Origin of the sequence: Kitasatospora sp. NPDC053057 (assembly GCF_044546945.1) — a bacterium.
In the GTDB taxonomy this organism is placed as follows: domain Bacteria; phylum Actinomycetota; class Actinomycetes; order Streptomycetales; family Streptomycetaceae; genus Kitasatospora.
In genome coordinates this window covers 1-112537 of the sequence record NZ_JBITZP010000010.1, presented here as the reverse complement: position 1 = coordinate 112537, position 112537 = coordinate 1, and the positions used below count along the sequence as shown (strand labels likewise).

The window sequence follows — 112537 nt, the reverse complement described above, 5'->3', positions numbered from 1 at the left end:
GCTGAGCTACGGCGCCCTGCCGCTGGAGTTCACCAAGAGCGACATCACCACCGTCTCCCCGGCGCTGGGCAGTGACCAGCTCAAGGCCGGTCTGGTCGCCGGCGCGATCGGCATGCTGCTGGTCGTCGCCTACTCGCTGGTCTACTACCGCGGCCTCGGCCTGGTCTCGATCGCCGGTCTGGTCGTCTCGGCGGCCCTGACCTACTCGATCATGAGCCTGCTCGGCGGCGGGATCGGCTTCGCGCTGACCCTGCCGGCGGTCTGCGGTGCGATCGTCGCGATCGGTATCACCGCCGACTCCTTCATCGTGTACTTCGAGCGCATCCGCGACGAGGTCCGCGAGGGCGCCCCGCTGCGCCCGGCGGTCCAGCGGGCCTGGCCGCGCGCCCGGCGCACCATCCTGGTCTCGGACTTCGTGTCCTTCCTCTGTGCCGCGGTGCTCTACGTGGTCTCGGTCGGCAAGGTCCAGGGCTTCGCGTTCACCCTGGGTCTGACCACCGCGCTCGACGTCGTGGTGATCTTCCTCTTCACCAAGCCGCTGATCACGCTGCTGGCCCGGCGCAAGTTCTTCTCCGACGGCCACCCGTGGTCCGGTCTGGACCCCAAGCGGCTGGGCGCCCGCCCGCCGCTGCGCAGCAGCCGTCGCCGTAGCCCCTCCTCTGCCGCCGTGAAGGGGGCCTGACACCGTGTCACGCTTCTCCAATCTGGGCCACCGGCTCTACCAGGGCGAGGTCAGCTTCGACTTCGTCGGGCGCCGTAAGCTCTGGTACTCCATCTCCGGTGTGATCGTGCTGGTCGCGGCGATCGGCCTGGCGATGGGCCTGCACCTGGGCATCGAGTTCAAGGGCGGCTCGGTCTACACCGTGACCAAGCCGGGCCTGACGGTCTCGCAGGCGCAGGAGAAGGCCGACCAGGTCACCTCCTCGCACCCGCTGGTGCAGTCGACCGACAACAACAAGATCCGCATCCAGGTCAGCACCGACGAGCCGAAGAGCTCCGACGAGGTCCGTTCGCAGCTCGCCGATAAGATCGGCGTGCCGCTGGACACCGTCGAGGCCCAGGTCATCGGCCCCAGCTGGGGCAAGCAGATCTCCAACAAGGCGATCACCGGCCTGATCATCTTCATGGTCCTGGTGACGATCTACCTGGCGATCGCCTTCGAGTGGCGGATGGCGGTGGCCGCCCTGGTCGCCCTGATCCACGACCTCCTGATCACCATCGGCGTCTACGCCCTGGTCGGCTTCGAGGTCACCCCCGGTACGGTGATCGGCTTCCTGACCATCCTCGGGTACTCGCTCTACGACACGGTCGTCGTCTTCGACACCGTGAAGGAGAACACCAAGGGGCTCACCAAGCAGAACAGGCTCACCTACAGCGAGGCGGCCAACGCGGGCCTCAACCAGACCCTGGTGCGCTCGCTCAACACCACCGTGGTGGCGCTGCTGCCGGTCGCCGCGCTGCTGTTCATCGGTGGCGGCCTCCTGGGCGCCGGCACCCTGAACGACATCTCGCTCGCGCTGTTCATCGGCCTCGCGGCCGGTGCCTACTCCTCGATCTGCGTCGCCACTCCGCTGCTGGCGCAGCTCAAGGAGGAGCAGCCGGAGATGAAGGCGCTGCGCAAGCGCGTCCTGCAGCACCGGGCCGCGGCCGCCAAGGCGGAGGTCCAGGACGCGGTGGCGACGGACGAGGTCGCGGACGAGGACCAGCCTGCGGGTATGGTCGGTCAGCGCGGCCGGTCGGCCGGCACCCCGCGTGCCAAGGGCCGTCCGTCCACCAAGCGCTGAACCCGAACCTAAGGAACCCACCACCGTGACCACCGTCGACACCACACTGGCCGAGCTGCTGAACAGCCGGATCCGGGACGTCCCGGACTACCCGAAGCCGGGCGTGCTGTTCAAGGACATCGCGCCGCTGCTCGCCGACGCCGAGGCCTTCGGCGCCCTCACCCGGGCGCTGGCGGACCGGGCGAAGGAGCTCGGGGCGACCAAGGTGGTGGGCCTGGAGGCGCGCGGCTTCGTGCTGGCGGCCCCGGCGGCCTTCGCGGCCGGGCTCGGCTTCGTGCCGATCCGCAAGCAGGGCAAGCTGCCCGGCGAGGTGTTCCGGCGTTCGTACGAGCTGGAGTACGGCTCGGCGACGCTGGAGGTGCAGTGCGACGCCTTCGCGCCCGGTGAGCGGGTGCTGGTGGTGGACGACGTGCTGGCCACCGGCGGCACCATCGGTGCCTCGCTGGACCTGGTGAAGGAGGCCGGCGCCGAGCTGGCGGGCGTCGTGGTGCTGATGGAGCTGGGCTTCCTGGACGGCCGCGACCGGCTGGCCGGACACCTGAACGGCGCCCCGCTGGAGACGCTGGTCACGGTCTGAGGGACGGGCTCCACAAGGGACTCCGAGGACGGCGGTCGGATCATCCGACCGCCGTCCTTCCGTTTCCGGGCCCGGCCGGATGAACACCGGGCCGCCCGGCTCGGTACCATGAAGATTCATCCCCTCCCGGTTGTGCCCGGACGTCACGGGCCCGGCAGGGGTCGGCCCCGGTGCCCCGAGGAGTGTCCTTGCCCGACGAGGTTGTGCCCACGGCCGCAGCGGCCGCCCCCGAAAACCGTCCCACGCCCTCGGGGGCCACCCCGGCACGCCCGACGCCGACCTCCTCGCGCCAAACCGCCCCGCTCGGCCGCGGCTCCGGCACCGGCGGCGGCATGCGCGCCCGACTGGCCCGCCTGGGCGGCCAGCGCTCCAGCGTGCTGAACCCCGTCCTGGAGCCCCTGTTCCGCTCGATCCGGGCGAACGACCCCAAGGCCGACCCGGCGCTGCTGCGCGACATCGAGCGGGCCTACGCCGTCGCCGAAAAGTGGCACCGCGGGCAGAAGCGCAAGAGCGGCGACCCGTACATCACCCACCCGCTGGCCGTCGCCACCATCCTCGCCGAACTCGGCATGGACGCCCCGACGCTGATGGCCGGGCTGCTGCACGACACCGTCGAGGACACCGACTACGGCCTGGAGACCCTGCGCAAGGACTTCGGCGACTCGGTGGCCCTGCTGGTCGACGGCGTCACCAAGCTGGACCGGGTCAAGTTCGGCGAGGCCGCGCAGGCCGAGACCGTCCGCAAGATGGTCGTGGCGATGGCCAAGGACCCGCGGGTCCTGGTGATCAAGCTGGCCGACCGCCTGCACAACATGCGCACCATGCGCTACCTCAAGCGGGAGAAGCAGGAGAAGAAGGCCCGCGAGACGCTGGAGATCTACGCCCCGCTGGCGCACCGGCTGGGCATGAACACCATCAAGTGGGAGCTGGAGGACCTCGCCTTCGCGATCCTCTACCCCAAGATGTACGACGAGATCGTCCGGCTGGTCGCCGAGCGCGCCCCCAAGCGGGACGAGTACCTGGCGACCGTCATCGACCAGGTCCAGGCGGACCTGCGCGGCGCCCGGATCACCGCCTCCGTCACCGGCCGGCCGAAGCACTACTACTCGGTCTACCAGAAGATGATCGTCCGGGGCCGGGACTTCGCCGAGATCTACGACCTGGTGGGCATCCGGGTCCTGGTCGACACCGTCCGCGACTGCTACGCGGCGCTGGGCACCATCCACGCGCGGTGGAACCCGGTGCCGGGGCGGTTCAAGGACTACATCGCGATGCCCAAGTTCAACATGTACCAGTCGCTGCACACCACGGTGATCGGTCCAGGCGGCAAGCCCGTCGAACTCCAGATCCGCACCTTCGACATGCACCGGCGGGCCGAGTACGGCATCGCCGCGCACTGGAAGTACAAGCAGCGCGCGGTCGCCGGCGCGTCCAAGGTCCGCACCGACACCCCGACCCAGACCCGCAAGGACGACAAGGCCGGCGCCGTCAACGAGATGGCCTGGCTGCGGCAGCTGCTGGACTGGCAGAAGGAGACCGCCGATCCGGGCGAGTTCCTGGAGTCACTGCGCTTCGACCTGGCCAGCAACGAGGTCTTCGTCTTCACCCCCAAGGGCGACGTGATAGCGCTGCCGGCCGGCGCCACCCCGGTCGACTTCGCCTTCGCGGTGCACACCGAGGTCGGCTACCGGACCATAGGGGCCCGGGTCAACGGGCGGCTGGTGCCGCTGGAGTCGACCCTGGAGAACGGCGACACCGTCGAGGTGTTCACCTCCAAGGCGGAGAACGCCGGCCCCTCCCGGGACTGGCTGGGCTTCGTCAAGTCCCCGCGCGCCCGCAACAAGATCCGCGCCTGGTTCTCCAAGGAGCGCCGCGAGGAGGCGATCGAGCACGGCAAGGAGGCGATCGTCCGGGCGATGCGCAAGCAGGGCCTGCCGATCCAGCGGATCCTGACCGGCGACTCGCTGGTCACCCTGGCCCACGAGATGCGCTACCCCGACATCTCCTCGCTCTACGCCGCCATCGGCGAGGGCCACGTCGCCGCGCAGAACATCGTCCAGAAGCTGGTCCAGGCGCTCGGCGGCGAGGAGGGCGCCACCGAGGACCTCGCCGAGACGGCCACCCCGACCCACGACCGCCGGGCGGTGCGCCGCCGGGCCAAGGGCGACCCGGGCGTGATCGTCAAGGGCGTCGAGGACGTCTGGGTCAAGCTGTCCCGCTGCTGCACCCCGGTGCCGGGCGACCCGATCGTCGGCTTCGTCACCCGCGGCAACGGCGTCTCGGTGCACCGCGCCGACTGCGTCAACGTCGAGTCGCTGAGCCAGCAGCCCGAGCGCATGATCGACGTCGAGTGGGCGGCCACCCAGTCCTCGGTGTTCCTGGTGGCCATCCAGGTCGAGGCGCTGGACCGCTCCCGGCTGCTCTCGGACGTCACCCGGGTGCTCTCCGACCAGCACGTCAACATCCTGTCAGCGGCGGTCCAGACCTCCCGGGACCGGGTGGCGATGAGCCGCTTCACCTTCGAGATGGGCGACCCGAAGCACCTGGGCCACGTGCTCAAGGCGGTGCGCGGCGTCGAGGGCGTCTACGACGTCTACCGGGTCACCTCGGCCCGGAAGTGACCACGGCATGAGGAAGGCCCCCGGGGTGCTCCCCGGGGGCCTTCGCCGTTCAGTCGGTCAGCCGGATCAGCCGCTGAACTCCTCCTGGCTCTTGTGCGCCTGCTCCAGCAGGGTCTGCACGCCGGCCAGCTCGGACTCCAGCCTGGCGGTCTTGCCGGCGTTGCCGGCCGCGCGGGCCTTGTCCAGGTCGGCCTGGATCTTGTCGGCCTTCGCCTGGAACAGGCCCACCATGCCGGCCGCCCGGGCCTTGGCCTCCGGGTTGGAGCGCTTCCACTCGGCGTCCTCGGCCTCGCGAATGGCCCGCTCGACCGCGTTCAGCCGGCCGTCCAGCTTCGGACGGACGTCGCGCGGCACGTGGCCGATGGCCTCCCAGCGCTCGTTGACCTCGCGCAGCGCGGCCTTGGCGGCCTTCAGGTCGGTGATCGGCAGGATCGCCTCGGCCTCGGTGGCCAGGGCCTCCTTGAGCTTCTGGTTCTCCACCTGCTCGGCGTCCCGCTCGCTGAAGACCGCGGAACGGGCCTGGAAGAAGACGTCCTGCGCGCCGCGGAACCGCGCCCACAGCTCGTCCTCGACGTCCCGCTGCGCCCGGCCGGCGGCCTTCCAGCGCGCCATCAGGTCGCGGTAGGCGGCCGCGGTGGTGCCCCAGTCGGTGGACGAGGACAGCGCCTCGGCCTCGGAAACCAGCGACTCCTTGGTCTGCCGGGCCTGCTCGCGCTCGGCGTCCAGCGTCGCGAAGTGCGCCTTGCGGTGCTTGGAGAAGACCGAGCGGGCGTGCGAGAAGCGGTGCCACAGCTCGTCGTCGCTCTTGCGGTCCAGCCGCGGCAGGCCCTTCCAGGTGTCCACCAGGGCGCGCAGCCGGTCCCCGGCCTCCCGCCACTGGGTGGACTCGGCGAGCTGCTCGGCCTCGGAGACCAGGGCCTCCTTGGCGGTGCGGGTCTCGTCCTGGGCCTTGGCACGGGCCGCCTTGCGCTCCTCCCGCCGGCTCTCGATCTCACCGGCGAGCGTGTCCAGCCGCTTGGCCAGCGCGTCCAGGTCGCCCACCGCGTGCCCCTCGGTCACCTGCGCGCGGAGGTGCTCCAGCGCGGTCTGGGCGTCCTTGGCGGCCAGGTCGGTGGTGCGCACCCGCTTCTCCAGCAGGCCGATCTCCACCTCGATGCCCTGGTACTTGCGCTCGAAGTAGGCGAGGGCCTCCTCGGGCGAGCCGGCCTGCCAGGAACCGACCACGCGTTCGCCGTCGGCCGTCCTGACGTACACCGTGCCCTGCTCGTCCACACGGCCCCACGGGTCGCTGCTCATAGCGCGTCCTCCACATGACGTCGCGCCCGCGCCGGGGCGGCGCGCGACCGTCGTCCACAGTTGATGTGCGGCGGACCGATGAGCCCGCCGTCCCCGTCCGCCGTGTCCTGCTGCCGAGGGTGACGGCCAGGCGGGTGCGGGCACCCTATACAACGCCAACATAGGCGACCAGGCCCGGTGCTGTCCGCATCCGGGCCGGGCGATTTCGGTCCGGGGCCGGGCGGGAGCGCTTCGGGCGCCCGCCGCCGGCGGCCCCGGGATCGGTCAACCCTTGGACACCGTAACCGAGTTGAAGGTGACGTCGGCCATCGGGTGGCCGTCCGGGGCGCCCTCCAGGGTGCCCGCGGCGGCGATCTTCTGGACCACGTCCAGGCCGTTGGTGATCTTGCCGAAGGGGGTGTAGTTCGGCGGCAGCTGGGTGTCCTTGTAGACCAGGAAGAACTGGCTTCCGTTGGTGCCCGGGCCGGAGTTGGCCATCGCCACGGTGCCCGCGGGGTAGGTCGCGCCGGTCAGGTTCTCGTCCGCGAACTTGTAGCCGGGGCCGCCCGTGCCGCCCGGCACGGTCGCACTGGCGGTCGGGTCGCCGCACTGGAGTACGAAGATGCCGTCGGTGGTCAGCCGGTGGCACTTGGTGTGGTCGAAGTACTGCTCCCCGGCCAGGAAGTTGAACGAGTTCACGGTGTGCGGGGCCTTGGCCGCGTCCAGCGCGACGGTGACCTTGCCGCAGTTGGTGTCCAGCGCCATGGTGTACGAGGCGTTCTGGTCGATCGACATGGCCGGCTCGGCCTTGAACTGCTTGCCGTTGGGCGAGCCCGGCGCCGGGGCGGCGCAGCCCTCGACCGGCTTGCGGGTCGGGGTGGCCGGGGCCGTCTGGGTCGGCGCGGCCTGGGCGGAGGAGGCGGCCGAGGTGCTCTTGTCCTTGCCGTCCGAGCTGAACGCGCCGGTGGCGAACAGCGTGCCGCCGCCGGCCAGCACCACGACCGCGAGCGAGGCGCCCAGGATCGTGTTGCGGCGCCTGCGGGCGGACGCCATCTCGGCGCGGCGCTGCATCTGGCGCTCGTACTTCTCGCGGGCGAGCTGCCGCCGCCGCTGTTCGCTGCTGACCACCGGCCGTGTCTCCTGAGCATGTGCGGGAAAAGTGGATGGTTCCGGAGCGGATCATCGCATCCATCGGCGGCCAAGTGTAGGGACCGGGCCCTAAGAACACGGTGAACGCGTCGGCGGGCCGAACCGGTCGCGGCGTATCTGGTTCGCAACCGGACCCGCACCGCCGGTAGGCTTCCCTTACGTCATCACTACTGGTAGCCACCGCAGCCCCCCGCCGCACAGACCCGAAGGACGCGCGTGTTCATCGCCGGATTCCCCGCTGGAGCCTGGGGCACCAACTGCTACCTGGTCGCGCCGGCGGCGGGCGAGGAGTGCGTCATCGTCGATCCCGGCCACCAGGCCGCCCGCGGCGTCGAGGAGCTCGTCCGTGAGCACCGGCTCAAGCCCGTCGCCGTCCTGCTCACCCACGGCCACATCGACCACGTCGCCTCGGTGGTCCCGGTCTGCGGCGCCCGCGGCGTCCCGGCCTGGATCCACCCCGAGGACCGGTACATGATGTCCGACCCGGAGAAGTCGCTCGGCCGCTCCCTGGGCACCCAGCTGATGGGCGAGATCACCGTCGGCGAGCCCGACGACGTGCGCGAGCTCACCGACGGCAGCGTGCTGGAGCTGGCCGGCCTGCAGCTCACCGTGGACCACGCCCCGGGCCATACCGGGGGGTCGGTGACCTTCCGGACGCCCGGTGCCGAGGACCTCCCCCCGGTGCTGTTCTCGGGCGACCTGCTGTTCGCCGGCTCCATCGGGCGTACCGACCTCCCGGGCGGGGACGGCGAAGCGATCATGCGCTCGCTGGCCCGGGTGTGCCTGCCCCTCGACGATTCCACCGTGGTCCTCTCCGGCCACGGCGGTCAGACCACCATCGGCCGCGAGCGCGCCACCAACCCCTACCTCCGACAGGCAGCGGGGGCGGCCGGCGCCCCGGCTTTCCCGCGACGAGGAATGTGACGGAAGAGAAGTTGAGCACCTTCACCGCCCCCAAGGGCACCTACGACCTGCTGCCCCCCAGCTCCGCGACCTTCCTGGCGATCCGCGAGCGCATCGCCGCGCCCGCCCGCCGGGCCGGTTACGGCTACGTCGAGACCCCGGTCTTCGAGGACGTGAAGCTGTTCTCGCGCGGTGTCGGCGAGTCCACCGACATCGTCTCCAAGGAGATGTACACCCTCACCACCAAGGGCGGCGACGAGCTCGCGCTGCGCCCCGAGGGCACCGCCTCGGTGCTGCGCGCCGCGCTCCAGGCCAACCTGCACAAGCAGGGCAACCTGCCGGTCAAGCTCTGGTACTCCGGCTCTTACTACCGCTACGAGCGCGCCCAGAAGGGCCGCTACCGCCAGTTCTCCCAGGTCGGTGCCGAGGCGATCGGCGCCGAGGACCCGGCGCTGGACGCCGAGCTGATCATCCTGGCCGACGACGCCTTCCGCTCGCTGGGCCTGAGCAACTACTCGCTGCTGCTCAACAGCCTCGGCGACAAGCAGTGCCGCCCGGTCTACCGCGCCGCCCTGATCGAGTTCCTCGCCGGCCTGGACCTGGACGAGGACACCCGCCGCCGCGCCGAGATCAACCCGCTGCGCGTGCTGGACGACAAGCGCGAGTCGGTGCAGGAGCAGCTGGTCGGCGCCCCGATGCTGCGCGACTTCCTGTGCGAGGAGTGCAAGGCGTACGACGAGAAGGTGCGCGAGCTGCTCACCGCCAACGGCGTGGCCTTCGTCGACGACCCGAAGCTGGTCCGCGGCCTGGACTACTACACCCGCACCACCTTCGAGTTCGTGCACAACGGCCTCGGCGCCCAGTCCGCGATCGGCGGCGGCGGCCGCTACGACGGCCTGTCCGAGATGATCGGCGGCCCGGCGCTGCCGTCCGTCGGCTGGGCGCTCGGCGTGGACCGCACCTACCTGGCGCTGGAGGCCGAGGGCGTCGACCTCGACCTGCCCGCCGCCACCTCCGTCTACGCCGTCGCGCTCGGCGAGGAGGCCAAGAACCTGCTGTTCGCCAAGGTGGTCGAGCTGCGCCGGGCCGGCGTCGCCACCGACCTCGCCTTCGGCGTCAAGAGCATCAAGAACGCCATGAAGTCCGCCGACCGGTCCGGCGCCCGCTTCGCCCTGATCGCCGGTGACCGGGACCTCGCCGAGGGCGTCGTCCAGCTCAAGGACATGAGCACCGGCGAGCAGACCCCCGTCGCCCTCGACGCACTCGTCACCACCCTGAAGGAGAAGCAGCTGTGATCCGCACGCACGACGCGGGCACGCTCCGCCCGGAGCACGCAGGCACCACCGTCACCCTGGCCGGCTGGGTCGCCCGCCGCCGCGACCACGGCGGCGTCGCCTTCATCGACCTGCGCGACGCCTCCGGCACCGTCCAGATCGTGGTCCGCGACCTCGAGTCGGTGCACGGCCTGCGCGCCGAGTACTGCGTCAAGGTCGTCGGCGACGTCCGGGTCCGCCCCGAGGGCAACGAGAACCCGGACATCCCGACCGGCGCCGTCGAGGTCGTCGTCAGCGAGATCGAGGTGCTCTCCGAGGCCGCCCCGCTGCCGTTCCCGGTCGCCGAGTACGAGCCCGGCACGGTCAACGAGGAGGTCCGGCTGCGCTACCGCTACCTGGACCTGCGCCGCGAGGGCCCGGCCAAGGGCCTGCGGCTGCGCTCCAAGGTCAACAACATCATCCGCCGGGTGATGGAGGAGAACGACTTCCTCGACATCGAGACGCCGTACCTCACCCGCTCCACCCCCGAGGGCGCCCGCGACTTCCTCGTCCCGGTCCGCCTGCAGCCCGGCCACTGGTACGCGCTGCCGCAGTCGCCCCAGCTGTTCAAGCAGCTGCTGATGGTGGCTGGCATGGAGCGCTACTACCAGATCGCCCGCTGCTTCCGCGACGAGGACTTCCGCGCCGACCGCCAGCCGGAGTTCACCCAGCTGGACATCGAGGCCTCCTTCGTCGACCAGGAGGACATCCTGGCCCTCGGCGAGAAGATCGTCGGCTCCATCTGGCGCGAGGTCCACGGCTACGAGATCCCCAACCCGCTGCCGCGGATGACCTACGCGGACGCCATGGGCCGCTACGGCTCCGACAAGCCGGACGTCCGCTTCGGCCAGGAACTCACCGACCTCACCGAGTACTTCAAGGGCACCGAGTTCCGCGTCTTCCAGGCCCCGTACGTCGGCGCCGTGGTCATGCCGGGCGGTGCCTCGCAGCCGCGCAAGCAGCTGGACGCCTGGCAGGACTGGGCCAAGGCGCGCGGCGCCAAGGGCCTGGCCTACGTGCTGATCGACGCCGAGACCGGCGAGCTGCGCGGCCCGGTCGCCAAGAACCTCTCCGAGGAGCACCTGGCCGGCCTCGCCGCCGCGGCCGGCGCCAAGAACGGCGACGCCGTCTTCTTCGCGGCCGGCAAGGAGCGCGCCTCGCAGGAGCTGCTGGGCGCCGCCCGCCTGGAGATCGGCCGCCGCTGCGAGCTGATCGACGAGTCCAAGTGGGCCTTCCTCTGGGTCGTCGACTTCCCGATGTTCGAGCCGATCGAGGACGACAAGGGCCAGTTCCTGGGCTGGCACGCGGTGCACCACCCGTTCACCGCCCCGACCCCGGAGTCGCTGGACAGCTTCGACACCGACCCGGGCTCGGCCCTGTCCAACGCCTACGACCTGGTCCTCAACGGCTCGGAGCTGGGCGGCGGTTCGATCCGTATCCACCAGCGGGACGTGCAGAAGCGGGCGTTCGACGCGATCGGCCTCTCCGAGGAGGAGGCGGCCTCGCAGTTCGGCTTCCTGCTGGACGCCTTCAACTACGGCCCGCCGCCGCACGGTGGGGTCGCCTTCGGCCTCGACCGGATCGTCACGCTGCTCGGCGGGTACGACACCATCCGCGACGTCATCGCCTTCCCGAAGACGTCCACCGGCGGTGACCCGCTGACCGGCGCCCCGACCCCGATCACCCCGGCGCAGCGCCGCGAGGCCGGTGTGGACGCCCAGCCCAAGGTCCGTGAGGACGTCAAGTCCGAGGCTCAGCCCAAGAGCTGACGCCCCGTCATCCACGCTAACCTGCAACGGCCCCGGACGGTCCACCGTCCGGGGCCGGTCCACAACGTCGTGTGACACAGGGAGGGTTGACTCATGCAGGTCACAACGAGAGTCGAATGTCCGGAGGACGCACCGGCGACCAGACGCGTCCACATGGCCGCGTTCCCCGGGCCGGACGAGGCGGACCTGGTGGACGCGCTGCGGCGCGACCCCGCCTGGCTGCCCGGGCTGTCGCTGGTCGCGGTGGACGACGCGGGGCTGGTGATCGGGCACGCCCTGCTGACCCGGCTGCGGGTCGGCGGCGGCAGCGGGACCGGTGACGCGCTGGCGCTCGCGCCGGTCGCGGTCGCGCCGGAGTGGCAGCGCCGGGGCGTCGGCGAACTCGTCGTCCGGGCCGCGCTGTCGGCCGCCGAGGAGGCGGGGGAGAAGCTGGTGGTCGTGCTCGGCGACCCGGATTACTACGGGCGGTTCGGCTTCATCCCGGCCGGGCGGCACGAGGTCACCGGCCCCTTCGAGGTGCCGGACGCGTACTTCCAGGCGCTGCCGCTGGCGGCCTACGACGGCGGTCCGCGCGGGCTGTGCCGCTATCCGGAGCCCTTCGTCGCGGTGTAGGTCCGTCCGCCCCTTCCGCTCCGACCTGTCCTTCCGCTCCGACCTGCGAGGTCGCCGATCTGCGCCTACGGTGAAGGGTCATCAGCAGGAGTCGGACGGAGGACCCGAGGGTGGCCGAGGAGCAGCGGACCGCGAAGCCGGGACGACTGGCGAAGAAGCCGTACGAGCGGGAGCTGCTGCGGCTGCAGCAGGAGCTGGTGAAGCTCCAGGAGTGGGTGCGGGTCGAGGGCGCCCGCCTGGTGGTGGTCTTCGAGGGTCGGGACGCGGCCGGCAAGGGCGGAGCGATCAAGCGGGTGACGGAGTACCTGAACCCGCGCATCGCCCGGGTCGCGGCGCTTCCCACCCCGACCGAGCGGCAGAAGACCCAGTGGTACTTCCAGCGGTACGTCGAACACCTGCCGGCGGCCGGGGAGATCGTGCTGTTCGACCGCAGCTGGTACAACCGGGCCGGGGTCGAGCGGGTGATGGGCTTCTGCACCGACGAGGAGTACTGGCAGTTCCTGCACCAGTGCCCGACGTTCGAGCAGATGCTGGTCGAGGCGGGCATCCTGCTGCGCAAGTACTGGTTCTCGGTGAGCGACACCGAGCAGGAGCAGCGGTTCCGGGACCGGCTGGAGGACCCGATGAAGCGCTGGAAGCTCTCCCCGATGGACGTGGAGTCGATCACCCACTGGGAGGACTACTCGCGGGCCAAGGACGAGATGTTCGTCCACACCGACATCCCGCAGTCGCCCTGGCACGTGGTGGAGAGCGACGACAAGCGGCGGGCCCGGATCAACATGATCGCCCACCTGCTCTCCTCCGTGCCGTACCACGAGGTCGCCCCGCCCGGGATCGACCTGCCGCCCCGCCCGGCCCCGCGCGGCTACCAGCGGCCGCCGCGCGATCTGCAGAAGTACGTTCCGGACCACGCTGCCAGACTGGAGTAGACGGGGCCCGCCGGGCGCTGCTCACGAGAACGGCCCCGCGTGGCGCCCGGGCGTCCACAGGAGGCGCGCTCATGTTCGTTCGTACCGTCTACCTGACCGGCAATCCGGAACGGGTCGACCAGACCCTGGAGGGGCTCAGCACCGAGGTGGTGGACCTGCTCTCCGGGCAGCCCGGCTACCGCGGCTTCGGGCTGTACGCCGACCGGGCGGTGGGCAAGATCACCATGGGTTCGTGGTGGGAGTCCGCTGAGGCCGAGCGCGACAGCGACGCGGCCCTGCACGCCCGCCGCGAGGAGCTGCTGGCGCCGTTGGCCGGCACCGCGACCACCGACGTGTGGGAGGCCGTGGTGACCGCCCCGCCCGGGGTGGCCGGACCGGGCGCCGGGTTCCGGTTGGTGCGGATCGACATCGACCCGGCCAAGGTGGACGCGATGGCCGGGGCCTTCCGGGACCGCGCACTGCCGGCCCTGGAGAAGATGGCCGGGTTCGTGACCGCCGCGATGCTGGTCGACCGGGCCACCGGGCGCGCCATGGTGGGCGCGATCTTCGTAGACGAGGCGACCTTCGCGGCCTCGCGCGGCCCGATGGCCGAGGCCCGGGCCAGGGGCATCGCCGAGAGCGGCGCCACCCTGCGGTCGCTGGAGGAGTTCGAGGTGGTCCTGCTGGACCGCCGCACCCCGCAGGGATAGGGCCCGGGAGCCAGGTCCCGCTGTCGGCGGCCTCAACTAGGCTTCCGGTGTGGACGAACCGGACCTCTTCACCGCCGCCGCCGAGGAACGCCAGGCCAGGGAGCCCGGCCGGGCGCCGCTGGCCGTACGGATGCGCCCGCGCACCCTGGACGAGGTGGCCGGGCAGCGGCAGCTGCTGAAGCCAGGCTCGCCGCTGCGCCGCCTGGTTGCGAACTCGCGCGGCCCGGCGGCCACCAGCTCGGTGATCCTCTGGGGCCCGCCCGGCACCGGCAAGACCACCCTCGCGCACGTGATCAGCCAGGCGGTGGAGGGCCGCTTCGTCGAGCTGTCCGCGATCACCGCCGGGGTCAAGGAGGTCCGGGCGGTGATCGACGGCGCCCGGCGGGCGGTCGGCATGTCCGGCCGGGAGACGGTGCTCTTCCTGGACGAGATCCACCGCTTCTCCAAGGCCCAGCAGGACTCGCTGCTGCCGGCCGTGGAGAACCGCTGGGTCACCCTGATCGCGGCGACCACCGAGAACCCGTACTTCTCGGTGATCTCCCCGCTGCTGTCCCGCTCGCTGCTGCTCACCCTGGAGTCCCTGACCGACGACGACATCCGCGCGCTGCTGCGCCGCGCGGTGGCCGACGAGCGCGGGCTGGAGGGCGCGCTGGAGCTGACCGCCGAGGCCGAGGACCACCTGGTGCGCCTCGCCGGCGGGGACGCCCGGCGGGCGCTCACCACGCTGGAGGCGGCGGCCGGGGCGGCGCTGGAGAAGGGCGAGGCGAGCATCACGCTGGCCACCACCGAGACGGCCGTCAACCAGGCGGCGGTGCGCTACGACAAGGACGGCGACCAGCACTACGACGTGGCCAGCGCGCTGATCAAGTCGATCCGCGGCAGCGACGTGGACGCCACCCTGCACTACCTGGCCCGGATGATCGAGGCGGGGGAGGACCCGCGGTTCATCGCCCGGCGGCTGATGATCTCGGCCAGCGAGGACATCGGCCTGGCCGACCCGACGGCGCTGCAGACGGCGGTGGCGGCGGCCCAGGCGGTGGCCCTGATCGGCTTCCCGGAGGCCCGGATCATCCTCTCCCAGGCGGCGATCGCGCTGGCCCTGGCACCGAAGTCCAACTCGGCCTACCTGGCGATCGACGCGGCGCTGGCGGACGTCCGGCAGGGGCTGGCCGGTGCCGTCCCGCCGCACCTGCGGGACGCCCACTACGGCGGGGCGGGCAAGCTCGGCCACGGCAGGGGCTACCAGTACCCGCACGACCTGCCGGAGGGCATCGCGGCCCAGCAGTACGCGCCGGACTCGGTGCACGGCCGGGAGTACTACCAGCCGAACCGGCGCGGCGGCGAGGTGCGGTACGCGGACACCGTGGAGTGGACGCGCGGGCGGCTGCGCGGGGAGCGCAGGGCGGAGCAGAAGGCCGAGCAGAAGGCGGAGCAGAAGGCCGAGCAGAAGGCGGAGTAGAAGGCCGAGCAGAAGGCGGAGCAGAAGGCGGAGAAGAAGGCGGAGCAGGCCGAAGGGAAGGCCGACCGGCAGCCCGGGGAAAAGACCGAGTGATCCACCGGTATACTCAGTCGGAGTGCCAAGTCCCGGGACGGCGGCGGGGGAGACCCCACCGACCGGCCGCACCAGCGGGACATCGGCCGTAGGCCTCCCCCGGGAGGCCCGCAACAGGAGCGTCGCGCACCGTTTCGGTGTCGCGGACGGCCCGGTATCCGGGCCCTTCGTGTGACCAGCACTTCTCGTGCCCGGCTCCGGAGAGCGGCTGATCCCTTCGCGCAGGCGACGGGGTTTTCTCCGGGTCGCGACATGCGACCTCCGTCAACACCTGGTGAAAGCCGTATTCGTAAGCAAGGAAGGTTTGGTTCATGGCGAACCAGAAGCGTCCCAAGGTCAAGATCGCGCGTGCGCTCGGCGTGCCGCTGACCCCGAAGTCCGTCAAGTACTTCGAGGCCCGCCCGTACCCGCCCGGCCAGCACGGCCGTGGTCGCAAGCAGAACTCGGACTACAAGGTCCGTCTGCTCGAGAAGCAGCGTCTGCGCGCCCAGTACGACCTGAGCGAGAAGCAGATGGCGCGCGCGTTCGACCGCGCGAAGAAGGCCGAGGGCAAGACCGGTGAGGCGCTCGTCGCCGACCTGGAGACCCGTCTGGACTCCCTGGTGCTGCGTTCGGGCATCGCCCGCACCATCTACCAGGCCCGCCAGATGGTCGTCCACGGCCACATCGAGGTCAACGGTGGCAAGGTCAACAAGCCGTCGTTCCAGATGAAGCCGGGCTACGTGGTCACCGTCCGCGAGCGCAGCAAGGAGAAGGTCCCCTTCCAGGTCGCCCGTGAGGGTGGCTACGCGGGTGAGGGCCAGACCCCGAAGTACCTCGAGGTCAACCTGAAGGCCCTGGCCTTCCGCCTGGACCGTGCGCCGCAGCGCAAGGAGGTCCCGGTGATCTGTGACGAGCAGCTGGTCGTCGAGTACTACTCGCGCTGACCCGCGCTCGGTTCCGCAGATCGCGAAACCACAGCGAACCCCCGTCGCCTTTCGAGGCGGCGGGGGTTCGCTGCTCTGCGGTGCCGGCCGTCAGACGCTCTCGCCGGTCATCGCGGCGGCCAGCCGCAGGTGCGGGCGGGCCTCCTCGGCGCGGCCCTGGCGCTCCAGGGTGCGGCCGAGCATCAGCCGGGCGTAGTCCTCGGCCGGGTCGAGGTCGAGGATCCGGCGCAGCTCGGCCTCGGCGCGGCCGAGCTGGGCGGAGTGGAAGTAGCTGCGGGCCAGCAGCAGCCGGACGGAGAGGTTGGCCGGCTCCTCGGCCAGCACGCCCTCCAGCATGCGGGCGGCGTCGGTGTACGCCTTGGACTCGAAGTAGAAGTTCGCGAGGCGGTACTCGTCGTGGATGGCCATGGTGCTCCTTCCGGGTGGATCCTTGCCTCCTCAAGCAATCCGCGAGCTTCAGCTGTTCCGCACCGGTGCCGGCGCCGGTGCGGGCGGCACCGGGCAGGGGCCGGGGCCGGGCTCCGGGCCGTCCGGCGAGCCCCCGTCGCCGAGCGCCCGGCAGACGGCGGCGTCCAGGTCCAGCCGGCCGCCCGCCTGGTAGCAGGCCTCGTACTCCTGCTCGGTGAGCCCGGCCCGGGCCCGCTCGGCGCACCCCTGGTGGGTGCCGAAGAAGGAGCGCGAGCCCAGGAACGGATTGCCGACCGCGCGCCAGATCCGGTGCGCGGCGCCCTGGAGCACCCGGGCCTCGCACAGGTCGGCCGGCTCGCCCGGGCCGGCCGGCTCGGTCTCCAGCAGCGCCAGCAGGTCGATCCCCAGCACGATGCCGAGCAGGTCGCGGAAGTGGTGGTTCAGCCGGACGCACTCGCGGGCCAGGGCGCGGGCCGGCTGTACCGCGCCGTCCAGGTAGTGGGCGTACGCCAGCGCGTACAGCACGTAGGCGTACGCCCACTGCTCGCCGTGCTCCTCGCACACCTCGCGGGCCTGCCCGAACCAGAGCTCACCGCTGTCCAGATCGCCCTGGAACAGGTAGGCGAGGCCCAGTTCGATCATGGCCATCACCACGTTGCTGTTGAGCTCGCCGATGGTCCGGTAGTGCCAGAGCGCCTCCTCGAACAGCTCGGTGGCGCGCTCCGGGTCGTCGCCGATCAGGGCGGCGCAGCCCTGGCGGTGGACGGCGTAGGCGAGGGCCCGGTCGTCGCCGGTGTCCAGGGCCTGGCGGCGGCACTCCTCCAGGGCGGGCCGGGCGGTGCCGAGGTCGCCCTGCAGGGTGGCCATGTAGCCCGTCACCCACAGGGCCTTGGCCCGGGCCTCGGTGGGCTCGCGGGTCAGGGCGAGCGCGCGGTCCAGCCAGTGCCGGCCCTCGCCCAGGTGGCCGCAGCCGACCCAGTAGAACCAGAGGGTGCCGGCCAGCAGGAGGGCGATCTGCTCCTCGCCGGGCTCGGCGAGGCAGAACTCCAGCGCCGCGCGGAGGTTGGTGTGGGCGAGCCGGGTGCGCTCGGCGGTCTCGGGCTGCCGGGGGCCGAACCACTCGACCTCGCCCCAGGTGGCGACGCCCAGGTACCAGTCGCGGTGGCGGCGCAGCAGCCGCGGCTCCCCGCCGGCGGCGCGCAGCCAGTGGCCGCCGTACTCGCGCAGGGTGTCCAGCAGCCGGAAGCGGATGCCGAAGGTGGTCTCCTCGCGCAGCACCACGGACTTGGCGACGAGTTCGTCGAGCAGGTCGAGCACGTCCTCGGGCTCGATGCCCCCGCCGGCGCAGACGTACTCGGCGGCCTCCAGGTCGAAACTGCCGGCGAAGACCGACAGGCGGGCCCAGAGTAAACGTTCCTGCACTGTGCACAGCTCATGGCTCCAGCCGATCGTGGTGCGCAGCGTCTGGTGTCTCGGCAGGGCCGTCCGGGAGCCGCCGGTGAGCAGCCGGAAGCGGTCGTCCAGCCGGGCGGTGATCTGCTCCACCGACAGCGCCCGCAGCCGCCCGGCGGCCAGCTCCACGGCCAGCGGGATGCCGTCCAGCCGACGGCAGAGCAGGCCGACCGCCTCCGCGTTCGCCTCGGTCACCTCGAAGGACGGCACCACGGCCCTGGCCCGGTCGGCGAACAGCCGCACCGCGTCCGGCAGCGGGCCCGGGCCCACCCGCTGGGCCGGCAGCGGGCCGGCCGGCAGCGGAGCCAGCGTCAGCAGGTGCTCGCCCGAGGCCCGCAGGGCGGCGCGGCTGGTGGCCAGCACCCGCAGGCCGGGCAGCGCACGCAGCAGCGCGTCGGTCAGCTCGGCGCAGGCCTCGACCAGGTGCTCGCAGCCGTCCAGCACCAGCAGCAGGCGGCGCCCGGCCAGGTGCTCGCCCAGCACGTCCAGCGGCGGCCGGGCGGTGCCGTCGGTCAGCCGCAGGGCCTCCAGGACGGCGTGGCCGAGCAGCGGCGGGTCCTGCACCGGGGCCACCTCCACCAGCCAGGTGCCGTCCGGGAAGGCCCCGGCCGCCCGGGCCGCCGCCCGCAGCGCGAGCCGGCTCTTGCCCACCCCGCCGGGCCCGGTCACCGTCACCAGCCGGGCGCTGGCGAGCAGGCCCGCCAGCTCGGCCAGTTCCCGCTGCCGCCCGACGAAGCCGGTCACCTCGGCCGGCAGCCGGCCGGGCTCCGGCTCGCGCGGCCACGCCGCGGGCTGTGCTGTCCAGTCGCCGGCCAAGCCCTGCTCCCCGTTGTTCCGGGCCCGAACCGCAGCGGTCCGGACGTGCGTCGGGCCGTACGGCCGACGGCCCGCCTGGCAGAACGAGGTGACCGGCCGGTCGGTTACGCGCGCGGTTCGCACACCCGGACGAGGCCACGGCCGTGACCCGGTCCGGAAACCGGGCGTGGGCGCGATAGGGTTCGGTTGGAATCGGCAAGGCGAGGGAGCGCGCAAAGGTGTCCGTGGGAGAGCTGGCCGGATTGCTCGTCGCCGTGTTCTGGGCGGTCCTGGTCACCCTGCTCGCCGTCGTGCTCGTCCGCCTCTCCCGGGTGCTGAAGGAGGCCACCGTCCTGGTCTCCGCGGTCACCGAGCAGGCCGTGCCCCTGCTGATCGACGCGGGGGCCGCCGTGCGCAGCGCCAACGAGCAGCTGGACCGGGTGGACGAGATCACCGCCAACGTGCAGGACGCCGCCGCCAACGCCAAGGCGCTGTCCTCCACCGCCGCCGCCACGCTGGGCGGACCGCTGATGAAGGTCGCCGCCTTCAGCTACGGCGTCCGCAAGGCCGTCGCCAAGCAGCAGGGCGCCCTGCCGAACGTGCCGCTGCAGGCCGGCGAGCGCGACGAGCTGGCGCGGCTGATCCGGGCCGAGGTGCGCGCCGCGACCGCGCCCAGGAGCGGCCTGCTCTCCCGGGTCCGGCGAGCGGTGAGGGGCTGACGGCATGGCACGGATCTTCTGGATGGCGGTCGGCGCCGGCGCCGCCGTGTGGGCCATGAACAAGGCCAACGACGCGGTGCAGCGACTCACCCCGGACAGCCTCTCCGGCACCGCCGCGCGCGGTGCGCTGCACCTGGGCGACCTCGCCAAGCAGTTCGCCCAGGACGTGCGCTCCGGCATGGCCGAGCGCGAGGAGCAGCTGAAGGAGGACCTCGGACTGCACGGCACCGCCGTGGTCGAGCCCCGGAGCACCCTCCGCCCCCGCCCGTCCACCACCCTTCTTGGGAAACGCTCCGCGTTGCCCCCCTCACGCGAGCCACAGTACCGAGCTATCTCGGCGGCGCCCGGTCGCCCGGCCGCCGCCCTGCCTCCCTCCCGCGCCCTGCCCGACGGCGGGGGCCGCACCACCCCACAGACCATGGAAGAAACGCCCCGCCGAGCTCTGCCGCGGGGCGGAACGAACCGGAAGGACCACTAATGGAGTCGGCTGAGATCCGCCGCCGCTGGCTGCGCTTCTTCGAGGAGCGCGGCCACACCGTCGTTCCGTCGGCGTCCCTGGTCGCCGACGACCCCACCCTGCTGCTCGTCAACGCCGGCATGGTGCCGTTCAAGCCCTACTTCCTGGGCGAGGTCAAGCCGCAGTTCTCGCGCGCCACCAGCGTCCAGAAGTGCGTGCGCACCCTGGACATCGAGGAGGTCGGGAAGACCACCCGGCACGGCTCCTTCTTCCAGATGTGCGGCAACTTCTCCTTCGGTGACTACTTCAAGGAAGGAGCCATCAAGTTCGCCTGGGAGCTGCTCACCACTCCCGTCGCGGACGGCGGCTACGGCCTGGAGAAGGAGAAGCTCTGGATCACCGTCTACAAGGACGACGACGAGGCCGAGCAGATCTGGCGTGACGTCATCGGCGTGCCCTCCGAGCGCATCCAGCGCCTCGGCATGAAGGACAACTTCTGGTCGATGGGCGTGCCCGGCCCGTGCGGCCCGTGCTCGGAGATCAACTACGACCGCGGCCCCGCGTACGGCGAGGAGGGCGGCCCGGCCGTCAACGGCGAGCGCTACCTGGAGATCTGGAACCTGGTCTTCATGCAGTACGAGCGCGGCCACGGCGACGGCAAGGACGGCTTCGAGATCCTCGGCGACCTGCCGAGCAAGAACATCGACACCGGCCTCGGCCTGGAGCGCCTCGCCGCCATCCTGCAGGGCGTCGACAACCTCTTCGAGATCGACACCAGCCGGATGATCCTCGACCGCGCCGCCGAGCTCACCGGCCACGCGTACGGTGCCGACCACAAGTCGGACGTCTCGCTGCGCGTGGTCACCGACCACATCCGCACCGCGCTGATGCTGGTCGGCGACGGCGTCACCCCCGGCAACGAGGGCCGCGGCTACGTGCTGCGCCGCATCCTGCGCCGCGCCATCCGCAACATGCGGCTGCTGGGCGCCACCGAGCCGGTGGCCAAGGAGCTCATCGACGTCGCCATCAAGGCGATGGCCCCGCAGTACCCCGAGCTGGAGAGCGACCGCAAGCGCATCGAGACGGTCGTCATCGGCGAGGAGGGGGCCTTCCTGCAGACCCTCAAGGCCGGCACCAACCTGCTGGACGTCGCGGTCACCGAGACCAAGCAGGCCGGCGGCGTGGTGCTCTCCGGCGAGCAGGCGTTCAAGCTGCACGACACCTACGGCTTCCCGATCGACCTCACCCTGGAGATGGCCGAGGAGCAGGGCCTCCAGGTGGACGAGGCCGGCTTCCGCCGCCTGATGCAGGAGCAGCGGGACCGCGCCAAGGCGGACGCCAAGGCCAAGAAGATGGGCCACGCCGACGTCGCCGCGTACCGCGAGGTCGCCGACAAGTCCGGCGCGAGCGTCTTCACCGGCTACAGCCTGACCGAGGGCGAGGCCACCGTGGTCGGCCTGCTGGTGGACGGCGTTCCGGCGCCGGCCGCCTCCGAGGGCGACGAGGTCGAGCTCATCCTCGACCGCACCCCGTTCTACGCCGAGGGCGGCGGCCAGCTCGCCGACCACGGCCGGATCCGGCTGGAGGCCGGCGCGGTGGTGGAGATCCGCGACGTGCAGCAGCCCGTCCCGGGCGTCATCGTGCACTCCGGCGGCGTGCTGTTCGGCGAGGTCGTGCTCGGCGCCGCGGCGTACGCCACGATCGACACCGAGCGCCGCCGGGCGATCGCCCGCGCCCACTCGGCCACCCACCTGACCCACCAGGCGCTGCGCGACGCGCTCGGCCCGACGGCCGCCCAGGCCGGCTCCGAGAACGCCCCCGGCCGCTTCCGCTTCGACTTCGGCTCGCCCGCCGCCGTTCCGGGCAGCGTGCTGGTGGACGTCGAGCAGAAGATCAACGATGTGCTGGGCCGCGAGCTCGACGTCACCGCCGAGGTCATGACGATGGACCAGGCCCGCAAGGCCGGCGCCATCGCGATGTTCGGCGAGAAGTACGGCGACGAGGTGCGGGTCGTCTCCATCGGCGACTTCTCCAAGGAGCTGTGCGGTGGCACCCACGTCGGCAACACCGCCCAGCTGGGCCTGGTGAAGCTGCTCGGCGAGTCCTCGATCGGCTCCGGCGTGCGCCGGGTGGAGGCGCTGGTCGGCGTCGACGCGTACAAGTTCCTGGCCCGCGAGCACACCGTGGTGGCCCAGCTCACCGAGCTGGTCAAGGGCCGCCCGGAGGAGCTGCCGGAGAAGATCTCGGGCATGCTCACCAAGCTCAAGGACGCCGAGAAGGAGATCGAGCGCTTCCGCGCCGAGAAGGTGCTGGCCGCCGCGGCGGGCCTGGCCGACTCGGCCGAGGACGTGCACGGCATCGCCGTGGTCGCCGCGCAGGTCGCCGACGGCGTGGGCGCGGACGAGCTGCGCAAGCTGGTCCTGGACGTGCGCGGCCGCCTGGGCTCGCGCCCGGCCGTGGTCGCCGCGTTCACCGTGGCGGGCGGCCGCCCGCTGACCGTGATCGCCACCAACGAGGACGCCCGTGGCCGCGGCATCAAGGCCGGCGAGCTGGTCCGCACCGCGGCCAAGACCCTCGGCGGCGGCGGTGGCGGCAAGGACGACGTCGCCCAGGGCGGCGGCTCCAACCCGGCCGCCCTCGGCGAGGCCATCGCCGCGGTGCGCGGTCTGGTCGCGGAGCGCGCCTCCTGATGCTCGAAGCGGAGCCGAAGCCCTTCCGGCGTGGACGGCGGATCGCCGTCGACGTCGGCGACGCCCGGATCGGGGTCGCGTCCTGCGACCCCGACGGGGTGCTCGCCACGCCGGTGGAGACCGTCCCGGCCGGGGTGAAGTCGCAGGCCAGGATCGCCGCGATCGTCGAGGAGTACGACGCGATCGAGGTGATCGTCGGGCTGCCGCGCTCGCTCAGCGGCAAGGAGGGCCCGGCGGCGGAGAAGGTCCGGGCGTACGCGGCCAGGCTGGCCAACCGGCTCTACCCGGTGCCGGTGCGGCTGGTGGACGAGCGGATGTCGACCGTCACCGCGACCCACGGGCTGCGCGCCTCGGGGGTCAAGGCGAAGAAGGGCCGCTCGGTGGTCGACCAGGCCGCCGCGGTGGTGATCCTGCAGACCGCCCTTGAGTCCGAACGGGTGAGCGGACGCCCGCCCGGTGAGAGCGTCGAGGCGGTCGGCTGACCGGCCTGCTCTAACGTCCCGATGAGGGGTCCGTGCGGACGCGTCCGCACGGACCCCTTTTCGTTCGCTTCGGTGCCCGTTTCGTATCGGTCTGGATCGGTACGGGCCGGATCGGAGTGATTCGCAGCGATCCGGGACCGCCGAGGAGGCCGCGAGCCATGACCGACCAGGACTTCCACCCCGGGCTCACACCGGGCCACCTCGGTGCGCCGGTACTGGAGCCGGAGGGTCGTCCGCCGGGCGCGCCCCGGCCGCGCTCCGATGCGCCGGATCCGCACCGACGGCGTAACGGACTGGCCTGCGCGCTCACCGCCTTCGCGCTGATCGCGGTCTTCGGCGGGATCGGGCTCACCGGCTACACCTGGCTCCAGCGGCAGCGCAAACCCCCGGCGGCCGCCGACTACGCGGGGGAGGGCAGCGGCAGTGTCCAGGTCTCGGTGCCCGAGGGCGCGGGCCTGTCCCAGATCGCCTCCGCGCTGGTCCGCAACGGGGTGGTGGCCAGCTCGCTCGCCTTCACCCGGGCGGCGAAGGGCAGCGCGGCGGCCGCCGGGCGGATCCAGCCCGGGACGTACACGCTCAAGCAGAAGATGTCGGCCGCCGCCGCGCTGTCCATCCTGATCGACCCGGCCAACGCCAACGGCCTCACCATCCCCGAGGGCTGGCGCGGCTACCAGATCTACGCGGCGATCGACAAGAAGCTGAACCTCCCCGAGGGCACCACCCAGAAGGCCGCCAAGGAGCAGGGCGCCGAGCTGGGCCTGCCGGACTTCGCCAACGGCAGCCCGGAGGGCTACCTGTTCCCCGCCACCTACGCCGTCACCGACGGGACCACCCCGCTGGACCTGCTGAAGCAGATGGTCGACCGGGCCGGCAAGGAGTTCAGCCGGGACGACGCGAACGTCGTCGCGCAGAACCTCGGGCAGAGCCTGTACGGACTGGTCACCGTCGCCAGCATGGTCCAGGGCGAGGCCGACAACACCGAGGACATGGGCAAGGTGGCCCGGGTCATCTACAACCGGCTGGCCAAGGGGATGCCGCTGCAGCTGGACTCCACCATCAACTACGCGCTCGGCCGCTCGACCCTGAACACCACGGTCACCGACACCAAGCTGGACTCCCCGTACAACACCTACCTGCACCCGGGGCTGCCGCCGTCGCCGATCTCCAACCCGGGACGGCAGGCGATCATGGCGGCGCTGGACCCGACGCCCGGGGACTGGGTGTACTTCGTGACCGTGAAGCCGGGCGACACCCGCTTCACCGACAGCTTCGAGGTGCAGCAGCGCAACGTGGCGGAATTCAACGCCGCCCGGGCGGCCAAGCCGAGCGCCCCGGCCTCCGCCACGCCCTCCACGCCGGGTGCGGCCACCCCGTGACGGCCCCGTGAGCCACGGGTGAGGTCGCTCACTGACGGTGCGTCCGCCCGGGCGGGGGTCTGGCTGCGGTACGGTAACGTCTCCTCCCAGGCGCTGCGCTAGCACGCCGGTTCGAGAATCAGCCGGGACTGCGTCGTCCCGGACGGCCGGTCCGATCCTCCGGTCGTCACCGTCGGTTAAGGGGATCAATGACCGATCTGGGTCGGGGCTACGGCCCCCAGGGCGAGCAGCCGTGGCACCCCGGTGATCCCGGGTACGGCGGCCAGCAGCCGGTCCCCGGCCAGCAGGACGGCCAGTGGCAGCAGCAGTACCCGCAGCAGGGCCAGCTCGGCCAGCACGGTCAGCAGGGTCAGCAGCCGTACGGGGACGTGCAGCAGGGGTACGCGCAGCAGCAGATGCCCATGCAGCAGCAGGGCATGCCGCAGGAGGGATACCCGCAGGGGTACCAGCAGCAGGCCCACCTCCAGCAGATGGGGGGTCCGCTGCAGCAGGGTTTTGAGCAGGGCTACCAGCAGCAGGGCATGCCCCAGCAGGGTATGCCGCAGCAGGGCTACCCCCAGCAGCAGATGCCGATGCAGCAGGGGATGCCCCAGGGCTATCCGCAGCAGCAGATGCCCATGCAGCAGCAGGGCATGCTGCAGCAGGTCCAGCCGCAGCCCGTTCCGCAGCAGGCCCAGCCGCAGGCCGCCCCGCAGGCCCAGACGCCCGAGCCCGCCTCCGGTCCCGGTCCGGACGGGATCGACTGGGAGGCCGAGGCCGCCGCGCTGGAGTCCGGCGCCGACCCGGTCGGCGGGGCGCACGAGCCCGAGGCCGAGGAGTGGGACGGCCACCACGAGGACGGGCAGCACGGCGAGGACGGCTACCTGGAGGAGCACGCCGAGGCCGAGGAGGTCGGCTTCCTCGGTGAGCAGGACGACTCCCGCGAGGCGCAGAAGAAGCGCAAGGAGAAGGGCAAGAAGGCGGGCCGTCGCAACGGCGGTGCCTGCCTGGTGGTCGCGCTGGTGCTGGTCGGCCTGCTCGGCGGCGCCGGCTGGTGGGGCTACGGCTTCTACCAGGCCCACTTCGGCCCGCCGCCGGACTACACGGGTGACGGCACCGGTTCCATCCAGGTCGAGGTCAAGCCGGGTGCGGTCGGCGGCCAGATCGGTCTCGCGCTGAAGAACGCCGGCGTGGTCAAGAGCGTCGACGCGTTCACCAAGGCCTGCGACGCCGAGCCCAAGTGCGGCACCATCCAGCCGGGCTTCTACGAGATGAAGAAGGAGATGCCGGCCTCGGCCGCGCTCAAGGAGCTGCTCGACCAGGCGGGCGGCGCGGCCATCGTGATCCCGGAGGGCAAGAACTCCTCCGAGATCTACGCCAAGATCGACGACAAGCTGAAGCTCCAGAAGGGCACCACGGCGAACGTCGCCAAGGCCCAGGTCAACGACCTCGGCCTGCCGGCGTACGCGAACGGCAACATCGAGGGCTTCCTCTGGCCGACCCGCTACAACATCGCCGACGGCATGAAGCCCGAGGACCTGCTCAAGCAGATGGTGAAGAACGCCACCGACAAGTACGCGAACCTGGACGGCCAGGCCTCCAAGGCGGGCCTCAAGAACGGCTACGAGGTGGTCATCGAGGCGAGCATCCTGCAGCGCGAGGGCAACAACCCGGGCGACTTCGCCAAGATGGCCAGGACCATCCAGAACCGTCTGGCGAGCGACACCGTGCGCCACACGCTCGGCATGGACACCACGCTGCAGTACTCGCTGGGCCGCAAGGACCTCACGTCGAAGGACATCAACGACGGGTCCAACAAGTACAACACCTACATCAACCCGGGCCTGCCGCCGACGCCGATCTCCAACCCCGGCGACGAGGCGCTCAACGCGGTGCTCAACCCGGCGGACGGCAAGTGGCTGTACTTCATCGCGATGTCCCCGACCAACACCCTCTTCGCCGAGACGGACAAGGAGCACGCGGCCAACGTCGAGGCGTACTGCAAGGCGGCGGGCCAGGGCTTCGACAAGGTCGGCCTGCACTGCACCACCAAGTAGCCATCACCGCACCGTCGTTCACGGAGAGGCAGTGTTGACCAGCAAGCACCGGGCGGCCGTCCTCGGCTCGCCGATCGCCCACTCGCTCTCGCCCGACCTGCACCGGGCCGCCTTCGCGGCGCTCGGGCTGGACGGCTGGCGCTACGACCGCTTCGAGGTCGACGAGGCCGGCCTGCCGGGCTTCCTCGCCGGGCTGGACGAGGCCGAGTGGGCGGGGCTGTCGCTGACCATGCCGCTGAAGCGGGCGGTCATCCCGCTGCTGGACGAGGTCAGCGCGGCGGCCCGCTCGGTGGACGCGGTGAACACCGTGGTGTTCACCGCCGACGGGCGGCGCACCGGGGACAACACCGACGTCCCCGGGCTGGTCAACGCGCTGCGCGAGCGCGGCATCACCGAGGTGTCCGCCGCCGCCGTGCTGGGCGCCGGGGCCACTGCCTCGTCCGCCTTGGCGGCGCTGGCCCAGGTCTGCGCCGGCGAGGTGACGGTCTACGTGCGCAGCGCCGAGCGGGCCCGGGAGATGGCCGAGCTGGGCGAGCGGCTCGGCGTCGCGGTGCGCACCGCCGACTGGGAGCGCGGCGCCGAGGCGCTGGAGCGGCCGCTGACCGTCTCCACCACGCCGGTCGGGGCGACCGACGCCTTCGCCGGCTCGCTGACGGCGGCCCCGGGCGCGCTGTTCGACGTGCTGTACCACCCGTGGCCGACGGCCCTGGCCGCCGCCTGCGCGGAGCGCGGGGCGACCGTCCTGGGTGGCCTGGACCTGCTGGTGCACCAGGCGGTGCTGCAGAGCGAGGCCTTCACCGGGCACACGCCCGGGCCGCTGGCGGCGATGCGCGAGGCGGGGGAGAAGGCGCTCGCCAACCGCTAGGCAGGCTCCGGGCGGTCCGGTCGAGGCCAGATCGTTTCGTTGGGTGACCGGTTGCCGTCCGTCACGCGGACTGGGCCCCCGGGTGCCGCCGGGTCATGAAAGGATTCGGACGGAAGGCACGCTCGGGCGGGCCGCGGCGGTGCCGTGGGCCGGTCCGCTGATGAAGGAGCTCCGTTGGGTACGTTGCGCTGGCTGACGGCGGGGGAGTCGCACGGCCCCGCACTCGTCGCGACGCTGGAAGGCCTGCCCGCCGGTGTACCGGTCACCACCGACGTGGTGGCCGACGCGCTGGCGCGCCGCCGGCTCGGTTACGGCCGCGGGGCGCGGATGAAGTTCGAACAGGACGAGGTGACCTTCCTCGGTGGCGTCCGGCACGGCCTGACCATGGGAAGCCCGGTCGCGATCATGGTCGGCAACACCGAGTGGCCGAAGTGGGAGCAGGTCATGTCGGCCGACCCGGTCGACCCCGAGGTGCTGGCGGGCCTGGCCCGCAACGAGGCGCTGACCCGCCCCCGGCCCGGCCACGCCGACCTGGCCGGCATGCAGAAGTACTCGATCGACGAGGCCCGGCCGATCCTGGAGCGCGCCAGCGCCCGGGAGACGGCCGCCCGGGTCGCGCTGGGCGCCGTCGCCCGCGCGTACCTCAAGGAGGTGGCCGGGATCGAGATCGTCAGCCACGTCGTCGAGCTGGCCGCCGCCAAGGCGCCGGCCGGTGTGGTGCCGCTGCCCTCGGACGAGGCCCGCCTGGACGCCGATCCGGTGCGCTGCCTGGACGAGGACGCCTCGAAGGCGATGGTCGCCGAGATCGACCAGGCCCACAAGGACGGCGACACCCTCGGCGGCGTGGTCGAGGTGCTCGCGTACGGCGTGCCGGTGGGCCTCGGCTCGCACGTGCACTGGGACCGCCGGCTGGACGCCCGGCTGGCCGCCGCGCTGATGGGCATCCAGGCGATCAAGGGCGTCGAGGTCGGCGACGGCTTCGAGCTGGCCCGGGTGCCGGGGTCGAAGGCGCACGACGAGATCGTCCCGACCCCCGAGGGCGTCAAGCGCACCTCCGGCCGCTCCGGCGGCACCGAGGGCGGCCTGACCACCGGCGAGGTGCTGCGGGTGCGCGCCGCGATGAAGCCGATCGCCACCGTGCCGCGGGCGCTGCAGACCCTGGACGTGCGCACCGGCGAGCCGGCCAAGGCGCATCACCAGCGCTCGGACGTCTGCGCGGTGCCGGCCGCCGGCATCGTCGCCGAGGCGATGGTCGCGCTGGTGCTGGCCGACGCGGTGAGCGAGAAGTTCGGTGGCGACAACGTCTCCGAGACCCGCCGCAACGTGCAGGGCTACCTCGACAACCTGATCATCCGATGACATCGCCCGTTGTGGTGCTGGTCGGCCCGCCCGGCAGTGGCAAGTCCACCGTCGGGCAGGCCCTGGCCGAGCGCCTGGGCGTCGGCTTCCGGGACACCGACGCCGACATCGAGGCACTGGCCGGCAAGCCCATCCCGGAGATCTTCATCGACGAGGGCGAGCCGCACTTCCGCGAGCTGGAGGTCCGCGCCGTGCGCGCGGCCGCCGAGGGACACGGCGGAGTGCTGGCGCTCGGCGGCGGCGCGGTGATGGCCGAGGCCACCCGTGAGCTGCTGCGCGAGCTGCCGGTGGTCTTCCTGGAGGTCCCGCTCGGCGACGCGGTCAAGCGGGTCGGCCTGGACGCCCCGCGCCCGCTGCTGGCCGTCAACCCGCGGGCCCGCTGGCGCGAGCTGATGGAGGCCCGCCGCCCCCTCTACCTGGAGGTGGCCACCGCCGTCGTCGACACCGCCGACCGCACCCCCGAGCAGGTCGCGGACGCCGTACTGGAAGCACTGGAGCTGAAGACCCCCCATGACTGACACCACCGTCAGGATTCACGTCGGCGGCAGCGCCGGCCACGACCCGTACGACGTGCTGATCGGGCACCAGCTGCTCGGCGAGCTGGCGCCGCTGATCGGGCCGCGTGCCAAGCGGGTCGCGATCATCCACCCGGAGGCGCTGGCCGCCACCGCCGACGCCATCCGCGAGGACCTGGCCGGCGAGGGGTACGAGGCGTTCGCGCTCCAGGTGCCCAACGCCGAGGAGGCGAAGAGCGCCGAGGTCGCCGCGTACTGCTGGTCGGTGCTCGGGCAGACCGGGTTCACCCGCAGCGACGTCGTGGTCGGCCTCGGTGGCGGCGCCACCACCGACCTGGCCGGCTTTGTCGCCGCCACCTGGCTGCGCGGGGTGCGCTGGATCTCCATGCCCACCACGCTGCTCGGCATGGTCGACGCGGCCGTCGGCGGCAAGACCGGCATCAACATCGCCGAGGGCAAGAACATGGTCGGCGCCTTCCATCCGCCGGTGGGCGTGCTGGCCGACCTCGGCACCCTGGAGACCGTGCCCAAGCACGACTACGTCTCCGGCCTCGCCGAGGTCATCAAGTGCGGCTTCATCGCCGACCCGGCCATCCTCGACCTGATCGAGGCCGACCCGGAGGGCGCCAAGTCGCCGGCCGGCCCGCACACCGTCGAGCTGATCCGCCGGGCCATCCAGGTCAAGGCCGACGTCGTCTCCGGAGACCTCAAGGAGTCCGGCCGGCGCGAGATCCTCAACTACGGCCACACCCTGGGCCACGCCATCGAGCGCAACGAGCGCTACAAGTGGCGGCACGGCGCGGCGATCTCCATCGGCATGGTCTTCGCGGCCGAACTCGGCCGCCTGGCCGGGCGGTTGGACGACGAGACGGCCGACCGGCACCGCACCGTGCTGGCCTCGGTCGGCCTGCCGCTGACCTACCGGGCGGACGCCTGGCCGAAGCTGCTGGACGCGATGAAGATCGACAAGAAGTCGCGCGGCGACCTGATCCGCTTCATCGTCCTGGACGGCCTCGGCAAGACCTCCGTGCTGGAGGGCCCCGACCCGTCCCTGCTGGTCGCCGCCTACGCGGAGGTCTCCGCGTGACCCGGGTGATGGTGCTCAACGGCCCCAACCTCGGCCGGCTGGGCAGCCGCGAGCCGGACGTCTACGGCGCCACCTCGTACGCCGGGCTGGTCGAGCGCTGCACCGCGCTGGGCAAGGAGTTCGGCTTCGAGGTCGAGGTGCACGAGACCAACTCCGAGCAGCAGATGGTGGAGTGGCTGCACGAGGCGGCCGACGGGAAGGTGCCCGTGGTGATCAACCCGGGCGCGTTCACCCACTACTCGTACGCGATGCGGGACGCCGCGGCCCAGCGCACCGCGCCGCTGATCGAGGTGCACATCTCCAACCCGTACGCACGGGAGACCTTCCGGCACAACTCGGTGATCGCGGCGGTGGCCTCCGGGACCATCGCGGGCTTCGGGATCGGGTCGTACGAGCTGGCGCTTCGGGCGCTGGCGGAGCAGCTCACCTCGCGCTGACTGCTGGTCAGTGGCCCGGCGGCGGACTGTGCCCACCGCCGGGCCGCCGTGTAGTGTCCCCGGTGAGAGGTGTGGTCGGGAGGTGTCGTGACGCAGTACGCCGCAGGTGGGCAGGTCCCGCCGCGTCCCGCCGCTCCGCCGGTGCGGCCGGGGGGCGGTGCGGGGGCGTCCCCGTCGGGGGCTCCGGTTCCGCCGCCTTCTCCGCCGCCGACGACGGTTCGGCCTACGGCTGCTCCCACGGTGGCTCCGGGGCCCGCACCCGCCGTTGCCCCGACACCCCGGCCCGCACCCGCCGCTGCGCCGCCGCCCGCTCCGGCCGTGGCACCCGCGCCCGCCCAGGCTCCGGCCGCTGCGCCGCCGCCCGTGCCCACCGCGCCCGTACCGGCCGGCGGCACCGGGCACTTCGTGCTGCCCGCCGGCACGCCCGTCCAGCTCCCCGCCCACCCGCCGCAGCGGCACGCGCCCGCCGGGCCGATCGCCGTCCTGCTGATCGGTCCGGCCGGGGCGGGCAAGACCACCGTCGCCCGCTACTGGGCCGAGCGCCGGGCCACCCCGACCGCGCACATCAGCCTGGACGACGTCCGGGAGTGGGTGCAGTCCGGCTTCGCCAACCCGCAGTCCGGCTGGAACAACGCCTCCGAGGCCCAGTACCGGCTGGCCCGCCGCACCTGCGGCTTCGCCTGCCGCAACTACCTGGCCAACGGCATCTCCTGCATCATCGACGACGCCGTCTTCCCGGATCGCCCGGCGATCGGCCTCGGCGGCTGGAAGCGGCACATCGGGCCCGGCATGATCCCGGTCGTGCTGCTGCCCAGCCTGGACTCGGTGCTGCGCCGCAACGCCCGCCGCAGCGGCACCCGGCGGCTGGGCGACGAGGAGGTGGCGCGCATCCACGGGCGGATGGCCGGCTGGTACAACTCCGGGCTGCCGATCATCGACAACTCGTACCTGGACGTCGCCGGTACGGCCGCCGAGCTGGACCGCGTCATCCTCGCCCGGCTGATGGGGATGCCGGTCCGCTGACCAGCGGACATCCGCCCTGTCGGTGGCGGCTGCGATGATGGAGCGGTCCCGCCAGAACCACCCGGGGAGCTGACGCCCGTGCCGGAAGGCCACATCATCCACCGCCTCGCCGGCCAGAACCGCCAGGCCTTCGGCGGCCGCCCGGTGCAGGTCTCCAGCCCGCAGGGGCGCTTCGCCGACGAGGCCAAGTCGATCGACGGGCAGCTGCTCACGAGCGCGGAGGCCACCGGCAAGCACCTCTTCCTCGGCTTCGAGGAGGGCGCCTGGGTACACATCCACCTCGGCCTCTACGGCGGCTTCGGCTTCGGCAGCGGCCCCGCGCCCGAGCCCGTCGGCCTGGTCCGGCTGCGGCTGGCCAACGAGGACGGCTACGCCGACCTGCGCGGTCCCAACACCTGCGCGCTGGTCACCGACGCCGAGAAGGCCGCCGTCGCCGCCCGCCTCGGCCCCGACCCGCTGCGCGCCGACGCCGACCCGGAGGCCGCCTGGCGCCGGATATCCGGCAGCCGGACGACCGTAGCCGCGCTGCTGATGGACCAGAAGGTGCTGGCCGGGGTCGGCAACGTCTACCGCGCCGAGGTGCTGTTCCGCCACCACATCAACCCGCACCGGGCCGGCCGCGACCTCACCCGCCGCGAGTGGGACGCGATCTGGGCCGACCTGGTCGCCCTGATGCACGAGGGCGTCGCCGCCGGCCGGATCGACACCGTCCGACCCGAGCACACCCCCGAGGCGATGGGCCGCCCGCCCCGGGTGGACGACCACGGCGGCGAGGTGTACGTCTACCGCCGCGCCGCGATGCCCTGCCTGGTCTGCGGCACCGACGTGCGGACGGAGGAGCACGCGGCGCGCAACCTGTTCTGGTGCCCGACCTGCCAGGCGGCCTGAGACGGATTCAGCCCCGGGGGTGGCCCCACGCCGTAGGCTGGGGCCCGGGCCGGTCGGAGGGAGCGGACGGGTGGACGGCTACGAGGTGTCCAACAGCATGTCGGGCACGGTGCACGGGCACGTGATCCAGGGGCAGAACGTCACGGTCCACCTGCCGCCGAAGCACCGGAGCCCGCACCAGGTGCGTCCGCCGCGGGCGAGCTTCGTCAACCGTGAGCGCGAACTCGCGGCGCTCACGGCCGCGTTGGCCGAGTCCGACCGGGGCGGACCGGCGATCGTCGTGTTCACCGGCCTGGGCGGCGTCGGCAAGACCGAGCTGGTGGCGAAGTTCGCCACCGAGCAGGCGGCGCACTTCCCGGGCGGCGTGCTGTACGCCGACCTCAAGGCCTACCGGCACCGGTCCGCGGTGGACCTCGCCGGGGTGCTGGAGGGCTTCCTGCGCGCCCTCGGGGTCCGGCCTCCGGACGTGGAGGCGGAGCGGTTCGGGGAGTTCCGCACCATCACCGCGGATCAGCGCTGCCTGGTCTTCCTGGACAACGTCGAGCACGCCGCCGAGGTCCGCGCCCTGCTGCCGTCCAGCGGGCTGGTGGTGGCGGCCGGCCGGCGGCGGCTGGACGCGCTGCGGATGGACGGTGCCCAGGTGCTGCAGCTGGACCGGCTGAGCGCGGCGGCCGGCGCGGCACTCGTCCGGGGCTGGCTGAGCGCCGGGCGCGGCACCGACACGGAGGTCGCGGCGCTGGTGGAGCGGTGCCAGGGACTGCCGCTCGCGTTGAACGCCGTCGGGAGCCAGCTGCTGGGCCGGGGCCGCCTGTCCGTCGGCCAGGTGGTGGCGGAACTGTCCCACCAGGAAGGAAGGTTGGCCATCCTGAACAACGAGGAGGGGAACCTCCACGAGACCTACGACCCGGTGTACGAGCGGCTCTCGCCGCACGGCCGGTCGCTCTACCGGCTGATCGGCGTGCACCCGGGGCCCTTCGTGTCGGCCGAACTGGCCGAAGCGGCGGGCGTCGAGCGGGCGGAGGAGGCCCTGGACGAGCTGTGCGCCGCGCACCTGCTGGACGTGGTCGTCGACCAGGGGCCGGGCGAACGCTTCCAGGCCCATGACGTGGTGCGGACCCACGCCTACGCCTGCGCCCGGGAACTGCCGGGCCGGGGCGGGCTGTTGGCCCAGGTGGTGGCGTACTACCGGGGCAGGGCCTCGCTGGCGGACCGTGCGATGGGCCCGCGACTGCGCCTGCAGGAGCCGAGCGGCGAGGGCCTGCCCGGGTTCCCCTCCGGGGCGGCCGCGCTGGAGTGGCTCCACGCCGAACGGGCCGACCTGCGCGCGGTGGTGGAGGCGGCGGCCGAGCGGCAGTGGCACGACGAGGTGTGGCGGCTGTGCGAGTCGCTGTGGCCGCTGTACCACAGCCGCAAGCTGTACTCGGACTGGATCGCCACCCACGAGGTCGGGATCGAGTCGGCCCGGTGGGCCAACAATCCGGACGCGGTGGTCCGGATGCACAACCAGCTGGCTCGGGCCCACTACGAGCGGGAGGACTTCCCGCTGGCCGCCGAGCAGTTGGCGCTCGCCGAGGAGCAGGTGCCGCTGGTGGCCGACCGCCGGGTGGTGGGCGTGCTGTACGAGACGGACGGCCTGCTGTGCCTGGCCGACGGCCGTCCGGGGGACGCGGTCGAGAAGTTCACGCTGGCCCGGGAGGCCAACGAGGGCGACGCGCACGGCGAGATCGTGCAGAGCTACAACCTGGCGCAGGCGCTGATCGCCGACGGCCGCCCGGACGACGCGCTGGCCGTGCTGGCCGAGGCCACCGCCCGGGCCGCGGCCACCGAGGACCACGACATGCTGATGAAGCTGCCGCTGGTGCACGCCCGGGCCCACCGGGCCCTCGGGCAGCTCGCCCTCGCGGTCGAGCACGCCGGCACCTGCGTCGAGCGGGCCAGGGCCCGCAAGCAGTACGCCAAGGAGGCCCAGGCGCACACCCTGCTGGTCGCTCTCGCCGAGCAGCTGGACGACGCCGAGCTGGCCGAGCGCAGCCGGGCGCGGCTGCGGGAGCTGCGGGGCTAGGGAGCTGCGGGGCTGCGAGGCCAGGGGCTCCGCTAGGGCCCGGCGAGGAACGAGACCCGGGTGCGGTGCTCGCCGGTGCGGACGGTGAGTCCGTGGTCGGGCAGGCCCGCCGGGTCGCCGCCGTCGGCGAGCCAGCAGGCCACGGCGGAGCCGAGCAGGAGCGGGTCGAGGCTGGGGTCGGGGCAGCCGAAGTCCCGTTCGGCGCGGGCTTCGAGGAGCAGGCCGCTGTGCAGCCGGAGCAGGTGGCGGGCCGGGCCGAGGGCGGCCACCGCTACGGCGAGGCCGGGCAGTTCGAGGGAGGTGTCGGCGAGCCAGCGGACGGCGGGGCGTTCGGCGTGCGGCTCGGTCCGGGCGAGGACCTCGGCCGTGTAGCGCAGGGCGTCGCCGGGGTGGTCGTCGGTGAGGGCGTGGAAACCGCGCGGGGTGTGGTCGTCCGGGTGGAACGGGTAGCGCCGCAGGCTGACCTCGGTGCCCTCGCTCTTGCCCTCGACGTCGTACGCGGTGGGCCCGTCACCGGTCGGGCGGGGCGCGGGCTTGGGGTAGGGCGGCAGGACCGGTTCGTCGGCGGGTTCGTCCAGGCCGTCGAGGAAGGAGTAGAGCAGCGGGCGCAGCACCCGGGCGGATCGGCCGCGGTGGGCGAGCGAGCGGTCGGTGAGGTCGCTCAGGTCGGCCGGGTCCCGGGCGAGGGCGAGTTCGAGCTGGGCGGCGAGGTCGCCGTCGGGGTCGAGCGCGGGTGCGTGCTGGCCGAAGGCGTAGCTGGGGGAGCGCGGGTCGAGTTCGGCGGCGCCGGTGGCGACGAGCAGGGTGCGGCGTTCCAGGGCGGCGCCGTAGACGGAGACCGAGCCGTGGTCGCCGATCAGGCAGTCGGCGGCGACGAGCGCGGCCTGCCAGCCCCGGTGGGGCGGGATGAGGCGCAGGCCCATCCGGCGGGCGTCGTCGAGCAGGGCTTCGGGGTCGTGCCGGCTCCACACGTTGGGGTGGAGCACGACGGCGACGGTGTACTCGTCGGCGGGCAGGCGCCGGACCAGCCGTTGGGGCAGGTCGGGGTGGCGGCCGAATAACGAGTGCTCGCTCCAGGTGGAGTTGACGACGACGAGCCGGCGGCCGTCGACGGCGCCGAGCGCGGCCCGGTAGCCGTCGCGGGAGCGTTCGCTGCGCAGGATCCGGTCGAAGCACGGGTCGCCGACGACCTGGGCGACGTCCAGTGCCTCGGGGCAGGAGACCCGCAGCCGGTCCAGCTGCTCGGGGTGGGAGAGGCCGAGGACGTCGACGAACACCCGCCCGTGGTAGGTGAGTTCGTGGCGGGAGAGACCGGCGGCGCTGACCGTGTCGCCGGTGGACTCGGGGACCAGGCGGTTGTAGCCGGCGCCGTGCGGCAGCACGACCAGGTGGGCGTCCAGGCGGTGCATGGAGGCATGGACGGCGCAGGCGACGGCCAGGTCGAAGCGGCGCCGGACGGCGTCCTCCCAGTCCAGCACGGTGTAGCCGGGCAGGCCGTGGAGGAAGTCGTCCAGGGCGCGGTCGGCGAAGGCGGAGCCGGGGTTGACGGTGAAGTACCGCTCGATGCCGTCCGGGTTCAGCAGGGTGAGGACGTCCAGGACCCTGGTCGCCGAGGTGAGGGTGCGGGCGACCGCCAGCACGCGGGCCTTGACCGGGCGGGTGTTCCAGCGGTCGGCGGGCCAGACGTGGGGGTGGGACGGCACATCGTGATCGTACTCATCCGGCCGGGTCGTGGCGGCCGTTCAGGGGCAGACGGGCGGCCCCGAGTGTCGGTCAGCCCGTGGCCGCGGTCGGCTCCTCGTGGTCGGCGGCGGCGCACTCGTCGAGGAGGGGGCGCATGCCGTCGTCCACGAGCCGGTAGCGCACCACGCGTCCGTCCTTGTCGCCGGTGACCACGCCCGCGGTGCGGAGCAGTCGCAGCGCCTGGGAGACGGCGGGGTCGCGCATGCCGGTGGCCACGGCCAGGTCGCTGACGGCGAGCGGGCCGGCCCGGTGGAGGGCGAGCAGCAGGGCGAGCCGTCCGGGGTCGGCGACCAGGGAGAACCGCTCGGCCCAGGAGCGGACGTGCTCGGTGTCACCGATGGCGGCGATGGCTTCGCAGACCCGGTGGCCGTCGATGGTGCGGTGGCCCGCGCGGTCGGCCGGTACGAGATGCATGCGGACATTCTGGCAGCTCACGACCTGTGATCCTGGACACCTGCACAGGTGCGCAACCTTGCGAGGGTGGTGTTCTGCCCCTACGGTGTTCCCCGCCGTGGTGCTCGGGAAGACCGGTGACGGACCCTCAGCAGGTCCCAGTCCGGAGCGGCCCTCGCCACTGTGATCGGGGGAGAGTTGTCCGAACCCACGTGCCACTGGGCGCCTCGTGCGCCTGGGAAGGCGGGTCCGGAAGCCCCGTAAGCCAGGAGACCGGCCACGGCATCTCACGAAGTCATTCCACGAGGTGCTGGAGCGTGATCCGAAGATGACCCTGCCCGAAACCGCCACTCCCGTCGAGGCGGCCCCCTCCGTCCTGCCCGCCTTCCGGTGGAAGCGCGAGGACACCATCCGTACCGCCGGGCTGATGGGGGTGATCCTGGCCATGCACGTGGTGGCGTTCGGGACGCTCGTCTTCCTGGTCGCCCCGCGGAACTACGCCGTCGGCACCCAGGTCTTCGGGGTCGGCCTCGGCATCACCGCGTACACCCTGGGCATGCGGCACGCCTTCGACGCCGACCACATCGCGGTGATCGACAACACCACCCGCAAGCTGATGGCGGACGGCAAGCGGCCGGTCTCGGTGGGCTTCTGGTTCGCGCTCGGCCACTCCTCGATGGTGGTCCTGATGGCCGCCCTGGTGGCGGGCGGCGCCCAGCTGGCGAACACGCTGATGGACGACGACTCGGCCACCCACAAGTGGCTCGGGGTGGTCGGCACCACGGCCTCCGGCGCCTTCCTCTACCTGATCGGCGCGCTCAACCTGGCGGCGCTGCTCGGCATCCTCAAGGTGTTCCGCTCGATGCGGGCCGGGCGGTACGACGAGGCGGAGCTGGAGGAGCACCTCAACTCGCGCGGCTTCATGGCCCGGATCCTGAACCGGGCGACCCGCTCGATCACCCGGCCCGGGCAGATGTTCCCGGTCGGCATGGTGCTGGGCCTGGGCTTCGACACCGCGACCGAGGTCACCCTGATGGTGATGGCCGGTTCGGGCGCGGCGGCCGGGCTGCCCTGGTACGCGATCGTCTGCCTGCCGCTGCTGTTCGCGGCCGGGATGAGCCTGTTCGACACCCTGGACGGGACGTTCATGAACTTCGCGTACCAATGGGCGTTCTCCAACCCGGTGCGCAAGGTCTACTACAACCTGACCATCACCGGGCTGTCGATCGCGGTGGCCTTCATCATCGGCACCATCGAGCTGGTCGGCGTGCTGCACGAGAAGCTCGACCTGACCGACCCGGTGACCGGGTTCATCGCGGACATCTCGCTGGACAACGTCGGCTACGCGATCGCGGGCCTGTTCGTGGTGGTGTGGGCGATCGCCATCGCGTACTGGAAGCTGGCGGGCGTCGAGAAGCGCTGGACGCCCACCGGGCAGGGGTGACGACCGGCGGTCACGCCGCGGCGAGCAGCACCGTGCCCGCGCCGGCGAGCCCGCGACGGCGAGCCCGGCCCGTCCCGCCGCCGCGCTGAGTCGGGGGTGCTCGGCGGGCGGTTCGGGCCGGGGGTTCGTAGGCTCGACGCATGGCGGATGCGTACGTGGGTCGGCGGGAGCGGGTGAGGGAGTACTGCAGTGCGGCCGGGGCCGATGCGGCGCTGATCACCCGGGCGGCGAACGTGCGGTATCTGACGGGCTGCGCGCCCTGTGGGGCGACGCTGCTGCTGACCCGGGAGCGGGCGCTGCTGTCGCTGCCCGACGACCTGCCGCCCGACGATTCGGGGGAGCACCTGATCGACACGGAGGTCACCCAGGCGCCGGTGTCGGCCGGGGCGGACACCGCGCTGGCCGCGGCCGCCGCGGCCGGGCGGCTGGGGGTGCGGGACCTCGCGGTGGAGGAGCACGACCTGACCGTCACCCGGCACCGCGCGGTGGCGGACCTGGTGGAGGGGGCCCGGCTGGCGGACCTCGGCCAGGTGGTGGAGCGGCTGCGGGTGGTGAAGGACGAGCACGAGATCGCCGACCTGCGGATCGCCGCCGAGATCGCCGACCAGGCGCTCGGCGAGCTGCTGGAGTCGATCCTGGTCGGCCGCACCGAACGGCACCTGGCGATGGAGCTGGAGCGCCGGATGATCGACCACGGCGCCGACCGGGCGGCGTTCCCGGTCTCGGTCGGCACCGGCAACCACTCCGGCCGGCCCGCCCACCAGCCCACCGACCGCCGGGTGGAGGAGGGCGACTTCCTCACCGTGGTGATGGGCGCCCAGTACCGCGGCTACCGCGTCTCGACCGCCCGGACCTTCGTGATCGGCGCCGCTCCCGCGCCCTGGCAGGTCGAGCTGCACCGGCTGGTCTTCCGCGCCCAGCGGGCCGGTCGGGAGGCGCTCGGGCCGGGCGTCGAGCAGTGCGTACCCGACCGGGTCGCCCGGCAGGTCCTGGAGGCGGCCGGCCACACCGAGACCTCGCCGCACCCGGTGGGCCACGGCATCGGGCTGGAGATCCGGGAGGCGCCGCGCCTCGGTCCGTCGGACATGGGTAAACTGGACAGCCGCGTACCGGTCACCGTCGGTCCGGGGGTCCACCTCCCGGGCAAGGGCGGGGTCCGGATCGAGGACACGCTCGTCGTGCGCCCCCTCGAAGAGGGCGGGCCCGAGCTGCTCACCATCACCACCAAGGAGCTCCTCGCCCTGTGACGGCGGCCCCCGGGGCCGTCGGCGGCAGGACGCGAACCCTTGGTTCCTTGACAGCTATATCCAGGAGTAAGTGCGCCCGTGGCTTCCACGAACGATCTCAAGAACGGCATGGTCCTCAAGCTGGAGGGCGGCAAGCTCTGGTCCGTCGTCGAGTTCCAGCACGTCAAGCCCGGCAAGGGCCCGGCCTTCGTGCGTACGAAGCTCAAGGAGGTCCTGACGGGCAAGGTCGTCGACAAGACCTTCAACGCCGGCACCAAGGTCGAGACCGCCAACGTCGACAAGCGCGGCATGCAGTTCTCGTACAAGGACGGCGAGAACTTCGTGTTCATGGACATGGACACCTACGACCAGCTCACCATCGAGCCGGCCGTCGTCGGTGACGCCGCCAACTACCTGCTGGAGGGCTTCGAGGCCCTGGTCGCCACCAACGAGGGTGCGGTGCTCTACATCGAGCTCCCGACCTCCGTCGAGCTGACGATCGCCGAGACCGAGCCGGGCGTGCAGGGCGACCGCTCCACCGGTGGCACCAAGCCGGCGACCCTGGAGACCGGCGCCGAGATCCAGGTGCCGCTCTTCATCACCACCGGTGAGAAGGTCAAGGTCGACACCCGCGACGGCAGCTACCTCGGCCGGGTGAAGTAAGTCCGTGTCGGCCGCACGTAGCAAGGCCCGTACCCGGGCCTTCCAGATCCTCTTCGAGGCCGACCACCGCGGGGTCGACCCGCAGCAGGTCCTCGCCGACTGGGTGGCCCGCGCTCGCGAGCCGAAGCCCGACGAGGGCACCCCGCAGGTCGGCGAGTACACGATGGAGCTGATCGAGGGGTACGTCCAGCACGCCCGTCGCATCGACGACCTCATCGAGCAGTACGCGGTGGGCTGGACCCTCGACCGGATGCCGATCGTGGACCGCAACGTCCTGCGGCTCGGCGCGTACGAGCTGATCTGGGAGGACGGCGTCCCGGACGCGGTCGTCCTGGACGAGTCCGTCGAGATCGCCAAGGAGTTCTCCACGGACGACTCCCCGGCCTTCGTCAACGGCATGCTCGCCCGCTTCCTGGAGCTGAAGCCGAGCATCCGCCGGTAACGGTGACATCCCGCGGACGGCCGTCGGATCCGAGAATCTCGGATCCGACGGCCGTTTCGCGTTTCACGGGGCAGGCGTAGTGTGGGGCCCTACTCGCCAGTAACTTGAAGGGCAGGGCACCCCCATGACCACCGCGACCCGCAGCGAGTTCGACCAGGGCATCGCCCTGACCAGACACCCCGAGGAGGCCGGCCGCTACGAGGCCGAGCTCGGCGCCGGCTGGCAGATCGGCGGCGGGGTCAACGGCGGGCTGCTGCTCGCCGTGGCCGGACACGCGCTGTCGCTGGAGCACGGGCAGCACCCCCACCCGGTGTCGATCAGCGGTTACTACCTGTCCGCCTCCACCCCCGGCCCGGCCACCGTCCGCACCGAGGTGCTGCGCACCGGCCGCGGCCTGTCCACCGGCACCGCCTCGCTCAGCCAGGGCGGCGTCGAACGCCTGCGCGTGGTGGCCAGCCACGGCGACCTCGACACCGCCGACGGCGAGGTGCGCACCAGCGCCACCCCGCCGCAGCTGCCGCCGCCGGACCAGTGCATCGGCGTCGAGCACGCGCCCAAGCAGCTGGTCGAGCAGGCCGCCCTGCTGGAGCGCTTCGACCTGCGGCTCGACCCGGCCACCGTCGGCTGGGCGCTCGGGCAGCCCTCCGGGCAGGGCCGGATCCAGGGCTGGTTCCGGCTCGCCGACGGCCGCGAGCCCGACCCGCTGCTGCTCCTGCTGGTCGCCGACGCGCTGCCGCCGGTCACCTTCGACCTCGGCCTGCCCGGCTGGGCCCCGACCATCGAGCTGACCGTCCACCTGCGGGCCAAGCCGGCCCCGGGCTGGCTGCGGGTCGTCCACGCCACCCGCAACCTGGCCGGCGGCTACTTCGAGGAGGACGCCGAGATCTGGGACGAGGCCGGCCGCCTGGTCGCGCAGTCCCGTCAGCTGGCCCGGGCGCCGCGCTCCGCCTGAGCCCGCCTCGCGGTGCTATTACCGGTGGTTACATTCCTGTGACACGCCGTACGTGTGTGGCGCGCGGAACTGGGGAGTAACACGGTCAGCGGCGAGCCCCGCCGCTGACCGTCACCGCCCGACGGCCGCCCGCCGACGCCAGGAGCCTCCGATGACCAGCCGCAAGGGCCGCGCCCGCCGCAACTCCGACTGCACCGCCGGCGGCCTGCGCCCCGCGCTGCGGGCGCCGCACCGGCCGCGGCGGGACGAGGGGGCCGAGCAGGCGTTCGTCATCGGGGTGCTCGCCACTGCCGCGGACTTCGCGCGGGCCCGCACCTGGGGGGTCAGCGACGCCCCCGACTACGAGCGCTACCTGGCCGACACCGCCGAGCTGCTGGCCGACGCGCTGGAGCGCTTCGAGACCGTCCGGGCCCGGATGTTCCACCCGCAGGACTTCGAGGAGTTCTGCCTGCTGCACGGCCTGGACCCGGCCGAGCCCGCCGCCCGCGACCGCTACCTCGTCAACCCGCCGCTGCAGACCCAGCTGCTGGCCTATCAGGGCGAGGAGCTGGCCGGGGACTTCGTGCCGCGGCTGGTCCGGGCCCGGGAGAACGGGCTGACGCTCTGCCACGCCGACCTGCTGCTGGAGGGCGGGCTGCTCGGGGGCGCGGGCCCGGCGGAGGCGGACGAGGAGCACGCGCGCTGGGTGCGCGCCGCCTACCAGCGCGGGGGCGAGGTGTTCCGCCGGATGCTGGTCGGCGCGGGCGCCGGGGTGTACGAGCTGCGGCTGCGGGTGGACGCGCCGGGCGGGCGGCTGACCGCGGCGGCCCGGGTGCTGCAGTGGGAGGACGGGGTGGTGCGGATCAACGACGAGGAGCTGGAGCTGATCTGCGCGGTGCTGTGCGCCGGGCTGGCGCTGGAGCTGCCGGGCGTCGCGGTGCTGCACGGCTCCCAGGGCTCGGCGGCGTCGTGCGGGGCCCGCGGCGGAGCCGCTGACGAGACCCGCGGCGGAGCCGCTGATGCATGCTTCCTGCCGACCGCCTGGGCCTGGTCGAGCAGCGGCCCGGACTGGGCGCCGGCCGCCCGTCCGGTGCGACTGGACGGGGTGGCGGCGCAGCCGGGCTACAGCCTGGGGACGGTCTGCTGAACCCGGCCGGCTGGGGACATGCCGCGGCGCGGCCCCGGATTCCGGGGACCGCGCCGTGACGTTTCTGCCTGCTACCGCTGGTCGGCGAGCCTCAGCTCGCGTCCTCCTCGCGCACCGCACGGCGCGCGTCGGGGTTGAGCACGCCCCAGGAGATCAGCTGCTCGGTCAGGATCGACGGCGACTGGTCGTAGATCACGGCCAGAGTGCGCAGGTCGTCCTGGCGGATCGAGAGGACCTTGCCGTTGTAGTCGCCGCGCTGGCTCTGGATGGTCGCCGCGTAGCGCTGCAGCGGGCCGGCCTTCTCGGACGGGACCTGGGTCAGTCTCTCCAGGTCGAGGACCAGGCGCGGCGGCGGCTCTGCCGCGCCGCCCGGGGTGCCGCCGGGCAGGAGCTCCTGCACCGGTACGCCGTAGAACTCGGCGAGCTCGGCCAGCCGCTGCACGGTGACCGCACGGTCGCCGCGCTCGTACGAGCCGACGACGACTGCCTTCCAGCGCCCCTGGGACTTCTCCTCGACACCGTGCAGGGAGAGCCCCTGCTGAGTGCGGATCGCTCGGAGCTTGCCTCCGAGCTGCTTCGCGTAGTCGCTGGACATTGATCTCCCCGGACGAGATTGCTTCGCGTTCAGTGGTGGGTCACGGGCGATTGCGCCGGCGTCGTTACCCGTGGGTTCGACGCCCGTCTCGTAACTCACTGTGAGGTTACGTAGAGTAAGGTAGTTGCGTCAAGCCGAATGGGGCAGTCGTGCGAATGGCCCGCATCGTCGGCGCGTCCGGTGCGTTAACCCGGCGAAGCGGAATGGTGGAGGTCCATTTGCCACTCCGGGGCGCTGGTAGGATGGCCCGAAGCCCACGCCCGGTCGGCGGGGGCAGATTCCCAGACATCCTTTAAGGCCCGTCCCGTGAGGCGGGGAAGGAGGTCCGCTTCGGCATGACCACACACCAGGAACCGACGCCGCGGCCGCCGCACCAGGTGCTGGACGGCACGGACATCGCCCGGGTCATCACCCGGATAGCGCACGAGATCGTCGAGCGCGCCAAGGGCGCGGAGGACGTCGTGCTGCTCGGCATCCACACCAGGGGCGTCCACCTCGCCCGCCGCCTGCACGGCCGGCTGGCCCAGATCACCGGGACCGAGATCCCGCTGGGCACCCTGGACATCACCATGTACCGGGACGACCTGCGGCTGAAGCCCGCCCGCGCCCTGGAGCACACCGAGATCCCGCCCGGCGGCATCGACGGCAAGCTCGTCATCCTCGTCGACGACGTGCTCTTCTCCGGCCGCACCATCCGCGCCGCGCTCGACGCGCTGAACGACATCGGCCGACCGCGCGCCGTGCAGCTCGCCGTCCTGGTCGACCGCGGCCACCGCGAGCTGCCGATCCGGGCCGACTACGTGGGCAAGAACCTCCCCACCTCGCTGCGCGAGGCCGTGCAGGTCCGCCTCGCCGACACCGACGGCCTGGACGCCGTCCTGGTCGGCGACCGCGACTACACCGCCCGCAGCTCGCAGGCCCTGGCCTCCCAGCCCACCGAACCGCACCTCCCGGAGTAACCCGCGTGAAGCGCCACCTCGTCTCCGCCGCCGATCTCAGCCGCGACGACGCGCTGCTGATCCTGGACACCGCCGAGGAGCTGGCCCAGCTCTCCGGCCGGGCCGTCAAGAAGCTGCCCACGCTGCGCGGCCGCACCGTCGTCAACCTGTTCTTCGAGGACTCCACCCGCACCAAGACCTCCTTCGAGGTCGCCGAGAAGCGGCTGTCCGCGGACGTCATCAACTTCTCCGCCAAGGGCTCGTCGGTCTCCAAGGGCGAGAGCCTCAAGGACACCGCGCTGACCCTGCAGGCGATGGGGGCCGACGCGGTCGTCATCCGCCACCACGCCTCGGGCGCGCCGGCCCGGCTGGCCCAGTCCGACTGGCTGCACGGCAGTGTGATCAACGCCGGTGACGGCACCCACGAGCACCCCACCCAGGCGCTGCTCGACGCCTTCACCATGCGCCGCCACCTCAACACCGGGCTGGGCAACGACCTGGCCGGCCGCCGGGTGACGATCGTCGGCGACGTCCTGCACAGCCGGGTCGCCCGCTCCAACGTGCACCTGCTGACCACCCTCGGCGCCCAGGTGACCTTCGTCGCCCCGCCGACCCTGCTGCCGATCGGGATCGAACCCAACTCCGATACCGGCGCAGCCGGGTGGCCCTGCGAGGTCAGCTACGACCTGGACAGCGTGCTGCCCAAGACCGACGCCCTGATGATGCTGCGGGTGCAGCGCGAGCGGATGAACGCCGCGTTCTTCCCGACCGAGCGCGAGTACAGCCGCCGCTACGGCATGAACGGCATCCGGATGGCCCAGCTGCCCGAGCACGCCATCGTGATGCACCCCGGCCCGATGGTCCGCGGCATGGAGATCACCGCCGAGGTCGCCGACTCGCCGCGCTGCACCGCGGTCGAACAGGTCGCCAACGGCGTCTCCGTCCGGATGGCCGTTCTTTACCTGCTGCTCGGCGGAGCCGTGTTCGCCGATGGCCCCGCCGACGCCGCCCCCCGCACCGACTCCGTGGAGAACGCCCAGTGAACGAGCGCAGTGAGCCAACCAACGACATGGTCAGCTACCTGATCCGCAACGCCAGGATCATGGGCGGCGCCCCGCAGGACCTCCACCTCGCCGACGGTGTCATCCAGGCGATCGGCACCGGCCTGGCGGTCGAGGCGGACATCGAGATCGACGCCACCGGCATGATCGCCCTGCCCGGCCTGGTCGACCTGCACACCCACCTGCGCGAGCCCGGCCGCGAGGACGCCGAGACCGTGCTCACCGGCACCCAGGCCGCCGCGATGGGCGGCTTCACCGCCGTGCACGCGATGGCCAACACCACCCCGGTGGCCGACACCGCCGGTGTGGTCGAGCAGGTATGGCGGCTCGGCCAGGAGGCCGGCTACTGCGACGTGCAGCCGGTCGGCGCCGTCACCGTCGGCCTGGAGGGCAAGAAGCTCGCCGAGCTCGGCGCGATGCACGAGTCCGCCGCGAACGTCCGGGTCTTCTCCGACGACGGCAAGTGCGTGGACGACGCGGTGCTGATGCGCCGCGCCCTGGAGTACGTCAAGGCCTTCGACGGCGTCGTCGCCCAGCACGCCCAGGAGCCGCGGCTGACCGAGGGCGCCCAGATGAACGAGGGCCAGGTCTCCGGCGAGCTCGGGCTCGGCGGCTGGCCGGCCGTCGCGGAGGAGTCGATCATCGCCCGCGACGTGCTGCTCGCCGCGCACGTCGGCTCCCGGCTGCACGTCTGCCACCTCTCCACGGCCGGCTCGGTCGAGATCGTCCGCTGGGCCAAGTCCAAGGGCTGGGACGTCACCGCCGAGGTCACCCCGCACCACCTGCTGCTCACCGACGAGATGGTCCGCTCCTACGACCCGGTGTACAAGGTGAACCCGCCGCTGCGCACCGCAGAGGACGTCCAGGCGCTGCGCAAGGCGCTCGCCGACGGCACCATCGACGCCGTCGCCACCGACCACGCGCCGCACCCGGCCGAGGACAAGGACTGCGAGTGGGCCGTCGCCGCGATGGGCATGGTCGGCCTGGAGACCGCGCTGTCGGTCGTGCAGCAGACCATGGTCGACACCGGCCTGCTGAACTGGGAGGGCGTCGCGGACCGGATGTCCCACCGCCCGGCCCGGATCGGCCGTCTCACCGGCCACGGCCGGCCGATCTCGGTGGGTGAGCCGGCCAACCTGGTGCTCTTCGATCCCGCGTACCGTGGTGCCGTGAACCCCGAGAGCTTCGCCACTCGTAGCCGCAACACCCCCTACAAGGGCATGGACCTGCCCGGACGGGTGCACGCCACCTTCCTGCGCGGTCGCGCCACGGTGCTGGCCGGCGAGCTGGCCGAGCAGGGCGGCCTGGTGTGATGGACTACGCCACGCTCGCCAGGGAGCAGGCGAAGGTCACCAACTGGCCGGGCTACATCGGCTGGTCGATCGGACTGCTGATCATCATCGGCCTGGTCTACTGGCTGATGCGCCAGGGCTGGAACTGGCGGCGCACCCTGCAGTCCGGGATCCCGCCGCTGCCCGCCGTGCCGGCCCGCGCCGGCCGGACCATCCTGGAGACCAGCGGGCGCTACCACGGCACCACCACCGCCGGGAACTGGCTCGACCGGGTCGTCGCGCACGGCCTGGGCACCCGCAGCCGGGCCGACCTCACCCTCGGCGAGGACGGCCTGCTGGTGCAGCGCCCCGGCGACGTCGACTTCTGGATCCCGGCCGAGCACCTCACCGGAGCCCGTACGGACTCCGGGATCGCCGGCAAGGTCGTCCCCTCCGGGCTGCTCGTCGTCACCTGGACGCACGAGGGCGCCGAACTGGACTCCGGCTTCCGGGCCGACCACCCCGATGAGCACACCGCCTGGGTCGAGGCGATCGCCCAGCTCGCAACACGTACGAAGACGAAGAAGACGGAAGAGGCCGCGCAATGACCGCACCTGCCCCCACCACGCAGCGCCAACGGCGGGAGCGCATCCCGGCCGTGCTCGTCCTGGAGGACGGCCGGACCTTCGGCGGCCAGGCTTACGGCGCGACCGGCGAGACCTTCGGCGAGGCGGTCTTCAACACCGGCATGTCCGGCTACCAGGAGACCCTGACCGACCCGTCGTACCACCGCCAGGTGGTCGTGATGACCGCCCCGCAGATCGGCAACACCGGCTGGAACGACGAGGACGACGAGTCCAAGCAGATCTGGGTCGCCGGCTACGTCGTGCGCGACCCCGCCCGGGTGGCGTCCAACTGGCGCTCCCGCCGCTCGCTGGACGAGGAGCTCGCCCGCCAGGGCGTCGTCGGCATCAGCGGCATCGACACCCGCGCGCTGACCCGCCACCTGCGCGAGCGCGGCGCGATGCGCTGCGGCATCTTCTCCGGCGAGGCGCTGGCCGACCCGGCCGCGCTGCTCGCCCGGGTGCAGCGGTCGCCCGAGATGAAGGGCGCCGACCTGTGCGCCGAGGTGGCCACCACCGAGCCGTACGTCGTCCCCGCCGTCGGTGAGAAGAAGTTCACCGTCGCCGCGCTGGACCTCGGCATCAAGGCGATGACCCCGCAGCGGATGGCCGAGCGCGGCATCGAGGTGCACGTGCTGCCGGCCAACTCCACCCTGGAGGACGTCTACGCGGTCAACCCCGACGGCGTCTTCTTCTCCAACGGCCCGGGCGACCCGGCCACCGCCGACCACCAGGTCGCCGTCGCGCAGGGCGTGCTGGAGCGCAAGACCCCGTTCTTCGGGATCTGCTTCGGCAACCAGATCCTCGGCCGCGCCCTGGGCTTCGGCACCTACAAGCTCAAGTACGGCCACCGCGGCATCAACCAGCCGGTGCAGGACCGCACCACCGGCAAGGTCGAGGTGACCGCCCACAACCACGGCTTCGCCGTGAACGCACCGCTGGACCAGGTGAGCGACACCCCCTACGGGCGGGTCGAGGTCTCCCACGTCTGCCTCAACGACGACGTGGTCGAGGGCCTCCAGGCGCTCGACGTGCCCGCCTTCAGCGTGCAGTACCACCCCGAAGCGGCCGCCGGCCCGCACGACGCCGCCTACCTGTTCGACCGCTTCGTGAAGCTCATGGAGGGCCAGCGTGCCTAAGCGCACTGACATCAAGTCCGTCCTGGTGATCGGGTCCGGCCCGATCGTCATCGGCCAGGCCGCCGAGTTCGACTACTCCGGCACCCAGGCCTGCCGCGTCCTCAAGGCCGAAGGCCTGCGGGTCGTGCTGGTCAACTCCAACCCGGCCACGATCATGACCGACCCGGAGATCGCCGACGCCACCTACGTCGAGCCGATCACCCCCGAGTTCGTCGAGAAGATCATCGCCAAGGAACGCCCCGACGCGCTGCTGCCGACCCTGGGCGGCCAGACCGCGCTCAACACCGCGATCTCGCTGCACAAGGCGGGCACGCTGGAGAAGTACGGCGTCGAGCTGATCGGCGCCGACGTCGTGGCGATCAACAAGGGCGAGGACCGCGACCTCTTCAAGGGCGTCGTCGAGGCCGTCAAGGCCAAGATCGGGTACGGCGAGTCCGCCCGCTCGGTCATCTGCCACACCATGGACGAGGTGCTGGCCGGCGTCGACACGCTCGGCGGCTACCCGGTCGTGGTGCGCCCCTCCTTCACCATGGGCGGCGCCGGCTCCGGCTTCGCCCACAACGAGGAGGACCTGCGCCGCATCGCCGGCCAGGGCCTGGCCCTCTCGCCGACCACCGAGGTGCTCCTGGAGGAGTCCATCCTCGGCTGGAAGGAGTACGAGCTGGAGCTGATGCGCGACAAGAACGACAACGTCGTGGTCGTCTGCTCCATCGAGAACTTCGACCCGATGGGCGTGCACACCGGTGACTCGATCACCGTCGCCCCGGCGATGACGCTCACCGACCGCGAGTACCAGATCCTGCGCGACATCGGCATCGCCGTCATCCGCGAGGTCGGCGTCGACACCGGCGGCTGCAACATCCAGTTCGCCGTCAACCCCGACGACGGCCGGGTCATCGTCATCGAGATGAACCCGCGCGTCTCCCGCTCCTCGGCGCTCGCCTCCAAGGCCACCGGCTTCCCGATCGCCAAGATCGCCGCCAAGCTGGCCGTCGGCTACACCCTGGACGAGATCCCCAACGACATCACCGAGGAGACCCCGGCCTCCTTCGAGCCGACCCTCGATTACGTCGTGGTCAAGGTGCCGCGGTTCGCGTTCGAGAAGTTCCCGAGCGCCGACGCGACGCTGACCACCACCATGAAGTCCGTCGGCGAGGCCATGGCCCTCGGCCGCAACTTCCCCGAGGCGCTGCAGAAGGCGCTGCGCTCGCTGGAGAAGAAGGGCTCCCAGTTCAACTGGACCGCCCCGCTGGGTGACAAGGCCGAGCTGCTGGTCAAGGCCACCGTGCCGACCGACGGCCGGATCAACACCGTGATGGACGCCATCCGGGCCGGCGCCACCCCGGAGGAGGTGTTCGAGGCCACCAAGATCGACCCGTGGTTCGTCGACCAGCTCTTCTTGCTGGACGAGATCGCCGGCGAGCTGGCCGAGGCCGCCGAGCTCACCCCCGAGCTGCTGCGCCACGCCAAGCGGCACGGCTTCTCCGACCAGCAGATCGGCGAGATCCGCGGCCTGAAGCCGGACGTCGTCCGCGAGGTGCGCCACGCGCTCGGCATCCGCCCGGTGTTCAAGACCGTCGACACCTGCGCCGCCGAGTTCGCCGCCAAGACCCCGTACTTCTACTCCTCGTACGACGAGGAGAGCGAGGTCGCCCCGCGCACCAAGCCCGCCGTGATCATCCTCGGCTCGGGCCCGAACCGCATCGGCCAGGGCATCGAGTTCGACTACTCCTGCGTGCACGCCTCCTTCGCGCTGGCCGACGCCGGGTACGAGACCGTCATGGTCAACTGCAACCCGGAGACCGTCTCCACCGACTACGACACCTCCGACCGGCTCTACTTCGAGCCGCTCACCCTGGAGGACGTCCTGGAGATCGTCCACGCCGAGCAGCAGGCCGGTCCGCTGGCCGGCGTGATCGTCCAGCTCGGCGGCCAGACCCCGCTGGGCCTGGCCCAGGCGCTCAAGGACAACGGCGTGCCGATCGTCGGCACCCAGCCGGAGGCGATCGACCTCGCCGAGGAGCGCGGCGCCTTCGGCCGCGTGCTGCGCGACGCCGGCCTGCCCGCCCCCAAGCACGGCACCGCCTTCTCCTTCGCGGAGGCCAAGGCGATCGCCGACGAGATCGGCTACCCGGTGCTCGCCCGCCCGTCCTACGTGCTCGGCGGCCGCGGCATGGAGATCGTCTACGACGAGGCCTCGCTCGCCTCCTACCTGGAGCGGCACGCCGGTCTGATCTCCGAGCACCCGGTGCTGATCGACCGCTTCCTCGACGACGCGGTGGAGATCGACGTCGACGCGCTCTACGACGGCACCGAGCTCTACCTCGGCGGCGTCATGGAGCACATCGAGGAGGCCGGCATCCACTCCGGCGACTCCGCCTGCGCGCTGCCCCCGATCACCCTCGGCGGCTACGACATCAAGCGCCTGCGCACCTCCACCGAGGCCATCGCGCGCGGTGTCGGCGTCCGCGGCCTGATCAACATCCAGTTCGCGCTGGCCGGGGACATCCTCTACGTGCTGGAGGCCAACCCCCGCGCCTCCCGCACCGTCCCGTTCACCTCCAAGGCGACCGCGGTGCCGCTGGCCAAGGCCGCCGCCCGGATCTCGCTCGGCGCCACCATCGCCGAGCTGCGCGCCGAGGGCCTGCTCCCGGCCGAGGGCGACGGCGGCACGCTGCCGGCCGACGCCCCGATCGCGGTCAAGGAGGCCGTGATGCCGTGGAGCCGCTTCCGCGACATCCACGGTCGCGGTGTGGACACCGTGCTCGGCCCGGAGATGCGCTCGACCGGTGAGGTCATGGGCATCGACAAGGTCTTCGGCACGGCGTACGCCAAGGCGCAGGCCGGTGCGTACGGCGCGCTGCCGACCAAGGGCAAGGTCTTCGTCTCGGTCGCCAACCGGGACAAGCGCAACCTGGTCTTCCCGGCCCGGGCGCTGGTCGGCCTCGGCTTCGAGGTGCTCGCCACCGCCGGCACCGCCGAGGTGCTGCACCGCGGCGGCATCCCGTCCACGCTGGTGCGCAAGCACAGCGAGGGCGAGGGCCCGAACGGTGAGAAGACCATCGTCCAGCTGATCCACGACGGCGAGGTCGACCTGATCATCAACACGCCGTACGGCACCGGCGGGCGCCTCGACGGCTACGAGATCCGCACCGCGGCGGTCTCCCGCGGGGTGCCGTGCCTGACCACCGTCCAGGCGATGGGCGCGGCGGTCCAGGGCATGGACGCGCTGCTGCGCGACGAGGTCGGAGTGATGTCGCTCCAGGAGCACGCCGAGCTGATCAACGCCGGCCGCAAGTAGCACCACCGCAGTGGGGGGCACCGGAGCCAGTCGGGTGCCCCCCACTTCCATGCCCAGCCCGTCGCCCGCCACCGCCCTTCTTTCGACGGGCTGCGCCCGCGCACTGAATTCCTGCCTGCGTTCCGGGAGTTGACCCCCTTGTACAAGCTTCTGTTCGACCTCGTCTTCAAGAAGATGGACCCCGAGAAGGCCCACCACCTCGCCTTCTTCTGGATCCGGCTCGCCTCGTCCGTCCCCGGCCTGCGCACCCTGGTGCGGCTGGTCCTCGCCCCGCGCGACCGGGCGCTGCGGACCCGGGCCCTCGGCCTCGACCTGCCCGGCCCGTTCGGGCTCGCGGCCGGCTTCGACAAGAACGGCGTCGGCATCGACGGCCTGGCGATGCTCGGCTTCGACTACGTCGAGATCGGCACCATCACCGGCGAGCCCCAGCCCGGCAACCCGACGCCCCGGCTGTTCCGCCTGGTCGAGGACCGCGCGCTGATCAACCGGATGGGCTTCAACAACCAGGGCTCGGCTCGGGTCGCCGCCCGGCTGGCCGCCCGCCCGCACACCAGCTCCACCCCGGTGATCGGCGTCAACATCGGCAAGACCAAGGTGGTCGAGGAGGCCGACGCCGTCGCCGACTACGTCAAGTCGACCGAGCGGCTGGCCAAGTACGCCGACTACCTGGTGGTCAACGTCAGCTCCCCGAACACCCCCGGGCTGCGCAACCTCCAGGCCGTCGACCACCTGCGCCCGCTGCTCGCCGCCGTGCGCGAGGCCGCCGACCGCACCACCGCGCACCGCGTCCCGCTGCTGGTCAAGATCGCCCCCGACCTGGCCGACGAGGACGTCGACGCCGTCGCCGACCTCGCCCTGGAGCTGGGCCTGGACGGCATCATCGCCACCAACACCACGATCGGCCGCGAGGGCCTGCGGGCCGACGCGAAGCGGGTCGAGGAGATCGGCATGGGCGGCCTGTCCGGCGCCCCGCTCAAGGCCCGTGCCCTGGAGGTGCTGCAGCGGCTGCGCGCCCGTACCGAGGGCCGGCTGACGCTGGTCTCGGTCGGCGGCGTGGAGACCGCCGAGGACGCCTGGCAGCGGATCATCCACGGTGCCGACCTCGTGCAGGGCTACAGCGCCTTCATCTACGAGGGTCCGTTCTGGTGCCGCCGGATCCACCGGGGCCTGTCCGCCCGGGTCCGCGCCGCAGGCTTCCGCGACCTCGCGGCGGCCGTCGGAAGCGCCGTCCGCAGCTCCTGAACCGCCCGCACCACCCCGGGAACGCCCGCAGCACCCCCCCGGACCTCCCGCACGACCCTCGGAAAGGACGATATGACCCTCGCCCCGTTCGGCGCCCGGCTGCGCCAGGCCCTCGACACCCGCGGCCAGCTCTGCGTCGGCATCGACCCGCACGCCTCCCTGCTCTCCGCCTGGGGGCTCGGCGACGACCTCGCCGGGCTGGAGACCTTCAGCCGCACCGTGGTGGAGGCCCTGGCCGACCGGGTGGCCGTGCTCAAGCCGCAGGCCGCCTTCTTCGAGCGCTTCGGCAGCAAGGGCGTCGCGGTGCTGGAGAAGAGCGTCGAGGAGGCCCGGGCGGCCGGCGCGCTGGTCCTGATGGACGCCAAGCGCGGCGACATCGGCTCCACCATGGCCGCCTACGCGGAGGCCTTCCTGTCGCCCGCCAGCCCGCTGTTCTCGGACGCCGTCACGGTCAGTCCGTACCTGGGCTTCGGCTCGCTGCGCCCGGCCCTGGACCTGGCCCGGGAGCAGGGCTGCGGGGTGTTCGCGCTGGCGCTCACCTCCAACCCGGAGGGTGCCGAGGTGCAGCGCGCCGTCGGCGCGGACGGCGAGCCGGTCGCGGCGTCGGTGCTGCGGCAGCTGGCGGCCGAGAACGCGGACGCCGCGCCGCTGGGCTCCTTCGGTGCGGTGGTCGGCGCGACGCTGGCCGACGCGGGCGTGGACCTGGCCATCAACGGCCCGCTGCTGGCCCCCGGGATCGGCGCCCAGGGCGCGACCATGGCGGACCTGCCGCGGGTGTTCGGCGCCTCGGTGATCAACGTGGTGCCGAGCGTCAGCCGGGACGTGCTCAAGCACGGTCCGTCGGTGCCGGCGCTGCGGGAGGCGGCGGAGCGCTTCGTCGGGGAGTTCGCGGACGCCGTCAAGTAGCGGAAGGCATCCGGCCGGTAGCCGGCCCGTAGCCGTTCGGTGACCGTGCGCAGTGTCCGCAGGACGGCGGCGCGGCACCGGAGTTGACGTGAGCGCCGTCACATCGACCCCGTCAAAGCTTCGCAATCGCGGTCATTTTGCCCTGGAAAGTCCTGGTCGGCCTTGGCTGACCAGGACTTTTCGTGTTCTTTTCCTGACGTGGCGCCGCAATGCGGGTAGTGTCCGGCGATAGGTCATCGGCGAGCCGCGAAACCCGTAGCTCCCGCAGGTCAGGGCCCTGTGGTTCCCCATTGGGCTCGTCTTGCGGACGGTGTCCCCGGTACCAAACCAGTCATAGCTCAATCCCTTCCTTCCACACCCTGAGGTGAACGGCGTGGCTCTTCCGCCCCTTACCCCTGAACAGCGCACCGCCGCGCTCGCCAAGGCCGCCGAGGCTCGCCGGGAGCGCGCCGAGGTCAAGAACCGGCTCAAGCACTCCGGCGCCTCCCTGCACGAGGTGATCAAGGCCGGCAAGAACGACAACGACGTCATCGGCAAGATGAAGGTGTCGGCCCTGCTGGAGTCCCTTCCGGGCGTCGGCAAGGTCCGTGCCAAGCAGATCATGGAGCGCCTCGGCATCAGCGAGAGCCGCCGTGTCCGCGGTCTCGGCACGAACCAGATCGCCTCCCTGGAGCGGGAGTTCGGCGGTGGCGCCGCCTGACCGTGCCCCCGTGGTCCCGGGATCGTCCGCGATCCGGGATAATCGGTGCATGAGTGAGCGTCCGCGGCTGACCGTGCTCTCCGGCCCCTCGGGGGTCGGCAAGAGCACGGTCGTCGCTCATATGAGGAAGATGCACCCCGAGGTCTGGCTCTCGGTGTCGGCCACCACCCGGCACCCGAGGCCCGGCGAGAAGAACGGGGTCCAGTACCACTTCGTCGACAGCGACGAGTTCGACAAGCTGGTCGCCAACGGCGAGCTGCTGGAGTGGGCCGAGTTCGCCGGGAACCGCTACGGCACCCCGCGCGCGGCCGTGCTGGAGAAGCTGGAGCGCGGCGAGCCCGTCCTGCTGGAGATCGATCTGCAGGGTGCCCGGCAGGTGCGCGAGTCGATGCCGGAGGCCCAGCTGGTCTTCCTGGCCCCGCCGAGCTGGGACGAGCTGGTCCGCCGGCTGACCGGCCGGGGCACGGAGTCGCAGGACGTGATCGAGCGGCGGCTGGAGGCTGCCAAGGTCGAACTCGCGGCCGAGCCCGAGTTCGACACAACCCTTGTCAACACCTCCGTCGAGCAGGTAGCGGCCGAACTGCTAGCCTTGCTCGGTGTAGCCTGACCTGTCAGTCTTTTCCACCCTTTCGGAAGGTTTTCGCGTGTCCTCTTCCATGACCGCGCCCGAGGGCATCATCAACCCGCCGATCGACGAGCTGCTTGAGGCCACCGACTCGAAGTACAGCCTCGTGATCTACGCCGCCAAGCGCGCGCGCCAGATCAACGCGTACTACTCCCAGCTCGGCGAGGGCCTGCTGGAGTACGTCGGCCCGCTGGTCGACACCCACGTGCACGAGAAGCCGCTGTCGATCGCGCTGCGCGAGATCAACGCGGGCATGCTGACCGCCGAGGCGGTCGAGGCTGCCTGAGGCAGTCCCGTACCTTCACCGGAGGGCCCGGCGGAATCGTTTCCGCCGGGCCCTCCGGTGTTTGCTGTAGGTGTTCGCCGTGGGTGTTTGCCGTGGGTGTTCGCTATGAGGTGGGGCACCGTGCGGGTGGCGGCCGAGGAGCCGTAGGGTGAGCGGGTTCCCGATGATGATCAGGTTTCCGATGCGGAGAGAGGCCGGTACATGAGCGCGAGTGCGGACGCCCCCCGCGTGGTCCTCGGCGTCAGCGGCGGGATCGCCGCCTACAAGGCGTGCGAGCTGCTGCGCCGGTTCACCGAGTCCGGCCACCAGGTCACCGTGGTGCCGACCGCGGCGGCGCTGCACTTCGTCGGCGAGGCCACCTGGGCCGCGCTGTCCGGCCGCCCGGCCGCCACCGAGACCTGGGAGGACGTGCACGAGGTGCCGCACGTGCGGATCGGGCGGCAGGCCGACCTGGTGGTGGTCGCCCCCGCCACCGCCGACCTGATGGCCAAGGCCGCCCACGGGCTCGCCGACGACCTGCTGACCAACACCCTGCTCACCGCCGGCTGCCCGGTCGTCCTGGCGCCCGCGATGCACACCGAGATGTGGGAGCACCCGGCCACCCGGGAGAACGTCGCCACGCTGCGCCGCCGGGGCGTGATCGTGCTGGAGCCGGCCGTCGGACGGCTCACCGGCAAGGACACCGGCAAGGGGCGGCTGCCCGAGCCCGCCGCGATCTTCGACGCCTGCCGGGCCGTGCTGCGCCGCGGCGGGCCGGTGCCGACCGACCTGGCGGGCCGGCACGTGGTGGTCTCGGCCGGCGGCACCCGGGAGCCGCTGGACCCGGTGCGCTTCCTCGGCAACCGCTCCTCCGGCAAGCAGGGCTACGCGCTCGCGCTGACCGCCGCTGCGCGCGGGGCGCGGGTGACCCTGATCTCGGCCAACGCCGAGCTGCCCGACCCGGCCGGGGTGGACGTGGTGCACGTCTCGACCGCGCTGGAGCTGCGTGAGGCGGCGCTGAAGGCGGCCGAGGACGCGGACGCCGTGGTGATGGCCGCGGCGGTGGCGGACTTCCGGCCCGCCGAGTACGCGACCGGCAAGATCAAGAAGGTCGAGGGGGTCGAGCCGGCGCCGGTCGCGCTGGTCCGCAACCCCGACGTGCTGGCCGAGCTGTCGGCGCACCGCCCCCGTTCGGGTCAACTGGTGGTGGGTTTCGCGGCGGAGACCGACGACGTGCTCGCCAACGGCCGGGCCAAGCTCGCGCGCAAGGGTTGCGACCTGTTGGTGGTCAACGAGGTCGGCAACGGCAAGGCCTTCGGGCAGGACGTCAACGAGGCCGTGGTGCTTGGCTCGGACGGCAGCGAGACCCCCGTGCCGGTGGGTCCGAAGGAGGCACTCGCGGACGTCGTCTGGGACTTGGTCGCAAAGCGGTTGGAACCGGGTCGGAACTGATCTGGTTCCGCTCAAGAACGTTCTCGATTTCCCGAAGCGGGTGACGTTCGGCGGAACCAGCCGGTTAGACTCCAGGAATCAAGTCTTTCCGGATGCCCCCGGTTCGCCGGGGGCCTTCAGTCAGCAGCCGCTGCAACCCCAGGGAGCGCTGTGTCTCGCCGCCTGTTCACCTCGGAGTCCGTGACCGAGGGACACCCCGACAAGATCGCTGACCAGATCAGCGACACCATCCTTGACGCTCTCCTGCGGGAGGACCCGACCTCCCGGGTCGCCGTGGAGACGCTCATCACGACCGGCCAGGTGCACGTGGCCGGCGAGGTGACCACCAAGGCGTACGCGCCGATCGCCCAGCTCGTCCGGGACAAGATCCTGGAGATCGGCTACGACAGCTCCAAGAAGGGCTTCGACGGCGCCTCCTGTGGTGTGTCGGTGTCCATCGGCGCCCAGTCGCCCGACATCGCGCAGGGCGTCGACACCGCGTACGAGGCCCGGGTCGAGGGCGATGAGGACGACCTGGACAAGCAGGGTGCCGGCGACCAGGGCCTGATGTTCGGCTACGCGTCCGACGAGACGCCCGAGCTGATGCCGCTGCCGATCACCCTGGCGCACCGCCTCTCCCACCGCCTCACCGAGGTCCGCAAGAACGGGACCATCCCGTACCTGCGCCCCGACGGCAAGACCCAGGTCACCATCGAGTACGACGGCGACAAGGCCGTCCGCCTCGACACCGTGGTCGTCTCCACCCAGCACGCCAGCGACATCGACCTGGAGTCGCTGCTCACCCCGGACATCCGCGAGTTCGTCGTGGAGCCGGAGCTGAAGGCGCTGGCCGACCAGGGCATCAAGCTGAACACCGACGGCTACCGCCTGCTGGTCAACCCGACCGGCCGCTTCGAGATCGGCGGCCCGATGGGCGACGCCGGCCTCACCGGCCGCAAGATCATCATCGACACCTACGGCGGCATGGCCCGCCACGGTGGCGGCGCCTTCTCGGGCAAGGACCCGTCCAAGGTGGACCGCTCGGCCGCGTACGCGATGCGCTGGGTGGCGAAGAACATCGTCGCCGCCGGCCTCGCCAGCCGCGCCGAGGTGCAGGTCGCGTACGCGATCGGCAAGGCCGAGCCGGTCGGCCTGTTCGTGGAGACCTTCGGCACCGAGACCGTGCCGGTCCTCACCATCCAGAAGGCCGTCTCCGAGGTCTTCGACCTGCGTCCGGCCGCGATCATCCGCGACCTGGACCTGCTGCGCCCGATCTACTCCCAGACCGCCGCCTACGGCCACTTCGGCCGTGAGCTGCCGGACTTCACCTGGGAGCGCACCGACCGGGTCGACCAGCTGAAGGCTGCCGTCCAGGACTGACCTGTTTGTCGTGCGGAGCGGCGCCCGCCCCTGTTCGGGGGTGGGCGCCGCTCCGCTTTGTGCGTGGTGTCGGTGTGACCTGGTAGTACTGGGAGCGATGAGCAGCACAGGGGAGAACGGGGCCGCCGAGCCGGAGCAGCTGGCGTTCATCCGGGAGACGGTCAAGCGGGCCAAACCGCGGACGTGGCGCGGGGCCAAGCGGGCCGAGCACCTGCCGGTGGCCCGGGTCGTGGTGGACAAGGGCGTGCTCACCATCGACAAGCTCTTCGACTACGAGGTGCCGGCCGCCATGGCCGAGGAGGCCCAGCCCGGGGCCCGGGTGCGGGTGCGCTTCGGCGCGCGGGTGGTCAAGGGCCAGCGCGAGGGCGGGGAACTGCACGACGGGTTCATCGTCGCCCGGCTGGAGAAGAGCGACTTCGCGGGCCCGCTCGCCCCGCTCGCCCAGGTGCTCTCGCCCGAGCCGGTGCTCTCCCCGCAACTGCTGCGGCTGTGCCGAACCGTCGCCGACCGGTACGCCGGGACGCTGGCCGACGTGCTGCAACTGGCCGTACCGCCCCGGCACGCCAAGGCCGAGGCCGAGCCCTCGCCGCCCCCGCTGCCGCGCCCCCAGCCCCCGGCGCCCGGCGGCTGGCAGCGCTACCCGGCCGGACCCGACTTCCTCACCGCGCTGGCCGGCGGCGGCTCACCGCGCGCGGTGTGGGCGGCGCTGCCCGGGCCCGGCTGGCCGTACGAGATCGCCCGGGCCGTCGCGGCGACGCTCGCGGGCGGGCGCGGCGCACTGGTCGTGCTGCCGGACCGGCGGTCGGTGGCCCGGGTGGACCAGGCGCTGACCGAACTGCTCGGACCGGGGCTGCACGTGGCGCTGGAGGCCGAACTCGGCCCGCGCGAGCGCTACCGGCGCTGGCTCGCGGTCAGCCGCGGCTCGGTGCACGCCGCGATCGGGACCAGGGCCACCATGTTCGCGCCGGTGCGCGACCTCGGGCTGGTCGTGGTCTGGTCCGACGGCGACAGCAGCCACAGCGACCCGCGCGCCCCGCACCCGCACGTGCGCGAGGTCGCGCTGCTGCGCGCCGCCGAGGAGGGCGCGGCGGTGCTGCTCGGCGGGCACGCGGTGACCGTGGAGGGCGCGCAGTTGGTCAGCACCGGTTGGGCGCGGCCGCTGGTCGCCGACCGGGAGACGGTCCGGCAGGTCGCGCCCAGGGTGCGCACCGTCACCGACCAGGACCAGCACCGGGACGCCGCCGCCCAGGCCGCCCGGCTGCCCTCGGTGGCCTGGGAGGCGGCCCGGGAGTCGCTGGCGGCCGGGCACCCGGTGCTCATCCAGGTGCCCCGGCGCGGCTACGTGCCCCGGCTGGCCTGCGGGCGCTGCCGCGCCCCCGCCCGCTGCCGGCGGTGCGAAGGGCCGCTGGAGGCGCCCTCGGCGGACGCCTCGCTGCGGTGCGGCTGGTGCGGGGAGGCGGAGAACGACTGGCACTGCCCCGAGTGCGGCTCCTTCCGGCTGCGGGCGCAGGTGGTCGGCGCCCGGCGCACGGCGGAGGAACTCGGCAAGGCCTTTCCGCGGATCCCGGTGCGGACCTCGGGCCGGGACGCGGTGCTGGACACCGTGCCGGACGAACCCTCGCTGGTGATCTCCACCCCGGGCGCGGAGCCGGTGGTCGAGGGTGGCGCCGGGTACGGGGCCGTGCTGCTGCTGGACGGCTGGGCGCTGTTGAGCCGGCCCGACCTGCGGGCCGGGGAGGAGACGCTGCGGCTCTGGCTGGCGGCGGCCGCGCTGTCCCGGCCGTCCGCGGAGGGCGGGACGGTGGTCGTGGTCGCCGAGCCGTCGGCCCGGCCGGTGCAGGCGCTGGTGCGCTGGGACCCGCTGGGGCACGCCGGACTGGAACGGGACGAGCGGGCGCAGCTGCACTTCCCGCCGGTGTCGCGGATGGCCTCGGTGAGCGGCAGCCCGGCGGCCGTCGCCGACCTGCTGAACCTGATCCGGCTGCCGGAGGGCGCGGACGTGCTCGGGCCGGTGCCGGTGCCCGCGCTGCGGGGGGAGGAGCAGGAGCGGGCGCTGCTGCGGGTGGCGCCCGGGCAGGGGGCCGCGCTGGCGGCGGCGCTCAAGGCGGCGCAGATCGCGCGGATCGCGCTGCGGACGCCGGAGGCGGTGCGGGTGCGGGTGGATCCGACGGACATCGGCTGAGGTCGGCGGGGGCGGGGTGAGTGGGCCACCCCGCCCCGGGACGGCCCGGTTGTAGCGGGGGCGGTCAGCCGCGGAGGGGGATGCCGGTGCGGTCGGGCTGCGGGCGGTCGGCGGTGCCGCGGTCGACGGCGCTGCGCTCGATGCCGGGGCGGTCGATCGGGGTCCGGTCGATCGGAGTGCGGTCGAGGGCGTTGCGCTCCAGGGCGGTGCGGTCCAGGCCGCCCTGGCGGGCCGCGGGGACGGTGGCGGCCAGGCCGCCGCGTTCGGTGGGGGCGGGGAGGTCCTCGGAGCGGTCCGGGCGGCTGGGGCCCGGGACGGCGCCGCTGGCGGCGAGGAGCTCGCTGGTCGGGCGGCGCATCCCGTAGCGGCGGTGCACGGCCTGCTTGGTGACCCCGAGGGCGGAACCCACCGAGTCCCAGGAGAAGCCCAGCGCCCGGTCGAACTCGACCGCCGCCGCCACCAGGGTCTCCACGCTCTCCCGCAGCTCCTGCGCCAGGCGCACGGTCGGCGCGGGCGCCCGTCCGTACACCACGAAGCCAGCCGAGGTGCTCGGGCGGCGCGGTCGGTAGACGTTTCCCAGCTGGGCGGTGAGCGTCCGCAGCGCGTCGACCTGGCGCCTCACCCGCTCGATGTCCCGCACCAGCAGGTGCAGGCTCGCCCGCGCCCGGGCGTCGTGGTTGATCTGCTCGGCCATGGCCTACGTGCCACCTTCCGTACGGTTCAGCTCGGCCGGGGCGCGGTGTCCCGTGCGCCCGGCCCTGGTCAATCTCTCTTGACCAACGCCGAAGCGGGGGCCGGGGTAACGCCGCTCGGCGACTCGGGATTTGCCAGAAGCCGGTGCGGGCGTCAGAGGACGGCCCGTCGGAGCGCGCGGGCGAGTTGCATAGACTTGCGGTGAACCAGTCGTTGCCCGAAAGCCCGTGCCCTCGCGGACAGGAGCCCGTACCCCGTGGCGATCCAGCCGATCCGTCTCTTCGGAGACCCCGTCCTGCGGGCCACCGCCCAGCCGGTGACCACCTTCGACAAGGAACTGCGCAACCTGGTCAGCGACCTCACCGACACCATGCTCGACGCCCCCGGCGCCGGCCTCGCCGCGCCCCAACTCGGCGTCTCGCTGCGGGTGTTCACCTATCACGTGGACGGCGTCACCGGGCACCTGATCAACCCGGACCTGTCGCTCAGCGAGGACGAGCAGGAGGGCCCGGAGGGCTGCCTCTCGCTGCCCGGGCTGCGCTACGACACCAAGCGCGCCCACGGCGTGGTGGCCAAGGGCTTCAACATGTACGGCGATCCGGTCACGCTGGAGGGCACCCAACTGCTCGCCCGGTGCATCCAGCACGAGACCGACCACCTGGACGGCATCATCTTCATCGACCGGCTCGACCGGGAACAGCGCAAGGCCGCGCTGAAGGCGATCCGGGAGAGCGACTGGGGCGCCGGACCGGCGCCGGTCGTCAAGATATCGCCGCACAGCACCTTCGGCGCAGCGCGCTGAGTCCGTTCTCCGAATCCTCGTTCGCAGCTTCGTTTCGCAGATTCGTTTTGCAGAAAGGCACTTGATGCGTCTCGTCTTCGCCGGCACCCCCGAGGTCGCCGTTCCCGCCCTGGACGCGCTGATCGCCTCCGACCGGCACGAGGTCGTCGCGGTGGTCACCCGCCCCGACGCTCCCGCCGGGCGCGGGCGCAAGTTGGTCGCCAGCCCCGTCGCCCAGCGCGCCGAGGAGGCCGGGATCGAGGTCCTCAAGCCGGCGAAGCCCAGCGACCCGGACTTCGTCGCCCGGCTCACCGAACTCGCCCCGGACTGCTGCCCGGTGGTCGCCTACGGTGCGCTGCTGCGTCCCGGCACCCTGGAGATCCCCAGGCGCGGCTGGGTCAACCTGCACTTCTCGCTGCTGCCCGCCTGGCGCGGCGCGGCCCCGGTCCAGCACTCGGTGCTGGCCGGCGACGAGGTCACCGGCGCGTCCACCTTCCTGATCGAGCAGGGCCTGGACTCCGGCCCGGTCTACGGTGTGATCACCGAGGAGATCCGCCCGAGCGACACCAGCGGCGAACTGCTCACCCGGCTCTCGCTCTCGGGCGCCCGGCTGCTCGTGGCCACCATGGACGGCATCGAGGACGGCTCGCTGCACGCCGTGCCGCAGCCGGCCGAGGGCGTCACCCTCGCGCCGAAGATCAGCGTCGAGGACGCGCGGATCGAGTGGAACCACCCGGCGCTGCGGATCGACCGGGTGGTGCGCGGCTGCGCGCCGGCGCCGGGCGCGTGGACGGAGTTCCGGGGCGAGCGGCTGAAGGTCACCGGGCCGGTCAAGCTGCTGCCGGACACCGCCGAGCTGGCGCCGGGCGAGGTGGCGATGGTCGGCAAGAACAGCGTGCGGGTCGGCACCGGGAGCCACGACATCGAGCTGGGGGAGGTGCGTCCGCAGGGGAAGAAGGAGATGCGGGCGGCCGACTGGGCGCGCGGGGCGCGGCTGGAGGCGGGGGAGCGCTTCGGGGCTTCCACCGGGGAGTCCGAGGGCTGACCGTCGGGTTTGGCGTTACTGTTCGTTCGAGATCTTCTGATAACCATCGCAGCACTTTGAGGCACTTGTGAGCACCCCCAGGACCCCCGGCAACTCCAGTACCCCCGGCAACTCCGGCACTTCCGGCGCCAAGCGCGCCCCCCGTCCGCACCGCCGGCCGAAGAAGGACGCGGCCCGGATCGTCGCGTTCCGGGCCCTTCGCGCCGTCGACGAGCGCGACGCGTACGCCAACCTGATCCTGCCCTCCCTGCTGCGCGAGGCCGAGCAGAAGGGCATGGACCGGCGCGACGCCGCCCTCGCCACCGAGCTCGTCTACGGCACCCTGCGCCTGCAGGGCACCTACGACGCGATCATCGCGGCCTGCATCGACCGGCCGCTGAGCAAGGTCGACCCGCCGGTGCTGGACGTCCTCTCGCTCGGCGCCCACCAGCTGCTCACCACCCGCATCCCCAGCCACGCGGCCGTCTCGGCGACCGTCGAGCTGGCCCGGGTGGTGCTCGGCGACGGCAAGGCCAAGTTCGTCAACGCCGTGCTGCGCCGGATCAGCGCCCACGACCTGGACGGCTGGATCGAGCAGGTCGCCCCGCCGTACGACAAGGACGCCGAGGACCACCTGGCGGTCGTGCACTCCCACCCGCGCTGGGTGGTCTCCGCGCTCTGGGACTCGCTCGGCCGCTGGCAGCCGGAGGCCTCCGGGCGCACCGCGATGGAGGAGCTGCTGCGGGCCGACAACGAGCGGCCCGAGGTCACCCTGGTGGCCCGGCCCGGCCGGGTCACCGTCGGCGAACTGGCCGACGCCCTGCCCGAGGCCACGCCCGGTCGCTGGTCCCCGTTCGCGCTGCGGCTCGCCGAGGGCGGCGACCCGGGCACGCTGACCGCCGTGCGGGAGAACCGGGCGGGCGTGCAGGACGAGGGCAGCCAGCTGGTCGCGCTGGCGCTGGCCGCGGCGCCGCTGGACGGCCCGGACCGGCTCTGGCTGGACGGCTGCGCCGGACCGGGCGGCAAGGCCGCGCTGCTCGGCGCGCTGGCCGCGGAGCGGGGCGCGGGGCTGGTCGCGAGCGAGAAGCAGCCGCACCGGGCCCGGCTGGTGGCGCGGGCGCTGGAGGGCAACCCCGGCCCGTACACGGTGATCGCGGCCGACGGGACGCGCCCGGCCTGGCGCTCCGGCGGCTTTGACCGGGTCCTGGTCGACGTGCCGTGCTCGGGTCTGGGCGCGCTGCGGCGGCGTCCGGAGGCGCGCTGGCGGCGCCGGCCGGCCGATGTCGCGGCCTTCGGGCCGCTCCAGCGGGACCTGCTGCGCTCGGCGATCGAGGCCACCCGGGTCGGCGGCGTGGTCGGCTACGCGACCTGCTCGCCGCACCTCGCCGAGACCCGGGCGGTCGTCGACGACGTGCTGCGCGATGAGGGCGGCCGGGTCGAGTGGATCGACGCGCGGCCGCTGCTGCCCGGCGTCCCGGCGCTCGGGGACGGGCCGGACGTGCAGCTGTGGCCGCACCTGCACGGGACGGACGCGATGTACCTGGCGCTGCTGCGGCGCACCTCCTGAGGGCCCGCTTGCACCTCCTGAGGGCGGGCTTGCACCTCCCGTAGGGGGAGGCGGCAGGGTGGTGGGCATGAACGGCGATGCGCTCCCCACGACCGGCCCGCTCCTCACCATCGGCGAGCTGGCCCGGCGGACCGGGCTGACGGTGAAGACCGTCCGGTTCTACTCGGACCAGGGGATCGTGTCGCCGGCCGACCGCAACCCGGCCGGCCACCGGCAGTACGGCGCGGACGCCGTCGCTCGCCTGGATCTGGTGCGCACCCTGCGCGAGCTCGGGCTCGGACTGCCGGAGGTTCGGCAGGTGCTGGAGCGCGAGCGCGGGCTGTCCGAGGTCGCGGCGGCGCACGCCGCGGCGCTCGACGTCCGGATCCGGGTGCTGCGGCTGCGGCAGGCGGTGTTGCGGACGGTGGCCGCGCGCGGGGCTACCGCAGAGGAGTTGACGCTCGTGCACAGGTTGGCCCGGTTGACGGAGGGCGAACGGGGGCGCCTGGTCGGGGAGTTCCTGGCCGAGGTGTTCGGTTCGGGGGCTTCCTGGGATGGTCGTTTCGAAGGGGTCGCCCGGTCGCTGACGCCGGTGCTGCCGGAGGAGCCGTCGGCCGAACAGGTCGAGGCCTGGGTGGAGTTGGCGCTGCTGGCCGGGGACGCCGGATTCCGTGAGCTGCTGCGCGGACTGGCGGCGGACGAGGCGGACGAGGCCGGGGAGGCTGCGGCGGCCGGTGCGGGCTCTGTTCCTCGGCCCGGACTGGCCGTGCTGGTGCGGGAGTTGGCCGGGCCGGCGGTTGCGGCCCGGGTGGCGCCGGGTTCGGCGGAGGCGGCGCGGGTGGGCGAGGTGCTGCTGGAGCGGTACGCCCGGCTGGTGGGTGCGGCCAGGGTGGACGGGTCGGTGCGGGCCCGGTTGGCGGAGCGGTTGAGGGCGATGGCGGACCCTCGGCGGGAGCGGTACCTGGTGCTGTTGGCGCTGGTCAACGGCTGGGCGGCGCCGGAGAGTTCGGCCGAGGTGCTGGACTGGGCGGTGCGGGTCGTCGGCTGAGGCGGGTCGTCGGCCGAGGGTGGGTCGTTGGCTGAGAGCGGGGCCGTCGGCCGAGGCGGGCCGGGTGGTCGGTCGTGGTGGGCCTACGGCCACAGGGGCGGCGGACCGGGGCAGTTGGTGAGGAAGGCGTGGGCCTGGGCGCGGAGGTGGTCGACCGGAGGATCCTCACAGATCACTTCCAGGCCGAGTCCGGTGACCTGGCCGAGGTGGTGGTAGGACTGGTAGGCGAGGTACGGGCGGTGGTCGTCGGTGGGATCCAGTCCGACGGCGAAGGTCGCGAAGTGGGTGCGCTCCTTCTCGGTGCGCGCGAACTCCGTACGGGAGAGCTCCCATTCGAACTCGTACGGCTCCGGATCGGCGGGCAGGTCGAGCAGGGCCTGGGCCAGCCGGCGGACCTCGTCCGGACCGGCGAAGGGGAGCGATTCCGACCAGAGCGGTGCGGCCGCGAACAGCTCCCAGTCGGCACCATTGTGACGGACGGTCAGTTCCCACTCGCCGTCCTGATCGCGCCAGCGGCAACTGAGGATCGGATCCATGGTGGTCAACCTCCCTGTGGAGTCCGGTCGTTACGTTTTCTCCTCATCGTGGCACACCCGGCCGATGTGGGGAGCACGGCGTGACCCGTCCTCGGGCGGCTTGCCAGGCTTCCTGGAGCGGACGGTAGCCGAGCACGGTGATGTCGTGGTCGGCGAGCAGGCGGCGGGCCTCGGGGGAGACGAGGAACTCGTAATCGGTGCGGCGGACCCGCCAGCCGTCGTCGGCCTGGCTGCTGCCGTTGCCTGAGAGGCCGGGGTGCGGGCCGGTGGCGAGGCCGGGGTGGACGGCCCACTCGGTCAGGCCCGGTGGGAGGGCGGCGAGCAGGCGGGCGTAGTGGGCCGGTTTGTCCTCCACCGGGACGGCGAAGCTGTCGAGGAAGCCGTGGTCGACGACGGGCAGTCCGCGCTCGCGCAGCCGGGCCAGGGCGGGCGGCAGCCAGACCCGCACCGCCAGGCCGTACTCGGCGCCGAGGGCGAGGGTGAGGTCGAGGATGTCCTCGCGACCGCCGTCGGCGAGGCAGTGGAAGTCCAGGTGGGTCGGGCTGAGGCCGCTCGCCGCGACCGCGTCGACCTGGGCGCGGAACTCGCGCTCCACGTGGTCGAGTCGGGCGCGGGCGGCCAGTGCGGCGCGGCCGGCGGGGGTGGGGGCGTACAGCTCGCCGGTGGGGTCGAGGAGGGAGGGCACCTGGTCGCGGGCGGTGAGCGGGCCCCAGCGCAGGTGCGGCGCCTCGCAGACCAGGGTGAGGTGAACACCGAAGGGGATCTCCGGGTGGCGGCGCAGGAGCCGGAGCGCGTGCGGGGCGGCGCGACAGGGGGTCATCAGGCTGCAGGAGGCGGCGATGCCCTGCTGGACCGCCTCGATGACGGCCAGGTTGACGGACTCGTCCAGGCCGAGGTCGTCGCAGTTGAGGAGCAGGAGGCGGGCGCCGGGCGGGTGGCCGAGGAGGCGGTTGGCGCGGGGGCCTTCCGGGGTGGGGGCTGCGGTGGGCATGGGGGCAGTCTTCACCGGGGGAGGCGGTGGGCGCGCGGGGATTCTCCGGTGGGGCGGGCTCAGTTCGTGCTCGGGGCGGTGCTTTCGGGGGTGCTCTCGGTGGTGCTTTCGGTGGGGGCGGGGTGCCAGGGGCGGCCGGGGCGGGTCTGGACAGGGGCCGAGGTCAGGCGCAGGGCGTACACCTCGCGGTCCGGCGCCGGGGAGGGGACCGGGCCGAGGTACTCGTGGCCGGTCAGGTGGCACCAGGCGGGCAGGTCGAGCGGGGCGGCGGGGTCGGTGGTGTGGATGTGGACCACCGAGCCGGCCGGGAGGTGGGCGATCTGCGCGCGCAGGCGGAGCAGGAGTTGGACGCAGAGCAGGCCGGTGCCGTCGACGGTGAGGTCGGGGCCGGTGCTGTCGGGGGCGGTCATCGGGGGGTCTCCTGGGTGATGCGCCAGAGGCGGCGGGGCAGTTCGCCTTCCTCGAAGGGGTGGACCTCGGCAAGGTGCCAGCCCTCGGCGAGCCGGTCCACCAGCTCGCGGGGGAAGAAGTGGACGGCGAAGCCGCCGTGTTCCCAGATGCCGTCCCCGTGGCCGGTGCCGGCGCCGAAGTGGGCGTCGCCGGTGTGGCGGACGGTGTAGACGAAGGTGCCGCCCGGGCGCAGCACCCGGCGGCCGAGGGGCGACGAGCCGGGCGTCGGGCCGGGAGTGCGGATCATGGTGGTGCCTTCGCGGGGTGTGCCGTGGTGCGGGTTCAGCCTAGGGCGTGGGGCGGGACGGGCGTGGGGTGGGGTGCGGTGGGGCCCCGGTCACGGCCTCGGGATGTGGCGGTGCTCGGGCGCGGTGCCGCCGAGGCGGGTGAGCAGGGCGGACAGCTGGGTGAGGTCCTCGCTGCTCCACTGGTCGGAGGCGAAGTGGTCGGCGGCGACCTGCCGGGCGGTGTGCAGCATCTCGGCCAGTCGTTCGCGGCCGGTCGGGGTCAGGGCGGCGTAGGCGACCCGGGCGTCACGGGCGGCGGCCTCGCGGGTCACCAGGCCGATCCGCTCCAGCGGGGCGAGGCCGCGGGTGACTCCGGAGGCGGTGAGGCCGAGGGCCTCGGCGAGGTCGACCCGGCGCATCCGGCCGCCGGGGGCCTGGGCCAGGTGCAGCAGCAGGGTGAAGTCGGACAGGCTCACGCCGTGCAGGCGGCTGAGGCCCGCGTCGAAGCGCTTGACCACGGCCGTCTGGGCACGGACCAGGCGAAGGGCGGTGTCGAGCGGGTCGGGTCGGGAGTCGGTCGTGGGGCTGGGGCTGGGGCTGGGGCTGGGGCCGGGCGTGGGGCCGGGCGTGGGGCCGGGCGTGGGGCCGGGCCCGGGCGTGGGGCTCGTCGGGGCCGTCGGGTCTGCTGGGCTTGTCATTGCCACCTCCTTGACTGCTCAAGTATATCCATGGGCGGAGCCGTCAAGGAGGTGGTGGGGGAGGGGGGTCGGTCAGCCGGAGGCGTTGGCGGCGCGGCGCTGCCGCTTGCCGAGGGGCGCCTGGGAGAGGTCCTCGGCCTGGGAGCGGAGGTTCTTGTAGCCGTAGCCGCGATCGGCCAGCCAGGACTGCGCCGTCTGCTCGGCCCGCTCGGTGGCCTCCAGGATGTCCTCCTCCGCCTCGCCCTCGTCGAGGAAGCGGAAGGTGAAGGCGGCCCGGGCGGTGAGGTCGTAGCTGAGGTGGCCCTCGCGGGTGAAGGCGGCGCGCAGTACGTCGTGTTCGGGTGCGGCGGCGAGGAGTTCGGCGCGCTGCTCGTCGGTGAGGCCGTCGAAGACGCCGCGCACCATGATGCGGAAGGTTCGGGTGGTCATGCCCAGACGATAGGCAGGAGGGATGTCGGACCGCCAATGCGATTTCGCGCGGGGCGGCCGGGGCGGGCCCGGCCGTCGGCGAGGGGCCGACGGCCGGGCGCTGAGCGCGCGGGGTCAGGGGGCTCGGTCTGGGTGACCGGCCTCAGCGGGCGAAGGGTCCGAAGGTGGTGGCGGCCAGGCGGAGAGCCGGGGCCGGAGCGCCGTCGCCGATGCCGACGGCGTAGACCAGGCGCTTGCGCAAGTCCGCGGTGGCGAAGACGCCGTCGGAGTAGCCGAGGTCGTGCCCGGTCTTGCCCCAGAGCGTCGTGCCGTCCTGCAGGGGGATGGCCATCAGCCCGGCGCTGTAGCAGGCCTTGCCCTTGTCCGGCCCCAACTGGCAGTCGTCGGAGCTGTGGTAGGGCACCGGCTGCCCGGAGGTGTCGCGGGGGAGGGTGAGCAGGTCGCGCAGTTGCTGCGGCGGCAGGAGTTCACCGTCGAGCAGGGCGCGCAGGAAGCGGTCCAGGTCGGCCGGGGTGGAGAGCATCGACTCGGGGTTGCCGCCCTGTTCGGAGACGTCGGTCGGGGTGCCGGAGTTGTCGGGGAAGTAGCCGGTCAGGTGCGGTTCGGGCATCAGGGGTGCGCCGTCGGTCAGTTCGGTGTGCCACAGGTGGAGGGGGTCGAGGATGCGGGTCGTCACCTCCTGCTTGAGCGAGTGGCCGGTGACGCGTTCGATGAGCAGGCCCGCGAGACGGTAGTTGAAGTTGTTGTACTGCTGCTCGGTGCCGGGCGCGAAGACCGGCTTGGGCCAGGAGTCCGGGCTGCTGCCGGCGGGCCGCAGGGTGCGCTGGACGACCTCCTCGAAGGTCTCGACGCCGAAGCGCTGGGCGATCAGGTCGTTGTTGGGGACGCGCCCCGGGCCCTCCACGACCGGCGGCAGTCCGCTGGTGTGGTCGAGGAGTTGGCGGACGGTGATCGGCTGGTAGGCCGGGCTGCCCCCGGTGCCGTCGGGCAGGACGCCCGGCAGGTACTGCTGGACGGTGCCGTCCAGGTCGACCCGCTGCTCGGCGGCGAGTTGCAGCAGCACGGCGGCCACGAAGGTCTTGTTGATGCTGCCGATCCGGAAGGTGGCGTTCGGCGCGACCGGCTGCCCGCTCACCCGGTCCTCGTCGGACCCTCGCCAGGCCTGGCCGTCGACCGTCACCCGGGCGACCACGCCCGCGGCCGGATCGCCTGGTCGGGCGGCTATGGCGGCGCTCAGGGCGGCCCTGTCGGGGCCGCTGGTCGGCCTCCCGCTGTCGGCCAGGGCGGGCGTGGATGCAGCCGCGAGGAGCAGTCCGGCGAGGGCGAGGGCGGCGGGCTTGGCGATGGGCATGTGGTCTCCGAGGTCGATGGGCCGGGCGAGCGCGGAGTGGCCCGCATGGGAGAACACATGTGTGACGCTGAATCAGTTCCGTCACTCCGTGGGGCATGTTGGTTTGTGGGGGTCATGCTTCACCTCGTTGGGTTCCGGCCGGGGGCCGTGCGTCGGGCTCGGTCAGGGGGCGGACGGGGTGGGCAGCTCGACGGGGTGGACGGTGAACTCGCCGCGGGTGACCGGGGCGAAGGGGGCTATCGCCATGCAGGTGCCGACGACGGGCTGGTAGGGGTTGCCGCCCTTGTCCAGGTCCATGTTCCCCACGCCCCAGGAGAAGCCCAGGCGGTCCTTGCCGTGGCCGTGGGCGTCGTAGATGCTCAGGCCTATTCGCTGACCTACCGTCATGGCGTCGGACTTGGTGATCACGGCGGTCAGGGTGGCGACGGGGCCGCCGGTGGAGAGGCAGTCGACGGCGGCATCGGCCTGACGGACCTCGCCGGTCTCGACCACCCGGTGGGAGAAGTGGACGGTGCCGCGGGCATCGGTGGGCAGGCCCCCGGGGACGCCGGGGACGGGGTGGGTGTTGGGCGCCCCCTCGGCGTCGATGGTGAACCAGATCTCGTCATGGGGCCTGAGGGCGTAGTGGATCTGGGCGGATCCGCTGACCCGGGCGATCGCGGTGGTCTCGGCGGAGGGGGTCGCATCCGCCGGGGCGAGGGCGGTGAGTGCCGTGAGGGCGAGCCCGGCGAGGGCGGCCGCGGCGGTGCGGGCGGCGCGGCTACGGAAGAAGGAGCGGAAGGAGGTGCGGAACATGGTGGAGGCTCCCTTCTGCGGCGGCCCCGTTGGCCGCCGTCTCGGTGACTCCAAGACTGATCGCCGACACCCCCTCCGCACATGTGCCGATCGGCATAAAGCGATCACCGAGTTCGCGCGATAGTCCTGCCGATCGGCAGGGGCGGCCCGGAAGCGAGCGGGTGAGGGGTGGGAGGCAGAATGGTCCGCCATGGAGACCACGAACGTGACACCCGATCAGTTGCCCGTCGGGCGTGAAGTGCTGTTGGACGAGCCGGTGTCGCCGGTGAAGCCGACCTCCCGGGTGGAGGTGCGGAGGATCACCATGCCGCCCCGCTACGCCGCCGGGTGGCACGTGCACAACGGGCCGGTGCTGGGCAGCGTGGTCGCCGGGACGGTGCACTTCCAGGTCGAGGGCGGGCCGGAGACCGTGCTGACGGCCGGTGACGTGTTCCACGAGCCGGTCGGCGTGCCGGTGCGCTTCGACGCCGGCGCGGAGGGGGCGACCTTCCTGGGGTACTTCCTGTTGGCGGACGGTGAGCAGCCGGAGATCGCCCTGGTGGGCGGGGTGCCGGTGGAGTGACGTCGGTGCGGCCGGTGCGGGCCGTTGGGCCGTACCGGCCGCCGTTCCGTCCTCCCGCTACGCCCGGGCCGGGAGCCGGGTGCAGACCGCCCCCGTCGTGGGCGGCGCCGCCCCGGCGCCCAGCGTGGCGAGCGTGAAGTCCGTGGTCAGCGCGTTGACGTCGGCGCTCTGCCGGACCAGGTAGTGGCTGCCGCCGGGCACCTCGTACCGCGCGAGCTCGGGCGTGACGTGCCGGGCGCGCAGCGCGTACTCCAGGGACTGGGCGGCGCTCGCCGCGCTGCGGTCGGCCGTGCCGTGCACGATCAGCACCCGCCGTCCGGTGAGGTGTTCGACCCGGTCGCCGCTGGGCAGCCAGGGGGCGATCCCGGCGATCCCGGCGACGTTCGGGTGCCCCGCGCACCAGAACGCGGCCCGCCCGCCGAGCGAGTTGCCGATGAGCACCACCGGGGCGCCCGGGTAACGGCGGTCGAGTTCGTCGAGCGCCCAGCGGGTGTCGACGGCGGTGTCGGCGTCGGCGCCGTTCCAGCCGCTGTAGCGGTAGCGCAGCAGGTGCACCGCGAGGCCGTGCGGGCGGCCGCGTTCGGTGAGTTCGGCGGCGAGTCCCCGCAGGCCGAGTTCGGCGATCCGCAGCGGTCCGCGCCGGCTCCGGATGAATCCGCCGGGCAGCAGCAGGGCGACACCGGAGACCGGGCCGTCGCCCTCCCACGGGGTGAGTTGTGCGGTGTGCGGACGCTGCGCTCGGAACACGCCGGTCCTTCCTGGGGGCGGTGGTGCCTGGGGTGGACAGGGCGGATTCTACGGTTCCGGCGGCGGGTCACGGTGCGTCAGGAGGGAGCACAGGACCCAGCCGGTGACCCGGGTGCGGCTGACCAGGACCTTCGCCCAGCGGGCGCCGAACGGCGAGGTCCAGGTGTCCACGACCTCCACCCGGTCGCCGGAGCGTGCCAGCCCGATCACGGTGTCACCGCCGAAGTGGTCGATCCGGACGTTGGCGGCGCTCGCGGAGACCTCCCACCATCCGGTCCCCACCCGTGGCGGCCGTTGCTCGCCGGGGGTGACGGTCGCCGGGGCCAGCAGGATGGCGAGGGAGATCACCGCCGCCGTCGCCCGGCCGATCACCGCCACCGTGTCCTCGGGCCCGCCTTCGAACTTCCGCCTGCGGGGCGGACGAGGGGAGTCGGGTGAGCGAGCAGGGTGGTACAACGGTCGGTGAGCTTGCTGCTGCGTCAATTCGACGTCGAACGCCGGGAGTTGGGCCAGAGTCGCCGCTTCGGACCGGCCTCGTCGAGTCGCTCCAGGATGGCGGCGGCCCGGGCGACGGCCTCGCGTTCGAGCCGCTCGGCGCGGGCCCGGGCGTCGGCGAGGATCTGCTGCACGGCGGCCTCGGTGAGGGCCTTGGTCTGCGCTCGGTCCTGGTCGGCCTGCTGGCGGAGTATGGCGGCATCGGCCTCGAACTGCTGCTGGAGTCGGGTGACCTCCTCGCGAGCCCGGGTGAGCAACTCGTCCGCCTCCCGGCGGCGGGCCAGCACGTACGGGTCGTCTTCGGCGGAGCGGGCGTCGAGGCCGGTGGGCCGGTGGCCGGCCGGCTGGAGTGGCGCGGCGATCCGGAGCAGCCGTCCGGCGACGTCGTCGGCGTCGGAGGGGCGGTGGGCCGGGTCCTTGGCGAGCAGGCCGAGCACCAGGGTGTCGAGTTCGGCGGGCAGTCCGGGCCGGAGGGTGCCGGGGGCGGCCGGCCGGACCTCGCCGTGCTGGCGAATGAGCTCGAACAGTGTGCCGCGGAACGGGGGTTGGCCGGTGAGGAGCTCGTACAGCAGGCAGCCGAAGGCGTAGAGGTCGGAGCGGGCGTCCAGGCCCCGGTTCTCGAAGCGTTCGGGGGCCATGTAGGCGGGCGTGCCGACGATCACGTTGGTGCTGGTGACGCCGTCGTCGGTGGCGCCGGTGCGGGCGATGCCGAAGTCGACCACCTTGACCGTTCCATCGGACTGGATCATCACGTTGGCCGGCTTGACGTCCCGGTGGACGACCCCGGCCCGGTGCGCGGTGGCCAGCGCCCCGGCGATCGGGGCGGCCCAGGCGAGGGCCCGGGGCAGGGGCGGCGGTCCGTCGGCCAGGTGCCGGCTGAGCGGGGCGCCGTCGAGCAGTTCCATGACCAGGAAGAACAGCGGGCGGTCGGCGGTGCGGTGCTGCCCGAAGTCGTGCACGGTGACGATGGACGGGTGGTTGAGCGCGCCGGCCGTGGCCACCTCGCGGGCGAAGCGGGCCGCGTCCTTGGGGGAGTCGGCGACGCCGGGGAGCAGCACCTTGACGGCGACCAGGCGTCGGATGCGCGCGTCGCGGGCCTTCCAGACCGCGCCGAAGGCGCCCGCGCCGATCTGTTCGACCAGTTCGTACCGCCCGTCGAGTACCTCGCCTGACCGCATCCCCGCCCCTTCCGTGCTCCGGCGCCCGCGCCCCAGTCTGTTTCAACCTACCGCGCGGGCTGGATGGTTGGTCGCCCGCAGCGGCTCGCCAGCTCGGCCAGGACGGCGTCGAGCAGGCCCGGGAGGCGGGCGTCGAGCTCGCTCCGGCGGAGGGTGACCAGGCGGGTCTTGCCGCTGCTGCGGACGGCGACGACGCCGGCCTCGCGGAGTATCCGCCAGTGGTTGGAGAGGGTCGAGCGCGGGACGGTGAGGCCCTCGGGGCTGCAGGTGGTCTCGCCCTCCTCGGCGAGGCGGCGGACGAGTTCGAGACGGACCGGGTCGCCGAGGGCATGCAGGACGGTGGCGAGGTCGAAGTCCTCGGGGTGGGGCTGGGGCAGGGTCCGCATCGGGTTCCTCGGGTGGGCGGTGGCCGGCTCTGGAGCCGGGGTCCGTATGGGAAGTCGGCGGGGCCGACCTCCCATGCGGGCGGACCCCAGGGGGGCTCGGCGTCAGTCGATCTCGATGGTGAAGGTCGAGGTGCTGCCGTCCCGGGCGGTGAGGGTGACCGGGCCGAAGGTGATGAAGGTGGTCGAGGTGGCACCGGGGGCGCGGTAGAAGCCGGTGGCCCTGGTGACCCGGAGTGCGAGCGCGGCGAGGGTGGCCGCCCGCTCCTCGTCCGCCTCCACCTCGGGCTCGGCGAGCGCGGCGTGGCCGTGGGCCTCGGCCCAGTCGCGGACGCTGGCGGCGTCGCGGCTCAGCTCGGGCAGGATGCTGCGGTTGGCCCAGGCCCAGAGCCAGGACGCCGCGTTGGGGCTCCACGTCCCGAGGATCTGGGCGGGGGCGGACGCGGTGCGGTCGGGGAAGGTCCAGGTGATCAGACCGGTGCGCTGGTCGAGGCCCCAGCGGTCGGCGGTGCCGAGGCCCCAGGCGGTGTGGGCCTCGGCGAGTTGGCCGATCATCTGCTCGCCCTGGAGGAGCAGGGTGGCCAGGTCGGGCTGGGGGGTGGTGCTGTTCATGGGGGTGAAGTGTGCCAAGGCCGATTTGGGTGGGTCCTGGCGGCCCTACCGTTGGGGCTCCGGGTGGGCGCGGCGGTCGTGCTGGTGGGGGTGCTGTTCGCCGGGCTCTGGGCCCTGGCCGGGAACGACCGTGACCACAACGGCGACGGGTCGGCGAAGTGCGCTCCGGCGACGGAGAAGGACTCGCCGAAGTACCCGGTGCTGTGCGCCGCGCTCAACCGCCCCGACCTGCCGGTGCTCGTGGGGGTGCCGAAGGAGCGGGTGCTGGTGGCCCAGCCCCCGGGCTGTCGGCGGCCCTCGGGCCGGGCCTGACCAAGGACAACTACGGCGCGGCGGAGGTGCAGTTCAGCGAGCTGTACGTCCAGCTCGCCGACGACCGGGACGTCGACGTGGAGGACTTCGCCATGCCCGGCGACCCGACGATCACGCGCGTGCCCGTGCTCGGCCACAAGACGCTGGTCTACCGGTCGCCCACGATGTCGTTCTCGATCCCGTTCGGCGGAGGGAAGTCCACCACCGGCACCGGCTCCGCCGCCCACTCCCTCGCCGTGGCGAAGAACCCGGACGGGACGGGCGGCACCTTCGAGGTCAGCATCTGGCGCAAGGACTCCGAGCCGATCGACGACGCGACCCTCTACCGGGTGACCGAGGCGGTGCTGCCGGGTCTGCAGGGCTGGGCGGGCGGCTCGACGGGCTGAGCGGTGGGTTGAGCCTCGTTCGGCTCGATGGTTGGACTCACTCGAACGGGTGGACTCGGCCGCCAGGGGACTGCCGCGCCCGGTGATCGGGTAGGCCGCGATCGGGGCGGGGTCGGCCCGCCCGGATCGTCGGAGCAGGACACGGAGGAGACGCGTATGCACGCAAGCGTGGGAGACCGTCTTGTCGTTCACGGCAGGATCGTCGGCCAGCAGGATCACGTGGTGGAGATCGTCGAGGTCCTCGGGCCGAAGGGAGCCCCGCCCTACCGCGTTCGGGCGGAGAACGGGCACGAGACGATCATGAGCCCCGGACCCGACGCCGTAGTCGACCATCGGAAGGCCGGGGAGTAGCCGCGGCGCTTGAGGACTGAGGACTGAGGGCGGGTGCGCGGTGCGCGCCGGGGAGCGATCCCGGCGCACCGCGCACCCGTTGCGGGGACGGTGGTTCGGCAGGGGGAGGCGGAACGTGGGGGCATCGCGTCGGTGATGCCGACCGGGGGAGGGGCGGACGTGCTGGTGACGTTGACCGGGGGCGCAGGGGCGGGGAAGACGACGTTGGCCGCGGCGCTGGCGGCAGCCGCCGGCCCGGGCCGGGTGCGGGTGCTGCACGGGGACGACTACTACTACGCCGAGCCGGGGCACGGCGGCGTGTGGGCGCCGGACGAGGCCGGGGTGCCGCGGCTGGACGTGGGGGATCCGCGGTCGGTGGACGGCAGGCGACTCGCGGACGACGTCGACGCCGCGCTCGGGGAGTTCCGGGTGGTGGTCGTGGACGGTCTGTTCGCCCGCAGCGTCGCCCCGAGGCGGCCCTGCGGCCGCTTCGATGTCTTCGTCGACCTGCCGGCGGACCTGCGGCTGGCGCGCAAGATCGAGCGCAAGTGCGTCGCGGGCGGCTTCCCGCTGGCGGTGCTGCTGCGGAACTACGTCGGGCACCGGCGGGCCGCCCACGAGCGCCATGTCGAGCCGCTGCGGGCTCAGTGCGACCTGGTGGTCGACGGTGCGCTGGCTCCGGAGATTCTGGCCGGGCAGGTGTGGGCGGCGGCTGCCGGGAGGGGCGGGCGGGGCCGCGATTCGTAGCGATCCGGCCGGTCAGGGCCTCCCATGCGCAGGGTAGGAAGGGGTTTTCCCTGCTCTTTGTTTAGGATCTTGCTCTGCTCTGCGACGATCCGATGATCGTCGCCCTACTGCGGGGGCGGCGCTTCGCAGGGGAGAGACCGGCATGGCCGAGCGGCCCGAGGACAGTGTCGTCCGGGCACGGATGAAGTGGCGCGCCAGGTTCGCCAGGAGCAAGGAGACCTGGATGGTGGTCTCCGGCGGGGTCCTGGGGGCCATGTTCGCGAGCCTGGGCCTCGCGGTGATGTTCGGCCCCGCGAACGGGTTCGGCGGCACCAGCCTCGGCTTCATGGGCGCCATCAGCATCCTCGGGCTGCTGCCCTGCGGCGCCGGCTTCGTCTGGGCGCTGATCCACCCCCGGCGCGGGCTTCCCTCGGTGGCCGTCGGCACCGCGCTGGGGCTGGGGATCTTCCTGTGCTTCGCCGGAGACGGCCTCAACGACTCCTGGAAGGCCCCGCCGGACCGGCCGGCCACCGTCCGCGCGGTCGGCAGCTGGGCCAGCGGGAGCCTGGTGGTGCGGGTCCGGCCCGACCGGGTGGTGGCGTACCGCAGTGGCAGCGGGTCCGTCGCCTGGCAGTGGACGCCGCCGGGCGAGGACTCCCTGTGCACGATGAGCCGGGGGATCGGAGCGGGCGGCATCGGCCTGGTCGGCCACTCGCCGCACGGCAAGCCCTGCGCGGCGGTGACGTCGCTGGACCTCGCGGACGGCAAGCCGGGCTGGACGGCCACCGTGAACGCCCCTGCTCGGGACGGGGACTCCGCCGATTCGGACCTCGTCGCGGTGGCGGGCACCCAGGCCGTGCTGCAGGGCACGGACGGCTGGCGGGCGGTACGGCTGACGGACGGCCGGGAGCTGTGGCGCAACGCGCCCGACGCCGGGTGCACGCCGCTGGAGGTCGCGGGCGGGGAGCAGGACGTGGTGACGGCCGCGCAGTGCGGCGACGGGGCGGCGGTCCTGCGCTCGCTGGCCCCCGGGGACGGGCAGCAGCAGACGCGGGTGGCCGTGCCGGCCGAGGGAGGGCTCAAGAACCTGATGGTGGTGTCGGTCGAGCCGCTCGCGGTCTGGGTCGACGCCCAGGCCGAGCGCGGTACCCACGCGGTGCTCAGCTACGACCGGTCCGGGAAGCAGCGCGCCTCGATACCGGTGTCCGGTGACGAGTACGACTTGGACGTGATGCTCGGTGGGGTGCACGCCTTCGACGAGTTCACCGCCCGGCCGCTGTTCGGTGGCGTGGTCGTCGGGGACCTGTTCATCGTCCCGGGCGAGAAGCCCGGCGACGTCAGCATCAGTGGCGGCACGCACCCGGGCCGCACGGCCACCGGACGGCTGGTCGCGTACTCCCTGGCGGACGGCAGTAAGCAGTGGACGGCCGGCCTGGACGACCAGGTGACGGGCGTGCTGGTGGACGGCGCCTCGGTGTGGGCGATGACCCGCGACCAGCTGACCCGGGTCGACGCGGCGACCGGTCGGCGGAGCCGCGAGCTGGACGTCAACGACACCGCCTCGCTGTACCCGGTGGACCTGTCGGCGGCGGGCCGGGAGCGGTTCACGGTCGTGGCGGAGGACGGGACGAGGGACGAGCCGCCGGTCCGGGGGATGAGCTGAGGGCCGGCCCTGCCCGCGAGTGGCGGGCAGGGCCGGAGTTGCTCAGGAGGCGAAGCGCGGGTGTCGCTCGCCTGCCAGTTCCGGGTACCGGCCGAGCGTACGTCGAGTGCCCCTGCGGAGCGCTCGGCGGTGATCAGGGCGGCGATCGGGGAATGGCAGTGGTTCCCCTTGCGGATCACCAGGACTTTGCGGCGGTGGGTTGGGTTCAAGTGGTGTCCACCCTCTCGATCTCGAAGGTGAGCACGCCCAGCGCCTCCTTGTGGGGCGGGAAGATCGCGTGGATGGCTTCGAGCTGTTCGGCCTCGGTGGCGCGGGGGTTGACGGATGAGCCTGGTCGTAGGCGATGTTGGGGACGTGGGCCGCGGTCATCCCGCTGTCCTCACGCCAGCGCGGTGAGATGTTGAGGGCCTCCTGAAGCTCAGCCCGCGCGGACGAACTCCATGGTGATCGAGTACATGAACTGGCCGACGTTCACGCACTCCCAGCCCACGGCTTCGACGGACCGGACGACCAGGTCAATTTCCTTGCGGATTGCCTTCATGGGGTTCCTGACCCGGGCCATGCCCCGGGGGTCGATGTCGATCGACGCTTCGAAGGTGACGTCCCCCTGCGCATATGCGCGCCTGGCATCCGCGACGAGCCTCTGCATTCGGATCGCGTGCACTATTCCCACGTGCGCCTCCCGCTCTGCTGCCGATGGCCCGGTCCTTCTCAACCGCTCTACGAGCCCGGTGCCACCAAGAAGCCATTCCCTGATTCGGATGGCTCCATGCCGGAGACGACGATCCCTGAAAGCTGGTCAGCTCAACTGTGGGGACTCGCTGGATCGGTGGAATCCCGACGTACGTTCGAGCACCACAGGCACCTGCTGCATCGACTGGGGAAGGTGGCTGCGCAACGGACGCAGGTCATCGTTGACTGTGGCTTCGGTGAGGGATGTCTCAGCTCGCCCCGAGGGCGCCGAACGCGCGCGCTGCCCGCACAGAGGTCCAGGTCAGCACTCTCCGGGGATCAGCCCACTCGCCATCGCCGGTGAACAGGCTGAACCGCACGATCCGGCTGTCGAACAGCCAGAAGTCGGTTCCCGGCAAGGCGAGATCGAACGCCCGGCTCCGGGGAAACCAGCCGGATCTGCTCACCGGGTCGTGCATGACTGCCTCCCGGTAGCCGGTGGCCCTGCTCGTGATGTCGAGCAGGGCCACCGTCAGGCTAGGCGGTGAAGCGGGGGTCGCGGGCTTCGATGGCCTGGATGAAGGCGGTCCACTCGGCCTGGTCGAAGGCGAGGTGGGGGCGGTCGGGGTTCTTGTCGTCGCCGAGCCATACGTCGCCGTTGTCGAAGCGGGCGATGATCACGCAGTTGCCGTTGGACTCGCCGGAGAAAGGTGACTTGACCCACTGGGCATCAGCGGGATCGTGGGAGTAGGGGTCGTGCTTGCTGATCACGTCAACTCTTCCAACTTGTACTCAAGTGCGGTGATGGTGTCCTCCGGCGACAGCGAGTATCGCTTCAGCCGAGCAAAAGCGCGTTCGGCTCGTCGCACATGGCGTCCCGACCTACGCGGGAGCATACCGCCGACGGCTTCGACGAAGACGAAGCTCTCTTCACCGGAGAAGTGCATCAGCGTGAGGCCGGAAGAGAAGATGGCTTGGCGTCCTGCACTCAGCGGGACCATTCGCAGGGTCACGTTCGGTTGCTTCCCCACCTCCATGACATGACGGATCTGACCAGCGAGAATGTCGCGGTCGCCGCCCACCAGGAGCGCGACCTCACCGAAATACGCCTCCAGATTGATCCGGGGATCCTCGGTCAATCGCCGCTGGCGCAGGATTCGAATCTCTGCTGCGGCCTCACTCTGGTCGTCGCTGAGGCCGTCGAGACCAGCGGCGATCACCTCTCGCGCGTAGTCCTCGGTCTGGAGCAGGCCAGGGAAGGCGGACAGGTAGTAGTCGAGCATGTGCGTCGCATCAGCTTCGAGGCCGAGGAACTCGGCGAATGCGGCGCCGATCGTGTCGGCGAAGTCGTGGTCTTCCCACCAGTGCTTCGAAGGACCGTCCGTGGCCAGACGCTCGATCTCCGCGCGGTCCTCCCCGGTGATCCCGCAGTGGTCCAGGTAGGTGGCCAAGTCGGCTGCGCTCACTGGTAGGCGGGCTCGTTCGATCTTGCTCAGCCGGGAAGGATCCCAGCCTCGCAGGCCGGCGGTGACGTCGGCGAGCGTCTTGTTGTTCTCCAGCCGCCACTGCCGTAGTTCCTCGCCGAGGCGGATGTTCCTGATCACTGACGGGTCCGTGCCCAACGCTGCCCTCCCTTGGGTGTGGGGTTCAGTCTATCCGCGTTCAAGATCAACTAATTTGATTCCTCTTTGGTGGCGTTCGGGTTGCAAATTCGATTCCAAATCCCCCACACTCAACGTGACCGCACGGACACGCACCTGACGTCGTGTCGAAGCGAAGGGGCACCCATGTCCGCGTTGAGCACACCTCTCTTCCGCATCTCCGAGCTCTGCCTCGCCGACCACTCCACCTCGGTCCGTACCGCCCGCCGGTACGTCCGGGATCAGTTGGACTCCTGGGGCTACCGGGGCGACAAGGTCGACGACCTCGTCCTCATCGCCTCCGAGCTCGTCACCAACGCCGTCGTCCACGCCTGCCAGGGGCACGGTGAAGTCCGGCTCTACCTGCAGGAGTTCACCGGCGACTGCCGGCTCGAAGTGTGGGACCCGCGCTTCGACCTCCCCCTCCAGGACCGCCGCCCCCGCCGCTTCCGTGAGGGCGGCCGTGGCATCGAACTGGTCCGTGAGCTCGCGCTCGACTTCGGCGTCATCACCCGCCGGGGCTCGGGCAAGCGCGTGTGGGTCCGCATTCTCCTCAACTGAGCGTCACCACCGCCCGATTCAACCAACGAACGAAGGGAGTCCACCCCCATGCACCCCGCCGCGATCGCCTTCCGCAGCCCCGCCGCCCTGCATGCCCGCTGCGACTACGGCCGCGTCCGCCGCCTCTACTTCGAGCCCGGCTACGAGACCGGCGCCGTCGTCCCCGACCCCGCCTCCTGGGAACCCCTCCCCGGCGGCTACGCCGAGCGCTTCGCCCCCGGCTACTTCACCCCCGCCACCGGCCTGATCGAGCTCTTCCGGCTCCCCGGCACCGTCACCGACCGCGACACCCTCGCCGCCATGGTCGGCACCCTCGGCGACCCATACCCCGTAACCCTCGGTGACACCGAGGACCCGCCCGGCGAGCCCACCACCCACGTCCTCCCCGAATCCGGCAAGCGCCCCGGCCTCCACGTCGACAACCACCAGAACCTCCCCTACGGCGAGCGCAGAAAGTCCCGGCGGCGCCTCTGTGCGAACCTCGGGCCGGGCAGCCGCTACCTCCTCCTCGCCGACACCGACATCCTCTCCGTCTGCCGCTGCGTCCAGGACCGCTACGAGGACCACCACCCCTCCACCGGCGACCTGCGCATGTACGTCACGCTGCGTCGCCCGCTGCGCCTCCTCCGCCTGCGGATCGACCCCGGCGAGGGCTGGTTCGCGCCCACCTCCGTCCTCCCGTACGACGAGTCCACCGAGGGCCTGGACCTGCCCTCCGTCACCTCCTCCTGGCTCGGTCACTGGGAGCCGCACCTCTTCGACTCGTTGATCTGAACTCTTGGGCGTGGACCCCGTGCTGCGGGGACGGGCGAAGCTGCCGAAGCTGGGATGGGTCCGGTTCTGCTGGTCCCGGCCAATCGGGGGTGAGGGCCGGTCGGCGACGGTTACCCGGCAGGGACGTCAGTGGTTCGTCTCCTTGCCGCGACTACCAGCAGTGGTCACCTGACCGATCTGACCGTTCCAACCGCTTGTGTCAGGCTGGTGGAGGAGTACTGCCAAGGCTCGGGAGGCTCGTGATGGCCGAGATCAGGGTGAACGGGGTCTCACTGCACTACGAGGCCCGTGGTGAGGGCCCCGGCGTCGTCCTGGTGCACGGGTCGTGGAGTGACGCGGACTCCTGGGCACGGGTGCTGCCGGGACTGGCCGAGTTGACGACCGTGATCGCCTACGACCGCCGGGGCCACAGCCGCAGCGAGGACCTGCTCACCCAGGGTTCGGTGCACGAGGACGCGGCCGACCTGGCCGGGCTGATCGAGGGGCTCGGGCTGGCGCCGGCCTACGTCTGCGGGAACTCGTACGGCGCGCTGATCACGCTGCGGCTCGCCTCCGTCCGGCCCGACCTCCTCCGGGGCATCTCCGTCCACGAGCCGCCCGGAACGAGCCTCCTGCTTCTCGACCCGGAACTGCGGCCGGTCGGCACCGCGCTCGCGGGGCGGCTCGCGGCCGTCCGGGAGCTGCTGGAAAAGGGGGAGTCGGCCGCGGCGGCGGAGCTGTTCGTGGAGACGGTCGCCTTCGGCCCGGGGGCGTGGGAGCAACTGCCCGCGCCGGTGCGGCACACCTTCATCCGCAACGCGCCGACATACCTGGATGAGCTGCGGGACCCGGACGCGCTGGATCTGGACCTGACCGCGCTGGCCCGCTTCGCCGAGCCGGCGCTGCTCACCCAGAGCGACGACAGCCCGCCGATGTTCGGGCAGGTGCTGGACATCATCGATCTCACCCTGCCGAAGGCGGAAAGACACGTGTACCAGGGCGCCGGTCACGCTCCGCATCTGTCGCAGCCGGAGGAATGGGTGCGGGTGGTGCTTCCGCGCGCGTTGGTGTGAACCGGGCCTGAGGGGCGCGAAAACCGGGACACGCGCCGGTGCATGCGCCCTCGCCATGTGCCCTCACCATGTCCCCTCGCCAATGTGCCCTCGCCAATGTGCCCTCACCACGTGCCCCCTACCGAGTCGCGAGCAACTCCTCCCCGCGCGGCGTCCGCCGATACAGCACCTCCCGCCCGCGGCGCACCCGGCTGACCAGGCCCGAGCGGTGCAGCACCCCCAGGTGGTACGAGACCGTCCCCGCGCTCAGGAAGTGCCGGGCAGCCAGCGCGGCGGTCGTCGCCGGATCGACCAGCGCGGCCAGCAGGTCCGCCCGGGTCGGCCCGAGCAGCTGGGCCAGTGCGGGCGCGGGCGTCCGCGGGACGGCCGCCGGCGGCGCGATCGGGTACATCAGCGTCGGCGCCCGGTGGCAGCCGTCGACCGGATCCAGGATGACGTGGATCCGGCGGCTCACCAGCGTCGGCATCAGCAGGACCATCCGGGCGGGCAGGGCCACCTCGAAGCGGCTCTCCAGCTGGATCAGCCCGTTCGACCAGGAGAGCTGCGGGGCGAGGGAGTTGAACAGCGCGCCGGAACCGTGCCGGGCGAGGAAGCGGCCCCGCTGATCGATCTCGGCGTCCAGCACCGCCCGGGTGTCCGGCCAGTACGGCGCGAGCGCCAGCTCCCAGTACCGGCCCAGCTCGTCGGCGATCCGCTCGGCGAAGTAGCGCGGGCCGCGCTCCAGGCCGCGCAGCACCGCGTCCGGGATCGGACGGCCGACCAGATTGGCGGCGGCGATCCCGCGCTGGACCGTCTCCAGTTCGGCCCGGACCCGTTCCGGATCGGTGCGGCGGACGGCCTCCAGCTGCTCCGCCACCGTCGGCTCGGGGCCGGTGGGGTGGGGGGAGAGGAAGTCGGGGACGTAGCCGCCGTCCTGTTCCAGCGCCAGCCCCGACAGCAGTTCCAGCTTCTCCCGGCGCAGCACCCGGCGGGTGCGGCTCACCCAGGCGTACGGACCGGTGCGGGAGTTGAGTCCGGATGCCATCAGGGTGTTGACCGCCTCGTGCAGCGGTGACACCACGAAGCGGGTGCGGGCGAGCCCGGCCGAGTCGATGGTGAGCCGGATCATTCCGTCCTCCCTGCCGGGCTGTTCGAATGCTGTAGATCCAGGTGCCGGAACGGTCGGATTCGTCACCCTTTCGGCCCGCGACCCTTCGACCCTGGTCGAATCCTGGCACGAATGCTCGCGTTCGAAGTCAACCCGGGCGCAGGCTACTTCCGTGACCGCGTCAGTACGGACGCGGCGCGAGCGGAAGGATGAACATGACGAGCACGCGCGGCCGCATCGCCGCCCTGCTGGGCGCCGTCGCGGTGGTCGCCGGCACCACCCTGGCCACTCCCGCCGTCGCGGCGCCGGACCAGTCGGCCGAAGCGCACCGGCACGGCGGCGGGATCACCGGCCAGGCACCCTGCCAGAGCGCGCCCGAATTCACCTGCGGGACCATCACCGTGCCGCTCGACCACAGCGGCCGGACCCCCGGCAACCTCCAGCTCAACGTGGCGATGACCGGCAACGCCGACGCCCCCAAGGGCGACCTGCTGTTCCTCACCGGCGGCCCCGGCCAGCCCGGCGTGCCGCTGATCCGCCGGATCGCGGGCAAGATCGCGCCGGTGCTGAAGGACTACCGGCTGATCATGTACGACCAGCGCGGCACCGGCGAGCACGCCCTGCAGTGCCCCGGCCTGCAGGAGGACATGGGCTCCTCCGACCTCGCCGTCCCGCGCAAGCAGTCCATCGCCGACTGCGCCACCGCGCTCGGCCCGAACGCCCGCTTCTACAGCAGTGCGGACACCGTCGGCGACATCGACCTGCTGCGCCAGGCCCTCGGCGACCACCGGCTGACCCTCGACGGCGTCTCGTACGGGACCTTCGTCGCCGAGCGCTACGCCCTCGCCCACCCGGCGCACGTGGAGCGGCTGGTGCTCGACTCGGTGGTGCCGCAGGGCGGTTACGACCCGATGGACCTGGTCGCGCTGCCCGCCACCGCCCGGGTGCTGCGCACCGCCTGCCAGGCCACCGGCTGCACCACCGACCCGGCCGAGGACCTGGCCGCCACCGTCCGCAAGTACGGCAACGGGGCGCAGATCCTGGACGCGCTCACCAGCTACGAGTTCACCGACCCCAACTACGGCGGGGTGCCGGAAGCCCTGCACGAAGCCGCCGGCGGACACCCGGAGAAGCTCCAGGCCTTCATCGACCAGGTGCACAAGGACGACGCCGCCCCGGCCGAGGCGCTCAGCCAGGGCCTGCACGCCGCCACCCTGTGCGCCGACGGGCGCTACCCCTGGGGCTCCTCGGACACCCCGGTCGAGGGCCGGGCGGACGCGCTGGCGCAGACCCGGCAGGACCTGACCGCCGAGGAGACCTGGCCGTACGACCCGGCCACCGCGACCGGGCTGGGCAGCCTGCTGGTCTGCCAGGACTGGCCGCGCGAGCAGGTGCCGCCGCTGCCGCCGGCGCACCGCAAGCTGCCCAACGTGCCGGTGCTGCTGCTCGGCGGGGACCGGGACCTCTCCACCCCGTACGAGTGGCTGTACCAGCAGGCGGCGCTGGCCCACGACCCGCAGATCGTGATCGTCCCGGGCGCGGCGCACTCGGTGCAGACCCGGGCGGCCAACCCGGTCGGGCGGCAGGCGGTCTACGACTTCCTGCTCAAGTAGCCGGGTTCCCGCTCAAGTAGCCGGGTTCCCGCTCAAGTAGCCGGTTTCCTGCTCAAGTGGCCGGTCGGTGGTGGGCCGTTCCGCACAGGGGACGGAACGGCCCGCCGCCGGCTCAGAGTTCGGCCGCGCCCCAGCCGTCGTCGGGCAGGGTGCCGTCCGGCTCGGGGCAGTCGGGGTGGTCGTAACCCCAGAGGCTCACTTTGTGCAGCAGCCAGTCCGTCAAGGGCGGTTGGTCGTGGTCGAGCCGGTCGACCAGGACGAAGCCGACCCGGACCTCCTCGGCCGGCGCGACCTCCAGGGTGCGCTGGCCGGGGATGTTCTCGTAGGTCACCGTCTCCCAGGCGCAGCCGGCGGCGGTGAGCTCGGCGGTCAGTTCGGATTCGCTGACCCTGGTGTCGATGGTGTCCAACTCGCCGTGTGGTTCGGGGAGTTCCAGTTCTCCTTGCCAGGTGGGCAGGGAGAAGGAGCGCAGTCGGCGGCAGCGGCAGAACACTGTCCAGGCGTCGCCCCAGCCGAAGGCGTGCGGCCAGCGCGACTGCTTGTGGATGCGCCCGCCGTCCCACGGATCGCCGTAGCGGGCGGCGAGTTCGGGCAGCGAGGCGTCGTACCGCAGGTCGCCGTACTCGCCGCTGGCGGCGAGGGCCGCGAGCTGACGCGGAAAGGTCATCGCTACAGGCACTCGCGCACCGCCTCGATCAGCCGGTTGGCGCGGGCGTCACCGTGGCCGATCATCCGGTTCGCCACGTAGCCGAAGCCGACGCCGAACTCGTCGTCGCCGAAGGCGAACTGGCCGCCGGCGCCGTCGTTGCCGAAGCTGCGCGCGCCGAGCAGCGGGCGGAACGCGGGGGAGTCGAGCAGCAGGCCGGAGCCCCAGCGGGCGCCCATGTCGAAGCCCAGGAAGCCCTGGCCGGAGGAGAGTTCGCGCACCGCGTCGGTCACGGTGTCCTGGGAGAGCAGGCGAGGGGAGCCGTCCAGGCCGGTGGCCGCGGCCGCGTACAGGCCGGCCAGTCCGGTGGCGGAGGCGACGGCGCCCGCGCCGGGCAGCTCGATCGAGTGCAGGGCCGGGTCGTTCCAGCCGTGCGGCACGTCCAGGCCGGGGAAGACCAGAGCGCCGTTCATGGTGACGATCCGGGTGAGCAGGTGCTCCGGGCCGGGCATCGGGCGGCGGCCCTCGGCCTCCACCAGCCGGGCCAGGTACGGGAGTTCGCTCTCCGGCAGGCCGATCCACAGGGGCAGGCCGAGCGGTTCGGCGATCTCCTTGCGCAGGAACGCGCCCGGGGTCAGGCCGGTGATCCGGCGGATCACCTCGCCGACCGCGAAGCCGAGCACATGGCCGTGGTACTCGTAGGTCGTCCCGGGCTCCCAGAGCGGCTGCTGCTCCTCGATCGCGCGGACCACCGGCTGCCAGGCGGCGATCTCCTCGAAGGAGAGCACCGCGTCCAGGGCCGGGAGGCCGGCCCGGTGGCCGAGGATCATCCGGGTGGTGATGTCCTGCTTGCCGTGGCGGGCGAACTCGGGCCAGTAGCGGGCGATCGGGGCGTCCAGGTCGAGCCGGCCGCGCTGGGCGAGCAGCAGGGCGCTGACGCTGACCGCGCCCTTGGCGCAGGAGAACACCGGGACGAGGGTGTCCTGGGTCCAGGCCCGGCCGGTGCGCTGGTCGGCGGTGCCGCCCCAGAGCTCGACCACCTTGCGGCCGTCGACGAACACCGTGACGGCGGCGCCGAGTTCGGGGAAGTCGGCGAAGTTGCCGGCGAAGGCGTCCGCGACGGCGCCGTAGCGTTCGTCGGCCCACCCCTGGTACTGCTGCATGCGTGGTGTCCCGTTCTGCTCGCGTGGCGTCCGCGCACGGCGTCCGCCAAGATCATCGACCGGACCACGGTACGGGGTCGGGGCGGCCGTGACGAAGGGTTTTGGCTGGTCCGGGACGGGTGGGGCGGATGTGATGACTGCCGTCCGGCGGCTCAGTCGACGGCCGGGGCGGACAACGGGCGCCGGTGCGGCCAGGCGCTGAGCCCGAGCGCGGTGCCGATGCCGATGAAGGCCGCGGCGCCGGCCGGGCCCACCCAGCCGGTCAGCGGGGCGTTGTCAGCGCTGCCGCCGAGCGCGCCGAACAGGGCGGTGAGCAGGCCGTACGGGATCAGCAGGGTGCCCGCCCAGGCGGGGGCGAGCAGCAGGCGCCGGGGCAGCGGGCGGGCCGGCGGGCGGTGAGTAAGCAGCAGCGCGAGGGCCACGCCCGTCAGTGCCAGCACGGAGGTGAAGTCGATGCCGTGCCGTTCCAGCCAGACCAGGGAGGCGGGGGCGCCGTTGCGCCGGAACTCGTCCGCCATCTCGAAGCCGTCGGCCATCCCGGCCCGGCCGCCCGCCGCCCAGTAGGCCTTCAATGCGATGTACGGCAGGGCGAGGCTGCCGGCCAGGGCGACCAGGTGCCGGTGGCGTCGGGACATGGGATGCCGGTGGTGGCGGGACATGGGGTGCCGGTGGCGTCGGGACATGGTGTGCACTCCTCTTCGTCGGTGGTCCCAGCCTTGAGGAGCGGGCCCCGGCGGGCGTCCTGCGCCGGGATGGGCCTGCTCCCCCGGGCGGGGGATCGGGAGGAGGAGGGGCGGGCAGTGGCCCTTTTTCGTGTCCATGTCAGATGCGTGAGGGGTCTGACGGGCCGCCGGGCTGGGCAGGCTCGGTCGGACACGTAACGCAGGCAGTGAGGGAGCTGTTGATGACCGCGGTGCACGAATCCGTACTCGACGCGATCGGCGGGACGCCGCTGTTCCGCCTGGCCAGGCTGGGCGCGGGGATCGCCGCGCCGGTCTACGCCAAGGCGGAGTTCCTCAACATCGGCGGCAGCGTCAAGGACCGCGCGGCGCTGTCCATGGTGCTGGCCGCCGAGCGGGAGGGCCTGCTGCGGCCGGGCGGGACGATCGTGGAGGCGACCTCGGGCAACACCGGGATCGGGCTGGCCATCGTCGGGCGCCAGCGCGGGTACCGGGTGATCGCCGGGGTGTCGGACAAGGCGTCGGCCGAGAAGGCGGACATCCTGCGGGCGTACGGCGCCGAGGTGGTGCTCGCGACGACCTCGGTGCCGCGGGAGGACCCGCGGCACCTGTTCAACGTGGTCCGGCGGCTCACCGAGGAGATCCCCGGCGCCTGGCTCGCCAACCAGTACGACAACCTGGCCAATCCGGACGCCCATGTCCGGACCACCGGCCCGGAGGTCTGGGAGCAGACCGGCGGCCGGGTGACCCACTTCGTCGCGGGCGTCGGCACCGGCGGCACCGTCACCGGCACCGGCGGGTACCTCAAGCAGGTGTCCGGAGGGGCGGTGACCGTGATCGGCGCGGACCCGGAGTCGTCCTCGTACGGCGGCGGGGACGGCAGCCCGTGGTTCGTCGAGAGCATCGGCCACTTCCTCCACCCGGAGACGATCGAGGACCGCTGGCCGCAGGCCTACCGCTCGGAGGTGATCGACTCCTTCGAACGGATCCCGGACCGCGAATCGCTGCTGACGGCCCGCCGGCTCGCCCGCGAGGAGGGCATCCTGGCCGGCCCGTCCTCCGGCACGGCGGTGGCGGCGGCGCTGCGGGTGGCGCGCCGGCTGGGGCCGGACGACCTGGTCGTGGTGGTGCTGCCGGACTCCGGCCGCTCGTACCTGTCCAAGGTGCACAGCGACGTGTGGATGCGGGAGTGGGGGTTCCTGGAGGAGCCGGGGGAGACGGCGGTGCGGGCCGCGCTGGAGGGGGCGGGACCGCTGGTGGCGGTCGGTGCGGACCTGACTGTCGGGGAGGCGCTGGAGGCGCTGCGGACCGCGCCGGGCGGGGTCGCCCCGGCCGTGCTGGCGCGGGCGGCGCGCCCGTACGGGGTGAGTGCGACGGAGGTGGTCGGCTCGGCGTCCCGGGAGGTGCTGGCGGCGGCGCTGGCCGACGGCGGGGCCAAGCCGGACGGGCCGGTGCGCCCGCTGCTCGGGCCGGCCCTGCCGACGGTGGGGGTCGGGCAGCCGGCCGCCGAGGCGCGGGCGGCGCTGGCGGGCGGGCACCCGGCCGTGGTGGTGCTGGTGGACGGCCGGGCGGCCGGGGTGCTGCCGCGGGCGGCCCTCGGCTGAGCCCTCACCGGGCGGGCGGCAGGAGGGTGTCCGTCACCGAGCGGGCGCCAGGAGGGTGTCCGTCACCGAGCGGGCGCCAGGAGGGTGTCCGTCACTGGGCGGGCGCCAGGATGGCGAGGATGACCCGGTCCAGGGTGCGGTCGAAGGCCTGGTCCGGGTCGGCGGGCGGCCCTGCGGTGGCGAAGGCCTGGGCCAGGTTCGGGTAGTCGCCGCTCATCGCCGCCTGGGTGAGGTAACCGACCATCTCCGCCTGCCACTTGGCGCCCGCGGCCGCCGTCTGCTCGTACTGGGCGAACTGGCAGATGAAGCCGTTGAACATCGCCATCGCCTCCATCCGCGCGCCGCCCGCCAGCCCGGTGGAGGCGGTGACGGCGAGGAAGTGGTCGGTGTAGCGCAGCGCGTTGGGGCCGATGCCCGGGCGGGCCATGACCAGCGCGGGCAGCCAGGGGTGGCGGCGGAAGATGGTGAGCTGCTCGTGCGCGAGGCTCGCCAGGTCGGCCCGGACGTCGCCGCTCGGCCCGGGCGGCAGCCGGTACTCGGCGCAGGCCGCGTCGAGCATCAGGTCGAGCAGGTGCTCCTTCTTCGGCACGTAGTTGTAGAGCGACATGGTGCCCGCGCCGAGCGCGGCCGCGACCCGGCGCATCGAGACGGCGTCCAAGCCCTCGGCGTCGGCGATGACGATGGCGGCCGCGGCGATCGAGTCGCGGCTGTGGGCCGGTCGGGGGCCTCGGCCGGTGCGCTCGGGGCGGAGCCAGATCAGCTCGGGGGCCTCGGGGGGCACCGGCTTGCCGGGCGGCTCCGCGCTCTCGGAGCCGGGGGGCGCTTCTGGACTGCTGGGGGTGTTGCTGGACGGCACTGGAAGATCACCTCGCTCACCCATCTTAGATACGTACGGCGTACGTAGTACGATTGCGCCTGCGCGCGCTTCTACGTACGCTGTACCTAGAGAGGGGCAGAGCCATGTCCGACACCACCCGACCCGCTATCGAGATGGTGGGCGTGGAGAAACGATTCGGGGCCACCGAGGCCCTGCGCGGCCTCGACCTGACCGTCCCGGCCGGCACCGTCTGCGGCCTCCTCGGCCCCAACGGCGCCGGCAAGACCACCGCCGTCCGCGTCCTCGCCACCCTGGTCGCCCCCGACCGGGGCACCGTCCGGGTCGCCGGGCACGACGCCGTCCGCAACGCCGAGGAGGTCCGGCGGGCGATCGGCCTCGCCGGGCAGCACGCCGCGCTGGACGAGGGCATCACCGGCCGCGACAACCTCCACCTGTTCGGCCGGCTGCACCGCCTCGGTGCCCGCCGGGCCCGGGCGCGCGCCGACGAACTGCTGACCCGCTTCGACCTCGCCGAGGCCGGCGACCGGCTGGTCCGCACCTACTCCGGCGGCATGCGCCGACGCCTAGACCTGATCGCCAGCCTGGTCACCAGCCCGCCGGTGCTCTTCCTGGACGAGCCCACCACCGGGCTCGACCCGCGCAGCCGCCAGGAGATCTGGGACACCGTCAAGGAGTTGGCCGACGGCGGCACCACCGTGCTGCTCACCACCCAGTACCTGGAGGAGGCCGACCGCCTCGCCGACGACATCGTGGTGGTCGACCACGGCGCCGCGATCGCCACCGGCCCGCCGGCCCGGCTCAAGGCGGCGATCGGCAGCCAGATCTCCGTCACCCTGGCCGATCCTGGCCAACTCGGCGCCGCCGCCGTGGTGTTGTCGAGCCTGTCCGGGGGTGACGCCCGGGTCGACGTGGCCGAGCGGGCGGTCACGGTGCTGACCAGGCCCGGGGCGAACGTCCTGTTGCCGTCGCTGGTACGGGAGTTGGACGCCGTCGGCGTCGTCGCCGAGGACGTCGCGGTCCGGGCGCCCTCGCTCGACGACGTGTTCCTCGCGCTCACCGCTGAGTCCACCGCCCTGGGGAGGGCCGCCTGATGTCCGCTGTCGCGCACACCGCCTCGCGTCCGTCCGTCGGGGCCCGGCTGCTCTCCGACACCGGGACGTCGATGCTCCGCATCCTGCTCAACTACCGCCACTCGCCGGGCCTGTTGGCTGCCTCGCTGGGCGTTCCGGTGATCATGGTGGTGGTCTTCGGGTACGTCTTCGGAAGCGCCATGCAGGTGCCCGGCGGCGGGGACTACCGGGAGTTCCTGATGCCCGGACTGTTCGCCATGGTCGCCACCAACGGCATCATGCCCACCATGGTCGGCGCCGCCCGCGACGTCGGCCGCGGGGTCACCGACCGGCTGCGCTCGATGCCGGTCTCCCGCACCGGGCTGCTGCTCGGACAGACCCTCGCCGACCTGCTGGTCAGCCTCGTCGTGCTGGCGCTGCTGGCCCTGGTCGGGCTGGCCGCCGGCTGGCGCGCCCGGCACGGCGCGGCCGACGCGCTGGAGGCGTTCGCGCTGCTGCTGCTCTTCCGGTTCGTGATGACCTGGGTCGGCACGCTGCTCGGCCTGGCCGTCGGCAAGGAGGAGGCCGCCGGCCAACTCTCCGTCGTCGTCTTCCCGTTGGCGATGGTCACCAACGCGTACGTGCCCACCGGCGGGATGCCCGGCTGGCTGCGGGTGATCGCCGACTGGAACCCGATCAGCTCCGTGGTCGAGGCCGCCCGCGAGCTCTTCGGCAACCCGGCTGCGCCCGGCACCGCCTGGCCGATGCAGCACGCCGTCCTCGCCACGCTGCTCTGGAGCGCCGTGCTGCTCCTGCTCTGCGGGCCGCTGGCCGTACGGAAGTTCGCCACCCACGGGCGGTGACCCGCCCGGTCCGGCGAATGTGCTGGACACCGTGGCCGGTGTGGCTTTAGGTGGGGCGCCATGGAGTACACCCACCTCGGCCGCACCGGCCTGACCGTCTCCCGCCTCTGCCTCGGCACCATGAACTTCGGACCCCACACCGAGGAAGCCGAGGCCCATCGCCTCATGGACACCGCCCACGAGCGCGGCATCAACTTCTTCGACACCGCCAACGCCTACGGCCGCGACCCCGAGGGCAACCTCAAGGGCCGCACCGAGGAGATCATCGGCCGCTGGTTCGCCCGGGGCGGCGGCCGCCGCGAGCGCACCGTGCTCGCCACCAAGGCCTACGCCGAGATGAGCGACTGGCCCAACGAGGGCCGGCTCTCCGCGCTCGCCATCCGCAAGGCCGTCGAGGCCAGCCTGCGGCGGCTGCGGACCGACCACATCGACCTCTACCAGATGCACCACATCGACCGGGACACGCCCTGGGAGGAGATCTGGCAGGCGATGGAGGTCCTGGTCGCCCAGGGCAAGATCATCTACGTCGGCTCCAGCAACTTCGCCGGCTGGCATGTCGCCCAGGCCCAGGAGTCCGCCCGCGCCCGGCACTTCCTCGGCCTGGTCAGCGAGCAGTCCCTCTACAACCTGCTCGACCGCACCGTCGAACTGGAGGTCATCCCCGCCCTCCAGCACTACGGCCTCGGCCTGCTGCCGTGGTCCCCGCTGCGCGGCGGCCTGCTCGGCGGCATCCTGCGCAAGGAGCGCGAGGGCACCCGCGGCCGCAGCGCCCTGGGCCGCGCGGGCGAGCTGCTGGAGAAGCACCGCGAGCGCCTCCAGGCCTACGAGGACTTCGCCGCCGAACTCGGCACCGACCCCGCCGACCTCGCCCTCGCCTGGCTGCTCTCCCGCCCGGCCGTCACCGCCCCCATCATCGGCCCCCGCACCCCCGCCCACCTCGACGCCGCCCTCGTGGCGCTCGACGTCAAGCTCGACCAGAAGACCCTGGACCGCCTCGACGAACTCTTCCCCGGCCACCGCCCGGCCCCGGAGGACTACGCCTGGTAGACCCGGCCGCCGCTCGGCCCCGGCCGCCGCTCGGCCGGGGCCGAGGGGGCCTTCCCCGGGCGCCCGGCCGACTGTGGTAGCAAGGCAGGCGTGACGGAGCGGAATGGGGAGCGAGGGGCGTACCACCACGGCGCGTTGCCGGAGGCGCTGGTGGCGGCGGCGTTCGAGGTGGTGGACGAGCAGGGGCAGGAGAAGGTGAGCGTGCGGGAGGTGGCGCGCCGGGCGGGCGTGTCGGCGGGGGCGCCGTTCCGCCACTTCGCCGACCGGCAGGCGCTGTTGACCGCGGTGGCGGACCGGGTGCTGGCCGACTTCGCCCGCTGGCAGGCGGCGGAGGTGGCGGCCGCCGAGGCGGTCGGCGGGTCGGCGATGCGGGCGCTCGGGCTGGGTTTCGTCCGGTACGCGCTGCGCCATCCGCGGCGGTTCGAGCTGGTGCGCTCGCGGGTGTTCACAGCCACCCGGGACCCGGAGCTGCGGGAGCAACTGGACGGGATGGACCGGGCGTTCACCGAGCTGATCGTGGCGGACCAGCGGGCCGGGCGACTGGGGCCCGGCGATCCCGGGCAGGTGCTGCTGGCCGGGCAGGCGCTGGTCTACGGGCTGGCGCAGATGATCGTGGACGGGTACCTGCCCGCGGACCGGGCCGAGCAGCTGGCCGTCCAGGTACTGGACACCTTCCGCCGGGGGATCGCCAACAGGCCCGAGCAGTAGCCGAATTGTGGCTGCGGCGAGCCTTGACCGGCCTTCCGGGCCTTGATGTAATCGCCGATTACATGGGGTGCGGGTCGGGGTCGGGGAGGCCGGGAATGTCCGAGAGAGCCACGTTCATCCGCTCGATGTTCGCCAAGCCGCGGCCGGGCTACACCACCGCCGCCGCCACCGGCGACACCGTGGTGCTGCTGATCGGCATGCGGATCAACCGCTTCTGGGCCGTCCACCACTGGGGCCCGGTCATGTACGCGATGCTCCGGATGCTGCGCGAGCTGCGCCGCAGCCCCGAACGCGGCCTGCGCGGCCGGATCCTGCTCACCGCCTCGCCGCGCACCTACTACGTCGTCCAGTACTGGGAGTCGAAGGAGGCGCTGTACCGCTACGCCACCGCACCGGACGGCTTCCACCACACCGTGTGGGGCATCGCCAACCGGATGGTGCGGGCGGGCAAGACCCGGGGGCACGTCGGGCTCTGGCACGAGTCGTACATCGTGCCCGAGGGCGGCTACGAGTCGATCTACTTCGACATGCCGGCCTTCGGCCTGGCCGGCGCCACCGGCCAGCTGCCGGTGGAGGAACGCGGCCGGCACGCCGCCCAGCGGCTGGCCTTCCGCTCGGGGGAGAGCGCCGGGGAGAGCGCCGGGGAGAGCACGGCGGAGAGCGCGGGGGACGGCGCGGACGCTCGGGCGGACGCTCCAGGAGTGTCGTGAGTCATCGGGCCGCCCCGGTGTGGGAGCGTCGGGGGATGGTCGATCAGGGCGGCGCCGCGCGGCCGGCGCGGGTGGTGCACGAGGTGCCGTACCGGGCGCAGTGGGAGTCCGCGGAGCTGGTGCGGGACATCATTGACGGGCAGCTGGACGCGGCGCGGGACCCGCGCTGGGGCCAGTCGGGGGCGGCCAGCCCGGAGGAGTACGCGTGGTGGTCCTGGCGGCTGTGCGGGGTGGCCTGCCTGCGGATGGCGCTGGAGCACTGGTGGGGCGTGACCCCGACGGCGATGGCGCTGGCGGGCGAGTGCCTGGCGGCCGGCGCGTACGTCCGGGACGGCGAGAGCCTGCGCGGGCTGGTCCACACGCCGTTCGCGGAGTACGTCCGGCGGCGCTGGGGACTGGCCGCCCGCGCCGCGGAGTTGACGCCCGCGGAGGTGGCGGCCGAGCTGACGGGCGGACGTCTGGTGATGGTGTCGGTGCACCCGTCGATCCGGGAGCCGAACGGGCCGGAGCCGGTCCGGCGCGGCGGGCACCTGGTGCTGGCGGTGGGCGCCACGGAGACGGCGCTGCTGATCCACAACCCCTCCGGCTTCGCGGGGGAGTCGCAGGCCTTCGCGCGCGTCCCGTGGCGCTCGTTCGGGCCGTTCTACGCCGGGCGGGGGATCGTGCTCGGCCCGCCCGGCGCCGAGCGGTAGCCGGGGTCGGCCGGAACGGTCAGGTGTTGCCCGGCAGCCCCGCCGGGTAGAACGGCAGGCTGCTGCGACAGAGCGCCGAGATCGGCTTCAACGCGGCGGCCAGCCGGTCGAGTTCGGCCCGCGAGTAGTCCTCCCAGACCCGGGCGGCGGCCAGGTCGGTGGCCGCCTCCAGGCCCTGGTGGCGGATCCGGCCGAGCTCGGTCACCGTGCCGGCCGCGGTCAGCCAGCCGCGCTCGACCAGGCGCTCCGCGGCGGCGTCCCACTCCTGGTCCGTCCAGCCGCGCACCGGCTGGAGCTGCTCGCGCCGCATGTCCATCGCGCAGCGGAGCACCAGCGCCTCGCAGCCGTCGAGCCCGGCGGCCACCAGTGCGGCCACATGGCCGTCCCCGCGGTGCTCGCGCATCACGGTGGCGGCCCGCCAGAGCCGCTCGTACAAGCCGGTCGGCACCGGGAGCGCGGCGTTGGCGGCGGCCAGCACCCGGCCGGCGCAGTCCAGCCGGGCGGTGGCCTGCTCCAGCGTCTCGACGGCCTGCTCGACCTGCTCCCGGTCCACGTGCTCCAGCAGCCGGGCCAGCGCCGCGCCCGCCCCCTTGACGCGGGCGGCCAGCGCCTCCTCCGGGCCGGCCAGCGACCACAGCGCCGGCAGGGCCCGCTCGACCATCGCCGGGGCGAAGTTGAAGAACGCGGCGATCACCGGCGGGGCGTCCACCGCGCCCAGCGGGGCCGAGCGGCCGCCGAAGTAGCCGCGCCAGAAGCCGCGCAGCCCGGCGTCCTCGAAGGCGTCGCGACACTCGGGCTGGAAGTAGGTGACGGCGTGCACCGGCTCGAAGAGCCACCAGAGCGCGCGGGCGGGATGGACGAGATCGGTCATCGGGAGACCTTCCTCGGACGGGGCTCCGGGCGGGCGCGGGGAGCTCGACTGGTCGGCACGGCCTACGACGGTCGCGGGGGCGGCGGGGTGCCGGGGCCGCCCGGGCGGGCGCGTAGGCCGTTCAAGAGCTGATGACCACGGGGGCGGCCCCGGTAATCCTCGGTGGCACGTGAGGGAGGTCACACGGAGGCTTGCTTCAGCGGTCCACCGGCGGCATGGCGAGCGGGTTGACCGGCATCCGCTCGCGACAGATCGCCGCGATCGGCCTCAAGGTGGCGGCGAGGCAGTCGAGTTCGCCGTGTGGCAGGCCCGCCCAGACCCGGCCGGCGGCGAGGTCGGTGGCGGCCTCGACGGACCGGTGCCGGCTCCGGCCGAGCTCGGTGACCGCCCCCTGCCCCGTCAGCCAGCCCCGCTCGACCAGCCGCGCCGCGGCGGCCTCCCACTCCTCGTCCGTCCACCCGCGCATCGGCTGGAGCACCTCCCGGCTGGCGTCCAGCGCGCAGTGGAGGACCGGCGCCTCGCAGCCGTCCAGCCCGGCCGCGACCAGCGCGGCCACGTGGCCGTCCCCGCGGTGCTCGCGCAGCACGGCCGCGGCCTGCCACAGCCGCCCGTGCACGTCCGCGGGCCGGGGGAGCGCGGCGTTGGCGGCGGCCAGCACCCGGCCGGCGCAGTCCAGCCGGGCCACCGCCTCCTCCAACGCGGTCGCCGCCGCCTCGACCTGCCCGGGCTCCACCGGCGTCAGCAGCCGGGCCAGCGCCGCCGCCGAGCCCTCGGTCCGGGCGGCCAGCACCCGCTCGGGGCTCGCGTGCGCCCAGGCCTGCGGCAGGGCGCGCTCGACCATCGCCGGGGCGAAGCTGAAGAACGCGGCGATCACCGGCGGGGCGTCCACCGCGCCCAGCGGGGCCGAGCGGCCGGCGAAGTAGCCGTGCCAGCCGCCGTCCAGCCCGGCGGCCTCGAAGGCCGCCCGGCTCTCGGGCTGGAGGAAGGTGACGGCGTACACCGGCTCGAAGAGCCGCCACAGCGCGCGGGCGGGGTGGACGGGATCGGACATGAGGGCCGCTCCTCGGGGCAGCTGGCCGGCTGAGACCGCTCTCGGAGCGGCAGGCTAAGGCCACCCTCGGAACGGCCGGCCGGCCGGACGGGGCGGCCCGACGGGCGTGCGGGCCGCTCACCTGCTGATGGCCACGGCGGCGGTCCCGGCAACCCCGGGCGGCGTGTGATCACGGTCACGCGGGGCTGGCGGGGTGTGACCGCCGGTGGCGCGGCGCGAGATGATGGGGCGAGGTGCCCGCCCCCGGGTACCCAGCCCTCGCAAGTCCTCGTACGAAGGTAGTCGGTCATGGCCCAGATCAACCCCAGCATCCTGTCCGCGGACTTCGCCCGGCTCGCCGACGAGGCCGAGGCCGTCCGGGGTTCCGACTGGCTGCACGTGGACGTCATGGACAACCACTTCGTGCCGAACCTGACCCTGGGCATCCCGGTGGTCGAGTCGCTCGCCCGGGCCACCGACATCCCGCTCGACTGCCACCTGATGATCGAGGACCCGGACCGCTGGGCCCCGCAGTACGTCGAGGCCGGGGCCGGCTCGATCACCTTCCACGTCGAGGCCGCCGCCGCGCCCGTCCGGCTCGCCCGCGAGATCCGCGCCAAGGGCGCCCGCGCCTCGATGGCACTCAAGCCGGGCACCCCGATCGAGCCGTACGAGGACCTGCTCCCCGAGCTCGACATGCTGCTGATCATGACGGTCGAGCCCGGCTTCGGCGGCCAGGCCTTCCTGGACATCATGCTGCCGAAGATCCGCCGCACCCGGGAGCTGATCGCCAAGCGCGACCTGGAGCTCTGGCTGCAGGTCGACGGCGGCGTCTCCGCGGCCACCATCGAGCGCTGCGCCGAGGCCGGCGCGGACGTGTTCGTGGCCGGTTCGGCCGTGTACGGGGCCGAGGACCCGGCCCAGGCCGTCCGCAACCTGCGCGAGCTCGCCGACAAGGCGTCGGCGGACGCCTGGTGGGCCTGCGAGCACTGAGGCCCGCTCGTCGCTCCGCGGCCGGACGGCCGGGCACGGGTGGAGGAACGCGGCACCGTGGCGGATGATCGGTGACGACATCCTCCGGGCCCCACCCGGCCCGGCTCCCTCCGTACGGTGGTGGAACCGCGATGAGCAACCTCGACCTCAAGCCCACCCCGATCAGCTGCGGCCGCGAGGCCAGCGGCGGCCCGGTGAAGGACCTGCTGACGGGGCGTCAAGTCCCGCTCGGTGAAAGCACCGTGGTGCGCCGACTGCTCCCCAGCCTGGGCCGCCGGATGGTCGGGGCCTGGTGCTTCGTGGACCACTACGGCCCGGACGACATCGCCGACGAGCCCGGCATGCAGGTCCCGCCGCACCCCCACATGGGCCTGCAGACGGTCAGCTGGCTCCACCAGGGCGAGGTGCTGCACCGCGACAGCCTCGGCAGCCTGCAGACCGTCCGGCCATACGAGCTGGGCCTGATGACCTCCGGCCGGGCGATCTCCCACTCCGAGGAGTCCCCCCGCCCGCACGCCCGCTACCTGCACGGCGCCCAGCTCTGGGTCGCCCTCCCGGACGCCCACCGGCACACCGCCCCCGCCTTCGAGCACCACCCCGACCTGCCCGTGGTCACCGCCCATGGCCTGCGCGCCACCGTCATCCTCGGCACCCTGGACACCGCCACCTCGCCCGGCACCACCCACACCCCACTGGTCGGCGCCGACCTCGCCCTCACCGAGGGCACCAACCTCGCCCTCCCGCTGGTCCCCGAGTTCGAGTACGCCGTCCTCGCCATGACCGGCCGGATCGACGTCGACGGCGTCCCCGTCGAACCCGGCTCGATGCTCTACCTCGGCTGCGGCCGCCGCGAACTCCCCCTCCTCGCCCCCTCCGACGCCACCGTCCTCCTCCTCGGCGGCGAGCCCTTCGAGGAGAAGATTGTCATGTGGTGGAACTTCGTCGGACGCTCGACGGAGGAGATCGTACAGGCCCGTTCGGGGTGGATGGAAGGGTCCATGTTCGGCGAGGTGCACGGCTACGACGGGGCCCGGCTGGCTGCGCCCACCCTGCCTGCGGTGCCCCTGAAGCCGCGCGGGAGGGCGCGCTGACCTGGGGCTATGTCATTTTCGTTGCGGTTCGCACGCCTTGCAGGGACCAATGAAAGGCGCGGGTCAAGCGATCGCGCGGACGCCGCCCGGGGAGGCTCGCTGGCGTGCGGAGGGTAGGCCAGGTGCTGCTGCGGGAGTCTCAACTTTGACCGTCTGTGACAGGCTTTAGTCAGACCAATGCTGACCAATGCTGACTTTTCTGATGAGGCGTCAGTTGTCGAGTTCGAAGATCGGGAGGGTCGTCGAGGCATCACCGACCTCCGCCGTTGCGCAGGGATGAGCGAGGAGCGCGGGACGTCGCCCACGTGCCATGGCGACCGGGGCCGTGGGCGATCAGCCGACTATCGCTCCGGTCTCGAGATGCGCGGCGTCCTGTATGAACCCGACAGCCGCGCGCCGAGATAACTGATTTCCGAGGAGACGCCACCTTCGCCGGGGTGTCGTACGGCGTGGGTGCCGTGAACCGCGGCGTGGCCGCCAACGGTCCCTGCCCGGCCGTGTCCGTCGGCCGCCGCGCCGCTTCGGCTGTCGCTAACTGGAGCGAGTCAGGACTCGCTCTCCGAGGCGGGTGTCGCCACCGATTTGACGTAGGGAGGGGGCTGCCCGACCCAGTCGCCCGTGACCTTGTCTTTCGGTGCTGTGTCGAGAAGATTCCGGAACCCCTCCTCGCTGGTGCACTCGCGAATCAACTTCTTGGCGTACGCCGGAGTGTAGCCGTAGTCCTTGTGGCGCTCGTCGTACACGCAGTACTTCTCAATGGTGATCTCCGGACGCGCACTCCCGGTCGGTGGCCGTACTTGGAGCGCCCGCCATGCCTTGGAGAAATGCGTCATGTTAAATATATAAGGAAGGACAGCAGCAACCTCTTTAACGATCTCCCCCGGCTTCTTTAGGCCATGGCCGACGATATCCCGCTTGCGCTCATCCCTGATCACCAGTCCCCGGCGTCCCAAGTCCTCGACCAGGACCTGCTGCTCCGCTGTCATGTCGTCGTATCTCGTGAACTGAAGGGCCAGAGCAGCGGGATCCCTTGGCGCCAACTCGTTGACGAGCCGGAGACGGAGCTCGAACCGAGAATCAGCCTCGGTCTCATCGCTCAGGCCCGAGCGGAAGTCGGCGATGAACTTCCGCAACGTGGCTGGTAGCTGATTGCGTAGGCGCCGCAGACTCTGCTCTCCGGCATCAGTGAATGACCCAATGAACACGGGGAACTGAAGCCTGGTAGCGAGAGAAACGGCCGGGCCGAACTCTGTAATCATTTCCTCTTCATAGTTGAGCAGCAGAGCTTGCGCGTAGCCTCCGAGGACGGCGGTAAGTGCTTGCTGCTGGCGGGCATGCCGGTGCTCGATCTTGTTGCGGAGCCCGATAAAGAACTCGATATTGAGCCTGACGGGATCGCTCGTGTCCGGCCAACGGTCACGGACGCATCGGGTAAGCTCCCAGCACTTAGGCTCGCCATCAACCTTTTCCAAGAACCTTGGATGGTCCTTCTGGTGATAACGGAAGTCGGTGCCATCGCGGGTCAACTCAGCGTGAAGGAGGTACAGCCAAGCGAGGTGCATATGCACCACAAAACCCTCGAACGATCGAACCTCGGCCGGGTCGTTGTATAGGCGAGACGCCAGGCATGCCTCGTCTTGGCTGGCGTGAACCATCGACCAGTGCTTCTTCGGGCGAGCCACTTCCGCTCCTCGCCAGCTTGCATTCCCTAATCCAGCATAGGCATGGCCCTGTGGACCGGCAGCTCGCGTCGCTGGCCGCACGGTGTTACACCTACCGATCCGGTGGCCGGTCTCGCCGACTGTCGGCCTGGTCGCCGGGCCGCTGAAGGATGTGCGGGTGCAGCGGACACGTACTGGTGCGCGACTGTGCGGGTCGGATGCTGGTGCGCCCATGATCCTGGCAGCGACTCAACGCTGTCTTCGGCGTCTCCCGGACCGGCCCACTCGATCCGGGGAGTTTGCGTCTGGTCCGGCCAGGTACTGGACATCGAGCCAATCGGTGTGCTCCTCGGGGTCGGTGGAAGGCCCGCGGCTTGTACCCCGCTGGGGTGATGGTCCAAAGGTGGTTCGGTGCCGAAAACAGCAGTGCGAACGCGCGGCTTGCCTTGGCGTATCGGGGGATTCGGTGTTGCAACTCAGCGGACGAAACTCGCGGTTCGCGATGCGATCAACGAGGCGGCTGTGGCAGGGTCTGACGGGTGCTCTTGGACTACGCGGTTGTCCGTGACAACCCCTCCTACGCCCGTGTGACCCCTGATGGCCTGCGAGAGTTGGAAGATCACGCGCCCTACGACGACCAGGCGGCGGCGTTCGCGTCGATCGCTCTGCGGAACGAGTCGGTGCGGGCGGTGCTTGAGCGCCTGGCAGGACTGGATGGCCTGCCGCCTTGGTACCTGACGGCCGGTTCCTTGTTCCAGACCATCTGGAACGCGGCAGCGGGCCGGGAGGACCTCCGGGCCGGGATTCGGGATCATGACCTGTTCTTCTTCGACGAGGACACCTCGTGGGAGGCAGAGGATGTGGTGATCAAGCGATGCCTGGCGGCCGTCGACGACCTTGGTGTGGAGTTGGAGCCGAGGAACCAGGCCCGGGTGCACCTCTGGTATCCGCAGAAGTGGGGCAAGGAGATCGCTCCGTACCGGGACCTGCCGCACGCGATCAGCAGCTTCGCCGCCACGAGCTGCTGTGTGGCGCTGAGCCTCGATGTGAGCGGCAAGCTCGACGTGCACTCCACGCACGGCTTCGTAGACCTGTTCAACCTCGTGCTGCGGCCGAACCCGCTGACCGTGGCCCCGCAGTCGGTGTACGACGACAAGGCGGCGCGGTGGATGCAGGAGTGGCCGCAGCTGACGAAGCTGCCCTGGGCGGAGCCGGCGGACTCCATCCAGTGACAGCAACGCCGGTCAGACGATGGTGGCGACCAATGCGGAGTGGTCGCTGATCTTCTTGGTGCGGACGTCGTGTTCGAAGCCGACGCCCTGCACGCGGGCGAAGGCCACCGGGGAGATGAAGATGTGGTCTAGGCGCTGGCCTCCCCGGGGTCCGTACCAGGTGAGGTCCGCGCCTTCCGGGTGGATCTGCCGGTAGGCGTCGATCAGGCCCAGGCCGCCCAGGGTTCGGTAGAACTCGAAGTCGTGGTCGGCGAACAGGGCGCGGCTGGCCAGCGGGTCGCGGTCGGGTTCGAGGATGTTGAAGTCGCCGGTGACCAGCAACGGCACGCTGGGGTCGGCTGCGATCCGGGCCCGGACGGCGTCGACCACCTGGTCCTGGAAGGCACGCCGGTTGCGGCTGCTCTCCTGGGACATGCCGTTGGTGAGGGCGTAGAGGCCGAGGACGTCGAAGTCGCCGAAGTGGGTGGCCAGACGGACACCGATGAAGCGGGTGCTGTCCATGGTGAGGTGGACCGGGCTCGTGCTGTAGCCCTTGGTGGCGATGACGGTCAGGTACCGGTCGTCGGGGCCTGCTGGGCGGCGGGCGACGCCGAATCCAGAACTCTCAAGGTCCTTGATGATCAGGTCGGCGGCTTCGCCGAGCTTCACCTCGGTGAGGACCATGACGTTGCTCTGGCTGCGGTACAGCCAGTCGAGCAGGTCGCGGGCGCGGCTGGCAGAGGGGCTCTGGATGTTGAGCGCGACCAAGCGCAGCTCACGGCGGGCCAATTCGTCGTCCACGACGTCGGGGTTGCCGAACAGGAAGTCCTGGGTGAGGTCGTCCATGTAGATGGGTCCTTTGCTGGTCAGGCGGGGCGAGCAGAGAGGATGTCGGCGATCGTGGTGGCGATGCGCTCGGGCTGCATGCGCTTGTCGGCGCGCTGCTGCGGGGTCTCGTCCTTGGTGCCAAGGGCGGTGAACCTCTCGCTGCTGGGGGCGTCGATGATCCGGAAGGAGTCCTTGGCGGCAGGGCCGCGCAGGACGAGGGAGATGGTTCCGGCCTCGGCGGTGACGGAGTGGACGGCGGTGTGGTCCAGGACGTACCAATCGCCGGCGCGTTCGGTGCGGATGAGCAGCGGGCGGAGGTCGTCCGGGTCGAGGCTGGTGAATCCGGTGTCGGCCCCGTAGAGGGTGTGCCGGTAGGAGCCGGCGAGGATCTCGGAGGCGAAGGACCAGCGGTGGTTGTGCGGCCGGTCGAAGTATCCGGGGCGGAAGCGGTGCAACCGGATGCGGAACTGGCCGGGGGCATCGTGCAGGACGAGCTTGTCGAGGAAGTCGTAGGTCTCGCACATCTCGACCAGCTGCGGGTCGGACGGCATATTGCCGAGCAGTTTGGCGATCAGCGCCCAGTTGTCGCAGGTGAGTTCGCTGAACGCGATGCTGGCGGCTTGGCTGACGACGGACAGATCGTTCCAGTCGAGGTCGTACAGGTATTGCAGGAGGGTTGGGGTCACGAGGCGGCTCCGATCGGGCCTGGGACGGTGTCGAGGTGGCGTCGCAGGACGGGGTGCATTCGGTAGTAGCGCCGAGGGCAGCCCCGCTGCGGCCGGGCGGTGGGCAGTGTGCCGGTGGCGGTGACGGCCAGACAGACCTCGGTGAGGAGGGCGATCTGGGTGTCCTTGACGGCTTGGCGCAGGTCGACTGCGTTGGCGGGGACGATGCGCTGGGCGTAGACGCCGCCGGCGTCGACCTGCTCGGTCACCTCGTGGACGCTGCACACCACGTCATCGCCGGTGAACGTGGCCCAGGCGACCGCGTCCATTCCGCGGTACGCCGGGAGTGCGCCGTTGTGGGCGTTGACGGTGCCGAGCCGGGGCACTGTGAGCACGGTGCGTGGCACGACGTCCATGCCGACCAGGACCAGGAGGTCGCATCCCCACCGGTCGAGCGCGCTGGCGGCCATGGACCAGTCCCGATGCTCGATGCGCTGGTGCCGTTCGGCGCCGGGATTGCCGTCGGCGCCGGACAAGGCGAGCCTGGGCGCCGCAGGGCTGCGGGGTTCCGGGTACCAGGCGGAGGCGTAGGTGCTGGTGTCCGGGATCGGGGCGATGCCCGACTCGTAGTGCAGAACGCCGGCGATGGGCACCCGGGCGGTGTGCGCGGCGGCCAGGAACCGCGGCAGCCCTCGGGATCCGGCTCCGGCCAGCACCGCCACCCGTGCCCGGGGCGGCACCAGCGCGGCGGGGATAGGGCTAAGCACCGGATGGTCGTCGCCGACCTCGCTGGTCCGGGGCCCGACGATGGTGTCGGTGGCCTCCAGTGCTTCGGCGAGGGCCTGCGAGGCCAGGTCGGTCGGGGACACCGGGGCGAGAAGGCAGACACCGAGCACCTTGAGCGCCGCGTTCACGTACCGCGGGTCGGCGGTTGTGCGGGTCAGCCCGATCCAGTGGCGGCAGAGCCACAGGTAGATCTCTACGAGGTCGGCGTCGAGCTTCTGGGCGATCTGGTCGGCTGGCGGCCGGGCGAGCGCGGAGGTCTCGACGGCGTGGAGCATGGACTCCTCTGCCGGATCGGTTGCGCGGTAGTGCCCGGCGCGGCCCGCGAGCCAGGCCCTGGCGTGGGCCCGCACGTCAGAGCTGGCGTGGCTGGGGCGGGCGATCAGCAGCGGGGCGGCGGAGGAGACGGTGAGCCGTGCGGCTGGGAGCTGCCGGGTCGGCTGGAGCTCGCGGCGTCGCAGGAGCCCCAGCACAGTCGGGGTGATCAGGTCTCCGTCGCTGACCGCCTGTTGGCTGATCGCGCTGGTATCGATCACCGCGCGACCAGCTTCGTCGTGTTGACGAGGGCGGCGACGTGATGGGCGACGGCCGCCTCATCGCCGGGGTAGCCCCACAGCGGGGTCTTGAAGAAGGAACGGATGAACGCCTCCGCCCCCGGGTAGGTCGCGGGCCGCACCTCGGGCACGCTCGTCCAGGGTTGCTGGCGGGAGGAGCGGTGGAACAGCGGCTCGTTGGCGATCACGTTGGTGGAGCCGGGCACGTCGAAGTCGGCCCGCTGCCGGTCGAGCCGCTGGACGAACTCGTGCAGTGTCTCGGTGGCCGCCTCCTGGTGGTATCGCAGGCCAACGACGTACAGGCCGCTCTGGCCGCGCTCGGGGTCGACGAGCGCGGGGGAGACCACCGGGTTGCCGTCCAGCGCCTCGATGTACGCGGCCAGAACTTCGCGCCTGCGGGACTCGATCAGCTCGGCCTTGCCCAGCTGGTCCAGCCCGATCGCGGCGCCCAGCGTGGAGGCCCGGGACTTCAGCCCCATTCCGGTGAGCGCGTACTGGTAGTGGGGTGCGCTCTGGTCGATCTCCTGGAAGCAGCGCTTGTTGTAGTGGCCGTGCAGCAGCGCCAGCTCGCGCAGGCGGTCGTCGTCAGTGACCAGGACGCCGCCCTCGCCGGTGGTGATCGGCTTCTGGTTGGTGGAGAAGACGGCCATCGCGCCGAAGGTGCCCACCCGCTGCCCAGCCCAGGAAGCGAAGTGCGCGTGGGAGCAGTCCTCCAGCAGCATCAGGCCGTTCTCGCGGCAGAACGTGGAGATGGCGGTCATGTCGCAGGGGTTGCCCCACATGTGGGTGACGATCACGGCCTTCGTGTGTTCGGTGAGGCAGTTCGGCAGGTCGGCCGGGTCGAGGTTGCCGAAGCCGTCGGCGTCAGCGAAGACCACCTTCACACCCTCATAGGCGAACGGCGTCGCGGTGGCGAAGAACGTGTAGGCGGGCGCGATGATCTCGTCGTCGGGTCCGAGGCCGGCGGCCACGCACATGGCGTGCAGGGCGGCGGTGCCGGAGGAGAAGGCGATGGCGTACCGGGAGCCGACGAACTGGGCGAACTCAGCTTCGAAGCCGCCGATCACGCCGCGGCCGTCGCGGTCGGACAGGGAGACGCCCAGCTGGCGGTCGACCGCGCTGCGCAGGCTGTCGTCGATGTGGGGCCAGGTGTACGGGGGGATGATGGAGTTCACAGTGGTGTCTCCTTACGGGAGTTGGCGTTCGGGGCGGCGGAGCGGTCGAGCAGGTCGGTGATCAAGCGGGTGAGCCGGCCACCGGTCTCCTGCACGGTCTCGTCGGCATCCACGGCGAGGACGTGCCAGCCTTCGGTCCTTGCCCTGGCGCGAAGCTGATCGAGGCCGGCCTGCTGGTAGGCGAGAAAGGAGGCCCGGCCCAGCTCGTCGTACTGGCCGTGCATGCCCAGCTCGGCAGGCCGCAGCTTCGTGGCCTTGCGCTCCCACAGCAGCTCGGGGGCAACGTCGAGCAGGACGACGTGATCGGGGGTACGGACGCGGTTGAACAGTGCGGCCAGTTCCTCTGCGCCCCAGCCCTGCCCGGTGAGCTTGGAGGCGAGCTTGTAGAACCACCCGTCGACCACGACCGGACCCCGCTTGAGGGCCGGTGCCACGACCTGCTCCCCGTGCGCGGTGAACCAGCTCGCCTGCAGGTGGGCCCAGAAATTGTCGGACAGGTCCCGGGCATCGCCGCTGTGCCACAGCATCCTGGCGAGGGGCTCCATCAGCAGGGCCGCGTACGCGGAGTCGGTGGAGACCTGCCGCCGGTCAAGGTGGACGAGACCCGAGGCGGCCAGGTCTGCAGCCACCGCCCGCGCCAAGGTGGTCTTCCCGGCCCCATCGGGCCCCTCCAGCACGAAGAACGGAGCGCCCACGGACGTCATGAGTCGACCTCCTCGGCGGGGGCGGCCTCGTCCGCGAAGACCTCGCCGCCGCGGTCGAGCGCCTGCTGGGCCCGCTGGCCGACGCTCGCCAGGAACACCAGGTCCTCCACAGACAGCCCGTTAGCCGGACATGCGAGGTTCTGTTCGACCTGCTCGACGGTGGTGAAGCCAACCAGCACCCCGGCACCAGGCCAGCGCTGGAGGCAGTAGCCGATCGCGGTGTGGACGAGGTCCCCACGCGCGGGCCCGAAGCGGTCGCGGATCTCATCCAAATAGGGGGCCAGGATCTCCAGCGCGTGAGGGGTGAACCAGCGCTTACGGGACCGGTGGTCGCCGTCCCCGAACGACGGGGGCTGCTGCGGGGTGTGCTTGCCGCTCAGCAGGCCCTGCCCTAGAGGCTTGTTCAACAGGACGGTCACTGCGTGCTGGGTGGCGAACTCCCGGATGCCGCCGGAGGCAGGCTGGGGGGTCAGCAGGTTGTCGCGCACCGCCAGGACGTCGGGCCGCACCTGCGCGAAGTGGCGGCGGAAGCGCTGGTGCTTATCCTCTCGCTCCCCAGGTACGGTGCTCAGCCGCTCGGGAGCGTAGCGGTGTGGACCGCGCATCCCCACCGCCCTGATCAGGCCCTCAGCCTGGAAGGCCCGCAGAGTCTCGACGGCTGCCGACAGGTGTACGTCGCCGGGACCGAAGTTGGCGTTGTGCAGTGCGTAGACATCGAGGTAGTCGACGCGCAGGTTGGCCAGGGTCTGCTCCAGCTGCCGACGCATGTGGCCCGGGTCGTAGGCGTGAGCGGCGTCCGGCTCGGTGAAGTAACCGACCTTGCTCGTCACCGCGAACTGCTCGCGAGGAATCCCGTCGAGCACAGTGCCCAGTAGTCGCTCCGAGCGGCCGTGACCGTAGACATCGGCGGTATCGAACAGGTTCGCGCCAAGGACGAAGGCGCGTTCCAGACCGGTGATGGCCTGCTTGTCGTCGGCGGTGCTCCAGCCCATCGGCATGCCCAGGTTGTGGGCCGGACCGCCGATCGGCCAGCAGCCGATCCCCAGCCGCGAGACGACCGCTCCGCCGGGCAGGGTGACTCTGCCGCCGGGACGTGGGACGTCGGCCATGGTGGTCTCCTCCCTCTCGATATTGGACATCAAGTGCCGCACGGATCGGCGGCGTTGATAAAACGCCAGTTGGTACTGGCCGTCCACAGCTCGTGCTGCTCCCGCAGGACCTCGGCCCGCCTGGGCGGCAGCACCGCAGCGACCGTGCGCACCTCGGGCTCGACCCGATCACGAAGGCCGGCAATCTCGGCGTCCAGCGCCGAACGCAGCCGCACGCTCATCTCGTTGACGTCCGGATGGTTCAGGTCGGCGGCACTGATCTCAGCCTGCAACAGGCCGAGCACCGTGTACGCGGCGTCCTTGAGCACTGTGCGGGCTGCGCGGACGGCGGTCCTCGGCTCGCCGTCGAGGACCTTCTCCAGCGACTTGAACGTGTAGTCCAGCGGGAACGACCGGTCGATCCACAGCTGGGCCCACTCGCTGGCCACCCCGATCCGCCAGTCCTGGAACCGGGAGTCCACCCGGCCCATGGAGGGCCGCACCGCTCCGGTCAGCCCCCTAGCCTCGGCCATCTTGGTGTACGCGGCGCCGATCAGGCACTCCATGCTGACGAGCATGTAGGAGATCCCGCTGTGCAGAGGCCGGCCGGTGGAGTGCGCGGCGACGAATCCCGGGTCGCGCACACCCTCGACGATCTCCTCGACCGGCAGGTGCGGCAGAGGCCGCAGCAGCAGATCCGTCCGCCCCTGGAACTCGTACGTCTGACGAAGCTCGTCCGCGTCCATGAGCTGGTCGAAAGTGATGTACGTGAGCCGCGTCGGGATGCCGAGCGCGGACAGAGTGCGGATCGCCAGCGCGTTCTGCTCCGCGGTGGTGTCCTTGTTAAACCGGGTCAGGATCGAATCCACGCCGGACTCGACACCGAACAGGCAACGTCGAAGGCCGAGTTCGGCGAGCTTGCGCCACATCGCGGCGCGCTCGACGTGCCAGGAGGTGTCCTGGCCGGGATGGACGACCTGTTCGATCCGGCAGCTGGTCTCCCACTGGAAGCCGGCATCGTGGAAGGTGTGCGCCAGGTCGAGTGCTCGGGGCGTGGCGTCCGATCCGCCGCCAATGAATTCCTCGTCGACGCAGTAGATGGTGCGCGAGACCTCCGGGAACCGGTCGAAGACCAGGCTCATCTCCCCGAGGATCCAAGGGAAAGTACCGGGCTGGGCGCCAGACCACTGCCCCTTGTGGCCGCGCGGGCAGAACGAGCAAGCGCTCTTGCAGCCCCGCGAGTTCTCCAACTGTGCGACACCGCCGGACTCGAACGTGGCCGGGAGAAGGTCGAGTTCAGGCAGGATATCCGTCTGGATGCGGTTGGGCAGCGTGGCCGTCCTGCGCCGGCTGATCCCGATGGCGCCACCTCGGGCCGCGCCGTTGTACCCGATGCCCTGGATCTCCTCCCGGCGCAGCTCGCCGTGCCAATGCGCCAGGACGTCCTGGATCGTGGCTTCGCCCGCACCTCGAGCTATCAGCAAGTCCGGGTAACGGTCCAGTAGGAGAGCCTCGTTGCGGACAGTCAGGCTTCCTCCCGCCACCACCAGCGGCGGCGTGGGTAGAAGGTAGACAGCGTCCAGGAGCCCGGTCATCAGGTCGTGCTGGCCGAAGGTCGCCGAGATCCCGAGGATGTCCGGGCTCTGGTCCACGGTGACGTCCTTGATGAGGTCCGGGAGGGAAATGCCCAGCTGCATGTCCAGCAGGCGAACTTCGCCAGCGAGGGTCGAGCGCGCGGCACGCGCAACATCAGAGATGCCCAGCGGGAACCGGGGCAGCGGGAAGTTCTCCGGGTGGTAGAGCGACGCCAGGGCGAGCGTCGGCCGCGTGAAGTGGTGCGCGGCCTTCTCGTCCAGGTCGGCGACCGTCAGCCAGGACGAGTTGTCATCCAGCCGCAGATGGCCGTCGAGCCGTGCCGGCCACTGGCGGCTGCCGTGAGGTTGACCGGAGAGGTCGGCGATGACCCACCGCCCGTCGAGCCGCTCGACCAGGACCGGGTCTGTACGGTCTTCGGTGTAACTCCCGATCATGGAAGTAGCACCTGATGAGCGACGTGACTGTCTCTGTTGAGGCGGTTGAAGAGGTCCGGCCGGTCGAGCTGTCGGCGGATCTGCTGGACGACCAGTTGATCGGGCAGTTGGTCGACCGGGCCCGTGCGAGCGGGCTGCAGTTGACCGGCGAGGGCGGGCTGTTGCAGCAGCTGACGAAGCGCGTGCTGGAGTCCGCCCTCGAAGGCGAGATCACCGACCACCTGGGTTATGAGAAGCACGATCCGGTCGGCGCCGGCAGCGGCAACAGCCGCAACGGCGTCCGCTCGAAGACGGTGCTGACCGACGTCGGCCCGGTCGAGATCTCCGTCCCACGCGATCGAGAGGGCAGCTTCGAGCCGCAGATCGTCAAGAAGCGCCAGCGCCGGCTGACCGGTGTCGACGAGATGGTGCTGTCGCTGTCCGCTCGGGGCCTGACGCATGGCGACATCTCCGCCCACCTGGCTGAGGTCTACGGCGCGAGCGTGTCCAAGCAGACCATCTCGACCATCACCGACAGTCATAGTGATACGCGGGCCCCGGTGGCCGTGACCCGATCACTGACTGACGTCCTGTTGGACTGTCCTTGCCTTGATCTGTCCGGCCGCCGGGGCCCGGTTCCCCAGGGCCCTGGCCGGGCGGAGCATGACCTAATAGGAGCCTGGCCAGAGGCCCCCTGACTGTCCTGTCTGCCCTGTCCGGCCGGAGCTACCTTCGGCAAGGAAGGCTCCTCCAGCATGACAGGCACAGCCTCTACAGACCTCTCGGACGAGGTAGTTGTCGGTGGGGTGGACTCCCACGCCGCCACCATCCACGTCGCCGTGGTCACCGACAGGGGCGGGCACCTCGCCGACGCCGAATTCCCGACGAGAGCCGCTGGGTACGCTGCCGCGATCGCCTTCTTGCAGGCCCACGGCACCGTCACCGCCGTCGGCGTGGAGGGAACGTCCTCCTACGGAGCGGGCTTTACGCGCGCCGCCCGGCAGGCCGGCCTGACCGTCGTCGAGGTCAACCGGCCTGACAAGGCCGAACGCCGCAGGATCGGCAAGTCCGACCCGATCGACGCCTACGCCGCGGCCCGCGCCGTCGTCTCGGGGCGGGCGACCAGCGCCCCCAAGGACGGTGCGGTCGACGGCATACGCGCCCTGCAGACCGCCGCGCGCTCCGCGGTCAAAGCGCGCACCGCGGCGCTCAACCAGATCACGCACTTGCTGGTCACCGCGCCCGACGCGATCCGCGCCAAGTACCCGGCACAGCCCGGTGACAAGCGCCTCGCCGCGCTAGCCCGGATCCGGCCAGCCACCGATCCCGAGAACGCAGCGCTCCTGACGGCGCTGCGCGCGCTGGCCCGACGCATCCAGAGCCTGACTGAGGAGCACACGGTCCTGACCGCGGAGTTGGACAGGCTGGTCACCGAGCTCAACCCCGGCCTGCGTGCCGCCTACGGCGTGGGCCCGGACACCGCCGCACAGCTGCTGATCACGGCAGGGGCGAACCCGGAACGACTGCGCACGGAAGCGTCCTTCGCCGCGCTGTGCGGTGCGGCCCCCGTCCCCGCCTCGAGCGGGAAGACCAACCGACACCGGCTCTCCCGCGGCGGCGACCGGGCGGCCAACGCGGCTCTGTACCGCATCGCCCTCACCCGGATGGCCCGTGACCAGCGCACACGCGAGTACGTCGCCAGGCAGACCGACGCCGGCCGCACCAAGACAGAGATCATCCGACTGCTCAAGCGTGCCATCGCCCGTGAGATCTTCCGGCTGCTGACCGACCCGGTCCGGGTGCCCGACGTCGCGGACCTGCGGCAGGCCCGGCAATCGAAGAACATCACCCTCACCGCCGTGGCGAACCACTTCGGCGTCTGGCCCGCCGTCATCTCCAACATCGAGCGCGGCCTTCGCCGAGACGACGCCTTCGCTGACACCTACCGTGAGTGGCTCCTCAGCGCTTGACCGACCATAGGAGCATCAAGGTCATGGACGGGATGGCCGAATGGCAGAACCGGCCCCTCGACCCGGTCTACCCGGTGATCTTCATCGACTGCATCCACGTGAAGGTCCGCGACGGCCAGGTGGCCAACCGGCCGATCTATGTCG

The 112537-nt window shown here is 72.2% G+C and carries 111 protein-coding genes, 2 pseudogenes and 1 riboswitch (1 of these 114 cut by a window edge); of the genes and pseudogenes, 73 read left to right on the top strand and 40 right to left on the bottom strand.

What is annotated here, in order from left to right; genetic code table 11:
* The 4 genes from secD to ACIG5E_RS13940 form a co-directional block, all read left to right on the top strand.
* Nucleotides 1–682, top strand: the 3' portion of a protein-coding gene (gene secD, locus ACIG5E_RS13955; protein ID WP_396533642.1) for a protein translocase subunit SecD. Its footprint begins 1166 nt before the window's first position; 682 of the gene's 1848 nt are visible here — the last part of the coding sequence; its start codon lies off the left edge, out of view; its stop codon occupies nt 680–682.
* 4 nt (nt 683–686) lie between these two features.
* Nucleotides 687–1784, top strand: a complete 1098-nt coding sequence (gene secF, locus ACIG5E_RS13950) for a protein translocase subunit SecF (RefSeq protein WP_396533641.1) — start codon at nt 687–689, stop codon at nt 1782–1784.
* A 25-nt stretch (nt 1785–1809) separates the two neighbouring features.
* On the top strand, nt 1810–2361 hold the full coding sequence (locus ACIG5E_RS13945) for an adenine phosphoribosyltransferase (RefSeq protein WP_396533640.1): 552 nt from the start codon (nt 1810–1812) through the stop codon (nt 2359–2361).
* A 170-nt stretch (nt 2362–2531) separates the two neighbouring features.
* Nucleotides 2532–4982, top strand: a complete 2451-nt coding sequence (locus tag ACIG5E_RS13940) for a RelA/SpoT family protein (RefSeq protein WP_396533639.1) — start codon at nt 2532–2534, stop codon at nt 4980–4982.
* A gap of 66 nt (nt 4983–5048) precedes the next feature.
* On the opposite strand, the gene ACIG5E_RS13935 is transcribed toward ACIG5E_RS13940, so the two are convergent.
* Nucleotides 5049–6278 (bottom strand): DUF349 domain-containing protein, encoded by a 1230-nt coding sequence (locus ACIG5E_RS13935; protein ID WP_396533638.1) that lies wholly within the window; start codon nt 6276–6278, stop codon nt 5049–5051.
* Between the two features lie 264 nt (nt 6279–6542).
* Nucleotides 6543–7385, bottom strand: a complete 843-nt coding sequence (locus ACIG5E_RS13930) for a peptidylprolyl isomerase (RefSeq protein WP_396533637.1) — start codon at nt 7383–7385, stop codon at nt 6543–6545.
* A 237-nt stretch (nt 7386–7622) separates the two neighbouring features.
* On the opposite strand from ACIG5E_RS13930, the gene ACIG5E_RS13925 reads away from it, so the two are divergent.
* The 8 genes from ACIG5E_RS13925 (at nt 7623) to rpsD (ending at nt 16099) form a co-directional block, all read left to right on the top strand.
* Entirely contained in the window at nt 7623–8330 is a 708-nt protein-coding gene (locus tag ACIG5E_RS13925) for an MBL fold metallo-hydrolase (RefSeq protein ID WP_396533636.1), read from the top strand.
* A gap of 11 nt (nt 8331–8341) precedes the next feature.
* Nucleotides 8342–9604 (top strand): histidine--tRNA ligase, encoded by a 1263-nt coding sequence (hisS, locus tag ACIG5E_RS13920; protein WP_396533635.1) that lies wholly within the window; start codon nt 8342–8344, stop codon nt 9602–9604.
* A complete protein-coding gene (aspS, locus tag ACIG5E_RS13915; protein ID WP_396533634.1) occupies nt 9601–11391 on the top strand; it encodes an aspartate--tRNA ligase in 1791 nt (596 codons plus the stop codon). Before hisS ends, aspS begins: the two co-directional genes overlap by 4 nt.
* A 93-nt stretch (nt 11392–11484) precedes the next feature.
* Nucleotides 11485–12003 (top strand): GNAT family N-acetyltransferase, encoded by a 519-nt coding sequence (locus ACIG5E_RS13910; RefSeq protein WP_396533633.1) that lies wholly within the window; start codon nt 11485–11487, stop codon nt 12001–12003.
* Nucleotides 12004–12113: 110 nt separating this feature from the next.
* Nucleotides 12114–12932, top strand: coding sequence for a polyphosphate kinase 2 (ppk2, locus tag ACIG5E_RS13905; RefSeq protein ID WP_396533632.1), 819 nt, complete (start codon nt 12114–12116; stop codon nt 12930–12932).
* 71 nt (nt 12933–13003) lie between these two features.
* On the top strand, nt 13004–13621 hold the full coding sequence (locus ACIG5E_RS13900) for an antibiotic biosynthesis monooxygenase (RefSeq protein WP_396533631.1): 618 nt from the start codon (nt 13004–13006) through the stop codon (nt 13619–13621).
* 49 nt (nt 13622–13670) lie between these two features.
* On the top strand, nt 13671–15080 hold the full coding sequence (locus tag ACIG5E_RS13895) for a replication-associated recombination protein A (RefSeq protein ID WP_396533630.1): 1410 nt from the start codon (nt 13671–13673) through the stop codon (nt 15078–15080).
* A 404-nt stretch (nt 15081–15484) separates the two neighbouring features.
* Entirely contained in the window at nt 15485–16099 is a 615-nt protein-coding gene (rpsD, locus tag ACIG5E_RS13890; protein WP_030056230.1) for a 30S ribosomal protein S4, read from the top strand.
* Nucleotides 16100–16189: 90 nt separating this feature from the next.
* On the opposite strand, the gene ACIG5E_RS13885 is transcribed toward rpsD, so the two are convergent.
* Both ACIG5E_RS13885 and ACIG5E_RS13880 read right to left on the bottom strand, forming a co-directional pair.
* On the bottom strand, nt 16190–16507 hold the full coding sequence (locus tag ACIG5E_RS13885; RefSeq protein ID WP_396533629.1) for a tetratricopeptide repeat protein: 318 nt from the start codon (nt 16505–16507) through the stop codon (nt 16190–16192).
* A gap of 48 nt (nt 16508–16555) precedes the next feature.
* Nucleotides 16556–18775: an ATP-binding protein gene (locus ACIG5E_RS13880; RefSeq protein ID WP_396533628.1), complete on the bottom strand. Its 2220-nt coding sequence runs from the start codon at nt 18773–18775 to the stop codon at nt 16556–16558.
* 218 nt (nt 18776–18993) lie between these two features.
* Here ACIG5E_RS13880 and ACIG5E_RS13875 point away from each other — a divergent pair, with 218 nt between their 5' ends.
* From ACIG5E_RS13875 to ACIG5E_RS13810, 14 genes are all read left to right on the top strand, one after another.
* A complete protein-coding gene (locus tag ACIG5E_RS13875; RefSeq protein ID WP_396533627.1) occupies nt 18994–19473 on the top strand; it encodes a DUF948 domain-containing protein in 480 nt (159 codons plus the stop codon).
* Between the two features lie 4 nt (nt 19474–19477).
* Entirely contained in the window at nt 19478–19951 is a 474-nt protein-coding gene (locus ACIG5E_RS13870) for a DUF6167 family protein (RefSeq protein ID WP_396533626.1), read from the top strand.
* A complete protein-coding gene (gene alaS, locus ACIG5E_RS13865) occupies nt 19951–22620 on the top strand; it encodes an alanine--tRNA ligase (RefSeq protein ID WP_396533625.1) in 2670 nt (889 codons plus the stop codon). Before ACIG5E_RS13870 ends, alaS begins: the two co-directional genes overlap by 1 nt.
* On the top strand, nt 22620–23102 hold the full coding sequence (gene ruvX, locus ACIG5E_RS13860) for a Holliday junction resolvase RuvX (protein WP_396241089.1): 483 nt from the start codon (nt 22620–22622) through the stop codon (nt 23100–23102). The genes alaS and ruvX overlap by 1 nt, the downstream gene beginning before the upstream one ends.
* A gap of 158 nt (nt 23103–23260) precedes the next feature.
* The gene (mltG, locus tag ACIG5E_RS13855) at nt 23261–24478 is read left to right on the top strand and encodes an endolytic transglycosylase MltG (RefSeq protein ID WP_396533624.1); all 1218 of its coding nucleotides are present in this window, start codon (nt 23261–23263) and stop codon (nt 24476–24478) included.
* Between the two features lie 188 nt (nt 24479–24666).
* Complete coding sequence (mltG, locus tag ACIG5E_RS13850) at nt 24667–26514, top strand: endolytic transglycosylase MltG (RefSeq protein ID WP_396533623.1); 1848 nt, start codon at nt 24667–24669, stop codon at nt 26512–26514.
* A 34-nt stretch (nt 26515–26548) separates the two neighbouring features.
* Nucleotides 26549–27379 (top strand): shikimate dehydrogenase, encoded by an 831-nt coding sequence (locus ACIG5E_RS13845; RefSeq protein ID WP_396533622.1) that lies wholly within the window; start codon nt 26549–26551, stop codon nt 27377–27379.
* Between the two features lie 174 nt (nt 27380–27553).
* A complete protein-coding gene (gene aroC / locus ACIG5E_RS13840) occupies nt 27554–28738 on the top strand; it encodes a chorismate synthase (RefSeq protein ID WP_396533621.1) in 1185 nt (394 codons plus the stop codon).
* Entirely contained in the window at nt 28735–29256 is a 522-nt protein-coding gene (locus tag ACIG5E_RS13835; RefSeq protein WP_396533620.1) for a shikimate kinase, read from the top strand. The genes aroC and ACIG5E_RS13835 overlap by 4 nt, the downstream gene beginning before the upstream one ends.
* On the top strand, nt 29249–30340 hold the full coding sequence (gene aroB, locus ACIG5E_RS13830) for a 3-dehydroquinate synthase (RefSeq protein WP_396533619.1): 1092 nt from the start codon (nt 29249–29251) through the stop codon (nt 30338–30340). The genes ACIG5E_RS13835 and aroB overlap by 8 nt, the downstream gene beginning before the upstream one ends.
* An 8-nt stretch (nt 30341–30348) precedes the next feature.
* Nucleotides 30349–30777: a type II 3-dehydroquinate dehydratase gene (gene aroQ, locus ACIG5E_RS13825; RefSeq protein WP_396249624.1), complete on the top strand. Its 429-nt coding sequence runs from the start codon at nt 30349–30351 to the stop codon at nt 30775–30777.
* Between the two features lie 141 nt (nt 30778–30918).
* Nucleotides 30919–31800: an AAA family ATPase gene (locus ACIG5E_RS13820; protein WP_396533715.1), complete on the top strand. Its 882-nt coding sequence runs from the start codon at nt 30919–30921 to the stop codon at nt 31798–31800.
* A gap of 78 nt (nt 31801–31878) precedes the next feature.
* Nucleotides 31879–32688 carry an Fpg/Nei family DNA glycosylase gene (locus ACIG5E_RS13815; protein ID WP_396533618.1) on the top strand — a complete coding sequence of 270 codons (810 nt, stop codon included), beginning with the start codon at nt 31879–31881 and terminating at the stop codon, nt 32686–32688.
* A gap of 70 nt (nt 32689–32758) precedes the next feature.
* A complete protein-coding gene (locus ACIG5E_RS13810) occupies nt 32759–34750 on the top strand; it encodes an AAA family ATPase (protein WP_396533617.1) in 1992 nt (663 codons plus the stop codon).
* Between the two features lie 32 nt (nt 34751–34782).
* Here ACIG5E_RS13810 and ACIG5E_RS13805 read toward each other — a convergent pair whose 3' ends face one another.
* The gene (locus ACIG5E_RS13805) at nt 34783–36453 is read right to left on the bottom strand and encodes a hypothetical protein (RefSeq protein WP_396533616.1); all 1671 of its coding nucleotides are present in this window, start codon (nt 36451–36453) and stop codon (nt 34783–34785) included.
* Between the two features lie 70 nt (nt 36454–36523).
* On the bottom strand, nt 36524–36907 hold the full coding sequence (locus tag ACIG5E_RS13800) for an ArsR/SmtB family transcription factor (protein ID WP_396533615.1): 384 nt from the start codon (nt 36905–36907) through the stop codon (nt 36524–36526).
* Between the two features lie 81 nt (nt 36908–36988).
* A riboswitch (cobalamin riboswitch) is annotated at nt 36989–37183 on the top strand.
* A gap of 31 nt (nt 37184–37214) precedes the next feature.
* Here ACIG5E_RS13800 and ACIG5E_RS13795 point away from each other — a divergent pair.
* The 6 genes from ACIG5E_RS13795 (at nt 37215) to ACIG5E_RS13770 (ending at nt 42739) form a co-directional block, all read left to right on the top strand.
* Nucleotides 37215–38330 carry a HoxN/HupN/NixA family nickel/cobalt transporter gene (locus ACIG5E_RS13795; RefSeq protein WP_396533614.1) on the top strand — a complete coding sequence of 372 codons (1116 nt, stop codon included), beginning with the start codon at nt 37215–37217 and terminating at the stop codon, nt 38328–38330.
* Between the two features lie 140 nt (nt 38331–38470).
* Nucleotides 38471–39577 (top strand): M24 family metallopeptidase, encoded by a 1107-nt coding sequence (locus ACIG5E_RS13790; RefSeq protein WP_396533613.1) that lies wholly within the window; start codon nt 38471–38473, stop codon nt 39575–39577.
* A 78-nt stretch (nt 39578–39655) separates the two neighbouring features.
* The gene (gene efp, locus ACIG5E_RS13785) at nt 39656–40219 is read left to right on the top strand and encodes an elongation factor P (RefSeq protein WP_396533612.1); all 564 of its coding nucleotides are present in this window, start codon (nt 39656–39658) and stop codon (nt 40217–40219) included.
* Between the two features lie 4 nt (nt 40220–40223).
* Nucleotides 40224–40661 (top strand): transcription antitermination factor NusB, encoded by a 438-nt coding sequence (gene nusB / locus ACIG5E_RS13780; protein WP_350508646.1) that lies wholly within the window; start codon nt 40224–40226, stop codon nt 40659–40661.
* A 124-nt stretch (nt 40662–40785) separates the two neighbouring features.
* Entirely contained in the window at nt 40786–41613 is an 828-nt protein-coding gene (locus ACIG5E_RS13775; RefSeq protein ID WP_396533611.1) for a thioesterase family protein, read from the top strand.
* 151 nt (nt 41614–41764) lie between these two features.
* Nucleotides 41765–42739, top strand: coding sequence for a hypothetical protein (locus ACIG5E_RS13770; RefSeq protein WP_396533610.1), 975 nt, complete (start codon nt 41765–41767; stop codon nt 42737–42739).
* A gap of 91 nt (nt 42740–42830) precedes the next feature.
* On the opposite strand, the gene ACIG5E_RS13765 is transcribed toward ACIG5E_RS13770, so the two are convergent.
* Complete coding sequence (locus ACIG5E_RS13765; protein WP_030056198.1) at nt 42831–43334, bottom strand: transcriptional regulator; 504 nt, start codon at nt 43332–43334, stop codon at nt 42831–42833.
* Nucleotides 43335–43669: 335 nt separating this feature from the next.
* Between ACIG5E_RS13765 and pyrR the strand changes: the two genes are divergently transcribed.
* The 14 genes from pyrR (at nt 43670) to ACIG5E_RS13695 (ending at nt 60398) form a co-directional block, all read left to right on the top strand.
* Entirely contained in the window at nt 43670–44293 is a 624-nt protein-coding gene (gene pyrR, locus ACIG5E_RS13760) for a bifunctional pyr operon transcriptional regulator/uracil phosphoribosyltransferase PyrR (RefSeq protein WP_396533609.1), read from the top strand.
* Between the two features lie 5 nt (nt 44294–44298).
* Nucleotides 44299–45315 (top strand): aspartate carbamoyltransferase catalytic subunit, encoded by a 1017-nt coding sequence (locus tag ACIG5E_RS13755; RefSeq protein WP_396533608.1) that lies wholly within the window; start codon nt 44299–44301, stop codon nt 45313–45315.
* Between the two features lie 26 nt (nt 45316–45341).
* Nucleotides 45342–46646, top strand: a complete 1305-nt coding sequence (locus ACIG5E_RS13750) for a dihydroorotase (protein ID WP_396533714.1) — start codon at nt 45342–45344, stop codon at nt 46644–46646.
* Nucleotides 46646–47212, top strand: a complete 567-nt coding sequence (locus ACIG5E_RS13745; protein ID WP_396533607.1) for a hypothetical protein — start codon at nt 46646–46648, stop codon at nt 47210–47212. The genes ACIG5E_RS13750 and ACIG5E_RS13745 overlap by 1 nt, the downstream gene beginning before the upstream one ends.
* Nucleotides 47209–48366 carry a glutamine-hydrolyzing carbamoyl-phosphate synthase small subunit gene (gene carA / locus ACIG5E_RS13740; protein ID WP_396533606.1) on the top strand — a complete coding sequence of 386 codons (1158 nt, stop codon included), beginning with the start codon at nt 47209–47211 and terminating at the stop codon, nt 48364–48366. The genes ACIG5E_RS13745 and carA overlap by 4 nt, the downstream gene beginning before the upstream one ends.
* Nucleotides 48359–51667 (top strand): carbamoyl-phosphate synthase large subunit, encoded by a 3309-nt coding sequence (carB, locus tag ACIG5E_RS13735; protein WP_396533605.1) that lies wholly within the window; start codon nt 48359–48361, stop codon nt 51665–51667. The genes carA and carB overlap by 8 nt, the downstream gene beginning before the upstream one ends.
* A gap of 138 nt (nt 51668–51805) precedes the next feature.
* Entirely contained in the window at nt 51806–52909 is a 1104-nt protein-coding gene (locus ACIG5E_RS13730) for a quinone-dependent dihydroorotate dehydrogenase (RefSeq protein WP_396533604.1), read from the top strand.
* A 72-nt stretch (nt 52910–52981) separates the two neighbouring features.
* Nucleotides 52982–53815 (top strand): orotidine-5'-phosphate decarboxylase, encoded by an 834-nt coding sequence (pyrF, locus tag ACIG5E_RS13725; RefSeq protein WP_396533603.1) that lies wholly within the window; start codon nt 52982–52984, stop codon nt 53813–53815.
* Nucleotides 53816–54188: 373 nt separating this feature from the next.
* On the top strand, nt 54189–54515 hold the full coding sequence (mihF, locus tag ACIG5E_RS13720; protein WP_030290269.1) for an integration host factor, actinobacterial type: 327 nt from the start codon (nt 54189–54191) through the stop codon (nt 54513–54515).
* Between the two features lie 49 nt (nt 54516–54564).
* Nucleotides 54565–55122: a guanylate kinase gene (gene gmk / locus ACIG5E_RS13715; protein ID WP_396533602.1), complete on the top strand. Its 558-nt coding sequence runs from the start codon at nt 54565–54567 to the stop codon at nt 55120–55122.
* 37 nt (nt 55123–55159) lie between these two features.
* Nucleotides 55160–55426, top strand: coding sequence for a DNA-directed RNA polymerase subunit omega (rpoZ, locus tag ACIG5E_RS13710; RefSeq protein ID WP_030056185.1), 267 nt, complete (start codon nt 55160–55162; stop codon nt 55424–55426).
* A gap of 201 nt (nt 55427–55627) precedes the next feature.
* Nucleotides 55628–56857, top strand: coding sequence for a bifunctional phosphopantothenoylcysteine decarboxylase/phosphopantothenate--cysteine ligase CoaBC (gene coaBC / locus ACIG5E_RS13705; protein WP_396533601.1), 1230 nt, complete (start codon nt 55628–55630; stop codon nt 56855–56857).
* A 150-nt stretch (nt 56858–57007) separates the two neighbouring features.
* Complete coding sequence (metK, locus tag ACIG5E_RS13700; RefSeq protein WP_396533600.1) at nt 57008–58216, top strand: methionine adenosyltransferase; 1209 nt, start codon at nt 57008–57010, stop codon at nt 58214–58216.
* A 97-nt stretch (nt 58217–58313) separates the two neighbouring features.
* A complete protein-coding gene (locus ACIG5E_RS13695) occupies nt 58314–60398 on the top strand; it encodes a primosomal protein N' (protein ID WP_396533599.1) in 2085 nt (694 codons plus the stop codon).
* 64 nt (nt 60399–60462) lie between these two features.
* On the opposite strand, the gene ACIG5E_RS13690 is transcribed toward ACIG5E_RS13695, so the two are convergent.
* Complete coding sequence (locus ACIG5E_RS13690; protein WP_396533598.1) at nt 60463–61092, bottom strand: hypothetical protein; 630 nt, start codon at nt 61090–61092, stop codon at nt 60463–60465.
* 255 nt (nt 61093–61347) lie between these two features.
* Between ACIG5E_RS13690 and def the strand changes: the two genes are divergently transcribed.
* From def to ACIG5E_RS13670, 4 genes are all read left to right on the top strand, one after another.
* Complete coding sequence (gene def / locus ACIG5E_RS13685) at nt 61348–61893, top strand: peptide deformylase (protein WP_396533597.1); 546 nt, start codon at nt 61348–61350, stop codon at nt 61891–61893.
* A gap of 64 nt (nt 61894–61957) precedes the next feature.
* Nucleotides 61958–62917 carry a methionyl-tRNA formyltransferase gene (gene fmt, locus ACIG5E_RS13680; RefSeq protein ID WP_396533596.1) on the top strand — a complete coding sequence of 320 codons (960 nt, stop codon included), beginning with the start codon at nt 61958–61960 and terminating at the stop codon, nt 62915–62917.
* A gap of 67 nt (nt 62918–62984) precedes the next feature.
* Nucleotides 62985–64463: an RsmB/NOP family class I SAM-dependent RNA methyltransferase gene (locus ACIG5E_RS13675; protein ID WP_396533595.1), complete on the top strand. Its 1479-nt coding sequence runs from the start codon at nt 62985–62987 to the stop codon at nt 64461–64463.
* Nucleotides 64464–64530: 67 nt separating this feature from the next.
* The gene (locus tag ACIG5E_RS13670) at nt 64531–65490 is read left to right on the top strand and encodes a MerR family transcriptional regulator (protein WP_396533594.1); all 960 of its coding nucleotides are present in this window, start codon (nt 64531–64533) and stop codon (nt 65488–65490) included.
* Between the two features lie 83 nt (nt 65491–65573).
* Here the strand turns inward: ACIG5E_RS13670 and ACIG5E_RS13665 are convergent, their stop codons facing one another.
* From ACIG5E_RS13665 to ACIG5E_RS13630, 8 genes are all read right to left on the bottom strand, one after another.
* Nucleotides 65574–66026, bottom strand: coding sequence for a hypothetical protein (locus tag ACIG5E_RS13665; protein ID WP_396533593.1), 453 nt, complete (start codon nt 66024–66026; stop codon nt 65574–65576).
* A gap of 43 nt (nt 66027–66069) precedes the next feature.
* Nucleotides 66070–67017 carry a polysaccharide deacetylase family protein gene (locus ACIG5E_RS13660; RefSeq protein WP_396533592.1) on the bottom strand — a complete coding sequence of 316 codons (948 nt, stop codon included), beginning with the start codon at nt 67015–67017 and terminating at the stop codon, nt 66070–66072.
* 59 nt (nt 67018–67076) lie between these two features.
* Complete coding sequence (locus tag ACIG5E_RS13655) at nt 67077–67427, bottom strand: sulfurtransferase TusA family protein (protein WP_396533591.1); 351 nt, start codon at nt 67425–67427, stop codon at nt 67077–67079.
* Nucleotides 67424–67714: a hypothetical protein gene (locus ACIG5E_RS13650; protein WP_396533590.1), complete on the bottom strand. Its 291-nt coding sequence runs from the start codon at nt 67712–67714 to the stop codon at nt 67424–67426. Before ACIG5E_RS13650 ends, ACIG5E_RS13655 begins: the two co-directional genes overlap by 4 nt.
* 90 nt (nt 67715–67804) lie before the next feature.
* Entirely contained in the window at nt 67805–68392 is a 588-nt protein-coding gene (locus ACIG5E_RS13645; protein ID WP_396533589.1) for a MarR family winged helix-turn-helix transcriptional regulator, read from the bottom strand.
* Between the two features lie 72 nt (nt 68393–68464).
* On the bottom strand, nt 68465–68821 hold the full coding sequence (locus ACIG5E_RS13640; RefSeq protein ID WP_396533588.1) for a DUF6204 family protein: 357 nt from the start codon (nt 68819–68821) through the stop codon (nt 68465–68467).
* A gap of 142 nt (nt 68822–68963) precedes the next feature.
* Nucleotides 68964–70229 carry a serine hydrolase domain-containing protein gene (locus ACIG5E_RS13635; RefSeq protein WP_396533587.1) on the bottom strand — a complete coding sequence of 422 codons (1266 nt, stop codon included), beginning with the start codon at nt 70227–70229 and terminating at the stop codon, nt 68964–68966.
* A gap of 105 nt (nt 70230–70334) precedes the next feature.
* Nucleotides 70335–70967, bottom strand: a complete 633-nt coding sequence (locus ACIG5E_RS13630; protein WP_396533586.1) for a hypothetical protein — start codon at nt 70965–70967, stop codon at nt 70335–70337.
* A 190-nt stretch (nt 70968–71157) separates the two neighbouring features.
* Between ACIG5E_RS13630 and ACIG5E_RS13625 the strand changes: the two genes are divergently transcribed.
* Nucleotides 71158–71529 carry a cupin domain-containing protein gene (locus tag ACIG5E_RS13625; RefSeq protein WP_396533585.1) on the top strand — a complete coding sequence of 124 codons (372 nt, stop codon included), beginning with the start codon at nt 71158–71160 and terminating at the stop codon, nt 71527–71529.
* 57 nt (nt 71530–71586) lie between these two features.
* On the opposite strand, the gene ACIG5E_RS13620 is transcribed toward ACIG5E_RS13625, so the two are convergent.
* From ACIG5E_RS13620 to ACIG5E_RS13600, 5 genes are all read right to left on the bottom strand, one after another.
* The gene (locus ACIG5E_RS13620) at nt 71587–72276 is read right to left on the bottom strand and encodes an alpha/beta hydrolase (protein ID WP_396533584.1); all 690 of its coding nucleotides are present in this window, start codon (nt 72274–72276) and stop codon (nt 71587–71589) included.
* 48 nt (nt 72277–72324) lie between these two features.
* Nucleotides 72325–72654, bottom strand: a complete 330-nt coding sequence (locus ACIG5E_RS13615; protein WP_396533583.1) for a hypothetical protein — start codon at nt 72652–72654, stop codon at nt 72325–72327.
* A gap of 101 nt (nt 72655–72755) precedes the next feature.
* Nucleotides 72756–73949 (bottom strand): protein kinase, encoded by a 1194-nt coding sequence (locus ACIG5E_RS13610; protein WP_396533582.1) that lies wholly within the window; start codon nt 73947–73949, stop codon nt 72756–72758.
* A gap of 47 nt (nt 73950–73996) precedes the next feature.
* Nucleotides 73997–74335: an ArsR/SmtB family transcription factor gene (locus ACIG5E_RS13605; protein ID WP_396533581.1), complete on the bottom strand. Its 339-nt coding sequence runs from the start codon at nt 74333–74335 to the stop codon at nt 73997–73999.
* A 102-nt stretch (nt 74336–74437) separates the two neighbouring features.
* Complete coding sequence (locus ACIG5E_RS13600) at nt 74438–74944, bottom strand: DUF6882 domain-containing protein (RefSeq protein WP_396533580.1); 507 nt, start codon at nt 74942–74944, stop codon at nt 74438–74440.
* A gap of 63 nt (nt 74945–75007) precedes the next feature.
* Between ACIG5E_RS13600 and ACIG5E_RS13595 the strand changes: the two genes are divergently transcribed.
* The 5 genes from ACIG5E_RS13595 to ACIG5E_RS13575 all read left to right on the top strand — a co-directional run bounded on the left by ACIG5E_RS13595 (nt 75008) and on the right by ACIG5E_RS13575 (nt 78361).
* Nucleotides 75008–75256: a DUF6215 domain-containing protein gene (locus ACIG5E_RS13595; protein ID WP_396533579.1), complete on the top strand. Its 249-nt coding sequence runs from the start codon at nt 75008–75010 to the stop codon at nt 75254–75256.
* Nucleotides 75257–75282: 26 nt separating this feature from the next.
* Nucleotides 75283–75642, top strand: coding sequence for a hypothetical protein (locus tag ACIG5E_RS13590; protein WP_396533578.1), 360 nt, complete (start codon nt 75283–75285; stop codon nt 75640–75642).
* Nucleotides 75643–75798: 156 nt separating this feature from the next.
* Complete coding sequence (locus tag ACIG5E_RS13585; RefSeq protein ID WP_396533577.1) at nt 75799–75993, top strand: DUF1918 domain-containing protein; 195 nt, start codon at nt 75799–75801, stop codon at nt 75991–75993.
* 159 nt (nt 75994–76152) lie between these two features.
* Nucleotides 76153–76719 (top strand): uridine kinase, encoded by a 567-nt coding sequence (locus ACIG5E_RS13580; RefSeq protein WP_396533576.1) that lies wholly within the window; start codon nt 76153–76155, stop codon nt 76717–76719.
* Nucleotides 76720–76861: 142 nt separating this feature from the next.
* Nucleotides 76862–78361: a PQQ-binding-like beta-propeller repeat protein gene (locus tag ACIG5E_RS13575; RefSeq protein WP_396533575.1), complete on the top strand. Its 1500-nt coding sequence runs from the start codon at nt 76862–76864 to the stop codon at nt 78359–78361.
* Between the two features lie 418 nt (nt 78362–78779).
* On the opposite strand, the gene ACIG5E_RS13570 is transcribed toward ACIG5E_RS13575, so the two are convergent.
* From ACIG5E_RS13570 to ACIG5E_RS13555, 4 genes are all read right to left on the bottom strand, one after another.
* Entirely contained in the window at nt 78780–78902 is a 123-nt protein-coding gene (locus tag ACIG5E_RS13570; RefSeq protein WP_396533574.1) for a hypothetical protein, read from the bottom strand.
* Between the two features lie 400 nt (nt 78903–79302).
* Complete coding sequence (locus tag ACIG5E_RS13565; protein WP_396533573.1) at nt 79303–79563, bottom strand: DUF6879 family protein; 261 nt, start codon at nt 79561–79563, stop codon at nt 79303–79305.
* A gap of 7 nt (nt 79564–79570) precedes the next feature.
* Nucleotides 79571–79804, bottom strand: coding sequence for a DUF397 domain-containing protein (locus tag ACIG5E_RS13560; protein ID WP_396533572.1), 234 nt, complete (start codon nt 79802–79804; stop codon nt 79571–79573).
* On the bottom strand, nt 79801–80637 hold the full coding sequence (locus tag ACIG5E_RS13555) for a helix-turn-helix domain-containing protein (protein ID WP_396533571.1): 837 nt from the start codon (nt 80635–80637) through the stop codon (nt 79801–79803). Before ACIG5E_RS13555 ends, ACIG5E_RS13560 begins: the two co-directional genes overlap by 4 nt.
* Nucleotides 80638–80820: 183 nt before the next feature.
* Between ACIG5E_RS13555 and ACIG5E_RS13550 the strand changes: the two genes are divergently transcribed.
* From ACIG5E_RS13550 to ACIG5E_RS13540, 3 genes are all read left to right on the top strand, one after another.
* Nucleotides 80821–81234, top strand: coding sequence for an ATP-binding protein (locus tag ACIG5E_RS13550; RefSeq protein ID WP_396533570.1), 414 nt, complete (start codon nt 80821–80823; stop codon nt 81232–81234).
* Nucleotides 81235–81282: 48 nt separating this feature from the next.
* Nucleotides 81283–82008 carry a hypothetical protein gene (locus tag ACIG5E_RS13545; protein ID WP_396533569.1) on the top strand — a complete coding sequence of 242 codons (726 nt, stop codon included), beginning with the start codon at nt 81283–81285 and terminating at the stop codon, nt 82006–82008.
* A gap of 242 nt (nt 82009–82250) precedes the next feature.
* On the top strand, nt 82251–83060 hold the full coding sequence (locus ACIG5E_RS13540; RefSeq protein WP_396533568.1) for an alpha/beta fold hydrolase: 810 nt from the start codon (nt 82251–82253) through the stop codon (nt 83058–83060).
* Between the two features lie 118 nt (nt 83061–83178).
* Here ACIG5E_RS13540 and ACIG5E_RS13535 read toward each other — a convergent pair whose 3' ends face one another.
* Nucleotides 83179–84168 (bottom strand): helix-turn-helix domain-containing protein, encoded by a 990-nt coding sequence (locus ACIG5E_RS13535; RefSeq protein ID WP_396533567.1) that lies wholly within the window; start codon nt 84166–84168, stop codon nt 83179–83181.
* Between the two features lie 194 nt (nt 84169–84362).
* Between ACIG5E_RS13535 and ACIG5E_RS13530 the strand changes: the two genes are divergently transcribed.
* Nucleotides 84363–85760, top strand: coding sequence for an alpha/beta fold hydrolase (locus tag ACIG5E_RS13530; protein WP_396533566.1), 1398 nt, complete (start codon nt 84363–84365; stop codon nt 85758–85760).
* A gap of 112 nt (nt 85761–85872) precedes the next feature.
* On the opposite strand, the gene ACIG5E_RS13525 is transcribed toward ACIG5E_RS13530, so the two are convergent.
* From ACIG5E_RS13525 to ACIG5E_RS13515, 3 genes are all read right to left on the bottom strand, one after another.
* Nucleotides 85873–86427, bottom strand: coding sequence for a hypothetical protein (locus tag ACIG5E_RS13525; protein WP_396533565.1), 555 nt, complete (start codon nt 86425–86427; stop codon nt 85873–85875).
* A 2-nt stretch (nt 86428–86429) separates the two neighbouring features.
* A complete protein-coding gene (locus ACIG5E_RS13520; RefSeq protein WP_396533564.1) occupies nt 86430–87569 on the bottom strand; it encodes a serine hydrolase domain-containing protein in 1140 nt (379 codons plus the stop codon).
* Nucleotides 87570–87721: 152 nt separating this feature from the next.
* Nucleotides 87722–88252, bottom strand: a complete 531-nt coding sequence (locus tag ACIG5E_RS13515) for a hypothetical protein (protein WP_396533563.1) — start codon at nt 88250–88252, stop codon at nt 87722–87724.
* 221 nt (nt 88253–88473) lie between these two features.
* Here ACIG5E_RS13515 and ACIG5E_RS13510 point away from each other — a divergent pair, with 221 nt between their 5' ends.
* Nucleotides 88474–89853 carry a PLP-dependent cysteine synthase family protein gene (locus tag ACIG5E_RS13510; RefSeq protein ID WP_396533562.1) on the top strand — a complete coding sequence of 460 codons (1380 nt, stop codon included), beginning with the start codon at nt 88474–88476 and terminating at the stop codon, nt 89851–89853.
* A 91-nt stretch (nt 89854–89944) separates the two neighbouring features.
* Here the strand turns inward: ACIG5E_RS13510 and ACIG5E_RS13505 are convergent, their stop codons facing one another.
* Entirely contained in the window at nt 89945–90709 is a 765-nt protein-coding gene (locus tag ACIG5E_RS13505) for a TetR/AcrR family transcriptional regulator C-terminal domain-containing protein (protein WP_396533561.1), read from the bottom strand.
* 104 nt (nt 90710–90813) lie between these two features.
* Here ACIG5E_RS13505 and ACIG5E_RS13500 point away from each other — a divergent pair, with 104 nt between their 5' ends.
* From ACIG5E_RS13500 to ACIG5E_RS13475, 6 genes are all read left to right on the top strand, one after another.
* Nucleotides 90814–91782: an ATP-binding cassette domain-containing protein gene (locus ACIG5E_RS13500; RefSeq protein WP_396533560.1), complete on the top strand. Its 969-nt coding sequence runs from the start codon at nt 90814–90816 to the stop codon at nt 91780–91782.
* Nucleotides 91782–92603 carry an ABC transporter permease gene (locus ACIG5E_RS13495; RefSeq protein WP_396533559.1) on the top strand — a complete coding sequence of 274 codons (822 nt, stop codon included), beginning with the start codon at nt 91782–91784 and terminating at the stop codon, nt 92601–92603. The genes ACIG5E_RS13500 and ACIG5E_RS13495 overlap by 1 nt, the downstream gene beginning before the upstream one ends.
* A gap of 60 nt (nt 92604–92663) precedes the next feature.
* Complete coding sequence (locus ACIG5E_RS13490; protein ID WP_396533558.1) at nt 92664–93650, top strand: aldo/keto reductase; 987 nt, start codon at nt 92664–92666, stop codon at nt 93648–93650.
* Between the two features lie 90 nt (nt 93651–93740).
* Nucleotides 93741–94358 (top strand): TetR/AcrR family transcriptional regulator, encoded by a 618-nt coding sequence (locus tag ACIG5E_RS13485; protein WP_396533557.1) that lies wholly within the window; start codon nt 93741–93743, stop codon nt 94356–94358.
* A gap of 125 nt (nt 94359–94483) precedes the next feature.
* Nucleotides 94484–95068, top strand: coding sequence for a DUF4188 domain-containing protein (locus ACIG5E_RS13480; RefSeq protein WP_396533713.1), 585 nt, complete (start codon nt 94484–94486; stop codon nt 95066–95068).
* Nucleotides 95069–95103: 35 nt separating this feature from the next.
* The gene (locus tag ACIG5E_RS13475) at nt 95104–95760 is read left to right on the top strand and encodes a C39 family peptidase (protein WP_396533556.1); all 657 of its coding nucleotides are present in this window, start codon (nt 95104–95106) and stop codon (nt 95758–95760) included.
* 19 nt (nt 95761–95779) lie between these two features.
* Here ACIG5E_RS13475 and ACIG5E_RS13470 read toward each other — a convergent pair whose 3' ends face one another.
* Nucleotides 95780–96631, bottom strand: coding sequence for a hypothetical protein (locus ACIG5E_RS13470; protein ID WP_396533555.1), 852 nt, complete (start codon nt 96629–96631; stop codon nt 95780–95782).
* A 196-nt stretch (nt 96632–96827) separates the two neighbouring features.
* Complete coding sequence (locus ACIG5E_RS13465) at nt 96828–97682, bottom strand: hypothetical protein (RefSeq protein WP_396533554.1); 855 nt, start codon at nt 97680–97682, stop codon at nt 96828–96830.
* A gap of 288 nt (nt 97683–97970) precedes the next feature.
* Here ACIG5E_RS13465 and rpe point away from each other — a divergent pair, with 288 nt between their 5' ends.
* Together rpe and ACIG5E_RS13455 are read left to right on the top strand one after the other, a co-directional pair.
* Nucleotides 97971–98654 (top strand): ribulose-phosphate 3-epimerase, encoded by a 684-nt coding sequence (gene rpe, locus ACIG5E_RS13460; RefSeq protein WP_396533553.1) that lies wholly within the window; start codon nt 97971–97973, stop codon nt 98652–98654.
* 131 nt (nt 98655–98785) lie between these two features.
* The gene (locus ACIG5E_RS13455) at nt 98786–99745 is read left to right on the top strand and encodes a pirin family protein (protein WP_396533552.1); all 960 of its coding nucleotides are present in this window, start codon (nt 98786–98788) and stop codon (nt 99743–99745) included.
* 545 nt (nt 99746–100290) lie between these two features.
* Here ACIG5E_RS13455 and ACIG5E_RS13450 read toward each other — a convergent pair.
* Nucleotides 100291–101427: a DUF3644 domain-containing protein gene (locus ACIG5E_RS13450; protein ID WP_396533551.1), complete on the bottom strand. Its 1137-nt coding sequence runs from the start codon at nt 101425–101427 to the stop codon at nt 100291–100293.
* Between the two features lie 518 nt (nt 101428–101945).
* Here ACIG5E_RS13450 and ACIG5E_RS13445 point away from each other — a divergent pair.
* Nucleotides 101946–102638 (top strand): nucleotidyltransferase family protein, encoded by a 693-nt coding sequence (locus ACIG5E_RS13445; RefSeq protein WP_396533550.1) that lies wholly within the window; start codon nt 101946–101948, stop codon nt 102636–102638.
* 12 nt (nt 102639–102650) lie between these two features.
* Here the strand turns inward: ACIG5E_RS13445 and ACIG5E_RS13440 are convergent, their stop codons facing one another.
* The 7 genes from ACIG5E_RS13440 to ACIG5E_RS13410 are packed head-to-tail and all read right to left on the bottom strand — an operon-like array spanning nt 102651 to nt 110444.
* The gene (locus ACIG5E_RS13440) at nt 102651–103463 is read right to left on the bottom strand and encodes an endonuclease/exonuclease/phosphatase family protein (RefSeq protein ID WP_396533549.1); all 813 of its coding nucleotides are present in this window, start codon (nt 103461–103463) and stop codon (nt 102651–102653) included.
* A 20-nt stretch (nt 103464–103483) separates the two neighbouring features.
* Entirely contained in the window at nt 103484–104131 is a 648-nt protein-coding gene (locus ACIG5E_RS13435) for a hypothetical protein (RefSeq protein ID WP_396533548.1), read from the bottom strand.
* The gene (locus ACIG5E_RS13430; RefSeq protein ID WP_396533547.1) at nt 104128–105429 is read right to left on the bottom strand and encodes a formyltransferase family protein; all 1302 of its coding nucleotides are present in this window, start codon (nt 105427–105429) and stop codon (nt 104128–104130) included. The genes ACIG5E_RS13435 and ACIG5E_RS13430 overlap by 4 nt, the downstream gene beginning before the upstream one ends.
* Complete coding sequence (locus tag ACIG5E_RS13425) at nt 105426–106622, bottom strand: DegT/DnrJ/EryC1/StrS family aminotransferase (RefSeq protein WP_396533546.1); 1197 nt, start codon at nt 106620–106622, stop codon at nt 105426–105428. The genes ACIG5E_RS13430 and ACIG5E_RS13425 overlap by 4 nt, the downstream gene beginning before the upstream one ends.
* On the bottom strand, nt 106619–107326 hold the full coding sequence (locus ACIG5E_RS13420) for a dTMP kinase (RefSeq protein ID WP_396533545.1): 708 nt from the start codon (nt 107324–107326) through the stop codon (nt 106619–106621). Before ACIG5E_RS13420 ends, ACIG5E_RS13425 begins: the two co-directional genes overlap by 4 nt.
* Complete coding sequence (locus ACIG5E_RS13415; protein ID WP_396533544.1) at nt 107323–108435, bottom strand: aldo/keto reductase; 1113 nt, start codon at nt 108433–108435, stop codon at nt 107323–107325. Before ACIG5E_RS13415 ends, ACIG5E_RS13420 begins: the two co-directional genes overlap by 4 nt.
* A gap of 29 nt (nt 108436–108464) precedes the next feature.
* A complete protein-coding gene (locus ACIG5E_RS13410; RefSeq protein WP_396533543.1) occupies nt 108465–110444 on the bottom strand; it encodes a B12-binding domain-containing radical SAM protein in 1980 nt (659 codons plus the stop codon).
* Between the two features lie 14 nt (nt 110445–110458).
* On the opposite strand from ACIG5E_RS13410, the pseudogene ACIG5E_RS13405 reads away from it, so the two are divergent.
* The 3 genes and pseudogenes from ACIG5E_RS13405 to ACIG5E_RS13395 all read left to right on the top strand — a co-directional run.
* Nucleotides 110459–110959, top strand: a pseudogene (locus ACIG5E_RS13405) (transposase); the annotation flags it as partial.
* Between the two features lie 219 nt (nt 110960–111178).
* Nucleotides 111179–112393, top strand: a complete 1215-nt coding sequence (locus ACIG5E_RS13400) for an IS110 family transposase (protein ID WP_396533542.1) — start codon at nt 111179–111181, stop codon at nt 112391–112393.
* A 26-nt stretch (nt 112394–112419) separates the two neighbouring features.
* Nucleotides 112420–112537: pseudogene (locus ACIG5E_RS13395) on the top strand (transposase); the annotation flags it as partial.

Excerpts from the sequence above, each read along its gene's own strand:
- ACIG5E_RS13935 (WP_396533638.1), bottom strand. The coding sequence starts at position 6,278 with ATGAGCAGCGACCCGTGGGGCCGTGTGGACGAGCAGGGCACGGTGTAC.
- ACIG5E_RS13910 (WP_396533633.1), top strand. The coding sequence starts at position 11,485 with ATGCAGGTCACAACGAGAGTCGAATGTCCGGAGGACGCACCGGCGACC.
- ACIG5E_RS13900 (WP_396533631.1), top strand. The coding sequence starts at position 13,004 with ATGTTCGTTCGTACCGTCTACCTGACCGGCAATCCGGAACGGGTCGAC.
- rpsD (WP_030056230.1), top strand. The coding sequence starts at position 15,485 with ATGGCGAACCAGAAGCGTCCCAAGGTCAAGATCGCGCGTGCGCTCGGC.
- ACIG5E_RS13885 (WP_396533629.1), bottom strand. The coding sequence starts at position 16,507 with ATGGCCATCCACGACGAGTACCGCCTCGCGAACTTCTACTTCGAGTCC.
- ACIG5E_RS13870 (WP_396533626.1), top strand. The coding sequence starts at position 19,478 with ATGGCACGGATCTTCTGGATGGCGGTCGGCGCCGGCGCCGCCGTGTGG.
- alaS (WP_396533625.1), top strand. The coding sequence starts at position 19,951 with ATGGAGTCGGCTGAGATCCGCCGCCGCTGGCTGCGCTTCTTCGAGGAG.
- ruvX (WP_396241089.1), top strand. The coding sequence starts at position 22,620 with ATGCTCGAAGCGGAGCCGAAGCCCTTCCGGCGTGGACGGCGGATCGCC.
- mltG (WP_396533624.1), top strand. The coding sequence starts at position 23,261 with ATGACCGACCAGGACTTCCACCCCGGGCTCACACCGGGCCACCTCGGT.
- mltG (WP_396533623.1), top strand. The coding sequence starts at position 24,667 with ATGACCGATCTGGGTCGGGGCTACGGCCCCCAGGGCGAGCAGCCGTGG.
- ACIG5E_RS13835 (WP_396533620.1), top strand. The coding sequence starts at position 28,735 with ATGACATCGCCCGTTGTGGTGCTGGTCGGCCCGCCCGGCAGTGGCAAG.
- aroB (WP_396533619.1), top strand. The coding sequence starts at position 29,249 with ATGACTGACACCACCGTCAGGATTCACGTCGGCGGCAGCGCCGGCCAC.
- aroQ (WP_396249624.1), top strand. The coding sequence starts at position 30,349 with ATGGTGCTCAACGGCCCCAACCTCGGCCGGCTGGGCAGCCGCGAGCCG.
- ACIG5E_RS13800 (WP_396533615.1), bottom strand. The coding sequence starts at position 36,907 with ATGCATCTCGTACCGGCCGACCGCGCGGGCCACCGCACCATCGACGGC.
- ACIG5E_RS13795 (WP_396533614.1), top strand. The coding sequence starts at position 37,215 with ATGACCCTGCCCGAAACCGCCACTCCCGTCGAGGCGGCCCCCTCCGTC.
- ACIG5E_RS13790 (WP_396533613.1), top strand. The coding sequence starts at position 38,471 with ATGGCGGATGCGTACGTGGGTCGGCGGGAGCGGGTGAGGGAGTACTGC.
- ACIG5E_RS13775 (WP_396533611.1), top strand. The coding sequence starts at position 40,786 with ATGACCACCGCGACCCGCAGCGAGTTCGACCAGGGCATCGCCCTGACC.
- ACIG5E_RS13770 (WP_396533610.1), top strand. The coding sequence starts at position 41,765 with ATGACCAGCCGCAAGGGCCGCGCCCGCCGCAACTCCGACTGCACCGCC.
- ACIG5E_RS13765 (WP_030056198.1), bottom strand. The coding sequence starts at position 43,334 with ATGTCCAGCGACTACGCGAAGCAGCTCGGAGGCAAGCTCCGAGCGATC.
- pyrR (WP_396533609.1), top strand. The coding sequence starts at position 43,670 with ATGACCACACACCAGGAACCGACGCCGCGGCCGCCGCACCAGGTGCTG.
- ACIG5E_RS13750 (WP_396533714.1), top strand. The coding sequence starts at position 45,342 with ATGGTCAGCTACCTGATCCGCAACGCCAGGATCATGGGCGGCGCCCCG.
- ACIG5E_RS13745 (WP_396533607.1), top strand. The coding sequence starts at position 46,646 with ATGGACTACGCCACGCTCGCCAGGGAGCAGGCGAAGGTCACCAACTGG.
- carA (WP_396533606.1), top strand. The coding sequence starts at position 47,209 with ATGACCGCACCTGCCCCCACCACGCAGCGCCAACGGCGGGAGCGCATC.
- pyrF (WP_396533603.1), top strand. The coding sequence starts at position 52,982 with ATGACCCTCGCCCCGTTCGGCGCCCGGCTGCGCCAGGCCCTCGACACC.
- gmk (WP_396533602.1), top strand. The coding sequence starts at position 54,565 with ATGAGTGAGCGTCCGCGGCTGACCGTGCTCTCCGGCCCCTCGGGGGTC.
- coaBC (WP_396533601.1), top strand. The coding sequence starts at position 55,628 with ATGAGCGCGAGTGCGGACGCCCCCCGCGTGGTCCTCGGCGTCAGCGGC.
- ACIG5E_RS13695 (WP_396533599.1), top strand. The coding sequence starts at position 58,314 with ATGAGCAGCACAGGGGAGAACGGGGCCGCCGAGCCGGAGCAGCTGGCG.
- ACIG5E_RS13690 (WP_396533598.1), bottom strand. The coding sequence starts at position 61,092 with ATGGCCGAGCAGATCAACCACGACGCCCGGGCGCGGGCGAGCCTGCAC.
- fmt (WP_396533596.1), top strand. The coding sequence starts at position 61,958 with ATGCGTCTCGTCTTCGCCGGCACCCCCGAGGTCGCCGTTCCCGCCCTG.
- ACIG5E_RS13670 (WP_396533594.1), top strand. The coding sequence starts at position 64,531 with ATGAACGGCGATGCGCTCCCCACGACCGGCCCGCTCCTCACCATCGGC.
- ACIG5E_RS13665 (WP_396533593.1), bottom strand. The coding sequence starts at position 66,026 with ATGGATCCGATCCTCAGTTGCCGCTGGCGCGATCAGGACGGCGAGTGG.
- ACIG5E_RS13660 (WP_396533592.1), bottom strand. The coding sequence starts at position 67,017 with ATGCCCACCGCAGCCCCCACCCCGGAAGGCCCCCGCGCCAACCGCCTC.
- ACIG5E_RS13655 (WP_396533591.1), bottom strand. The coding sequence starts at position 67,427 with ATGACCGCCCCCGACAGCACCGGCCCCGACCTCACCGTCGACGGCACC.
- ACIG5E_RS13650 (WP_396533590.1), bottom strand. The coding sequence starts at position 67,714 with ATGATCCGCACTCCCGGCCCGACGCCCGGCTCGTCGCCCCTCGGCCGC.
- ACIG5E_RS13645 (WP_396533589.1), bottom strand. The coding sequence starts at position 68,392 with ATGACAAGCCCAGCAGACCCGACGGCCCCGACGAGCCCCACGCCCGGG.
- ACIG5E_RS13640 (WP_396533588.1), bottom strand. The coding sequence starts at position 68,821 with ATGACCACCCGAACCTTCCGCATCATGGTGCGCGGCGTCTTCGACGGC.
- ACIG5E_RS13630 (WP_396533586.1), bottom strand. The coding sequence starts at position 70,967 with ATGTTCCGCACCTCCTTCCGCTCCTTCTTCCGTAGCCGCGCCGCCCGC.
- ACIG5E_RS13625 (WP_396533585.1), top strand. The coding sequence starts at position 71,158 with ATGGAGACCACGAACGTGACACCCGATCAGTTGCCCGTCGGGCGTGAA.
- ACIG5E_RS13610 (WP_396533582.1), bottom strand. The coding sequence starts at position 73,949 with ATGCGGTCAGGCGAGGTACTCGACGGGCGGTACGAACTGGTCGAACAG.
- ACIG5E_RS13605 (WP_396533581.1), bottom strand. The coding sequence starts at position 74,335 with ATGCGGACCCTGCCCCAGCCCCACCCCGAGGACTTCGACCTCGCCACC.
- ACIG5E_RS13600 (WP_396533580.1), bottom strand. The coding sequence starts at position 74,944 with ATGAACAGCACCACCCCCCAGCCCGACCTGGCCACCCTGCTCCTCCAG.
- ACIG5E_RS13585 (WP_396533577.1), top strand. The coding sequence starts at position 75,799 with ATGCACGCAAGCGTGGGAGACCGTCTTGTCGTTCACGGCAGGATCGTC.
- ACIG5E_RS13575 (WP_396533575.1), top strand. The coding sequence starts at position 76,862 with ATGGCCGAGCGGCCCGAGGACAGTGTCGTCCGGGCACGGATGAAGTGG.
- ACIG5E_RS13570 (WP_396533574.1), bottom strand. The coding sequence starts at position 78,902 with ATGAAGGCAATCCGCAAGGAAATTGACCTGGTCGTCCGGTCCGTCGAA.
- ACIG5E_RS13550 (WP_396533570.1), top strand. The coding sequence starts at position 80,821 with ATGTCCGCGTTGAGCACACCTCTCTTCCGCATCTCCGAGCTCTGCCTC.
- ACIG5E_RS13545 (WP_396533569.1), top strand. The coding sequence starts at position 81,283 with ATGCACCCCGCCGCGATCGCCTTCCGCAGCCCCGCCGCCCTGCATGCC.
- ACIG5E_RS13540 (WP_396533568.1), top strand. The coding sequence starts at position 82,251 with ATGGCCGAGATCAGGGTGAACGGGGTCTCACTGCACTACGAGGCCCGT.
- ACIG5E_RS13535 (WP_396533567.1), bottom strand. The coding sequence starts at position 84,168 with ATGATCCGGCTCACCATCGACTCGGCCGGGCTCGCCCGCACCCGCTTC.
- ACIG5E_RS13530 (WP_396533566.1), top strand. The coding sequence starts at position 84,363 with ATGACGAGCACGCGCGGCCGCATCGCCGCCCTGCTGGGCGCCGTCGCG.
- ACIG5E_RS13525 (WP_396533565.1), bottom strand. The coding sequence starts at position 86,427 with ATGACCTTTCCGCGTCAGCTCGCGGCCCTCGCCGCCAGCGGCGAGTAC.
- ACIG5E_RS13520 (WP_396533564.1), bottom strand. The coding sequence starts at position 87,569 with ATGCAGCAGTACCAGGGGTGGGCCGACGAACGCTACGGCGCCGTCGCG.
- ACIG5E_RS13515 (WP_396533563.1), bottom strand. The coding sequence starts at position 88,252 with ATGTCCCGACGCCACCGGCACCCCATGTCCCGCCACCACCGGCATCCC.
- ACIG5E_RS13510 (WP_396533562.1), top strand. The coding sequence starts at position 88,474 with ATGACCGCGGTGCACGAATCCGTACTCGACGCGATCGGCGGGACGCCG.
- ACIG5E_RS13500 (WP_396533560.1), top strand. The coding sequence starts at position 90,814 with ATGTCCGACACCACCCGACCCGCTATCGAGATGGTGGGCGTGGAGAAA.
- ACIG5E_RS13495 (WP_396533559.1), top strand. The coding sequence starts at position 91,782 with ATGTCCGCTGTCGCGCACACCGCCTCGCGTCCGTCCGTCGGGGCCCGG.
- ACIG5E_RS13490 (WP_396533558.1), top strand. The coding sequence starts at position 92,664 with ATGGAGTACACCCACCTCGGCCGCACCGGCCTGACCGTCTCCCGCCTC.
- ACIG5E_RS13480 (WP_396533713.1), top strand. The coding sequence starts at position 94,484 with ATGTTCGCCAAGCCGCGGCCGGGCTACACCACCGCCGCCGCCACCGGC.
- ACIG5E_RS13475 (WP_396533556.1), top strand. The coding sequence starts at position 95,104 with ATGGTCGATCAGGGCGGCGCCGCGCGGCCGGCGCGGGTGGTGCACGAG.
- ACIG5E_RS13470 (WP_396533555.1), bottom strand. The coding sequence starts at position 96,631 with ATGACCGATCTCGTCCATCCCGCCCGCGCGCTCTGGTGGCTCTTCGAG.
- ACIG5E_RS13465 (WP_396533554.1), bottom strand. The coding sequence starts at position 97,682 with ATGTCCGATCCCGTCCACCCCGCCCGCGCGCTGTGGCGGCTCTTCGAG.
- rpe (WP_396533553.1), top strand. The coding sequence starts at position 97,971 with ATGGCCCAGATCAACCCCAGCATCCTGTCCGCGGACTTCGCCCGGCTC.
- ACIG5E_RS13455 (WP_396533552.1), top strand. The coding sequence starts at position 98,786 with ATGAGCAACCTCGACCTCAAGCCCACCCCGATCAGCTGCGGCCGCGAG.
- ACIG5E_RS13440 (WP_396533549.1), bottom strand. The coding sequence starts at position 103,463 with ATGGACGACCTCACCCAGGACTTCCTGTTCGGCAACCCCGACGTCGTG.
- ACIG5E_RS13420 (WP_396533545.1), bottom strand. The coding sequence starts at position 107,326 with ATGACGTCCGTGGGCGCTCCGTTCTTCGTGCTGGAGGGGCCCGATGGG.
- ACIG5E_RS13415 (WP_396533544.1), bottom strand. The coding sequence starts at position 108,435 with ATGGCCGACGTCCCACGTCCCGGCGGCAGAGTCACCCTGCCCGGCGGA.
- ACIG5E_RS13410 (WP_396533543.1), bottom strand. The coding sequence starts at position 110,444 with ATGATCGGGAGTTACACCGAAGACCGTACAGACCCGGTCCTGGTCGAG.
- ACIG5E_RS13400 (WP_396533542.1), top strand. The coding sequence starts at position 111,179 with ATGACAGGCACAGCCTCTACAGACCTCTCGGACGAGGTAGTTGTCGGT.